At 33.2% G+C, this 115,343-nt stretch carries 95 protein-coding genes, 2 tRNA genes and 1 pseudogene (1 of these 98 running past the window's edge); 39 read left to right on the plus strand and 59 right to left on the minus strand.

The features are described 5' to 3' along the window. The first annotated feature begins 372 nt into the window (after nt 1–372). The 5 genes from ACWA1B_RS04020 to ACWA1B_RS04040 all read left to right on the plus strand — a co-directional run bounded on the left by ACWA1B_RS04020 (nt 373) and on the right by ACWA1B_RS04040 (nt 6,550). Nucleotides 373–1,194 carry a helix-turn-helix transcriptional regulator gene (locus ACWA1B_RS04020; RefSeq protein WP_456904563.1) on the plus strand — a complete coding sequence of 274 codons (822 nt, stop codon included), beginning with the start codon at nt 373–375 and terminating at the stop codon, nt 1,192–1,194. A 260-nt stretch (nt 1,195–1,454) separates the two neighbouring features. Beyond that, nucleotides 1,455–2,804 (plus strand): TolC family protein, encoded by a 1,350-nt coding sequence (locus tag ACWA1B_RS04025; RefSeq protein WP_456904564.1) that lies wholly within the window; start codon nt 1,455–1,457, stop codon nt 2,802–2,804. Between the two features lie 224 nt (nt 2,805–3,028). After that, nucleotides 3,029–4,081: an HlyD family secretion protein gene (locus ACWA1B_RS04030; protein WP_456904565.1), complete on the plus strand. Its 1,053-nt coding sequence runs from the start codon at nt 3,029–3,031 to the stop codon at nt 4,079–4,081. Nucleotide 4,082: 1 nt separating this feature from the next. Continuing rightward, nucleotides 4,083–5,666 carry an MFS transporter gene (locus tag ACWA1B_RS04035; protein ID WP_456904566.1) on the plus strand — a complete coding sequence of 528 codons (1,584 nt, stop codon included), beginning with the start codon at nt 4,083–4,085 and terminating at the stop codon, nt 5,664–5,666. A gap of 221 nt (nt 5,667–5,887) precedes the next feature. Beyond that, entirely contained in the window at nt 5,888–6,550 is a 663-nt protein-coding gene (locus tag ACWA1B_RS04040) for an HAD family hydrolase (protein ID WP_456904567.1), read from the plus strand. A 108-nt stretch (nt 6,551–6,658) separates the two neighbouring features. On the opposite strand, the gene ACWA1B_RS04045 is transcribed toward ACWA1B_RS04040, so the two are convergent. The 4 genes from ACWA1B_RS04045 to ACWA1B_RS04060 all read right to left on the minus strand — a co-directional run bounded on the left by ACWA1B_RS04045 (nt 6,659) and on the right by ACWA1B_RS04060 (nt 10,162). After that, nucleotides 6,659–6,970, minus strand: coding sequence for a hypothetical protein (locus tag ACWA1B_RS04045; RefSeq protein WP_456904568.1), 312 nt, complete (start codon nt 6,968–6,970; stop codon nt 6,659–6,661). A gap of 70 nt (nt 6,971–7,040) precedes the next feature. Beyond that, nucleotides 7,041–7,694 (minus strand): 3-keto-disaccharide hydrolase, encoded by a 654-nt coding sequence (locus tag ACWA1B_RS04050; RefSeq protein WP_456904569.1) that lies wholly within the window; start codon nt 7,692–7,694, stop codon nt 7,041–7,043. Nucleotides 7,695–7,938: 244 nt separating this feature from the next. Further along, entirely contained in the window at nt 7,939–9,900 is a 1,962-nt protein-coding gene (locus tag ACWA1B_RS04055; protein ID WP_456904570.1) for an AAA family ATPase, read from the minus strand. 180 nt (nt 9,901–10,080) lie between these two features. After that, a tRNA-Leu gene (locus ACWA1B_RS04060) sits at nt 10,081–10,162 on the minus strand. Between the two features lie 110 nt (nt 10,163–10,272). Here ACWA1B_RS04060 and ACWA1B_RS04065 point away from each other — a divergent pair. The 7 genes from ACWA1B_RS04065 to ACWA1B_RS04095 all read left to right on the plus strand — a co-directional run bounded on the left by ACWA1B_RS04065 (nt 10,273) and on the right by ACWA1B_RS04095 (nt 17,355). Next, nucleotides 10,273–11,661, plus strand: a complete 1,389-nt coding sequence (locus ACWA1B_RS04065) for a dipeptidase (RefSeq protein WP_456904571.1) — start codon at nt 10,273–10,275, stop codon at nt 11,659–11,661. A 301-nt stretch (nt 11,662–11,962) separates the two neighbouring features. Continuing rightward, a complete protein-coding gene (locus ACWA1B_RS04070) occupies nt 11,963–12,400 on the plus strand; it encodes an energy transducer TonB (protein WP_456904572.1) in 438 nt (145 codons plus the stop codon). Between the two features lie 103 nt (nt 12,401–12,503). Continuing rightward, the gene (locus tag ACWA1B_RS04075) at nt 12,504–12,926 is read left to right on the plus strand and encodes a toxin-antitoxin system YwqK family antitoxin (RefSeq protein ID WP_456904573.1); all 423 of its coding nucleotides are present in this window, start codon (nt 12,504–12,506) and stop codon (nt 12,924–12,926) included. A gap of 17 nt (nt 12,927–12,943) precedes the next feature. Next, entirely contained in the window at nt 12,944–13,906 is a 963-nt protein-coding gene (locus tag ACWA1B_RS04080) for a DUF6624 domain-containing protein (protein WP_456904574.1), read from the plus strand. Nucleotides 13,907–14,055: 149 nt separating this feature from the next. Next, entirely contained in the window at nt 14,056–14,427 is a 372-nt protein-coding gene (locus tag ACWA1B_RS04085) for a BlaI/MecI/CopY family transcriptional regulator (RefSeq protein WP_456904575.1), read from the plus strand. Further along, complete coding sequence (locus ACWA1B_RS04090; protein WP_456904576.1) at nt 14,424–15,845, plus strand: N-acetylmuramoyl-L-alanine amidase; 1,422 nt, start codon at nt 14,424–14,426, stop codon at nt 15,843–15,845. The genes ACWA1B_RS04085 and ACWA1B_RS04090 overlap by 4 nt, the downstream gene beginning before the upstream one ends. A gap of 103 nt (nt 15,846–15,948) precedes the next feature. Further along, nucleotides 15,949–17,355: an energy transducer TonB gene (locus ACWA1B_RS04095; RefSeq protein WP_456904577.1), complete on the plus strand. Its 1,407-nt coding sequence runs from the start codon at nt 15,949–15,951 to the stop codon at nt 17,353–17,355. 271 nt (nt 17,356–17,626) lie between these two features. Here the strand turns inward: ACWA1B_RS04095 and ACWA1B_RS04100 are convergent, their stop codons facing one another. Then, on the minus strand, nt 17,627–18,991 hold the full coding sequence (locus tag ACWA1B_RS04100) for a saccharopine dehydrogenase family protein (protein ID WP_456904578.1): 1,365 nt from the start codon (nt 18,989–18,991) through the stop codon (nt 17,627–17,629). Nucleotides 18,992–19,181: 190 nt separating this feature from the next. Here ACWA1B_RS04100 and ACWA1B_RS04105 point away from each other — a divergent pair, with 190 nt between their 5' ends. Beyond that, nucleotides 19,182–19,568 carry a DUF423 domain-containing protein gene (locus tag ACWA1B_RS04105; RefSeq protein ID WP_456904579.1) on the plus strand — a complete coding sequence of 129 codons (387 nt, stop codon included), beginning with the start codon at nt 19,182–19,184 and terminating at the stop codon, nt 19,566–19,568. Between the two features lie 300 nt (nt 19,569–19,868). Beyond that, nucleotides 19,869–21,473 (plus strand): phosphoenolpyruvate carboxykinase (ATP), encoded by a 1,605-nt coding sequence (pckA, locus tag ACWA1B_RS04110; protein WP_456904580.1) that lies wholly within the window; start codon nt 19,869–19,871, stop codon nt 21,471–21,473. 128 nt (nt 21,474–21,601) lie between these two features. Here the strand turns inward: pckA and ACWA1B_RS04115 are convergent, their stop codons facing one another. Both ACWA1B_RS04115 and ACWA1B_RS04120 read right to left on the minus strand, forming a co-directional pair. Next, complete coding sequence (locus tag ACWA1B_RS04115) at nt 21,602–22,660, minus strand: phytase (protein ID WP_456904581.1); 1,059 nt, start codon at nt 22,658–22,660, stop codon at nt 21,602–21,604. A 73-nt stretch (nt 22,661–22,733) separates the two neighbouring features. After that, nucleotides 22,734–25,544 (minus strand): TonB-dependent receptor, encoded by a 2,811-nt coding sequence (locus ACWA1B_RS04120; RefSeq protein WP_456904582.1) that lies wholly within the window; start codon nt 25,542–25,544, stop codon nt 22,734–22,736. Nucleotides 25,545–25,779: 235 nt separating this feature from the next. Here ACWA1B_RS04120 and ACWA1B_RS04125 point away from each other — a divergent pair, with 235 nt between their 5' ends. Further along, on the plus strand, nt 25,780–26,880 hold the full coding sequence (locus ACWA1B_RS04125) for a DUF4407 domain-containing protein (protein ID WP_456904583.1): 1,101 nt from the start codon (nt 25,780–25,782) through the stop codon (nt 26,878–26,880). Between the two features lie 153 nt (nt 26,881–27,033). On the opposite strand, the gene ACWA1B_RS04130 is transcribed toward ACWA1B_RS04125, so the two are convergent. The 8 genes and pseudogenes from ACWA1B_RS04130 to ruvC form a co-directional block, all read right to left on the minus strand. After that, nucleotides 27,034–27,735, minus strand: coding sequence for a PH domain-containing protein (locus tag ACWA1B_RS04130; RefSeq protein WP_035646832.1), 702 nt, complete (start codon nt 27,733–27,735; stop codon nt 27,034–27,036). 108 nt (nt 27,736–27,843) lie between these two features. Further along, nucleotides 27,844–28,212, minus strand: a complete 369-nt coding sequence (locus ACWA1B_RS04135) for an MmcQ/YjbR family DNA-binding protein (protein WP_456904584.1) — start codon at nt 28,210–28,212, stop codon at nt 27,844–27,846. Between the two features lie 6 nt (nt 28,213–28,218). Then, nucleotides 28,219–28,569: a DUF4260 domain-containing protein gene (locus ACWA1B_RS04140; protein ID WP_456904585.1), complete on the minus strand. Its 351-nt coding sequence runs from the start codon at nt 28,567–28,569 to the stop codon at nt 28,219–28,221. Further along, the gene (locus ACWA1B_RS04145) at nt 28,566–28,967 is read right to left on the minus strand and encodes a GNAT family N-acetyltransferase (protein ID WP_456904586.1); all 402 of its coding nucleotides are present in this window, start codon (nt 28,965–28,967) and stop codon (nt 28,566–28,568) included. The genes ACWA1B_RS04140 and ACWA1B_RS04145 overlap by 4 nt, the downstream gene beginning before the upstream one ends. Nucleotide 28,968: 1 nt before the next feature. Then, complete coding sequence (locus tag ACWA1B_RS04150) at nt 28,969–29,724, minus strand: cyclase family protein (RefSeq protein WP_456904587.1); 756 nt, start codon at nt 29,722–29,724, stop codon at nt 28,969–28,971. Between the two features lie 51 nt (nt 29,725–29,775). Next, nucleotides 29,776–30,152 (minus strand): annotated as a pseudogene (locus ACWA1B_RS04155) (GxxExxY protein). Between the two features lie 108 nt (nt 30,153–30,260). Beyond that, nucleotides 30,261–31,397, minus strand: coding sequence for a radical SAM family heme chaperone HemW (hemW, locus tag ACWA1B_RS04160; protein ID WP_456904588.1), 1,137 nt, complete (start codon nt 31,395–31,397; stop codon nt 30,261–30,263). 83 nt (nt 31,398–31,480) lie between these two features. Further along, nucleotides 31,481–32,035 carry a crossover junction endodeoxyribonuclease RuvC gene (ruvC, locus tag ACWA1B_RS04165; RefSeq protein ID WP_035645892.1) on the minus strand — a complete coding sequence of 185 codons (555 nt, stop codon included), beginning with the start codon at nt 32,033–32,035 and terminating at the stop codon, nt 31,481–31,483. Nucleotides 32,036–32,118: 83 nt separating this feature from the next. Here ruvC and ACWA1B_RS04170 point away from each other — a divergent pair, with 83 nt between their 5' ends. Next, nucleotides 32,119–33,063: a hypothetical protein gene (locus ACWA1B_RS04170; RefSeq protein WP_456904589.1), complete on the plus strand. Its 945-nt coding sequence runs from the start codon at nt 32,119–32,121 to the stop codon at nt 33,061–33,063. After that, on the plus strand, nt 33,060–34,163 hold the full coding sequence (locus ACWA1B_RS04175) for a glycosyltransferase family 2 protein (protein ID WP_456904590.1): 1,104 nt from the start codon (nt 33,060–33,062) through the stop codon (nt 34,161–34,163). Before ACWA1B_RS04170 ends, ACWA1B_RS04175 begins: the two co-directional genes overlap by 4 nt. A 33-nt stretch (nt 34,164–34,196) precedes the next feature. On the opposite strand, the gene ACWA1B_RS04180 is transcribed toward ACWA1B_RS04175, so the two are convergent. Together ACWA1B_RS04180 and ACWA1B_RS04185 are read right to left on the minus strand one after the other, a co-directional pair. Then, nucleotides 34,197–34,694, minus strand: coding sequence for a hypothetical protein (locus ACWA1B_RS04180; RefSeq protein WP_456904591.1), 498 nt, complete (start codon nt 34,692–34,694; stop codon nt 34,197–34,199). A gap of 49 nt (nt 34,695–34,743) precedes the next feature. Continuing rightward, nucleotides 34,744–35,127 carry a hypothetical protein gene (locus ACWA1B_RS04185; RefSeq protein ID WP_456904592.1) on the minus strand — a complete coding sequence of 128 codons (384 nt, stop codon included), beginning with the start codon at nt 35,125–35,127 and terminating at the stop codon, nt 34,744–34,746. Between the two features lie 45 nt (nt 35,128–35,172). Between ACWA1B_RS04185 and ACWA1B_RS04190 the strand changes: the two genes are divergently transcribed. Together ACWA1B_RS04190 and ACWA1B_RS04195 are read left to right on the plus strand one after the other, a co-directional pair. Then, nucleotides 35,173–35,673, plus strand: coding sequence for a DUF456 domain-containing protein (locus ACWA1B_RS04190; protein ID WP_456904593.1), 501 nt, complete (start codon nt 35,173–35,175; stop codon nt 35,671–35,673). 285 nt (nt 35,674–35,958) lie between these two features. After that, entirely contained in the window at nt 35,959–36,561 is a 603-nt protein-coding gene (locus ACWA1B_RS04195) for a DUF937 domain-containing protein (protein ID WP_035646831.1), read from the plus strand. A gap of 63 nt (nt 36,562–36,624) precedes the next feature. On the opposite strand, the gene ACWA1B_RS04200 is transcribed toward ACWA1B_RS04195, so the two are convergent. The 4 genes from ACWA1B_RS04200 to ACWA1B_RS04215 all read right to left on the minus strand — a co-directional run bounded on the left by ACWA1B_RS04200 (nt 36,625) and on the right by ACWA1B_RS04215 (nt 41,003). After that, on the minus strand, nt 36,625–37,533 hold the full coding sequence (locus ACWA1B_RS04200; RefSeq protein ID WP_456904594.1) for a pseudouridine synthase: 909 nt from the start codon (nt 37,531–37,533) through the stop codon (nt 36,625–36,627). A gap of 277 nt (nt 37,534–37,810) precedes the next feature. Beyond that, entirely contained in the window at nt 37,811–38,767 is a 957-nt protein-coding gene (locus tag ACWA1B_RS04205) for a geranylgeranylglycerol-phosphate geranylgeranyltransferase (protein ID WP_142450174.1), read from the minus strand. 168 nt (nt 38,768–38,935) lie between these two features. Further along, entirely contained in the window at nt 38,936–39,874 is a 939-nt protein-coding gene (locus tag ACWA1B_RS04210; protein WP_456904595.1) for a mevalonate kinase family protein, read from the minus strand. A 46-nt stretch (nt 39,875–39,920) separates the two neighbouring features. Further along, nucleotides 39,921–41,003 carry a diphosphomevalonate decarboxylase gene (locus ACWA1B_RS04215; RefSeq protein ID WP_456904596.1) on the minus strand — a complete coding sequence of 361 codons (1,083 nt, stop codon included), beginning with the start codon at nt 41,001–41,003 and terminating at the stop codon, nt 39,921–39,923. A gap of 151 nt (nt 41,004–41,154) precedes the next feature. Between ACWA1B_RS04215 and ACWA1B_RS04220 the strand changes: the two genes are divergently transcribed. Next, nucleotides 41,155–41,631 (plus strand): TspO/MBR family protein, encoded by a 477-nt coding sequence (locus tag ACWA1B_RS04220; protein WP_456904597.1) that lies wholly within the window; start codon nt 41,155–41,157, stop codon nt 41,629–41,631. Between the two features lie 9 nt (nt 41,632–41,640). Here ACWA1B_RS04220 and ACWA1B_RS04225 read toward each other — a convergent pair whose 3' ends face one another. From ACWA1B_RS04225 to ACWA1B_RS04290, 14 genes are all read right to left on the minus strand, one after another. Then, nucleotides 41,641–42,375 (minus strand): carboxypeptidase-like regulatory domain-containing protein, encoded by a 735-nt coding sequence (locus tag ACWA1B_RS04225; protein ID WP_456904598.1) that lies wholly within the window; start codon nt 42,373–42,375, stop codon nt 41,641–41,643. 10 nt (nt 42,376–42,385) lie between these two features. Next, nucleotides 42,386–43,138 carry a hypothetical protein gene (locus ACWA1B_RS04230; protein ID WP_456904599.1) on the minus strand — a complete coding sequence of 251 codons (753 nt, stop codon included), beginning with the start codon at nt 43,136–43,138 and terminating at the stop codon, nt 42,386–42,388. 73 nt (nt 43,139–43,211) lie between these two features. Further along, nucleotides 43,212–43,889 carry an MBL fold metallo-hydrolase gene (locus tag ACWA1B_RS04235; RefSeq protein WP_456904600.1) on the minus strand — a complete coding sequence of 226 codons (678 nt, stop codon included), beginning with the start codon at nt 43,887–43,889 and terminating at the stop codon, nt 43,212–43,214. A gap of 60 nt (nt 43,890–43,949) precedes the next feature. Continuing rightward, nucleotides 43,950–44,522, minus strand: coding sequence for a Crp/Fnr family transcriptional regulator (locus ACWA1B_RS04240; RefSeq protein ID WP_456904601.1), 573 nt, complete (start codon nt 44,520–44,522; stop codon nt 43,950–43,952). A gap of 3 nt (nt 44,523–44,525) precedes the next feature. Next, nucleotides 44,526–45,173, minus strand: coding sequence for an HAD family hydrolase (locus ACWA1B_RS04245; protein ID WP_456904602.1), 648 nt, complete (start codon nt 45,171–45,173; stop codon nt 44,526–44,528). Nucleotides 45,174–45,179: 6 nt separating this feature from the next. Beyond that, on the minus strand, nt 45,180–46,388 hold the full coding sequence (locus ACWA1B_RS04250) for a BaiN/RdsA family NAD(P)/FAD-dependent oxidoreductase (protein WP_456904860.1): 1,209 nt from the start codon (nt 46,386–46,388) through the stop codon (nt 45,180–45,182). A 98-nt stretch (nt 46,389–46,486) separates the two neighbouring features. After that, on the minus strand, nt 46,487–47,164 hold the full coding sequence (locus ACWA1B_RS04255; RefSeq protein WP_456904603.1) for a glycerophosphodiester phosphodiesterase: 678 nt from the start codon (nt 47,162–47,164) through the stop codon (nt 46,487–46,489). Between the two features lie 153 nt (nt 47,165–47,317). Beyond that, entirely contained in the window at nt 47,318–48,979 is a 1,662-nt protein-coding gene (locus ACWA1B_RS04260; protein WP_456904604.1) for an alpha-amylase family glycosyl hydrolase, read from the minus strand. A 224-nt stretch (nt 48,980–49,203) separates the two neighbouring features. Then, the gene (locus ACWA1B_RS04265; protein ID WP_456904605.1) at nt 49,204–51,066 is read right to left on the minus strand and encodes a glycoside hydrolase family 13 protein; all 1,863 of its coding nucleotides are present in this window, start codon (nt 51,064–51,066) and stop codon (nt 49,204–49,206) included. Between the two features lie 219 nt (nt 51,067–51,285). After that, nucleotides 51,286–53,400 (minus strand): glycoside hydrolase family 97 protein, encoded by a 2,115-nt coding sequence (locus tag ACWA1B_RS04270; protein WP_456904606.1) that lies wholly within the window; start codon nt 53,398–53,400, stop codon nt 51,286–51,288. A gap of 20 nt (nt 53,401–53,420) precedes the next feature. Beyond that, nucleotides 53,421–55,724, minus strand: coding sequence for a glycoside hydrolase family 65 protein (locus ACWA1B_RS04275; RefSeq protein WP_456904607.1), 2,304 nt, complete (start codon nt 55,722–55,724; stop codon nt 53,421–53,423). A 178-nt stretch (nt 55,725–55,902) separates the two neighbouring features. Next, the gene (pgmB, locus tag ACWA1B_RS04280) at nt 55,903–56,559 is read right to left on the minus strand and encodes a beta-phosphoglucomutase (RefSeq protein WP_456904608.1); all 657 of its coding nucleotides are present in this window, start codon (nt 56,557–56,559) and stop codon (nt 55,903–55,905) included. Further along, nucleotides 56,552–58,069: an MFS transporter gene (locus ACWA1B_RS04285; RefSeq protein WP_456904609.1), complete on the minus strand. Its 1,518-nt coding sequence runs from the start codon at nt 58,067–58,069 to the stop codon at nt 56,552–56,554. The genes pgmB and ACWA1B_RS04285 overlap by 8 nt, the downstream gene beginning before the upstream one ends. Before the next feature lie 175 nt (nt 58,070–58,244). Then, the gene (locus ACWA1B_RS04290; protein ID WP_035645827.1) at nt 58,245–59,276 is read right to left on the minus strand and encodes a LacI family DNA-binding transcriptional regulator; all 1,032 of its coding nucleotides are present in this window, start codon (nt 59,274–59,276) and stop codon (nt 58,245–58,247) included. Between the two features lie 235 nt (nt 59,277–59,511). Here ACWA1B_RS04290 and ACWA1B_RS04295 point away from each other — a divergent pair, with 235 nt between their 5' ends. The 4 genes from ACWA1B_RS04295 to ACWA1B_RS04310 are packed head-to-tail and all read left to right on the plus strand — an operon-like array spanning nt 59,512 to nt 68,138. Beyond that, nucleotides 59,512–62,454, plus strand: a complete 2,943-nt coding sequence (locus tag ACWA1B_RS04295) for a SusC/RagA family TonB-linked outer membrane protein (RefSeq protein WP_456904610.1) — start codon at nt 59,512–59,514, stop codon at nt 62,452–62,454. 17 nt (nt 62,455–62,471) lie between these two features. After that, nucleotides 62,472–64,067, plus strand: coding sequence for a RagB/SusD family nutrient uptake outer membrane protein (locus tag ACWA1B_RS04300; RefSeq protein ID WP_456904611.1), 1,596 nt, complete (start codon nt 62,472–62,474; stop codon nt 64,065–64,067). 33 nt (nt 64,068–64,100) lie between these two features. Beyond that, entirely contained in the window at nt 64,101–65,204 is a 1,104-nt protein-coding gene (locus tag ACWA1B_RS04305) for a SusE domain-containing protein (RefSeq protein ID WP_456904612.1), read from the plus strand. Nucleotides 65,205–65,264: 60 nt separating this feature from the next. After that, nucleotides 65,265–68,138, plus strand: coding sequence for an alpha-amylase family glycosyl hydrolase (locus ACWA1B_RS04310; RefSeq protein ID WP_456904613.1), 2,874 nt, complete (start codon nt 65,265–65,267; stop codon nt 68,136–68,138). A gap of 143 nt (nt 68,139–68,281) precedes the next feature. Here ACWA1B_RS04310 and ACWA1B_RS04315 read toward each other — a convergent pair whose 3' ends face one another. The 3 genes from ACWA1B_RS04315 to ACWA1B_RS04325 form a co-directional block, all read right to left on the minus strand. After that, complete coding sequence (locus tag ACWA1B_RS04315; RefSeq protein WP_456904614.1) at nt 68,282–68,506, minus strand: DUF6814 family protein; 225 nt, start codon at nt 68,504–68,506, stop codon at nt 68,282–68,284. Nucleotides 68,507–68,520: 14 nt separating this feature from the next. Then, complete coding sequence (locus ACWA1B_RS04320; protein WP_456904615.1) at nt 68,521–70,017, minus strand: MFS transporter; 1,497 nt, start codon at nt 70,015–70,017, stop codon at nt 68,521–68,523. A gap of 310 nt (nt 70,018–70,327) precedes the next feature. Beyond that, nucleotides 70,328–70,403, minus strand: a tRNA-Phe gene (locus ACWA1B_RS04325). A gap of 104 nt (nt 70,404–70,507) precedes the next feature. Between ACWA1B_RS04325 and ACWA1B_RS04330 the strand changes: the two genes are divergently transcribed. The 7 genes from ACWA1B_RS04330 (at nt 70,508) to ACWA1B_RS04360 (ending at nt 77,461) form a co-directional block, all read left to right on the plus strand. Beyond that, entirely contained in the window at nt 70,508–71,242 is a 735-nt protein-coding gene (locus ACWA1B_RS04330) for a type III pantothenate kinase (protein WP_456904616.1), read from the plus strand. Beyond that, entirely contained in the window at nt 71,235–72,464 is a 1,230-nt protein-coding gene (locus ACWA1B_RS04335) for a hypothetical protein (protein WP_456904617.1), read from the plus strand. Before ACWA1B_RS04330 ends, ACWA1B_RS04335 begins: the two co-directional genes overlap by 8 nt. A 50-nt stretch (nt 72,465–72,514) precedes the next feature. Then, nucleotides 72,515–73,066, plus strand: coding sequence for an LPS export ABC transporter periplasmic protein LptC (lptC, locus tag ACWA1B_RS04340; protein WP_456904618.1), 552 nt, complete (start codon nt 72,515–72,517; stop codon nt 73,064–73,066). 5 nt (nt 73,067–73,071) lie between these two features. Continuing rightward, the gene (locus tag ACWA1B_RS04345) at nt 73,072–73,266 is read left to right on the plus strand and encodes a hypothetical protein (protein ID WP_456904619.1); all 195 of its coding nucleotides are present in this window, start codon (nt 73,072–73,074) and stop codon (nt 73,264–73,266) included. 2 nt (nt 73,267–73,268) lie between these two features. After that, complete coding sequence (locus ACWA1B_RS04350) at nt 73,269–74,528, plus strand: hemolysin family protein (RefSeq protein WP_456904620.1); 1,260 nt, start codon at nt 73,269–73,271, stop codon at nt 74,526–74,528. A gap of 108 nt (nt 74,529–74,636) precedes the next feature. Beyond that, nucleotides 74,637–76,736 (plus strand): peptidylprolyl isomerase, encoded by a 2,100-nt coding sequence (locus ACWA1B_RS04355; protein ID WP_456904621.1) that lies wholly within the window; start codon nt 74,637–74,639, stop codon nt 76,734–76,736. Nucleotides 76,737–77,011: 275 nt separating this feature from the next. After that, the gene (locus ACWA1B_RS04360) at nt 77,012–77,461 is read left to right on the plus strand and encodes a hypothetical protein (protein WP_142450204.1); all 450 of its coding nucleotides are present in this window, start codon (nt 77,012–77,014) and stop codon (nt 77,459–77,461) included. A gap of 1 nt (nt 77,462) precedes the next feature. Here the strand turns inward: ACWA1B_RS04360 and ACWA1B_RS04365 are convergent, their stop codons facing one another. Both ACWA1B_RS04365 and ACWA1B_RS04370 read right to left on the minus strand, forming a co-directional pair. After that, nucleotides 77,463–78,371: a GYDIA family GHMP kinase gene (locus ACWA1B_RS04365; protein ID WP_456904622.1), complete on the minus strand. Its 909-nt coding sequence runs from the start codon at nt 78,369–78,371 to the stop codon at nt 77,463–77,465. Nucleotides 78,372–78,382: 11 nt separating this feature from the next. Beyond that, on the minus strand, nt 78,383–79,696 hold the full coding sequence (locus tag ACWA1B_RS04370; protein WP_456904623.1) for a hydroxymethylglutaryl-CoA reductase, degradative: 1,314 nt from the start codon (nt 79,694–79,696) through the stop codon (nt 78,383–78,385). 180 nt (nt 79,697–79,876) lie between these two features. Here ACWA1B_RS04370 and ACWA1B_RS04375 point away from each other — a divergent pair, with 180 nt between their 5' ends. The 6 genes from ACWA1B_RS04375 (at nt 79,877) to ACWA1B_RS04400 (ending at nt 87,138) form a co-directional block, all read left to right on the plus strand. After that, the gene (locus ACWA1B_RS04375) at nt 79,877–82,048 is read left to right on the plus strand and encodes a S9 family peptidase (RefSeq protein ID WP_456904624.1); all 2,172 of its coding nucleotides are present in this window, start codon (nt 79,877–79,879) and stop codon (nt 82,046–82,048) included. A gap of 34 nt (nt 82,049–82,082) precedes the next feature. Then, nucleotides 82,083–83,759 (plus strand): peptide MFS transporter, encoded by a 1,677-nt coding sequence (locus ACWA1B_RS04380; protein WP_456904625.1) that lies wholly within the window; start codon nt 82,083–82,085, stop codon nt 83,757–83,759. Nucleotide 83,760: 1 nt separating this feature from the next. After that, nucleotides 83,761–85,245 (plus strand): peptide MFS transporter, encoded by a 1,485-nt coding sequence (locus ACWA1B_RS04385; protein ID WP_456904862.1) that lies wholly within the window; start codon nt 83,761–83,763, stop codon nt 85,243–85,245. Between the two features lie 52 nt (nt 85,246–85,297). After that, nucleotides 85,298–85,765, plus strand: a complete 468-nt coding sequence (locus ACWA1B_RS04390) for a thioredoxin family protein (RefSeq protein ID WP_456904626.1) — start codon at nt 85,298–85,300, stop codon at nt 85,763–85,765. Nucleotides 85,766–85,986: 221 nt separating this feature from the next. Next, nucleotides 85,987–86,439: a thioredoxin family protein gene (locus tag ACWA1B_RS04395; protein WP_456904627.1), complete on the plus strand. Its 453-nt coding sequence runs from the start codon at nt 85,987–85,989 to the stop codon at nt 86,437–86,439. 249 nt (nt 86,440–86,688) lie between these two features. After that, the gene (locus tag ACWA1B_RS04400; protein ID WP_456904628.1) at nt 86,689–87,138 is read left to right on the plus strand and encodes a thioredoxin family protein; all 450 of its coding nucleotides are present in this window, start codon (nt 86,689–86,691) and stop codon (nt 87,136–87,138) included. Nucleotides 87,139–87,144: 6 nt separating this feature from the next. Here the strand turns inward: ACWA1B_RS04400 and ACWA1B_RS04405 are convergent, their stop codons facing one another. The 5 genes from ACWA1B_RS04405 to surE form a co-directional block, all read right to left on the minus strand. Next, nucleotides 87,145–89,181: a ComEC/Rec2 family competence protein gene (locus tag ACWA1B_RS04405; protein ID WP_456904629.1), complete on the minus strand. Its 2,037-nt coding sequence runs from the start codon at nt 89,179–89,181 to the stop codon at nt 87,145–87,147. A gap of 45 nt (nt 89,182–89,226) precedes the next feature. Then, nucleotides 89,227–89,712, minus strand: coding sequence for a C40 family peptidase (locus tag ACWA1B_RS04410; RefSeq protein WP_456904630.1), 486 nt, complete (start codon nt 89,710–89,712; stop codon nt 89,227–89,229). A gap of 11 nt (nt 89,713–89,723) precedes the next feature. Then, nucleotides 89,724–90,842: a lipid-A-disaccharide synthase gene (gene lpxB, locus ACWA1B_RS04415; protein WP_456904631.1), complete on the minus strand. Its 1,119-nt coding sequence runs from the start codon at nt 90,840–90,842 to the stop codon at nt 89,724–89,726. Nucleotides 90,843–90,909: 67 nt separating this feature from the next. Continuing rightward, the gene (locus ACWA1B_RS04420) at nt 90,910–91,182 is read right to left on the minus strand and encodes a hypothetical protein (RefSeq protein WP_035645776.1); all 273 of its coding nucleotides are present in this window, start codon (nt 91,180–91,182) and stop codon (nt 90,910–90,912) included. After that, a complete protein-coding gene (surE, locus tag ACWA1B_RS04425; RefSeq protein WP_456904632.1) occupies nt 91,175–91,954 on the minus strand; it encodes a 5'/3'-nucleotidase SurE in 780 nt (259 codons plus the stop codon). Before surE ends, ACWA1B_RS04420 begins: the two co-directional genes overlap by 8 nt. Nucleotides 91,955–92,167: 213 nt before the next feature. Here surE and ACWA1B_RS04430 point away from each other — a divergent pair, with 213 nt between their 5' ends. Next, entirely contained in the window at nt 92,168–94,351 is a 2,184-nt protein-coding gene (locus tag ACWA1B_RS04430) for a carboxy terminal-processing peptidase (protein WP_456904633.1), read from the plus strand. A 93-nt stretch (nt 94,352–94,444) separates the two neighbouring features. Beyond that, complete coding sequence (locus tag ACWA1B_RS04435) at nt 94,445–95,233, plus strand: DNA/RNA non-specific endonuclease (RefSeq protein WP_456904634.1); 789 nt, start codon at nt 94,445–94,447, stop codon at nt 95,231–95,233. Here ACWA1B_RS04435 and rpe read toward each other — a convergent pair. From rpe to rpsO, 14 genes are all read right to left on the minus strand, one after another. Then, nucleotides 95,210–95,872, minus strand: a complete 663-nt coding sequence (rpe, locus tag ACWA1B_RS04440) for a ribulose-phosphate 3-epimerase (protein ID WP_456904635.1) — start codon at nt 95,870–95,872, stop codon at nt 95,210–95,212. The two genes, ACWA1B_RS04435 and rpe, sit on opposite strands and share 24 nt — an antisense overlap. 434 nt (nt 95,873–96,306) lie before the next feature. Then, nucleotides 96,307–97,170: a sigma-70 family RNA polymerase sigma factor gene (locus ACWA1B_RS04445; RefSeq protein ID WP_007804760.1), complete on the minus strand. Its 864-nt coding sequence runs from the start codon at nt 97,168–97,170 to the stop codon at nt 96,307–96,309. Between the two features lie 81 nt (nt 97,171–97,251). Continuing rightward, on the minus strand, nt 97,252–97,764 hold the full coding sequence (locus ACWA1B_RS04450; RefSeq protein ID WP_456904636.1) for a hypothetical protein: 513 nt from the start codon (nt 97,762–97,764) through the stop codon (nt 97,252–97,254). A 312-nt stretch (nt 97,765–98,076) separates the two neighbouring features. Then, nucleotides 98,077–99,819, minus strand: coding sequence for a hypothetical protein (locus ACWA1B_RS04455; protein WP_456904637.1), 1,743 nt, complete (start codon nt 99,817–99,819; stop codon nt 98,077–98,079). 20 nt (nt 99,820–99,839) lie between these two features. Further along, the gene (locus ACWA1B_RS04460; RefSeq protein ID WP_456904638.1) at nt 99,840–101,063 is read right to left on the minus strand and encodes a DUF4249 domain-containing protein; all 1,224 of its coding nucleotides are present in this window, start codon (nt 101,061–101,063) and stop codon (nt 99,840–99,842) included. A 12-nt stretch (nt 101,064–101,075) separates the two neighbouring features. After that, complete coding sequence (locus ACWA1B_RS04465) at nt 101,076–103,841, minus strand: TonB-dependent receptor (protein WP_456904639.1); 2,766 nt, start codon at nt 103,839–103,841, stop codon at nt 101,076–101,078. 3 nt (nt 103,842–103,844) lie between these two features. Next, nucleotides 103,845–104,615, minus strand: a complete 771-nt coding sequence (locus ACWA1B_RS04470) for a hypothetical protein (protein ID WP_456904640.1) — start codon at nt 104,613–104,615, stop codon at nt 103,845–103,847. 206 nt (nt 104,616–104,821) lie between these two features. Continuing rightward, on the minus strand, nt 104,822–106,537 hold the full coding sequence (locus ACWA1B_RS04475) for a hypothetical protein (protein ID WP_456904641.1): 1,716 nt from the start codon (nt 106,535–106,537) through the stop codon (nt 104,822–104,824). Next, nucleotides 106,525–107,766: a DUF4249 domain-containing protein gene (locus tag ACWA1B_RS04480; protein ID WP_456904642.1), complete on the minus strand. Its 1,242-nt coding sequence runs from the start codon at nt 107,764–107,766 to the stop codon at nt 106,525–106,527. Before ACWA1B_RS04480 ends, ACWA1B_RS04475 begins: the two co-directional genes overlap by 13 nt. 5 nt (nt 107,767–107,771) lie before the next feature. Then, nucleotides 107,772–110,510 (minus strand): TonB-dependent receptor, encoded by a 2,739-nt coding sequence (locus tag ACWA1B_RS04485; RefSeq protein ID WP_456904643.1) that lies wholly within the window; start codon nt 110,508–110,510, stop codon nt 107,772–107,774. Nucleotides 110,511–110,529: 19 nt separating this feature from the next. Continuing rightward, on the minus strand, nt 110,530–111,252 hold the full coding sequence (locus ACWA1B_RS04490) for a hypothetical protein (RefSeq protein ID WP_456904644.1): 723 nt from the start codon (nt 111,250–111,252) through the stop codon (nt 110,530–110,532). A gap of 427 nt (nt 111,253–111,679) precedes the next feature. Continuing rightward, the gene (locus tag ACWA1B_RS04495) at nt 111,680–111,925 is read right to left on the minus strand and encodes a hypothetical protein (protein ID WP_456904645.1); all 246 of its coding nucleotides are present in this window, start codon (nt 111,923–111,925) and stop codon (nt 111,680–111,682) included. A gap of 867 nt (nt 111,926–112,792) precedes the next feature. Further along, nucleotides 112,793–114,928 carry a polyribonucleotide nucleotidyltransferase gene (locus ACWA1B_RS04500; RefSeq protein ID WP_456904646.1) on the minus strand — a complete coding sequence of 712 codons (2,136 nt, stop codon included), beginning with the start codon at nt 114,926–114,928 and terminating at the stop codon, nt 112,793–112,795. A 165-nt stretch (nt 114,929–115,093) separates the two neighbouring features. Beyond that, nucleotides 115,094–115,343, minus strand: the 3' portion of a protein-coding gene (rpsO, locus tag ACWA1B_RS04505; RefSeq protein WP_008466503.1) for a 30S ribosomal protein S15. 17 nt of this gene lie beyond the right edge of the window; only the last 250 of its 267 coding nucleotides appear in the window; the start codon falls outside the window, past its right edge — the gene reads right to left on this strand; the stop codon is at nt 115,094–115,096.

Raw genomic sequence — 115,343 nt, forward strand, 5'->3', positions numbered from 1 at the left:
GAAAGTAGGTTAGAAGACATGTCTGTCATCTCGTCTAGGGACGAGACGGGTTCGAGTCCCGTCCAGACCGCCTAAGTTGTTAAAAGCCTTTCTTAACGGAAAGGCTTTTTTTGTTTTTATAATTAACCGTAAAGAGCGCAAAGATTTAAGCGATCCCGATAGCTATCGGGAGCAAAGTTTTTTACTCAGTTTGTTTTGTCATTTCGACGAAGGAGAAATCTTCACAAGAAACTCTACAAAGATTGGCGATATTTTGTACGGAGCTACTCGCGGAGATTTCTCCTTCGTCGAAATGACAAACTGTGTAGCGATTTGAATTTTAATTTCTATTTCTTCAGTATCTTTATAATACGAAATCATCGTATCATTTAAATGGAACAATCAACCTTTAAAGTAGACAAATATTACATCAAGAAAGTAGATGCCGATAAAAAAAGCATTTATTGCCATCATGATATAATGGGCGAATTGTTTGTTCCATGGCATAAACACGAAAAAGCACAAATGTTATATGCCGAAGGCGATGTGGTTTTTGTGACAACCGAAACAAAATCTTATTTTTTGCCTGCAAGACATTTTATCTGGATTCCGGCTGGATTGGAGCACAGTATTGAACCAAAATCGGAACATGTGATGATGCGAAATTTATATTTTCCGGTTGAAAAAAATGAGGATCAATTCTACAAAAGAGAAGGCATTTATCCGGTTAATAATTTGCTGCTCCAAATGATGATGTTTACCAATCAATGGAATGGAGATTTAAAAAAAGGTTCTCCGAGTTTTACAATTGCAAAAGCAATAAAGGCGATTCTACCTCAAATTTGCACTAATAATTTACCTTTAGAATTACCACAGCCAAAAGACAAACGACTCTGGAAAATTTTGCGTTATGTGGAGAATAATCTTGGTGAAACAATTCTGTTTGTTGATGTTGCACATGAATTTGGTTTCAGCGAACGCTCTTTGTATCGCTTGTTTCAAAAAGATCTTAAAATGTCATTTATTCAATATTATACTATTCGAAGAATCCTCAAAGCGATTGAACTTCTGCTAGAAAGAAAACTTTCGGTAAAAGAGGTAGCTCAAGAAGTTGGTTATAATAGTGTTCCGACTTTCAGTAATACTTTTTTCAAGATTTTAGGACAAAGACCTTCCGATTACTTAAATGGGGAAGAGATCTTGGAACGAAAATGATTTATTTTTCTCTCGCAGATTTAGAAAATCAAGCAGATAATTAATGTGTTAAATAAAATCTGCACAATCTGCGAGAGAATTGAAAAAATAATCACAATCCAAATATATTTTGTAATAAATTGTTTTTCAGTGTTTTAATATAACGTTTTCGAAAAATTTGATTTTAACATTTGTCCGAAATGAATATGTTATTGACTTTTTAGAATCATCCGCCAAGAAAAAAATGAAGGAACTTTGCACCATAAAATATTTATGTATTCATGTTCCTTACAAATTTAAAAGAAGATTGTTTCCCCAGAAGCTTGTGGATATTGTTAGTTGTATTGACATTCAGTAGTTTACAAGCGCAAGAGATTCACACAGTTTCTTTACAAGAAGCGATGAAACTGGCGAAGGAAAACAACAAAAAAGTACTTAAATCTCAACTGGAGATTAGGCTCGCTGAGCAAAACATCAAAGAAAGAAAAGAACTTAGATTACCGGATGTAGAACTAAACGGCATGTATTCGAGAATTACCAACATTACCGAATTTAAAGGAAATGGTTTCTTGAATGGAAAAGAAGTTACGAAAGCAATTCCTGAAATTTACGAGGTGAATTCGACTTTTAAAATGCCAATTTACACTGGAAACAAGATTAACAACGCGATTAAAATTGCAAATCAGGAAAACGAAATTGCGAAAATTAAATCGGAAAAAACAGAAAATGATATTGAACTGGAAGTAGTAGCAAATTATCTGGCGATTTATAAAATGATGGAACTTCAGAAAATTTTTGAAGAAAACATCAAAGAAGAAAAAAGCCGATTAAAAGAAGTACAATCGCTACAAAAACACGGGACAGTAACTAAAAACGAAGTTATTCGTGCCGAATTACAACTTTCAGACCGCGAGCTTAACGCGCTTACAAATTCCAAAAATATAAAAATAGCGCTTCACGATTTGAAGACTTTGATTCAGCTTCCGGAAAATGACGAAATCGCGATTGATACAACGTCAAGTTTAGACGAAATGAACGGTTTGGATCCGTATGATTTTTATATGAATAAAGCCTTGCAAAACGAAGAAATGCGAATTGCAAGCCAGGAATTGAATATCAGCAAAATGGAACTGAAATTGGTAAAAGGAAACTATCTGCCAAGTGTTCACTTCTTCGGGAACTATGGTTTTTATTATCCAAACTATAAATTCTTTCCGCCAAATCCGTATTTGTACACTTTAGGCCAGGTTGGAATTGAAGCTTCTTTTGATCTTTCTTCTTTGTATAAAAACAAAACCAAGACGGATCAGGCCAATACCAAAATCAAATGGCAGGAAATGCAATCTGAAATCATAAAAGAGGAGATTCAGGATCAACTTTACAAAGAACATACACAGTATCAGGAAATCCTTGAGAAGTTTGTGGTCGTTGACAAAGCTTTGGATTTAGCTGAAGAAAACTACCGAATCGTAAAACTGAAATACTTAAACCAATTGGTTTTAATTACCGAAATGGTCGATGCCGATAATGCTTTGCTTCAGGCGAAATACAACAAAATCTCTACCCATTTGGATGCGGTTTTGAAACATTATGAGTTGCTTCATACGGCTGGTATAATGCCTCAGAGTTAGGAGTTAGAAGAAAGAGACAAGAAGCAAGAAGCACGAAGAAAGAGGCAAGAAGCAAGAAGAAAGAAGCAAGAAGCAAGAAGAAAGAAGCAAGAGACAAGAGTAAAGAATATAGATGGATTTTCAGTTCCGAAGGAACGGTTCATATTGTAGCGCCGTCCCGATAGCTATCGGGATCAATCCGGTGGAGAATTAGGAAAAACTAAGATTAAAGAGATAAAGAAGATATGGTCAAGATAAAAAATGAAACTAGAAGAAATAGAACGTTTCATATATTAATAACAATTATTGCATGTACGCTGGTGATAAGCGGGGTCATTTTGGGAATTTGGTTTTATGTGTTTAACCGAAATCACGAAGAAACCAATGATGCTCAGGTTGAGCAATACGTAACTCCGATTATGTCGAGAATTACGGGTTATGTGCAGGAAGTTCGTTTTGACGAAAACCAGTTTGTGCATAAAGGGGATACTTTGGTCGTGATCGATAATAGAGAATATAAATCCAAATTGAATGCGGCTTTGGCCGATGTTCAGAACGCAAAACAAAATAGTGTTGTGGCCGAGAAAAATGTAATTAATACAGCAAGTGCAACGGCAATTAATGAATCGCAATTAGACGCTGCAAAGTCGAATCTTTGGAAAACAAAATTAGAGTACGAAAGATATAAAGCTTTGGTGAAAGAAGAAGCAGCAACTTCTCAGCAGTTAGAAAAAGTCCGCGCCGATTACGAATCGGCACAAGCGCATTTTTCGGAAATGAAAAACAGAATTCATTCGGCTACTTTGAGTACTTCTGTTGCCGAAGCAAATGTTCCGACTACACAAACGAATATTGCTTCGAAACAAGCTGTTGCTGATAATGCTGCATTGTTTCTTTCGTATACAGTAATTACGGCGCCTTACGATGGCTGGGTTGGAAAACGAACTTTACAACCAGGACAAATGGTGAAAGAAGGACAATCTTTGCTTTCTATCGTGAGTAGAGAAAAATGGATTACAGCCAATTTTAAAGAAACACAATTACAATATTTAACAGTTGGTCAAGAAGTTGAAATCAAAGCCGATGCAGTAAACGACAAAGTTTTTGTGGGAACAATTGCTTCGTTATCGCCTGCAAGTGGTGCTAGATTTTCATTGCTCCCGCCAGATAATGCGACAGGAAACTTCGTGAAAATTGAACAAAGAATTCCGGTTCGAATTCAGTTAAAAGAACAAGACAAACAAACCGATTTTTTAAGAGCAGGAATGAATATTACAGTAGTTGCTGCGCACAAATAAAATGGAAGATAAAAGTATATTTAAATCCTGGGTGCCAAAATGGGCGATCATTATTATTTTGTTCGTTTGTCTTTTGCATTCCATGATTTTATTGGGAGTTTATACGTCTAACGTAACGTATGCGGCAAGTTTTCTGGATATTGAGCCTGAAGATTTGCAGTTTGCGATGTGCGTAACGTACGGAACTTTACTGGCTACAATTTTGATAGAAAGCCGATTTTCAAGTTTTTTCCCTGCAAAAAATTACCTGATGGCGGTTTATTCCTTAATCGGAATTACGATTGTTTCATCGGCGTATATTACCAGTTTTCCTGTTTTTTTATTGATGAGAGTTGCCGAAGGAATTCTGATGGCACTTCCTGTAATCACAATCAGACAATTGCTTATCGAGCAGTTCAATACTAAAAATGCCATTATTATTGGATTTTCATTTTACTACGGCGCGCTGTTGTTGTCTACGCCGTTTATTATGAATATTGCCGTTTGGTTTCTCGATCATTATGACTGGAAATACATGTTGTATGTTTCGGGCGGACTTCAGGTTTTAAACGTCTTTTTAATCTTAGTTACTTTCAGAGGGCACCGAATCACAAAGAAAATTCCGTTGTATCAAATCGACTGGATGAGTTATTTTTTGGTTTTAATTTCAATTCTTTGCGGTGCCTATTTTTTTGTTTATGCAGAGAAAAAATATTGGCTGCAGTCTTCTGAAATGGTTTTAATATTGATGATTTCGCTTATCACGGGAGGATTATTCATCTTTAAAGAACGTTTGGTAAAAAGACCAAGTTTTAATTTTGAAGTTCTAAAATATGCCAATCTTAGAATTGGATTTTTATTGTTTTTCCTTTTCTATATCAGTAGAGCAACGTTGAGTCTTTGTCATTCGGCGATGTTTTCCATTTGGAATTGGGATCCGTCGCGTGTTGCAGGCGTGCAGTACATAAACGGACTAGGAAATGCAATCGGACTAGTTCTGGCTGCTTTTTTCTTGATGAAATCTGTTTCGACTAAAATTATTTTCATGATTGGTTTTACGCTTATTGCTATTTTCCACTTTTGGTTTACGTTTCTTTTTGTGCCAGATGTTGCGCTAAGCGATATTATCATTCCCTATATTTTGCAAGGAATCGGTGTAGGGTTTTTATTTGTTCCGCTCATCTTATTTACCACATCATCGGTTCCGGCAAATATGGCGGTTTCTTCAGGAATTGTAGGCGTTTCGGGGCGTTTTTGGGGAAGTACAATTGGTTTTTGTGTAATGCAGAATGCAATGGTATTTTTAAACAAAAAGCACTTTTTGAAACTAAGTCAATTCGTAACAGGCGAGAATTCAGAAGCGCAGCAAACTCTTGCTTCAACAACTCAAAGTTTTATTGCCAAAGGTTATTCAGCAGATGATGCGAATGTTTTAGCCATGAAAAAGATTTTCGGAACCGTTGCTAAACAATCAACATTATTGGCTGATATGGAAATTTATACGATTGTAGGTTATGGTTTGTTGGTTTTGATTATTCTGATTGCCTGTAATCGGCATTTAAGACAAACGATGACTTTGGTGAAAAGTAAGATTTGGATTGGTTGAGTTTTTTTGTTTCAGGTTTAAAGTTTCAAGTTTTCTTCCGCATTTTATGTCATTTCGACGAAGGAGAAATCTTCGCGAGAAGCTCTACAAAGATTGGCTTTTCGTTACGGAGTTACTTGCGAAGATTTCTCCTTCGTCGAAATGACAAACAATACTTGTAATTATTGCAGTAAACCACGCTTATCAGTATCTTGCAACCATAAAAAAAATAAAATAAATATATGAGCCAGCAATGTGTAATTTTTGATATGGACGGCGTTATTTGCCATACTAATCCCGACCATGCAAAAGCTTTTCAAGCATTCTTTGACAAATACCAGATTCCTCATTCAGAGAAAGAATTTGAAGAGCATATGTACGGAAAACATAACGGATATATCATGACACATTTCTTCAAACGTCCCATTACAGGAGAAGAATTGACCAAACTTGAAGATGAAAAAGAAGCGATGTTCCGTGAGATTTATAAAGACAAAGTCGAAACGATTCCGCATTATTTAACGTTTTTAAACGAGCTAAAATCCCGCGGATTTAAAACAGCCGTTGGAACATCTGCTCCACGCGCTAATTTGGATTTGATTGCGAATGCTTTGAAACTAGGTGAAAAAATGAATTCGATGATGTCAAGCGAAGACGTTACGTTTCATAAACCAAATCCGGAAGTTTATCTCAAATCGGCTGAGCGTGTTGGAGTTTCACCGTCGGATTGTGTGGTTTTCGAAGATTCTTTTTCGGGCGTTACAGCAGGATTAAATGCAGGAATGAAGGTTGTTGGCGTTTTGAGTTCACATACTAAAGAGCAGCTTCCACCATGTGATTTTTATATCAATGATTATAGTGAAGTGAATGTGGATAAAATAATGGAGCTTTTGGGTAAAAAGTGATTAATATTTTAGACTTTGTGCCTTTGCGAGAGATTCATAAGTGTTTGAAAGATATGCTTTAAAATTAATCTCGCAAATACGCAAAGGCACAGGGTTTTTTATGTGGATTTATTTCTTCAATTTCAAATACTTTCTCGGAACGCTTAGAAATTCCTGATAACAAGTATTACTTGGGCAATTGTCATTTAATACAGAATGTTCAGCAATTCTGATTGTTACATTTCCATCTCCTTCATCGATTCCGCTGAAAGTTTCGCCAGCTTTAAAGGTTCTATCCTGAATTCCAACTACGCCACCAACCGTTATTCGAGTTGTATATGGAATAATGAATTCAAAATTTCCTTCTGCACGCGTATTTTCTTCTGAAGAACAAGCCAAGATTCCTAAAGTCAGAATCAAGAAACAAATCAATTTTTTCATAACAATCTTTTTTAAGTAGATGTTTGAATATCAAAATGGTTGCGTCGAATTAAGAAGATTTTTTTTAATATTATTTCGAGATGTTTTTTATCGTAATATTCCTGAAATCAATTGGTGAGTGTTCATAGTTTAAAGAAATTTTGCCTTCTGTCGAAGAAGCTTCTGTGCACTCATTTACCAATTTCCCGTTTAGGTATTGTTTAATTTTGCCATTGAAAGATTTAATAACAACAATATTCCATTCGCCGTACGGATTCTCGTTTTCTAAAAACTTTGGAGAAACCACACTTGCGCCGGCTTCAACTAATTTTCCGTTTACTTTTGCTGTTACCTGATCCAAAAATATAAAATCGCCAGTAGTTTTTTCTTTTATTTGAAACTGAATTCCTTTTGGCCAGATTTTATCAGAAGCGTCTAACGGAATATTGTACATCACGCCGCTGTTTTTCACGCCCTTCATTTTGTATTTTTCGTCAAGATTCCATCTGTACTCAAGTTCAAGCTCAAAGTTTTTATAACTTTTTTTGGTCATCAAACAGCTTGGATCTTCTCCGTGCATACGAATCGTTCCATCTGTAAATTCATATACTTGTGAAGGTTCTTGTTGTGCTGTATTTGTTTTGGTAAAAGCATACCAATCCTCCGTTACCAAGACTTTTCGCTGAACCATACATGAATTTAGAATAAAAAGAAGAGCAAGAGCTAAAGTTGTTTTTTTGAACATGATTATAAGTTTGAAACGAAATTGATTCGTTTGGTTGACGATTTCTAAAAAGTAAAAATAATTATATCGGATAATATAAAAACATGAAGTTCCGGTTTTTTTGTTTTGAAAATTATAAAAAGTTCCAAAGGAACGAAACATATTGTAGGGATGGATTTTAATCCATCTTCGCAATCAGAATCGCCATTTTTGTCATTCCGAGGTACGAGGAATCTTCAAGATTTTATAAATTAGTTTTTGATTTTCAATTTTCAATATTTAAATATTCAATAGCTAATTGACTATTAACATATAGATTCGATTTTAAAGCATATAATCTTCCAATTCCTAATTCTTTATTTTCTATTTGTCTATATTCTTTTATACTTGACAAAGAATTGGCTTTTAAATTTTCGAGGCATTTAACTAAATGGGTTTTGTTTATTGTGTTTAAATTTTCACGATTTATTATTCCGCATAATATGCGGTTTTTGTATCTCTCTACTGATGGAGATAAAAATTTTATTTCGTTACCAAATAAAATTTCCATTTCTTCTTTGCCCAATAGTAAAAAACCAAGATCATTTGGTAGTTCTCCAACTGGCAGTTCGATGTCCTCTATTATTGCAAGATAACCATTTGAAGACAGTGCTTTTTTTACTTTTGACAAACTCTCTTTCCAGTGTTTAATATGTACTTCGTGAAGAACATTTACCATTATAATTAGATCATATGAATTATCAGGTATTTTTTTTAAATCATTAACAATTGAAGTTGCTCCTTTAGATAATACTAAGTCATTAAATGATTGGTCAACATCGAAGCAGTCATAAATTTCAATTCTGTTCCAAGAATCTTCATTTTCTTTGATACGGTCGATAAGCCTTCCTTTGCCTGAACCGAAATCTAAAAGGCGAATATTGTTTTTTTCAAGAATTAATTTTTGAAAGACTTCTAATTGCGGATCATTTTTATTCGCTGATTCAAATACTTCAGGATCCTCAAAGCATTGCCCCATGAAATTTGTCATGGCCCAAGATGGGGTGGATACTAGAAATTCAACAATTTTATTGTAATGTTCTTCGAAACCCATTAAGTCCTCGATAGCATTGTAAGGTACGGAAGAAGATGGAGTCAAAAGTTTATTATCCCTTACTAAAAAAATTGATCCATAGTCTAAATTTGCTACAATTGACAATGAGTGTGTAGCAATTATTATTTGCCCGCTATCACCAACTAAATTCTCCAAACTTTGAATAAGTTTTATTTGAGCTTTTGGGTGAAGATTCAGTTCGGGTTCATCGATAATGATTATTGATTCTTTAAATTTTACTCTAGGATTTGTGCTAAGCAAAAAGAGTAGAAGCGCATATGTGAATAATACTTTTTCGCCGTCCGAGAAATCATCAAAGTTAAATTCTCTATCATTTATTGTCCAATAACCGGTTGTTTTAATATTGACATGATCATCATGTTCACTAACATCTGATGTTTTTGCATGCCATTTTAAATCTTTATCTAAAAAATCATTTATTAAAGTTTTTAAAAGACTAAAACGTTGAAAAGAAACTCTAGCTTTAAATTTCTTTTCGTCACCTTTGCAGTCAATCTCATCAAAAGCTAATTTATGTGGAAGTCGCTGTAAAAAACTCAAAGAGCTTTCGGCTATAAGGTTAAATTCGTTTACTTCAACGTTCTCTATAGTTGAATCAATAATGTCTTGAAATGAAGCTTTGTCTTTTTTTTCAAAACTAGATTGGAGTTTTCGTAAGTCATTTGGATTAATAACTTTTAAGCGTTTAGAAATTTCATTTTTAATTGTTAATGAATGGTTCTCAAGTTGATTTAATTCTGAATTTCTAGAAAGTTGACTGTATTTTTGGGAGGCTAAAATAAAGCGGGATTTGGCAACAGGATCTATCTGATTATTGTTGTAAAGTATTTGAGATATGTTATACTCCTTTATTATATCAAATTTTGCTTTTTGTTTTTTGTATAGTGCATGCATTTCGAGAAATGATTGAGGAACGGAATCAAATCTATGTTCAAAATCTGTAGTTACATCAGCTTCTAATAAATAATTTTCAATAGCTTTAAGATATCTACTTTTTCCAGCTCCATTTTTTCCTACTAATGCAATTGTTGAATTAAATTTAGTAGAATAAAATTCACCAAGCCCAGATTTTTCTACATCGGATAGTTTTAGCTCTAATATTTTTAATTTCATTTTGAATATTGTGTTTGAGAAAAAAAAGTCTTAATTTTTTAATATTATTCTCAAAAGTAAAAATAGAAAAGATAGATGTGGATATTGTAGTAAATTCTTTATCAACAACTTTAACAACAAAAAGATGAAATATAGTAAAAACAAAAAAGCTCCTGAAAATCTTCAGAAGCTTTGTTTAAGTGCGGATAATAGGACTCGAACCTACACGCCTTGCGGCACCAGATCCTAAGTCTGGCACGTCTACCAATTTCGCCATATCCGCGGTAATTGTGGGTGCAAAGATAAGCATACTTTCGAATATTCAAAGAAAAATTTCAAAAAAATTATTAATTCTCTTTTTTGTACTTTTGGGTTTCTATAAAAATAATTTAAATGGAAAATATTAAGTCCTACGTTCAACAACATAAAGATCGGTTTATCAATGAATTGATCGAATTATTAAAGATTCCGTCGGTAAGTGCTGACACTGCATATTCTCAAGATGTTATTGACACAGCAGAGGCTGTAAAAGAAAGTTTATCAAAAGCAGGATGCGATTATGTCGAAACTTGCGACACTCCAGGTTACCCAATTATCTACGGAGAGAAAATAATAGATCCAAATCTTCCAACGGTTTTAGTTTACGGACACTACGATGTTCAACCGCCAGATCCATTAGAATTATGGACTTCACCACCTTTTGAACCTGTTATCAAAACTACAGAAATTCATCCAGAAGGTGCCATTTTCGCGCGTGGAGCGTGTGACGACAAAGGTCAGATGTACATGCACGTAAAAGCGCTTGAATTAATGGTGCAAAGCAATACTTTGCCTTGTAACGTAAAATTCATGATCGAAGGCGAGGAAGAAGTAGGTTCTGCAAGTTTGGCTTGGTTCGTAGAACGCAATCAGGAAAAACTGAAAAACGACGTGATTTTGATTTCTGATACCGGAATGATTTCAAACCAACAACCATCAATCACAACAGGTTTAAGAGGTTTAAGTTATGTTGAGGTAGAAGTTACAGGTCCAAACCGCGATTTGCATTCAGGTTTATACGGAGGAGCAGTAGCGAATCCAATTAATATTTTGGCAAAAATGATTGCTTCGCTTCACGACGAAGACAATCATATTACAATTCCGGGATTCTATGATAAAGTTCAGGAATTATCTGCAGAAGAAAGAGCCGAAATGGCAAAAGCGCCTTTCAGCTTAGAAAAATATAAAAAAGCTTTAGACATTGCTGATGTTTACGGCGAAAAAGGTTATGTAACAAATGAACGTAATTCTATCCGTCCGACATTAGATGTAAACGGAATTTGGGGCGGTTATACTGGCGAAGGAGCAAAAACAGTTATTGCGAGTAAAGCTTTTGCTAAAATCTCAATGCGTTTGGTTCCGAATCAGGATTGGGAAGAGATTACAGAATTGTTTACAAAACATTTTACAAGTATCGCTCCAGCCGGAGTTACAGTAAAAGTAACGCCGCACCATGGTGGACAAGGTTATGTAACGCCAATTGACAGCATCGGATATCAGGCAGCAAATAAAGCGTATACAGAAACGTTTGGAGTTCCTGCAATTCCGGTTCGCTCAGGAGGAAGTATTCCAATTGTAGCTTTGTTCGAAAAAGAATTAAAAAGCAAAACAATCCTAATGGGATTTGGTTTAGACAGCGATGCCATTCACTCGCCAAACGAACATTTCGGAATCTTTAATTACTTGAAAGGAATTGAAACTATTCCATTGTTTTACAAGTATTTTGTGGAGCTTTCTAAGTAATTTTAGATTTTAGATATTAGATTTTAGATTTTTTTTAATCTTTATTTTATATAAAATCCGTTCAGAAATGGGCGGATTTTTTTTGGGCGTTCCCTTCGGTCGGGCTTTCCGCTATATCTTTTATTCCGTTCCACTACATAAAAGGATACCGCCTCAATCCCTAACGCTTAGGAATACTATTGAATATTTAGAATTTCGAGTTTTTGATTTCTTTCAGGATGCTTAATGTTTTAAGATCGAAGGCAATACCTTCGAATTAATTTAGTATTTTTATAAGGAAATAACTAAAAAAAATACCGCTATGATCTCAAAATTTAATTCGGTTTCCAAGATAAAAATAGTTTTGTGTTTTGCTTTTATTTTGTTTTATAATTTCAGAACTATTGCGCAAGAAGCAAAACCCCAAGCAGGTTATTATCAAACAGCAGATTTGACCGAAAAGCCAACTTATCCTGGTGGTATGCCAGAGTTTTATAAATTTGCAGGTCATTTTTACAAAGTGCCATCAACGCCAACAGGAATTGTGTTAAAAGGAACCATAAAGGTTACTTTTATAGTGCAAAAAGACGGTTCACTAACCGATATGAAAGTCGTCAAAGATCTTGGCTACGGTACTGGTGAAGAAGCTTTAAGAGTATTAAGGTTGTCCCAAAAATGGATACCTGGCAAACTAAACGGCAAAGTGGTAGCTGCTGAATTTCATCTTCCAATTTCTATTCAAGAACCTGATAAACAATAGTAAAATTTTAATTGAATAAAAATTTTGCTACAAAAGTTGCACGTTTGATTTTTATTTCTACATTTGTAGAGTAACATCTATAAATGTAGAAACAATTTAAAATATGAAACATCTTCTTTTGTTATTTTTTTGTGGATTTATGCTTTTGAGTTGCAAGAGCAAACCAGTCAATCAGAAAATTGATCATAAAAAGGAAGGTGTTTGGATTGATAATTATGTACAAGACGGAACGACTTATAAATCGTATGAATATTACAAACACGATGTTCCAGTAAAAAAATGGAAATCGTACATCAATGGAAAAATCTACAAAACAGAGAAATATAAAAACGGAATTTGTATTGTAAAAAGTTATTACGAAAACGGAAAACTAGAATCAAAAGGAAAAACAAAATTAGAAACCAATTCGGTTGAAACACATTGGTTTTATTTTGGAGAATGGAAATTCTATTCGGATAAAGGAAAATTGAAAAACATCAAAAATTACAATAAAGGCGAATTAATCTCGGAAAAAAATATCAAATAAACTGCTCACATTCAACCATGAAAAAAATAATTGCTTTTAGTTTTATTGCCTTGATTTGCCTTTCCGCGAAAGCGCAAACTTATGAAGAATGGATTCGCAAAGGAGATTCTTGCTATGGAAAGGAAAACTATAAAATGTCTGTTGCATTTTATGAGAAAGCTTTTAAAATTGAGCATAAATCTGCGAAAAATTTCTATAATGCAGGTTGTTCTGCATCGATGGCAAAAGAGAATAAAAAGGCATTTAAATGGTTGAATCTGGCCATTGACAATGGATTTCAAAACATGGATGAACTTCAAGTTGAAAGGGATTTAATGGCGTTGCATTCAGAAAAAGAATGGGAAAAAACAATTGAGAAACTGAAAAAGAAATTAGAGATTATTGGAACAAATTACGATAAGGTACTGGAAAAAGAACTTTCGGAAATTTATATCGAAGATCAGGAAATTCGTGGAGAGTTTATGAATGTTTACAAATCCTCAAAACCTGATAAGAAGAAAATTGACAGTATTGGCAAAATTATGCTAAGAAAGGACAGTATTAATCTTATCAAGGTTATGAAAATACTCGACCAAAGAGGATGGTTAGGAAAAAATGTTGTTGGTGTTCAGGGAAATAAGACTTTGTTTTTGGTTATTCAGCATTCTCCTTTAAAATACCAGCAAAAGTATTTACCAATGCTGAGACAGGCAGTTAAAAATGGCAATGCAAGCCCAATAAATCTGGCGTATTTGGAAGATAGAGTAGCTTTAAGAGAAGGAAGGCATCAAATTTACGGAAGTCAAACAGCAAAGAATAGGATAACTAATAAATGGCATGTATCACCTTTAATAGATCCAGATAATGTAGATAAGAGGCGCGCTGAGGTTGGACTTGGACCTATAGCTGATTATGCAGCAAAAATGAATATCGAATGGAATGTGGAGGCTTATAAAAAAGAATTGCCTGAATTAGAGAAACTTGAAAATATTAAAGAATAAAGAATAAAGAATAAAGAATAAAGAATAAAGAATAAAGAATAAAGAATAAAGAATAAAGAATAAAGAATAGATTTTATTCTTCAGAAAAAAAATAAACAAGAGAGAAAGCCTTAGAAACTTAGTGTCTCAGAACCTTAGAACCTTAAAAAATGCAATTATCAAACTCAGAAGAACAATTAATGGAACATCTTTGGAAACTTGAAAAAGCTTTTATGAAAGATTTACTTGAAGCGTATCCAGAGCCAAAGCCGGCAACAACAACTGTTGCAACGCTTTTGAAACGAATGATCGATAAAAAATTTGTTGCTTACAATGAATTCGGGAATTCGAGAGAATATTATCCTTTGGTGAAGAAAACAGATTATTTTTCGAAACACGTAAAAGGACTAATTAACAATTTCTTCAATAATTCGGCATCACAATTTGCTTCGTTTTTTACAACTGAAACTAATTTGAGCGCTTCAGAATTAGAAGATCTTAAGAAAATAATCGACTCGGAAATTCAAAAAAAGAAAAAATGATAGACTTTCTTATAAAATCAACGATTAGCTTAAGTATTCTTTTGGTAGTGTATCATTTATTCTTGCAAAAAGAAAAAATGTTTCGCTTCAACAGGTACTTTTTATTAGTTGGTTTATTTTTTTCAATAGGAGTGTCTTTTGTATCTTTTGAAATTCAACAAGATATTCCTATTGCATTAAAGAATGCAATTCCGTTTCAGGCTATAACGACGGGCACTTTTCCGATTGAAGAAAAAGTGACAAGTAAAAGTATAGCAGAACAAATTAATTATTGGATTGTTCTTTTATGGATCATTTACATTGCTATTACTTTATTATTAAGCTATCGATTTATTCAAAATATTTATGCCATTACGTCTAAGATTAAAGTATCTAAAATCGTAATGTATCAAAACATACGAATGGTTTTACTTGCAGAAGAAACGTTGCCTTACTCTTTTTGGAATTCCATTTACATCAATCAAAAAGATTTTGAAAATGGATTAGTTGAACAAGAATTGTTTACGCATAAAATTGCACATGTAAAGCAAAAACATACTCTTGATGTGATTTTTATAGAAATTTTGAAAACGTTGTTTTGGTTCAATCCTATTTTTATTTTTTACAAAAAAGCCATTCAGCTTAATCATGAATTTTTGGCAGATGAAAATGTAATAAAGGCCCATAATGATGTTTGTTTATATCAAAAGCTTTTGCTCAATAAATTAAGTACTTCGCAGCCCGTTTATCTAACTAGTAATTTAAATTTTTTATCAACAAAAAAACGACTTATCATGATGACAAAAATCACTTCAAAAACAAGAGTTTTAGTAATGAAATCTTTAGCTATTTCAGGCATTTTGACACTATTTTTATTATTTGCTTTCAAGCCTCCATTACCATTGGGCAACAAAAAGACCATAGTAATTGATGCAGGACATGGCGGGGAAGATGTTGGAGCACAAATAGGTGCCGAGCAAGAAAAGAAAATTGTGGAAAAAATTGCCAAAAAAATAAGTGCACTGAATAGCAAAGATGAAATTGAAATTATTTTGCTTAGAAACGACGATAGTTTTGTGCAATTAAGTGAAAGAGTATCGAAAATAAACAAGATAAACCCAAGTTTGGTAATTTCTTTACATGTAAATAGTTCAAAAAATTTGAATGAGAATGGAGTAAATGCATATGTTTCAAAACAAAATGCGTTTTACGAAAAATCAAAGGAGAATGCTGAAAATTTAGTTGATAAACTCTCAAATGAAAAACTTGCCAGAGGAGAGGTTAAAGATGCAAACTATTATGTGCTTAAAAACTCAAAATGTCCTGCATTATTAGTAGAAATTGGCTATTTAACAAATGAAAATGACAGAAATTATCTGGTTAGCGAAAATGGACAAAATGAAATTGCAAATAAAATAGTTGAATTCATAAAATTATAAACGTCTTCCAGGACACGCTATTGCTATCGAATTGGGCAATTAAATATTTCTCTTATTTGGAAATCAGTTAATGAATGGATTTTAAACTTCAAAAAAAGAAAAAATGACAGACTTTCTTATAAAATCAACCGTGGCTTTAAGTGCCTTTCTTGTCTTTTATCATTTGGTATTAGAAAGAGAGAAAATGCATCAGTTCAATAGATTCTATCTGCTGTTTTCAATCGTAATTTCATTAATTATTCCATTTGTTTCATTCGAAATTATCAAAGAAATCCCGGTAAATTTTACAAGTCAGCTTGTTGTTAATCAGCCAATAATTCAGATGAAAACTGTTGTCGAGGAGACCAATTATAAATTGATTTTTTTGTGGAGCTTATATGCGTTAGTGACTTTAATATTGGCGCTGAGATTTGGAATAAATATTAAAAAATTCAAGTCTAAAATTAGCAGTAATCCTTCAGTAGATTTTAAGAATTCAAAATTGGTTTTGGTAGAAGAAAAAATCCTGCCGCATACTTTCCTGAATTACATTTTTATCAACGCTGATGACTATAAAAACCAAAATATTGAAGCCGAATTATACATGCATGAGTTGGTTCATGTAACGCAAAAACACACACTAGATATTTTGTTTGTGGAGTTTTTAAAAACCGTTTTTTGGTTTAATCCAATCTTTTTATTTTATAAAAAAGCAATACAACTTAATCATGAATTTCTTGCCGATCAGGAAATTGTGAAAACTTATAATGATGTTCCATTTTATCAAAATCTGCTTTTAAATAAGGCAAATGGAAGTCAAACGATTTACTTGGCCAGTAATTTGAATTATTTAGTAACAAAAAAACGATTAATTATGATGAAAAAAAGAACATCAAAAAATACAGCGTTTCTAAAAAAAATTGCTGCCTTGCCCGTTGTTATTGGTTTAGCGTTTCTCTTGTGTGTAGAAACTATTGCGCAGGAAACTAAATTAGGTGTTGAAAAGAAATATTCTGAATTAACAGAACAGGAGAAAAAGCTTGTTCCGTCTGCACCATCTCTTGCTAAAAAATCTCCGGATTCAAAGGAATATGAGGGTTATGATAAAGCGTATGGTAAAAATCAATTGCGAGATGCTGGAAGCATGACAATAATGGCTAGTGAAGACACGCGTAAAAGTAAAATCCAAAAAACGCCAGAAAAACAAAATACGGTAACGGTAAACGAAATCGATAAACAACCAGAATTTCCAGGAGGAATATTGGAGTTCTACAAATTTGTTGGGAAAAATTTTAAAGTACCAGCAGAAGCGGATGCAAATAAAATTAAAGGGAAAGTAGATATGAAATTTATGATAGAAACAGATGGTTCGCTTTCAGAATTTAAGAGAATCAAAGATTTAGGGTATGGAATAGCCGATGAGGCAATCCGTGTTTTAAAACTTTCTCCAAAATGGAATCCAGGAATTCAAAATGGACAGCCAGTTCGTGTGCTTTATACTTTGCCAATAACAATTCAATCGGAAAAGTAAATTTTTAGGTTCAGAGGGACCAAAGTTACAAAGGGACGAAGAAACAAAGTGACAAAGGTTTTGATTAGACTCCAGCTTTAGCTGGAGTTTTTTTTGGTGTTTGACATTGGCTTTAGCCAAATTTTAAGATCAGGTATAAAAGAAAGAAAACCTTTGTCCCTTTGAACCTTTGTTACTTTGTCCCTTCAAAAAAAAATCCGCTTCTTTGCATCATAGAAGCGGATAAAATAAACTAAAAAAAAATTCTAAAAAATAAAATCAAAAAACTAGACTAAAACAAGTCTGGGTTGTATCCAAAATAAGGTACAGTTTGTTCGTTAAAAATAACACCGTACTCTTCTAATTCTTTTAAAATGGGTTGGTAAACTTCTTTTTTAATTGGGAGTTGAACGCCTGGAGTTGTGATTTTTCCGTTCAATATCAATAATGTTGCCATCGCAACCGGAAGTCCAACTGTTTTTGCCATTGCGGTGTAAGTTTGGTCGTCGCCAATGCAAACCATTTTTGAATCGATTTGTTTTTTCTCGCCGTTTAGTTCGTAGCCAAATTTATGATACATGACAATCATGTCTTTATCTTCAGTTTCCAATGTCCAACTGTCCGTTAAGATTTTTTCTAAAATTTGAGCCGGAGTTGCATTTGGAAGATTCACTTTTTTATTGGGGTTGAATAAATCCAGTTCCAAAAGTTTATCCCACATAATATCGTCCTGATCAATTTTCAGAATGAATCTTGTTTTGATTTCGACAGAATCCGTTGGATGATAAGGCAAAAACGAATTTATAAATTGACGGTAACTCATGTTTTCAGAATCTTCGATAACATAACTGTCATCCGTCATTCCGAGTTGAACAAACATATTCCAGGCTTTTGAAAAACCAACTCTTCGAATTGTTCCTCTATATAAAGTCAGGACATCATCAAGTCCATAAACCGATCTGTATTTAAGCGAATCTCTATTTGAATAGGCTTCAAATTTCCCATAACCTTCAACCTCGAGAAATTCAGTTCTGCGGAATAAGGCACTGTACGGGATGTATTTATAAGTGCCCTCCTGAATAAATTTAGCCGCACCGCCTTGTCCAGCTAAAACCACATTTCTTGGTGCCCAGGTAAATTTATAATTCCATAAATTATTGTCAGATTCAGGTGCTACAAGTCCACCGCAGAAAGATTCAAACAAAAGCATTTTTCCGCCTTTTGACCGGATTTCATCAATTACTTTCATGGCGCTCATATGATCAATTCCCGGATCAAGACCAATTTCATTCATGAAAATCAAATTGTTTTTCTTTGCTTCTTCGTCAAGTGCCTGCATGGCGTCACTTATATAAGATGCAGTAACAAGATGTTTTTTGAAATGAAGGCAATCTTTGGCAATTTCAATATGTAAATGTGCAGGAAGCATCGAGATAACGATCGAAGCTTTTTCAATCGCTAATTTTCTTTCTTCAGCATTAAAAATATCTAAAGCAATTGGAGTTGCATTTGGGTGCTTTTGTGTCTTTTTTTCGGCCAAAGCCAAAGACAAGTCCGCTACAATTAAATGAAGATTTTCACTTTCAGATTTTGAAAGTAAATAACGGATAAGCGATGATGCTGAACGGCCAGCTCCGAAAATTAAAATGCTTCTCATGTTTTAAATATATAACACAAATATATTAAAATGTTATAATTATAACAATTGAAACTAAAATAAAATGTAAATTTTTTTTGAAATGAGTTAAAAGATAGGTTTTTCGGTTATTGAGTTATATTTAAGAAAAATGGAATCTCTTTTTAAAATTGTATTAAGTATTTTTGCATAGTAATTAGAAAACAAAAACATGAAAAGAAGAATAGTTTTGACGGGAGCTTTTATCGGAATGTTGGCTATTATTTTAGGCGCTTTTGGAGCTCATTTATTAAAAAAATATTTATCTGTAGAAGAACTAAATACTTTTGAAGTTGGAGTTCGTTATCAAATGTATCATGCTTTCTTTTTGTTTTTTATTTCGACGAGAAAAGATATTGCCGAAAAAACCTTAAAAACAATTTACAATTTGGTTGTTGGCGGCGTACTTCTTTTTAGTGGTTCGATTTATTTATTGGCTACAAAAAACTTCACTTTATTCGATTTTAAATTTATAGGATTCGCAACACCTTTAGGTGGAATGCTATTAATTTTCGCTTGGTTGACCTTATTTGTTACTATTTTGAGGCAAAAATCATAAAATCCCGAATAAAAAATTCTATCTAAAAATTAATATTTAATTTTGTCTCATAAATAACATATAATCTTGTTTGTGTGAATTTATTTTGTTTTTTACTTTAAAAAGAAAAAAATATAACAAATTCGCTCAATAGGTTATAAGATAACAAATTAGAGGCTCTTATTTTTTTATTTTAATGAATTTAAAGTTCAATTTTTGCTTTTTTGATATAAATAAAAGTGAAATTGAAATATTTTTAAAGCATTTACAATAAATCTGTAATTTTGCATTCTATTAAACATCACACACAACTTAAAATTTATGGACACTAACACACTTTTCTCGCAATCGATTTCGTTAAAAGAATTAGGAATTGAAAATGCTAAAGTTCGCTATCAATTATCCCCAGATGAATTGCATGCCATTACTTTACAGTCAGGCCAGGGTGTCGAAAGCTCAACAGGAGCATTGGCTATTAATACGGGTGAATTTACAGGACGTTCTCCACAAGATCGTTTTATTGTAAAAGATGAAATTACAGAAGATAAAGTTTGGTGGGGAAATGTAAATATTCCTTTTGCACCAGAAGCTTTTGAAAAACTATATAATAAGGTAACAAAGTTTTTATCAGACAAAGAAGTTTTTGTTCGCGATTCATACGTTTGTTCTGATGATAAGTATAGATTAAATGTTCGTGTTGTAACTGAAACGGCTTGGTCAAATTTGTTTTGCTACAATATGTTTTTAAGACCAGAAGAGTCTGAATTAGCAAACTTTACTCCAGAATGGACAGTAGTTTGTGCTCCTAGTTTTATGGCAGATCCTGCTGTTGACGGAACGCGCCAGTCTAATTTTGCGATTTTGGATTTCACTAAAAAAATCGCTCTTATTGGTGGAACTGGTTATACAGGAGAAATGAAAAAAGGAATTTTCTCTGCATTAAACTTCATTTTACCAGTTTTCAAAAATACACTTCCAATGCACTGTAGTGCCAATGTTGGTAAAAACGGTGATACTGCAATTTTCTTCGGATTATCAGGAACAGGAAAAACAACGTTATCTGCAGATCCAGAGCGTAAATTAATTGGAGACGATGAACACGGATGGACAAGTGAGAATTCAGTTTTCAATTTTGAAGGAGGTTGTTATGCGAAAGTAATCAACTTATCTGAGGAGAATGAACCAGACATTTACAGAGCGATCAAAAAAGGTGCACTTTTAGAAAATGTGGTTTTTAAAGCTGGAACGAATGAAGTTGATTATGATGATGTTTCGATCACTCAAAATACGCGTGTTAGTTATCCAATAACACATATTGACAATATTCAGCCAGGTTCTATTGGCCAGAATCCTAAAAATATATTTTTCCTAACAGCAGATTCTTTCGGAATTTTGCCTCCAATCTCAAGATTAAATCCAGGTCAGGCTGCTTATCACTTCATTTCTGGATATACTGCAAAAGTAGCTGGAACTGAAGCGGGAGTGACTGAACCACAGCCAAATTTCTCTGCTTGTTTTGGAGCGCCTTTCATGCCTTTGCATCCAACAAAATATGCTGAAATGTTAAGCAAAAAAATGAAAGATGCAGGAGTAAAAGTTTGGTTGATCAACACAGGATGGACTGGCGGTCCTTACGGAACAGGAAGCCGTATGAAATTAAAATATACTCGTGCTATGATTACTGCGGCATTAAACGGAGAATTGGATAATGTAGAGTACAAAGATCACGCAGTATTTGGAATTGCAAAACCACAATCTTGTCCAAATGTTCCTGAGGAAATTTTAAATCCAAGAAATACTTGGTCAGACAAAGATTTATACGATAAAAAAGCGTTAGAATTAGCTCAGAAATTCAAAGCTAATTTTGCCAAATTTGAAGAATTTGCGAATGCTGAAATTTTAGCAGGAGCACCGATTACAGAATAAAGGGGCAATTACTAATTCAAAATTAAAAAAGCTGTTCAAATTGAACAGCTTTTTTTTGTTTTCAATCGCAGAAAAAAAAATAAATTAAACACTGAAAACTGCGACCGAAAACTTGAGACTTACTATCTTTATTTTTTTGCTTCGTCAATGCGTTTCTGAATCAAATCCCAAGCGTAATAATGAAATGTCATTCCGTTGCTCATCGCTACGAAAAGTCCGTTTTTATATGCTCCGCCTAAATTTACATTTGTAACATCAGCACCATCACATTCGATAGTAGAAGTTGGAACTTCAGCTAATAAAGGATGATTGTTTGGATTTCCTTTGGCACCTTCTCTCGGATAAACCATAAAAGAATTTGCTTGTTGGTTAGAAACTAGAATATATCCTGTAGAATCTGTTTTTTTGTAAATCGCGATTCCTTCGTGATCTGCTTTGAAATCTTTTTGACCGAAGAAAGCCAATTCTTTATTATCGTTTAAAGAAGGATCTGCTTTATATTTTCTAATTCCAGCTTGTTCGTCACAATAGTAAACGAAACCTAATTCGTTATCAACAGCAATGGCTTCAATTTCTTTCTTTCCGCTGTAAGTTCCGAATTTACGAACCACTTTTGCGGCAGCAAATTTTCCATTTCCTGAAAGTTGATACTGCCATAAATAACTTCCAGAAGGTCCTGTTTTTCTTCCCACAATGGCAAAAATCTTCTTGTCGCTTGGGCGTGTGTACAAAGCAACTCCCATTGGATCTCTTTCTGCATCGCCTTCAAAAACTGGAATTCCACCGTTGTCAATTGGTTCTAAATTGGGTAAACTAAAAATTCTGATTTTGTTGCTTTCGCGTTCTGTCGTAACGGCAATGTCTACTTTTTTTCCGTCGATAATTAATCCGTAAGCAATATCAACATTGTTTGGACGCTTTAACAGAATTGATTTTTTAAGGATTTTTCCCGTCAAATCAAAAGCATATAATCCGCCGTCCGTATCTTTATCAGTTCCAACGATTATACTTTTTGAAGCGTCAGTTGGGTGAATCCAAATTGATGGGTCATCTGTATCGTGAGGCAAAGCTTGAGTAACGGTTGTTGGTTTTACGGCATTTGGCTGAACTGGCGCTAATTTATCGTCTTTGCAAGCTGTAAAGGAAACTGCTAAAAGCAAAAGAGCAACTAAAGATTTATTTTTCATTATGTTATATATTTTAATGCAATTAGACAGAGCGGTAAACTCTGTCTAATTTAAGAATTTTAAAAAACAGATTTTACAAGTCTAGTTTCAATCCGAAATTGTAACGCGCTTGGTAATATTCAGCTTGTTTTGTGTGCGCTTCAACACCTTGATAATAACGTAATGGCTGATTTGTCAAGTTGTTAGCTTCGGCAAAAAGACGAAGTTTTGGCGTGATTTTATAAGAAGCATTCGCATCTAAAAAGAATTGCTTGTCATAATAACTGTCTTTATACGATTCTGAACCCAATTCATCTAAATAATCAGAAGTAAAGTTTGTCGAGATTCTTGCAGAAAAACGTTTGTTTTCCCAAGATAAAGATCCATTGAACATATGTGGCGTTGTTCCAGGAAGACTGATGTCGTTTCTTTCGTTTCCATCTTCATCAGAAATACCTTTAGCTTTAGATTTTGTATAAGTGTAATTCACATAAATACCAAAACCTTTCAAAAATGCACCTGGCAAGAAATCCAACTTACGCTGAAAAGCCACTTCAAAACCATAAACGTCTACAGTATCACCATTTCTGGATTGAACAAAAGACCAGTTTTCTCCAGCCGGAATAGGATTTGTCTGATTTGGAAAATCAGCAGCAAATTTTGCATCTGTATATTGATTATCACTATAATTATAAATGAAATCATTTAATCTTTTGTAGAAAACACCTCCAGAAATCAAACCAACAGATTTGAAATAATTCTCGGCCATGAAATCATAATTGTATGAATACGTTGCATCAAGATCCGGATTTCCAGCTGTGATTTCCTTATCAGCAGCAATGTTGTTTACGTATGGTGCTAATGCATAATAGTTTGGACGTGCTAATGCTGTCGTTGCAGCAGCTCTTAAAACTAAATCTTTTGTGGCATTATACTGAAATGAAATGCTTGGCAATAAATTAGTATAAGAGTTTTTTGTGTTGATTTGGCTTTCTAATTCTTCCTCGTCTAAAACTCGGTTTCCTGTATAATCAATGTGGGTATTTTCCATACGGAAACCTAAAACCATCGAAAGTTTATCGTTGAAATCCTGATCCCATCTTACATAGGCAGCAGTAATTCTTTCTTTAGCATTGTAGTTTACAGCCAAATATTCTGCTGGATCTGCTTCTTTGTCAAATAAAGTCGGATTGTTTAAATCCAAACCTCCTAAAAAGGCAGCCGAAGCAAAAGTTCCCGGTACATATTTGCTTCCCGGATTAAAGTTTTTTCCGTCGTAATAACTTGTTGGAACTTCAGATAATAATTCCATTCCGTCGTTGATTGGTTCGTAAGAATAGAATGAATTGTTTCTTTCTTTTTCTTTCAAACGAAGTCTAATACCTGTTCTTAATCTTCCTTTTTCTCCTGGAATTACAGAAAAAGGAAAACGTATATTTACTTTCGCTCCAAATTCGCTTTCGCTTGTTTCATCTGTATTTTCGGTAACCGAATCAAATTTGAATTCGTCTACAGATTCACCAACAGTTGTCATTAAAGGAAATCTTGGGTCAGATAAATCTTCCATCATTTCCAGACCTTTCTGACGGTATTCGATATAACGCTCTTGCGGGCGATATTCTCTCGCTTTTGCATAATTGGCAGACCAATCTAAATCTAAAGTTGAATTGATTAAATGTTCTCCACGAAGCGAATAATTCTGCACGCGCTGATCTTCTAATCTTCTGTTTTTGTTTCTACTATTGTCAACTCCACCTTTTGTCTGACGTTTTACACGGCCTTCAAAACCAGTGATTTCTTCACCGTTGTAAATTGGCTCGATATCATCATAAGTAGTTCTGAAACGATTTTCACGATCATCTCTCCAGTTATAGATTGCATTGGCAAAAATGGTATTATTTTCGTCAAATTTATAATCTAAAGCAACAGAAGCGCTTCGGCGAATACGTTGAACATCATATTTTCTGATTTCTGAAGCCTGTAGATACTCGTTTCCAAAATCATCTTTTACCCATTCGTTTTCGATGTTATCGGATCCGTAATCCACATTATTATAAGAGCCACTGAAAACAACTCCTAATTTGTCATTTGCAAATCTATTACCATAAACTAAACCAGCAGTATAAGAAGCGTGCTCGCGAATTGGCAAGTAACCTCCGGCAAGCGTTGCAGAAATTCTTTCACCGTTTGGAGTTGCTCTTGTAATTAAGTTTACAGAACCTCCAATTGCATCCGCATCCATGTCTGAAGTCAAAGTTTTGTTTACTTCGATAGTCGAAATCATATCAGACGGAATCAAGTCCATTTGTACGTTTCTATTGTCTCCTTCCGCCGATGGAATTCGGTCTCCATTTAAAGTAACCGAGTTCAAAGACGGAGCAAGACCTCTGATAATAATATTACGCGCTTCACCCTGATCGTTTTGCATCGTTATACCTGGAACACGTTTTAAAGCGTCTCCAACATTGGCATCAGGAAAACGTCCCATTTGATCTGAAGAGATTACGTTTCCGATGTTTTTATTGTTTTTTTGCTGATTCAGCGCTTTGGCCTGACCTTTCAAAATGTCTCCAACCACAACTTCATTCAACTCAGTTCCTGATGTTTTTAGAGCAAAATCAGTTACGTTGTTTTTTCCTTGTTCTACCGTAATTTCTTTTGTTATAGAAGTATATCCTATATATTTTACTTCAAGTTTATATGTTCCAGCATTAATGTTTAATAATTCGAAACGGCCGTTGTAGTCGGAAACCGTATATTTGTTTTCACCCACGATTTGAATCATCGCTCCAGGCAAAGGAAGTTTGTCGTCAATATCTAATACTTTTCCGGAAATTATTGCTTTTTGGGCATAACCTGAAAAGGCCAATAGCATAAATGTTACTAATAAATAAATTTTTCTCATTGTGTTTTAGTTTGATTTCCTGCGAAACTAGAACCTTTATGTTATTTAAAAAGTTGAAAGAAATTAACATAATGTTATGATTCCTCAGACAAAAAACGAACTTATTAATGTTAAACTAACACTTATATGGTTGAAATAATTTAAGGTGCAAGTGAAAACAAATCAACTATTTACCTCAGAATTAAATTTTTGGCGCTAAATTTGCCTTATCAATCACAATCAAAAATCATCAATCATGTTAAAACAATTTTTTATCCTTTGTTCCGGCGCCGACCGAGACTTGTTAGAAGGATGCTCAGAAGGGGAACAAACCAAATATGTTGGGATTGGCGCCACTGTATTCTTTACGGCAGTTATGGCTTTTCTTGCCAGCGCCTATGCGCTTTTTACCGTTTTCGATTCTATTTATCCGGCTTTAATTTTTGGATTTGTCTGGAGTTTGCTGATTTTTAATTTAGATCGTTTTATCGTTTCTACCATTAAAAAGAGGGACCGTTTTATGGATGAATTCCTGCAGGCAACTCCGCGAATTGCTTTGGCTATTATTATTGCGATTGTAATTTCGAAGCCTTTGGAAATTAAAATTTTTGAAAAAGAAATCAATACCGTTTTATTGAAAGAAAAAAATGAAATGGAATTGGCCAATAAAAAACAAATTGGAACGTATTTCAAAACCGATTTAGATAAAAACAAAACCGAAATAGCAGCGCTTAAAGCCGATATTGTAAAGAAAGAAAAAGAAGTAAATGCTTTATATTCAACTTATATTACAGAAGCTGAAGGAACTGCCGGAACTAAAAAATTGGGAAAAGGCCCTGTTTATAAAGAAAAACGTGAAAAACACGATGCCTCTCTTAAAGAATATGAAACTTTAAAAGCTACAAACGAAGCTAAAATTACCGAAAAAGAAAAAATTGGAAAACAATTGCAAGCCGATTTAGACAAGAAAGTTTCGCAAACACAGCCAATCATTGAAGGTTTTGACGGATTAATGGCACGAATTAATGCATTAAACAAACTGCCCTGGCTGCCATCATTTTTTATTATGTTGTTGTTTTTGGCAATCGAAACTTCTCCAATTATAGCCAAATTATTAGCACCAAAAGGTGAATTCGATTTCAAACAGGAAGAAGCCGAAACCGCAATGAAAGCGACTTTGACACAAAATAAATACCAACGCGATTTATTAGTAAAAACCAGCGCCGAAATGCATGATAAAGTTTACGCTGATATCGCCGAAGATAAAACGCTCTATGATCTTCAGCGAAAAAACGCAAAAGAATTACTGGAACTTCAATCGAATAGTTTTGTAGAAAAGCAGAAGGCAACTTTGTAAATTATTTAACTGCAAAGAACGCAAGGTTTTTTCGCAAAGGTTCGCAAAGTTTTTTATAAAAAATAAAACCCATCAGTTATGCTGATGGGTTTTTCTTTGCGAACCTTGCGTATCCCGATAGCTATCGGGATAGCGACCTTTGCGGTTAAGCTATTACATATAACTTAAAATCTCTTTTTTGTAAGCATCATATTCTCCTTGCATGATTAAACCATTGTCAAGAAGTTTTTTATAATTCTGTAATTTATCGAAAAGTTCTTCTTTAGATAAATCGCTTAATTTACGCTCTCCTGTTGGTTGCGTTGGAAGCGGTTCATACGTTTCTGTAACAGCTGGAGCAGCAGGTAAAATTTCAGCAAAGCTTGTTACTTCTTCTGTTTCTACTTCTTCGATTTCTTCCTCTTCTTCTTCAAAAACAGGTTCTGTTGTTTCTTGAACAGGAGTTGCGGTTTGAACTGGATTTTTTAATAAATCTAATTGTTCTTTAGCGTAAGTATAAATTTTTCTAGCCTGAATTTTCGGAATGTAATCAATAGAAACTGCTAAATCAGTTTTTGTTCCAAATGAAAACTCAGAACCCAAAATGTTTTCTTTTACAAAAGTACTTGCAATATCATCCCAAGTATAATCTGTAAAATCCATAGAAAGACCTAAATTTTTAGGCTTACAGATGATGATACGCTTGTTTGTTAATACAATGCTATCAGGAAAAACAGTAAGAGCAGGCTTTTTTTGCACTGCAATGTATCCAACTTCTTCGCCTTTCATTAATAAGTCTGTAAGTTTCGAAGTGATTTTTTCAATCGCTTTTGGATCTTGTTCTTCGTTCAGAAATTTTTTAAATTGTTCTTTCATTGCTTTTAAGTTGCTAAGTTTCAAAGCTGCCAAACAGCTAAGTTTTTTTTCTAACGATGCAAATGTAATGCCTAATTTTCTAATTGCTCCGCCTGTTTGGTAAAAAATTTACCTCGGGTCGATAATTTCACTCTGAATTTTCTTTGTCAAACTTTTGAAAACCAATTCATACGAATGATCGATAAGTTCTTTCACAAATTTGTCCGGCAAATTTCCGTTTAAAGCAATCGTATTCCAATGTACTTTGCTCATATGAAATCCGGGTTTTATTTCGTCATATTCAGCTCTAAGTTCTTCTGCGCGGTCCGGATCACATTTTAAATTGACTGACGGCTCATTTTTTTCCCATTGTGAAAGAGAAGATAATGCAAACATTTTTCCGCCTACTTTAAACACCAAAGTATCTTCATCAAAAGGAAAATGCTCGCTGACACCTATTTTCGAAAGACAATATTCGTAATACGTTTCTAAATTCATAATTCGTTATTTACCGATTTCTCCTAAATGTGTGTATTTAAAACCTTTTTCATATTTCAGGCCGTAACCAAAAATTCGATCCATTGCCGAATGTGAAAATAAAATAATTCCGGCTAACTGCACAATTTCAATATTTAAATAACAGCCTAAACCATAAATTAAAAGTGCAATTCCTTTATGATGAAACAAATTATACAAAAACGCCCCGACTTTGTTTCCAAACGCATAACCAATCATCGATAAATCAGGCGCTAAAATTAAAGCCAAAAACCAGCACCATTCAAAATTTAATTGATTGAATAAAAAAATGCCGAAAATAAATAAAGCGACTTCTTCGAGTTTTAAGACTGTTTTCATTTGACAATTTTTTCCATCATCTTTTCAGGATGATTTAGTTTAGTAAATCCAAATTTCTCGTATAAAAAGTGAGCATCGCTTGTCGCCAATCGCCAGATTTTTACTTCCTGAAGCTGTGGTTCATTCATCATTGCTTCAATCAAAATCGAAGAATATCCTTTTCCGCGATGTTCTTCAGTGATAAAAACATCCATCAAATAAGCGAAAACCACATAATCGGTAATGACGCGGGCAAAGCCAATTTGTTTGTCATCCAAATAAATTCCAAAACAAACTGAAGCATCAATAGTGCGCTGGACTTCATTAATTGTTCGTCCGGCAGCCCAATAAATAGCTGCCAAAAAGTTTTGTATAAACGGAACATCAAGTTTGGCTTTATCTGTAGAAACGCTAATCATTTTAATCTAAAATTTTATATAAAATTGGTTTGCTCGGACTTGCATCATTTTCAAACGAAGCGATTTGAATGTTTAGTATATAATTTGCATCCTCAATTTCATCTGGAACATAAATCATTTCGGTAATTGTTGCGTTCAGTCTTGCATCAGAATTTAAATTTTCAGTGTTTTTTACATTCCAAAACGCTTTATGTGCCAATAATTTTCCTTCATCATGTTCTCTGTCAACACTTGGCAAATCGATCAATAAATGTTGAATTTCGCTTTCGCGGATAAAAATCGCAGCTTCTTCAGATAAATACGGCGGATTTGTATTCGAATATTTTCTTGACTTTTTATCGATTTGATTTGGAAGTGTTCTGATAATTAAAGCTTCTGTTTTGTCATTTGCTAAAGCCGAAATTTGTTCTTTCGTGATTACGAAATCATCCCCAATTTTTTCAGGCTCAATCGTAATCAATTTTGCAAAAAAGAAAAACTGTTTCAGTGATTGATTGATGCTATAAAAATCATTTGTAATATGCCCTAAACATTCCGTATGCGTTCCATGCCCATGCGGATTGAAGAAAATATTATTAAAGTTTGTAGATGATTTTCCTTCAGAAACTTTCCCAATCCAATCGCCAAAAACTACTGGTTCAATAATTGGTTTTTCGATGTACCAGGCAATTGGGTTTTCGTCTGTATTAGTTAAGGGAATTGAGATATCAATAGGTTTTGATAAGTCGATTTCGAAGTTGTTGATTTTTGCTATCATAATTTAACCGCAAGGTTCGCTAAAGTTTACGCAAAGGTCGCAAGGATTTTATTAAAGATTATTTGCTATTCTTTTAACTCCATGTTTTAATAGTGCAACATTAAAATTTATTAATAATCATAGTTTGCAATTTGCTAATTTTAAGTAAGTCAATAGTTGAGCAAAATGAACTTCATTTAAACAATCGACTGCTTTTATTTCCAAAATTAGTTTATTTTCTACTAAAATATCTAATCGATAACCAACATCTAATTTCACTTTCTCATAAATCAGAGGTAAAGCTTTTTGTTTTTCAACAAATAAACCAAGTTTTCTTAACTCATAAATAAACATTCTTCATAAGCACTTTCTAAAAGTCCTGGACCTAAAGTTTGATGAACTTTTAAAGCTAAATTAAATACAATTCGGGATAAATCATTCTCTGACATAAAATCAATATTAAAACTCAAATATAACATTTGAAAATTTTAAAATATATTTTTATTCCTACAAAATAAAAACAGCGTTCTTTGCGTAATTCTTAGCGAACTTTGCGGTTAAACTTCAGAATCTAAATAAAATAAATCTGAAGCAATTCCATCCGTTAAAAATTTTCCTTTTGGAGTTGGTTTCAGAATATTATTTTCGATGGATAGCAAATCATCGCTTAAGAATTTATGAGCTTGTTTTTTCAGATAATCCAAATATTCCAACCCAAATTCCTTTTCAATTCTTTCCAAAGAAACACCCCAAATGGTTCGTAATCCTGTCATAATATATTCATTATAACGATCTGAGATCGTAAGAGTTTCAGTTTCTATTGGAAGTTCATCGTTTTGAATCGATTTTATATAAAGCGAATTATTCGCAATATTCCAGCCTCGTTTTTCTCCGTCATAACTATGTGCAGAAGGGCCAATTCCGATATATTTTTTGCCAAGCCAATATGCCGAATTGTTTTTGGAGAAATAATTCTCTTTTCCAAAATTCGATAATTCATAATGAATAAAACCATTTTTCTGAAGCATTTCAACCAAAATCATAAAATGGTTTGAAGCCACTTCATCTTGAGGTTCAGCAATTTTTCCTGTTTGGATTAATTTACTTAAAGCTGTTTTCGGTTCAACTGTCAAAGCATAACTTGAAATATGTGGAATGCCAAAATCTAAGGCCGTTTGAATATTTTGTCGCCACATTTCGTCGCTCATTCCCGGAATTCCGTAAATCAAATCGAGTGAAATATTATCAAAATATTTAGTTGCTTCTTCCAAACATTTTTTGGCTTCCGCCGAATTATGAGCGCGGTTCATCATTTTCAAATCCTCTTCATAAAAAGACTGAATTCCGATGCTTAGTCTGTTTATCGGACTTTTAGATAATTCCAAAATTCGCTCTGCAGACAAATCATCCGGATTTGCTTCAAGCGTAATTTCCGGATTTTCAGCAACTTTATAATTTTTATAAACTTCAGAAATTAAAAAGTTGATTTCATCATTTGACAATACAGAAGGCGTTCCTCCACCAAAATAAATAGTTTCTACAATCTCATTAGTGAATTCTTTTTTGCGCATAGAAATTTCTTTTGCTAATGCCAAAACCATTTCGTCTTTCTTTTTCATCGAAGTCGAAAAATGAAAATCGCAATAGTGACAAGCCTGTTTGCAAAAAGGAATATGAATGTAGATACCGCTCATTTTTTTAATTAGATATTGTGTCAATTTGATAATTAGATAATGATTATTAGATCTAAGAGAAATTATCTAATTGACTAATTATCTCATTTTCTAATTTTATCTTCATTTTGTTTCACAAATGCATCCCAGCCCGAATAACTTTTTCCAGCCACGACTTTCCCCGAATTAAAATGATGACAAACTGCAGCCGCCAAACCGTCTGTTGAATCGAGATTTTTAGGTAATTCTTTTAAGCCTAAAAGTTGTTGCAGCATTTTGGCAACTTGTTCTTTACTGGCATTTCCGTTTCCGGTAATCGCCATTTTTATTTTTTTAGGTTCGTATTCAGTAATCGGAATGCCTCTTGAAAGTCCTGCTGCCATTGCAACGCCTTGTGCGCGTCCTAGTTTCAGCATTGACTGCACGTTTTTGCCAAAGAAAGGCGCTTCAATCGCAATTTCGTCCGGACAATGCGTTTCGATTAATTCGATCGTTCTTTCAAAAATGATTTTTAGTTTTTGGTAATGATTATCGTATTTGGACAATTGCAATTCGTTCAACTGCAAAAACTCCATTTTTTTATTGGTGACTTTAATCAATCCAAAACCCATAATTGTAGTTCCCGGGTCAATACCTAATATGATGCGTTCTTTTGTCAAGAGATTTTTGTTTCAAGTTTAAGCTTTAGAAAATTGCCACATTTTCTAATTTTCTAATTGCCACATTTGATTACTTTTGCGACATGATTTCAATTCCTCACAAAGCTAAGCAATTCCTTGTTCTTCTGGCCAAACTTTTGATTGTTGGCGGCGCATTTTATTTTATTTACAACCAACTAGCAAACAATGATAAATTGGACTGGCAGAAGTTTATTGTTTTGTTCCGAAAAAATCAGTCGGTTTTAGGGATTTCCTTTATATTGCTTTTGAGTGTCCTGAATCGTTATTTTGAGATTTTGAAATGGCAGAATCTTGCCAAAGTAATTCATGAAATCTCGGTTTACGAATCTACAAAACAGGTTTTAGCGGCCTTGACTGCCGGAATATTTACGCCAAATGGAGTGGGAGAGTACGCAGGAAAAGCTTTGTATTATCCAAAATCAGATGCTAAAAAAGTGGTTTTCCTGAACTTAATCTGCAACGGAATCCAGATGATTCTAACCATAATTTTCGGAATCTTTGGATTGCTGTATTTCAATGCACAATTCAATGTCATTACAAGCAAAACTGTTTTGATGCTTTTTGGCGGATTTGTACTAATTTTGATTGTTTTATTTTCAATAAAAAAAATAAAAGTCAAAGGATATTCAATTGAAAAACTGATTCACAAAATCAATGAAATCCCGAAATCGGTTCATAAAAAAAACATCTTTTTAGGAATCTGTCGTTATTTGGTTTTTTCACATCAGTATTACTTTTTGTTTTTAGGTTTTGATGTCGATTTACCTTATTTGACTTTAATGGCGGCTATTACTTCGGTTTATTTTTTGGCCTCTTCTTTACCAACATTTCAGTTTTTGGATTTTGCCGTAAAAGGAAGTGTAGCGATTTATTTCTTCGGAATTTTAGGCGTAAACGAATGGATTGTCATTTTTATCAGCACTTTAATGTGGTTTTTAAATGTAGTCTTACCAGTAGTTTTAGGAAGTTATTTTGTGCTGAATTTTAAAACCAAAACCACAGAATGATATTTGAATTGTTCGGCATATTTTTCCTTTACATCATTAGCATTGTTTTGCTGATTTTTGGATTTTTCCGAATTAAAAAAGTCAAAAAAACAGATTTAAAGCCCAAAACAAGTTTTACGATTATAGTTCCTTTTCGGAATGAAAAAGAAAATCTTCCAATACTTTTAGAAAGTTTTTCAGACCTAAATTATCCAAAAGATTTATTTGAAGTAATTCTGGTTGATGATTCTTCATATGAAAAGTTTCACGTTTCAGGTTTTAGGTTTAAAGTTTCAGTAATTGACAATATTAGAATTTCAAATTCTCCAAAAAAAGACGCGATTACAACCGCAATGCAGCACGTAAAAACTGATTGGGTAATTACGACTGATGCTGATTGTATAGTTCCGGAAAACTGGCTTTTGACTTTTGATAATTATATTCAGGAAAACAAAGTTTCGATGCTTGCGGGCGCTGTGACATATAAAACCAAAAATTCTTTTTTAGATCATTTTCAGCAATTGGATTTCACGAGTCTGCAAGGCGCAACAATTGGAAGTTTTGGCTTAAATAAAGGTTTTATGTGCAATGGAGCCAATTTTGCTTACAGAAAAGAATTGTTTGAAAGTATAAACGGCTTTGAAGGAAATGATAAAATTGCCAGTGGCGATGATGTTTTTTTGCTTCAAAAAGCAATGGAAAAATTTCCCAAGGAAGTTCATTATTTAAAAGCAGAAGAAGCAATTATTGTAACAAAACCAACAGAAAATTGGAAATCATTATTTCATCAAAGAGTACGCTGGGCGGCAAAGACAAGTTCGTATAAAAGTACTTTCGGAAAAATTTTAGGTTTGATCGTTTTCTTCGGGAATTTGAGTTTTGTAATTGGATTTTTCTTTCTCGTTTTCGAAATATGGTCGTATCCAATTTTTGTGCTTTTTGTCTTTTCTAAATTTATAATTGATTTTGTTTTGCTTTTTATAACCAATCAGTTTTTGACAAAAAACAGAATTAAAAGCTTATTGTTAAGCAGTTTATTGTATCCGTTTTTCAGTTCAGCTGTAGCTTTGTATAGTTTGTTTGGTTCTTATACGTGGAAAGATCGTCAATTTAAAAAGTAATGGTTTTTTTTTGTAAAGAAATGGAATGAATTTTTACTTCTTAGGTTTAATTTCTTCTTTTGCTTTTATGATAACAGGCAGTATAAATTGCGTTTTTACCGGAATGCCGCGTTTGATTGCCGGATTTACTTTTGGAAAATCAATCAGGCGGGCATGAAGAATACTGTCTACTTTGATGGTATCATAAGCTATAGAATCTTTAGGGAATTGTGGTTCGAATTCCATTTTTGAATTTGGAAAAATAGTCACTTTTACCGAAATCGTATCCAATTCAGGATATAAAATAGAAAGACTATCAATTTTTAGTTTTTCCTGAACAAGCTGTGACATTACATCAAAAAAACATTTTTGACGTTGTTTCTCGTCCGGAATTGTTTCGCATTCAGCGACGCTTGGATATTCATCCACTTCTTTCCAATTGATAGCTTTTAGTTCCTTTCGAAGTAATTCTTTTTCAGACGGAACCTTCTTCTCAAAATATTGACAAGAACCGAAAAATAAAAAAATTAAAAAAATAGAAAACTGCTTCAAGATTTTGAGGTTGAGTTGAATAAAGAGAAATTATGGTATAAAAATACGATTATTTTTTTTGAGAACCTTTGTATTCTAAATAATCTTGATAGTTTTCAGAGAGCCATTGTTGTTTATTTTGCGCGGCGACTTCCTTTTGGTCAGGATATAAGGAAGCAAGCCGGTCTGAGAATGTAGCAATCTGAACTGTGTAAGTATAAAATTCGGTTTTCGTTAAAACAATATTTGGATCTTGTTTGCGGTTAAAGAATTCAAGAAAAAGCGTGTCAAATTCTTTTAATGAAAAATTTAATACTTTTTTCTTATTACTTTTATAAATGCTGTCTTGAAGCAAAAGATCATCTAAGGGAAGTTTTTGAGTCTGAGCGTATAAATTTGAATTGATAAAAAGTATCAATAAGAAAAATGCAAATATTTTCAAAAATCGTGTCATAGCTTATTTTTTCTAGGATTTGCAAATACAATTTACAAAAAAAATATGGATTTAGTATTGTTGTTGCTCGGTTTTATCTGTATGATTATCGGTATTTTTGGCAGTTTTTTGCCTGTTTTGCCCGGCTTATCAAGTTGTTGGGTCGGCCTATTGCTTTTATATCTCACAAAAGCGGTCGAAAATAATTATTGGGTGTTGGGTATTACATTATTAATTACAATTGTCATTACTATTCTTGATTATATAATTCCATCAAAGGGAACAAAAAAGTTTGGTGGAAGTTCGTATGGAGTCTGGGGTACAAACATTGGTTTAATAGTTGGAATTTTGGCACCAATACCTTTTGGAGTCATAATTGGACCATTTGTTGGCGCATTTTTAGGAGAACTCATTTACGATTCAAAAAACCATCAACGAGCATTAAAAGCGGCAACTGGATCATTGCTTGGATTTTTGGCCTCAAGCTTCATTAACTTTCTGTTTTGTATTATTTTTCTTGGCATTTTTTTACATCTAACATGGGAATATCGAAACATATTATTTTAATTGTGTAAAAGTACTTAGGATTTTTCTTATGTTTTATATGTTTTTAAAAAATATTAAAAATTTCATAAACATATTTTTATTTTCTTTTGATAACGAAAGCGTTATGTTTATTGATGTTGAGCGGAATTAGTGTTAATAAGCTGTTAATCGGGTATGTATATTCTTAACTTATTTTTTGGAAATGTTAAAATATTTTATATTTTTATCCTGATAAACGATAAAAAGCCTCACTTTATCGATTATTTTTAACAAGTATAAATAATTATTTATTTTTAAGTTATGAGTATGACCCCAAACCTACAAATTGAACTTAGACGTTTTATTTCTTCTAATGTTGTTTCTAAGCTAAACAAATTTTATTTTGAAAATGATGCTCTTTTAATCAAGGGAATTGATGTTTCGATTGGCACAGTTTTAATGGGCCTTTATAACAAAGCCGAAGAATTAGGCTTTTATAAAGAAATCATCTCATTGATCGAAGACGATTCAACCTTTTATCAGGAAGTCGATTTTGCTTCTGGACGAATTTTATCAGTTGACGACTGTTATCGCATCGAAGGAAACGCTATCTTAAAAGAAATCTTTACCAACAAAAAAGGCAGAATTTCTGAAATGATTTCAAACGAAGTCGGAATCAAAAGTGAAACAGCCCGCGAAATCCTAAATTTCTCTGCACTACTTGTTGTTTCTTATCTTAAAAACAATATTCAGCTTTTAGACAGTTTAAAATTGCTTTTGGAGGAACAAAAAAGAGAAATCCTTAACAGCATTCAGCCTGGAATCAAAATCATTTTAGGATTTGCATGTTACGAAACAGTTGAAGACAAAAATCAAAACATCGGAAGATCAATCTTCACACTTTTTGGACATAACTTTTTCAGTTTCTAAAAAAAAATCCCATTTTACGCAAGGCAAAACAGGATTTGATATCTAATCAAATTGGAAACGGTATTATGCGTTTTTCAAATTGATAATCTCTTGGTCTGTCAGGAAACGCCAGTTCCCTCTCGGCAGATTCTTTTTAGTTAAACCAGCAAATGAAACGCGGTCAATACGCAAAACATCATAATCAAAATGTTCGAAAATAGCACGAACTACCTTTACATTAGATGATTTTAATTTAAGACCAACTTCGCTTTTTGCTTCTTTTTCAATATAACTAACTTCTTCAACAAACACACGGTGCCCGTCAAGAACCAAACCTTTGCTGATTTTTTCCAAATCCTCAAATTTCAAGTTTTTGTCTAAAGAAACCTGGTAAATTTTAGATGATTTTTGATTCGGTAAGGTAAATTTACGAATCATATCAGTATCATTTGTAAACAATAATAAACCTGTTGTATTCTTGTCCATTCTTCCAACAGCTGCAATTTTTGCATTTGTAGATCCGCGAACAAGTTCCAATACATTACGATATTCCTGTCCTTCATCAAAGGCAGTCGTAAAGTTTTTAGGTTTGTTTAATAAAATGTATTCTTTCTTTTCAGGAGTCAAAACAACGCCGTCAAAATTTACAACGTCATTTAATTTTACTAAATAACCCATTTCAGTAACCGGAACGCCATTTACTTTCACGTTTCCAGACTGAATATATATATCCGCATCACGACGTGAACACACGCCAGAATTTGAGATGTATTTGTTCAGACGAATTTCATCTGAAGCCTTTTGTCTTTTTGGTGCCTGATTTTGTTTCTTAAATTTTTGTTCAGCAGCTTCCTTCGCCGCTTTAACCTCAGGCTTTTCTTTTTTCGGCCCTTGCGCGCGTTTTGCCATTGGTGGTTTTGGCTTACTAGAGTTTGATCTTGAGCTATTTGGTCTTGATCCGCCTCTTTTATTATTGCCTTCCTTGTTGTTCATAAAATCATTAATTTGTGCAAAGATAGTTTTTTCTGCCCAAATAAACCTAAGTTCAATGTTCTTAGATTAATAGCAAAAAATAGAAAAGGATTTTGAAGCATCGCAATTGGCTTTTTTTCAGGCAATAATTCCCGCTTTCCGTTTCAATCTTTTATTTTTTTAAAGAAAAAAAATAAAAGGATTTTCACTTCAATCGGGGCTAGAATTCAAACAATTGGCTTCTTTTAAACGTTTTATTTTTTAAAAAAGATTCCAAAGCGAAAAATCCTCGGGCAAATTAATAGTTGGAAATCAATTCTTTCCCATGCCACAAAACACTTGGATTAATCAAAACAATACAAAATACTCCTGCCACAATCAGAAATTTCAAAACATTGTGAAGCATTAAAAATTGTTCTTTAGAATTCGATTTCCATAAATACAAAAGAAAAAAAAGCAATACAACAAAGCATACATAAAAGTAGATATCCATGTATCCAACATCATAAACATTGACTAAAATATAAACTGGAATAATAGTCAAAAATGTCAAAACGGTAATAATCTGTTTAGAAATCTTTTCACTGTAAAGTATCGGAATTGTTCTATAATCATTAGCCAGATCACCTTTCAGATTTTCTAAATCCTTTATCATTTCCCGAATCAGCAACAGCAAAAACAAGAAAACCGCATGCGCAGAAATTACCATAAAATGGCTCATATGATTTTCAATTTCTTCAAACGAAATCGAATTGTAGAAATATAATAAAATGGCAAAAAACGGAATTACAGCCATAAGCGCAGCCGTTAAATTGCCTATAAAAGGGTATTTCTTTATTTTATGAGAATAAAACCAAATCAGAAAAATGTAAGCAGAAAAAAATAAAAAGGCACGCCACGAAACAATCGAAGCCATTAAAACAGCCAAAAAATTCAAGCTGAAATAAACGGTTAATTTTGTTTTCTGACTAACCAAACGATCCAGCATCGACTTGTTTGGTCTGTTGATCAAATCCTTCTGACTATCATAAAAATTATTGATAATATAACCCGAAGCAATGGTAATCGCCGAAGCAAAAACAATCAGAAACAAATAAAAATCCAAGATGATGTCAAGCGCTCTTTTTTCTGGAGCCAAAATAAAAATTGCCGATAAATATTGTGCTAAAACAATAATAGGAATATTATAGCCACGTACTACAGAAAACAAACTGACGATTTTCATTACTACAAGTTTGTGCTGTCTGCTTAACATAAATTATAAAGTATGATAGATTTGATTAAGGAAAGTTAAAGGATATTTTCTGATTCTGAAAATTTTAAACTTTTTTTTAAGAATTTTTCAGAATCAGAATCCGCATTTTTAATCGTGAATCATTTTTTGAACACCGCCATTTTGAGTAATCAAGCCGGTAGAAAGTCGTTAAAACTGATAAACAACTTCTAATTTATAGTCTTTTAAAGAGACTTTTGCGCGTTCTAAATCTTCGGTAAAACCAAGAATGTAACCGCCACCACCAGAGCCGCAAAGTTTTAGATAATAATCGTTAGTATCAATTCCGTGCTGCCAAATTCCGTGAAACTGTTCCGGAATCATTGGTTTGAAATTATTTAAAACAACCTTAGAAAGTTTTTTTGTATTTGTAAACAACGATTTCATATCGCCGTGTAAAAAGTTTTCTACGCAAGCATCTGTGTATTTAACAAATTGGTTTTTAAGCATTGCACGGAAACCTTTGTCTTTTAAGTTTTCCATAAAAATGTTGACCATTGGAGCCGTTTCACCAACAATTCCTGAGTCTAGCAAAAATACAGCGCCTTTTCCGTCAAAACTTTGAGTTGGAATTCCCGTTGCTTCAATATTATCTTTAGAATTAATTAAAATCGGAATGCTTAAATAACTGTTTAATGGATCTAAACCAGAACTTTTTCCGTGGAAAAAACTCTCCATTTGAGAGAATATATTTTTTAACTGTAATAGTTTTTCACGAGTCAAATTCTCTAAAACAGTGATTTTGTTGTTAGCATATTTATCATAAATAGCCGCAACAAGGGCACCGCTGCTTCCAACACCGTATCCTTGCGGAATACTAGAATCAAAATACATTCCCGTTTCGACATCATTTTTTAAAGTTTCTAAATCAAACGTAACCAAATCTGGTTGCTGAACTTGCAAAACTTCAAGATAAGAGACAAAGCTTTGTAGACTTTTGTTTGATGCAATTGCTTCAGCCGAAGGTTCTTCGGATTTCTTTAAAGCACCGTTGTAAAAATTATAAGGAATAGAAAGTCCTTTAGAGTCGCGGATAATTCCGTATTCTCCAAAGAGTAATATTTTTGAGTAAAATAGTGGTCCTTTCATGTTTGTTTTATGTCTTTCTTAAAAATTTAATTAAAGATACGGAAAATTATAATGCAATTGCCCCGCTTCCAATTTTGTCGCAAATGTACTGAGCATTCTGACAAAATACAACTAATTCGTCCTTAATAAATTGTAATACTTTCTCGCTAACGTTTTCGGGATAAAGCACATGCACATTTGCTCCGGCATCAAGTGTAAAACATACCGGAATCTGGGTTTCATTTCTAAATTTCCAAATTGCATTGATGATTTGCAGCGTATTTGGTTTCATCAAAATAAAATACGGCATTGAAGTCATCATCATGGCGTGCAAAGTCAAAGCTTCACTTTCTACAACTTTGATGAATTCTTCCAGATTTCCACTTTCAAAAATAGAAATCAGTTGATCTAAGTTTTCATGTGCCTGAGCAAAACGTCTTTTAGCATACGGATGATTGTGCATTAAATCGTGTCCAACTGTACTCGAAACTTGTTTTTCGCCTTTATCAACCAATAAAATTGTGTCTTGATAATTTTTGAAATTGTCATGAATAGCGTACGGAAATTCAATTCCAAATAAATCAGTACTTCCTTCAATATTGGCCTGATTTCCCCAAACCACAACATTTCCTTTTACACTTCTGCAAGCACTTCCAGAACCTAAACGAGCTAGAAATGAAGCTTTTTGAAAGAAATATTCATCGGTCATTTCAGGGTTCAGTTTTCTTTCCAAATTCATAAAATTCATTGCCAGCGCCGCCATTCCAGAAGCCGAAGATGCGATTCCCGAACTATGAGGAAAAGTATTCTGAGTATCAATTGTAAAATGATACTCTTTTAAAAATGGCAAATAAATTTCAACTCTTTCTAAAAACTTTTGAATCTTTGGTTTGAAATCTTCTTTTGGTTTTCCTTCAAAAAGCAAATCAAATGAAAAAGCATTTTGGTTTGCTCTTTTTTCAAAACTTAATTTCGTGATCGTTTTGCAATTATTTAAAGTAAAACTTACTGATGGATTTGCCGGAATCTGGTTGTCTTTTTTTCCCCAGTATTTCACTAATGCAATGTTGCTTGGAGCACTCCATTCGAAGTTTCCTTTTTCGATTGTCGAAGTATATGGAGTTGGAATAAAATCAGTTGCTGTAAACATGAATTGTAAAATTTTGGCAAAGATAGTTTTTAAATTTTTTCACCATATAAGTAATATAAGAAATTATAAGCAGGATTTACTAAAATGAACTTATATAACTTATATGGTTTAAATTTTCTTTTACTTATTTTTGAATTCAAAATTTGATGTAATGAATAAGTTTGTAAAAATTGCTATAGCTATAATGGTTTGTCTAGCAGTAGGATATTCTGCCAGTACCGTAACAAGACCCAGTATTGAGACATGGTATGTAACGTTAGAAAAACCAGTTTTTAATCCGCCGAATTGGATTTTCATGCCGGTTTGGACAATTCTTTACATTTTTATGGGGATTGCCGCAGGATTAGTTTGGGATAAAATCAAAGAGCAAAATGAGGAAGTTAAAAAAGCGCTAGGATTCTTTTTAATTCAATTAACATTAAATGCGATTTGGTCTTATTTATTCTTCGGATTAAAAAACCCGATGTTGGCTTTGATAGAAATTGCACTTTTATGGTTGTTCATTTATGAAACATATGTAAAGTTTATCAAAATCAATAAAACTGCAGGTTATTTATTAATTCCATATTTAGCTTGGGTTGCTTTTGCTGCTATTTTGAACGCTAGTATTTGGTGGTTGAATAGGTAAGTTTTTAATTTATTTCAGCTTCTTAAATTCATCATTTTTGGCATATAAAAATTCCATTGTTGCCAGAATATTTGGATTTTCTAATAGTATATTAGATTTTGGATCGGCATCACAAAATTGAAGAAAGAGCTCTTTTTCCTCAGAATTCAATTTTAATTCTTTAAAAAAAAAATCTTCAGGACAAGTTGTTGCGATTAATTTTCTAAAATCAATTTTTGGGATTTCTTTTTTAGACTCTTCGTCTTTTTTTAATAAGTTGTAAATTTGTTTGCCCAAATAAATGAAATCGATGTCTAACGGGCTTCCCTTTACCTCATTAAAGCCTTCAATTTTTAAACCTGGTCTTGATTTATGATCGTTTAGTTTTATTTGTTTTATATCTTCTTTGGTCAAGAAAATATCTTTTGCTGTTACATTTGAAATAATTACTTCGTTTAATTCTTCCGCTTTCGGAATCATATTTACGATAAGATTATTGGTTTCGATTTGTTTTGCCGTAATTTTTAATCGTGTGAATAAATAATCTTTGGCAAAAAAAATCAAGCTATCCTGTGCTTTTACTGCAATTGAAAATTCTCCCAACTCATTTGTTTTAGTGCTGATTTTAGTGGTCTTATTAATTACTTCCACTTTGTTAAGAGGAACGTTATTAGAAAAGACTTTTCCGTGAAGCAGTTTTTCTGTTTGGGAAATAGAGAGTTGGTAAGTGAAAAAAGAAATTGTGGTAAGTAATTTTACTTTCATGTAATGGTATTTAATTTTTATTTCCAGAATTTAGTTTCTTAAATTCTTCATTTTTAGTATATAAAAAATCCATAGTTGAAAGGATATTTGGATGCTCTAAAAGTGTTTTGGATCTTGGATCAGACTCGCATAATTGAAGAAATAATTCTTTTTCATCAAGGCTTAATTTTAAATCTTTTGAGAAAAAATCCAGCGGAATTGATGTTGCAATGAGTTTTTTAAAATCCATTTCAGGTACTTTCTTTTTAGGTTCTTCTTTTTCTCTTTTGAATAAACCAAACAGACCGCCACCAACAGCGCCAATATTCATTCCGTTTGCAATAGTACCATTGTTAAAACCTGGTATATATCGAGTTAAATCCTTATTTGCTCTTTCTATATTGATCTTATTTATGGCTTCTGCATCGTATTCAATTTTTTTCGGGAAGTTAATTTTTGTAATTACGACCTCATCCAATTCTTCCGGTCTTGGAATCATGTTCACTATTAAACTAGTGGCTTCAAGATTTTCTTTTGTGATTTTTAATCTTGTAAAGAAAAAGTCTTTGGAGAAAAAAATCAGACTATCTTTTACGCTAACTGAAATAGTAAATTCCCCCAAAGCGTTTGTGGTAGTGCTTGTTTTTGCGGTTTTGTTTATTACTTCTACTTTATTAAGGGGAATATTATTTGAAGTAACTTTCCCCTGAAGTAGCTTTTCTGTTTGAGAAATAGAAAGTTGGTAAGTGAAAAAAGAAATTGTGGTAAGTAATTTTACTTTCATTTAATGGTATTTAGTTGAGAGTAAAATTATTAGAATAGTCTTAACGAAAACTTGTGAAATCTGTAAATTCTTGTTAATTATGATGCCGGATCTTTTTAGCAAATACTTCAAACTCACCGTTATTAAATAAAACAGGACCATGGCCAAAACAAAGTATTTTTGGTTTTAGGGAAGCCAATTTTAGAATAGATTTTCTATTTGTTTTTTGATTTGTCGTGAAGAGATTTGGTGGTTCGTGAAGTCCAACTTTTGTAGTTAATAAATTCATATTGGTCATAACGTCTCCCACAATTAAAACACCGTCATTTTCTCTGAAAAAAGATAGATGTCCGCTTGAATGTCCGGGCGTTTCAATAACCGTAAATCCGCCAATTTTGTCTCCTTCTTTCAAGATTTCAGAAACTTGGTGACCTTTTCCTGCCCAGAAGTTTTTCTGAAATTTCGAAATTATATGATTTGGATTTGGATATTCTTTAATTACATTTCCGTTTTCAGCCAATTCTTTTTCAGGTTCACTGCATAAAAGCGGAATATTTAGCGTTTCGCAGATTATTTTACTGCTTCCCTGATGATCGGCGTGAGCGTGAGTTAGTGCGTGTTTGGTTAGAGTTATGTCTTTTAAGGCTTTTAGAATTTTTTCGTTTGAGCTTCTAATTCCAGCATCGATTAAAACATCTTCAATTACATAACAATTAATGGCGTTTCTTGGAAATAAAGGAATTTGGTAAACGTCTTTGGCAATAGTTTTCATTTTTTTGAATTTTATATTGACAAAGATTTGAATTCAGTTTTTCAATTCACTTGATAAATGTTAAGAAATGCTTTGACGAATTCGGCTCAAAGATTCTGGTGTAATTCCAAGAAAGGAAGCAATGTAAATTAATGGAGTGCGTTGGATTATTTTGGCTGGCGCTGATTCCAGAAAAGTAAGGTATTTTTCTTTTGCCGGAATCATCTGCAATTTTAAAACGCGATCTGCCATACAAAGATAATTTTGTTCAGCGAGAATTCTTCCAACGCGTTCCCAATTCGGAATTTCGTTATATAGAAACTGCATTTTTTCAAAAGTGATAGAAAGAACTTCACAATCTTCAACACACTGAACATTTTCAAACGAAACAGATTGGTTGATGAAACTGGAATACGAAGCAATAAAACCATCATCACAGCTTAAATAGGTCGTGATTTCTTTTCCATCTTTTAAGTAGTAAACACGAGCCAAACCTTCAACAATAAAAAAGATTTTGCTGCTGATTTTTCCCATTGAAGAAAGAAATTCTTTGCCCGTAAAACTTTCATATTCAAAACAAGAATCGATCTTTTCGATTTCATTTTCAGAAAACGAAGCGATTGATAATATTTGTTTTTGTAATGAAGGATTCACGATTTAAAGTATCTCAATTAATTCTGAAGCACTGTTAATGACCAATTTTGCCCCGCTCGTTTTCAATTCATCTTCGGTTCTGTAACCCCAGGAAACTCCAACCGGAAACATATTTGCATTTATTGCTGTTTTCATATCGATATCTGAGTCGCCTACAAAAAGAATTTCTTCAGGTTTTAAATTCCAGCGTTTGCTTATTTCAACAGCCTCAAACGGATTTGGTTTTTTAAGTTCTTCTGTGCTTAAACCCACTGCAGTATCAAAATAATCAGGGAATAGTTCTGACGCTATTTTTTTGGTCAACTCATCAGCTTTGTTGGAGAAAACCGCTAATTTGATATTTTGTGAACTTAAATGGTCTAATAACTCAACAATTCCATCATATGGTTTTGTTTTTAGTGTGCAGATTTTTCGATATTCATTGATCAATGACTCAAAACAAATTTCAATTTGTTTTGAGTCATTGTTTGATTCGGGCAAAGCTTTGCTTATAAGATTTCGTAATCCGCTTCCAATAAAGTATTGATAAGTTTCGTAAGTATGAGTTGGGTAATTTAGACCTTTAAGAACGATGTTCATTGCATCCGAAATATCGTGAAGAGAGTTTACTAACGTTCCGTCTAAATCAAAAATAATTCCTTTAAATTTCATTTTTTATTAAATATTTTGAGCCAGAATAAACCCGCTTGTCCAAGCATTCTGAAAATTAAATCCGCCAGTAATAGCGTCGATATTTACAATTTCACCAGCAAAATAAAGGTTTTCGTGAATTTTGCTTTCCATAGTTTTGAAGTTGATTTCTTTTAAATCGATTCCGCCAGCGGTTACAAATTCTTCTTTAAAAGTACTTTTTCCGTTTACTTGGAATTTTGCCTTTGTAAGCTGTGAAGCTAAATTCTGTAATTGATTTTTAGATAAATCTGCCCATTTAGTTTCAACTTCAATTTCAGAAGCCAAAACAAGACTTTCCCATAAACGATTCGGAAAGTCAAAAGCTGATTTTTTTGAAACCGCTTTTTTAGCGTGTTCCTGTTTTAAATCTTTTAGGATTTTTTCTGCATCTTCGGTATCAACATCATTTAACCAATTAACGAAAATCGTAAACTGATAATTTTTATCGTGCAATATACGAGCACCCCAAGCCGAAAGTTTTAGAATCGCCGGACCGCTCATGCCCCAATGCGTGATTAATAAAGGACCAGTCGATTCGAGTTTTGTATCTTTTACATTTACGGTAACTTGTGCCGCAACGCCTGGTAATTCTTTAATTCGGGAATCTTTTATGTTGAAAGTAAATAGGGAAGGGACAGGGCTTACAATTGCGTGTCCGTGTTGTTGAAGCATTTCCCAGATTTTAGGATTGCTTCCAGTTGCTAGAACTAATTTTTCTGAGGCAAAATTGTCGCTTTGTGTATCAATTTTCCAATGATTTTCTTTTTTGAAAATAGATTGTACACTTTGACCAGTCAATACTTTTATGCCTAGTTTTTCAGTTGCTTTTAAGAAGCAATCAATTATGGTTTGTGATGAATTTGAGACAGGAAACATTCTTCCGTCTTCTTCAATTTTTAATTCAACGCCATGTTTCTCGAACCATTCGATCGTATCGCCGGAACAAAATTGATGAAAAGGACCGCGAAGTTCTTTTTCTCCTCTCGGATAAAATTTAACCAATTCGTTCGGTTCAAAACAAGCGTGCGTCACATTGCATCTTCCGCCTCCGGAAACTCGGACTTTAGAAAGGACTTCTTTTCCTCTTTCTAAAATGGCAATTTTCAGTTTCGGATTTTTCTCTGCAATATTAATCGCCGTAAAAAAACCTGCAGCGCCTCCGCCAACGATGATGATGTCGAAATTTTTGATCATATTTTTCGGGTCGCCACTCCCGATAGCTATCGGGATCACGAATTATTTTTTGACAATCTTTGAAAATAAAAATTCGTGAATTCGCGGCTATTTTACTTTTATATTTTATCTGGAAAATCAGTGATGATTCCGTTTACTTTATAACTTTTTATTTTTTGAATATCTTCTTCAATATTCACTGTCCATGGTAAAACCAGAAATCCTTTTTGCTGCATTTGCTTCGTATTTTCCTCAGTCAATAAATGATAATATGGATTAATCGCTTTTGCTTTTATAGTTTCGGCGAAAGCCAAAGCTAAATTCAAATCTGTTTCGGTTAAAACGCCAATTGGGATTTTCGAATCTAAATTATGAACTTCCAAAAGCGCATTCCAATCAAAACTGGAAATAATGAAATGTTCGTATTTCCAGTCTTTTTCAGAAACATATTCATCTATTAAAGAAACTACTTTTGTTAAAGCAGCGGCACTTTTCAATTCGATATTAATGAAGCATTTTTTATTGACTAAATCGAAAACTTCTTTTAAAGTAGGAATTTGATGTTTCTCAGCAATTGAAAAAGATTTTAGTTCCTGCAAAGAAAATGAATTTACAGCGCCTTTACCATTGGTCATTTTATCAATAGTTTCGTCGTGAATTACGATAACATTTCCGTCAGCGCTTAAATGTACATCGAGTTCGATTCCGTCTGAATTTAGATCTAATGCTTTTTGGAAAGCTTGTAAAGTATTTTCAGGTTCGTATGCTTTTGCACCTCTATGAGCTATTTTTAGCATTTTGCAGTGTTTTTTCTAACCGCAAAGGTCGCAAAGTTTTACGCAATGTTAGCAAATAAATTAGTGAAAATTAAATAGCCACGAATTCACGAATTTTATTCTCAAAGATTTTAAAAATAATTCGTGACTAAAAAATCTTAGCGACCTTTGCAGTTAAATCAGTTCCAGTAAAACAATATCAAAATCACTGTCAATAATCACTTTTCCGTCAATAACTTCTGTATTTTGATTGGAGTAAGTATCTTTTAATTTGGCTCCGTTCGGGAAGATATCGCCAACAGGAAGTTCTTTTCTTCCTTTTGGTAAATCTACTCCTATGATTACTTTATCTGTAAAAACACCTTTTGTAAATATTCTCGAAAAAGTATACGGATTGGCATTAATCAGTTTATGAACACCCGCTCCAACGGCTGGATGATTTTTTCTAAATTGTCCTAATTTCTGCCAATGCAAAAGTGTTTTCTGAGTTTCAGGATTATTCTGAATAGCATCCCAATTCATATTTGAGCGTAAAGTGGCATCGCCTTGAGTACCTTCAACAACTAAAGATCGGTTTGATTCGTCGCCATAGTAAACTTGAGACATTCCAGGGGAAAGCAACAATTTGGTTCCAGCTTCTATACCTTTTACACGATTTGCATCAAAAGGCTGACCGTCGTCGTGCGAAGACATATAATTAAGGACAGAATATCCTTTTAAGTCATTATTTAAATGATTCGAATATTTCGAAAATAAACCTTCATAATCGTTTTGAGCAGCATTCCATTTAAATTCAAAATTGATCATGCTGTTGAAACCATTCTGAAAATAATTTACTTTTCGATCTCCAAAATCATAATCCTGCCCACCACTGATTCCATAACCGTAAACTTCAGCAATAGTATAAAACGGATTTTGATCTAAAACGTCCAATGGATGATGTTTTTTCCAAGTTTCAAAAGCATAATCACATTCTTTTTTAAAATCGGCCCAAACGTTTTCATCAGTATGTTTTACAGTGTCGCCTCGGTAACCGTCAACTCCAAATTCTACAATATAATCGGTAAGCCATTTTATGATATAATATTTTGGTGTTCTTGGATAATTTGTTCTTTTGAAAAATTCATCCAATGATGCGATTTCTTTTTCGTAACGTCCTTCTTTTTTCCATTTTTCGATTAAAAAAGGAGGGAGCGCAACTTCCTGCGTACTTTCTGTTCTGACATCCGGAAGATTATCAACCAAAGTACACATTGTAGTGTTTTCGAATGATTTGTAATCGCAGACAACGCCGGTTCTTACCCAGTCTGAAGGCCAAACGGGATCTTCCGGAGTAACAGGTCCAGTATGATTTATTACGCCATCAAGAATTATTCTGATGCCTTTTTCGTGCGCTTTTTTAACCAATTTTGCTAAATCTTCTTTTGTTCCAAAGTTCGGATCTAAAGCCGTCCAGTCTTTTGCCCAATAGCCGTGAAAACCATAACTGAGTCCGGTTCCTTCGTCGACGCCATCGTGAATTTGTTCGACAATCGGCGTAAGCCAAATGGCATTTATTCCTAGTTTTTCAAAATATCCTGATTCGATTTTTTTAGTGATTCCGATGATGTCTCCGCCCTCAAATCCGCGAAGTTTTCCGGGAGTTTTGGTTCGGTTGAAATTGACGTCGTTCGAATTATCTCCGTTGTAAAAACGATCTGTAAGTAAAAAATAAACATTTGCTCCTTCCCAAACGAAAGGTGTTTTTGAAGTATTATTCATTGTAACTGATTTTGAGCCAGAACAACTCATTGTTAAGTATACTAAAGATAAAAAAAGGAAAGTGTATTTTTTCATTATTTTAGAATATTTTAGGATGCATTGTGTTGAAAAAAATAGCCACGACCCGAGCGATAGCGAACAGGCGAAGCAATTCACGAATTTTATTCTCAAAGATTTTAAAAAATAAATTCGTGAATTCGTGGCGGGAAAAAAATAGCTTCCCGCAGATCTCGCAGATTCGGCAGATTTTTTTTAAATTATCTGCTTAATCTCCTAAATCTGCGAGAGAGAAAATTTTGTTATTCCAATTCTAAAACCAAAGCTGATTTTGGTTCTAAAGTAATTTCAGAAGCTAAATCGAATGTTTTCCCTGTGATAACATCTTTTCCAGATTTAAAGTTTTTGATGTTTTCTTTAAAACGATTTGTTTTCACAACCTGCTCTTTTGCATTGTTATTGAAAACTACCATTACGGTTTTTGCATCTGTATATCTGAAATATACATATGTGTTATTTTCTGGAATATAATGTGTCATTTTTCCAAAATGAACCGCTTCGTTTGATTTTCTCCAGTTGAATAATTTTGAAGTGAAATCATAATATTGCGCTTGTTGAGGGGTTCTTCCTTCTCTTGTAAAAGCATTGTTTTTGTCGCCAGCCCATCCGCCAGGAAAATCTTGACGAATATCGGCATCGCCTTTGCTTTTGTCACCGCCCATTCCAATTTCTGAACCGTAATATACTTGCGGAATTCCACGAATTGTTGCCAATAAAGTCATCGCCAGTTTGTATTTTGGTAAATCATATTTGAACTTATCGTTCATACGGTCTGTGTCATGATTTTCGGCAAAAACCAAAATATTGTTGGTGTTTGGATATAAAAAATCCATTGCAAAATTGTTGTAGAATTTAATTAACCCGCTGTCCCAATTTGGTTGATCTTCGTTGAAAGCAGAAGTAACTTGGCTTTGAAGCGTAAAATCCATTACACTTGGAAGATTTGAATTATAATTTTCGATAGCACCAATTTTACTGTCTTTCTGCCAAAAAGCTAAATTCGCCTGATTGTGCATCCATATTTCACCCACAATATTAAAATTTGGATATTCATCTGTAATTGACTTTGCCCAATTTGCCATTGCCATTTTATCAGAATAATTATAAGTATCAACTCTAAATCCGTCAAGATTAGCAAATTCAATCCACCAAATGGCATTTTGAGTTAAGTATTTTGCCACTAAAGGATTTCTCAAATTCAAGTCCGGCATAGAAGGAACGAACCAACCGTCAACACAAACTTCCTGATCTGTTTTAGAAGCGTGAATATCTGTAATAACTTCACGTCGGTGATGCGTTTGTGTATAATTTTCGAATTGATTGATCCATGATTTAGTTGGTAAATCTTTGATCATCCAATGGGTAATTCCCCAGTGATTGGTCACATAATCCATAACCAGTTTCATGTTTTTTTTATGCATTTCTGATGATAAACGAACGTAATCTTCGTTCGTTCCATAACGCGGATCTATTTTGTAAACGTCTGACTGTGCGTAGCCATGATACGAATGTTGTTTGTCGTTGTCTTCGCATAAAGGCGTACTCCAGATTGTCGTTGCACCAAGAGACGAAATATAATCTAAGTTTTTGATGATTCCTTCGATATCACCGCCATGGCGGCCTCCCGGTTCTGAACGGTTTCCTTTTTCAGTTAAAACGGCGTCGTTGTCGTTTTTAGGATTTCCGTTGGCAAAACGATCCGGCATGATTAGGTAAATCAAATCCGATGCATCGTAACTTTTTCTGTCTGCCGAATTTGCTCTTCTTTCTTTAAGCGAATATTTCTGCGTAAGCGCCACTTTATTATTGTTTTTGAAAGAGAAAACCAATTCAGATGCTTTGATATTTTGTGTATCAATTGTAACGAAAAGGTAATTTGGGTTTTCTGTTTTTTCTACATTTTTGATCGTCACATTATTCGAAACTGAAGCTTCGTATTGTGAGATGTTTTTTCCGTAGAACATAATCTGTAGCTCTGGATTTTTCATTCCGGCGTACCAAAATGGCGGTTCTACTTTTTGGATTTGCGCTTTCGCGGAAGCGGAAAACAGCAAAACCATTAGGATTAATTTGTAGAATGTGTGGTTAATTTTTAGATTATTCATAGTTTTTTCTTTTTAGTTCGATTTCCTGCAAGGTTTTTCAAACCTTGTAGGTATGAATTGAGTAAAGTTTTAGAAAACCTACAAGGTTTTGTAAACCTCGCAGGATAAACATATTAGATTGTAAAATACCTAACAGGTTTTAAAAACCTGTTAGGATAACTATATCAGATTAAAAAAAAGACAAGTAATATTGGGGAAAATTACTTGTCTTTAAAAAAATTATTTCGTTTCAATTATGCTGATTGCATAACCTCCGCCAGGAGCAGATAATTGAGATAATTTTGATTTGTTTGTTACAGCAATTTTCTTGATTGTATAAGCTTGCGGATTCGTTTTGTAATGCGCATCTTTTGCATCAGCATAAATTGTTGCAGTGTATTTTTTACCTTTTTCAAGGAAACTAAAATCGATGTTTGATGTACGAGGCGTTTCTCCGTTTACGTTTCCAATAAACCAGTTGTTTGTTCCTTTTGCTTTACGGGCAACCGTGATAAAATCTCCTGGTTCAGCTTCAATATATTTACTTTCTGACCAGTCTACAGCCACATCTTTAATGAATTGGAATGCATCTGGAAAACGGTTGTAGTTCTCTGGAGTATCTGCCGCCATTTGCAACGGGCTATACATCGTAACGTATAAAGCCAATTGGTTGCAAATTGTACTGTTTACATGAGATTTGTTATCCGGATTCATTTTGCTGATATCCATTTCGAAGATTCCCGGAGTATAATCCATTGGACCACCAATTAAACGTGTAAATGGTAATACTGTAACGTGATTTGGTTTAGAACCTCCAAACGCTTGGTATTCTGTTCCTCTTGCTGCTTCGTTACCAATTAAGTTCGGGTATGTTCTGCAGATTCCTGTTGGACGAACAGCTTCGTGAGCGTTCACCATAATTTTATAATCAGCCGCTTTTTCGATAGCGTATTGATAATGGTTTACAATCCATTGATTGTAATGGTTTTCACCGCGAGGTAAAATATCTCCAACATAACCGCTTTTTACAGCATCATACCCATTGTCTTTCATGAATTTGTAAGCAGCATCCATGTGACGCTCGTAATTGCGAACAGAACCTGAAGTTTCATGGTGCATGATGATTTTTACACCTTTTGATTTTGCATATTCATGCAAACCTTTTACATCAAAATCTGGATAAGGAGTTAAGAAATCAAAAACATAATCTTTTGAATGTCCAAACCAGTCTTCCCAGCCTTCGTTCCAACCTTCAACCAAAACAGCATCGAAACCATTGGCAGCAGCAAAATCTATGTATTTTTTTACGTTAGCATTGTTTGCACCGTGCGTTCCACTTGGTTTTGCTTTTGAGAAATCAGAAACGCCCAATTGAACCGTTGGAAAATCATTTGTGTACGACCAAGAGCTTTTTCCTGTAATCATTTCCCACCAAACACCAACGTATTTTACTGGTTTAATCCAAGAAGTATCATCAATTTTTGATGGATCATTTAAGTTTAAAGTCATTTTTGAAGCTAAAATATCTCTAGCGTCATCGCTCACCATAATCGTTCTCCAAGGCGAGTGACTTGGCGCTTGCATATAACCTTTATCTCCTTTTGCATCTGGCGTTAACCAAGATTCGAAAACTAAGTTTTTGTCATCAAGATTCAGGTGCATACAAGAATAGTTGATCAAAGCTGCTTCGTGCAAGTTGATGTAGATTCCGTCAGCCGTTTTTAACATCAAAGAAGTCTGAACTCCTGTTGGAGAAAAAGATTTTTGAGAAACGTTTGCTGTATACGCTTTTTGAGACAAACCTCTGATTTCAGATAATTTCGATTTTGTATAATCGTATTCCTGAGTATCATAATCGCCCGGAATCCAGAAAGCAGTATGATCTCCAGTCATAGCAAATTGAGATCTTTCTTCTTTAATTACGAAATAAGTAAGATTCTTTTGCGCTGGGAATTCATATCTAAATCCAAGTCCGTCCTCAAATAAACGGAAACGAATTATAATCTGTCTGTCAGTTCCTTTTTGATTTAAAGTAACTGCCATTTCATTATAATGATTTCTGATGTTGTCTACTTCTCCCCAAACTGGTTTCCAAGTTTCATCAAAAGTTGAAGTTTTTGTGTCCACAACTGTAAAGTCATTTAGCAAAGATTTTTTATCATCTTTAAGTTCAAGACCAAGTTTACTGGTTTTTACAACTTCTTTATTTTTATATTTTAAATTGTAAACTGGAGTTCCGTCGTTTTGAAGAGAAAATTCCATTACGAACTTTCCTTCGGGTGATTTTAATTGTTGTGCTTCTGCAATTGAGGTAAAAGCAAACAAGATTAAACTTGCGAAAAATAAGTTTTTCATGTTTTTTAGTTTTATGTAATTTAATTTATTTGTACAAATTTACTTGCAATTACAGGATTTCCGTTAACTACAATTGTTAAATCTTGATCTCCGTCTACAGTAAAAGTTGTTTCGTTGTGATTTACAGCTACTTTTAAAATTTGATTTCTGAAATTAATTTTAAAAGAATAACCTTTCCATTCTTTTGGGATTTTTGGAGAAAAATGCAGTTGGTCGTTTTTCACCCTCATTCCACCAAAGCCTTCCACAATACTCATCCAAGTTCCCGCCATCGATGTGATATGACAACCTTCTTCCACTTCTTTATTATAATCGTCCAAATCCAAACGAGAAGTTCTTAAATAAAAGGTATATGCCATATCCATTTTATCTAAAGCTGCAGCCTGAATCGAGTGCACGCAAGGCGAAAGCGAACTTTCATGAACCGTAAATGATTCATAGAATTCAAAATTGCGTTTTAATTCTTCTTTCGAAAAATGATCTTCGAAGAAATAAAAACCTTGTAAAACATCAGCTTGTTTAATATATGGTGAACGTAATACACGATCCCAAGACCATTTTTGGTTGATTGGGCGTTGCGAACGATCTAAATCTTTTACCGGAACTAAATCTTTGTCTAAGAAACCATCTTGCTGTAAATAAATTCCAAGTTCTTTAGAAACCGGAAAGTACATGTTGTTAGCCACTTTTTTCCATTCCTGAATTTCATTCGCCGAAAGGCTTACTTTTTCTAAAATGCGTTTGTGATCTGCAGGATATTCTAAAGCGACTTTTGCAATTTGTTCCGATGCAAAATCGATACACCATTTAGCAATATAATTGGTGTAGAAATTATTGTTGATGTTGTTTTCGTATTCGTTTGGACCTGTAACTCCAAGAATTACATATTGATTTTTATCTTTAGAAAAAGATGCTCTCTGGTGCCAGAAACGCGCAATTCCGATTAAAACTTCTAAACCTTTTTCTGGAATATAAGAGTAATCGCCTGTGTAACGGTAATAGTTGTAAATCGCAAAAGCAATCGCACCATTTCTGTGGATTTCCTCGTGCGTGATTTCCCATTCGTTGTGGCATTCTTCTCCATTCATGGTCACCATTGGATACAAAGCAGCGCCGTTTTTGAAACCTAAATTGTCTTTAGCATTTTCAATCGCTTTATCCAATTGATTGTAACGGTAAGTCAATAAATTTCTCGCAACTTGCTGATCTTTAGTTGCCATGTAAAACGGAATACAATACGCCTCCGTATCCCAATAAGTTGATCCACCGTATTTTTCTCCAGTAAATCCTTTTGGACCAATATTTAAACGAGAATCTTTTCCTGAATAGGTTTGGTTTAATTGGAAAATATTAAAGCGAATTCCCTGTTGTGCTTTTACGTCACCTTCAATAGTAATATCTGACATTTCCCAGATTTTTGCCCAAGCTTCAATTTGATTTTGAAGTAAAGCATCATATCCGGAATTTACTGCCGATTTAATTACTTTTTCAGCTGCAGACAAAGTATTTTCGTGGTTTAAAGAAACCGTATATCCGCCAATTTTTTGAATTGATGAGGTTTGTCCTTTTGCAATAATAGTCCCGTAAGTATATTGAACTTTATCTGTTGTTGAATCGATTGTTGATGGCGAAACGTTGATGTTTTCTCCGTTTGCCAAAATCGTATTGTGCATGAAAGTCGTAACTTTAAAATGCGTTTTGAATGTTTGAGCGGTTACAAAGGCCTCGTTTGTGCCTTTTTTAACTTCAAGCGGTTCCCAGAATTTTTCTTCCCAGTTTGCATCTTCATTCGTTACACCAGCGTCAATATACGGTTTGTAAACGATTTTTGCATCTTTGTTTAAAGGTGTAATATCGTATTTGATAATTCCCGTTTCGTCTAAATCTAATGAAAGAAAACGACGAACGTTTACAGCGATTTCAGTTCCGTTTTTAAGAATTGCTTCAAAAGAACGATTGTACCATCCTTCTTTCATATTCAATTCTCTGCGGAAGTTTTTAACTTCGGCACAAGTATTTAAATCAAGATTTTCTTCGTTGATTTCAATATCAATTCCAATCCAGTTTGGAGCATTAAGTACTTTGGCAAAATATTTCGGATAACCGTTTTTCCACCAGCCTACTTTTGTTTTGTCTGGATAGTAAATTCCAGCGATATAACTTCCCTGAAAAGTTTCAGCTGAATAAGTTTCTTCAAAATTGGCGCGTTGTCCCATAGCGCCGTTTCCGATACTAAAAAGACTCTCAGAAGATTTTACTCTATCCGCATCAAATCCTTCTTCAATAATAGACCAATTGTCTGGTTTTATATAATCTTGGTTCATCTTTTAAATTAGATAATTGGGCAATTAGATAATGTGTCAATTTGAAAATTATTTTTTGACTCTTATCCTCATAATTGCTTGGTTGTTCTACGTTTTCATTTTTTAATTTGAAAATGGGTAATTTGAAAATTAGATAATTGATTTTTTCAGTGAATTATCTAATTGTCACATTGCCACATTAACCAATTAGTTTCTCAATAAAGCTTGTTTCGATTTCAGTGAAATCTTTAAAAATATAGTCAGCTTCATGTAAAATTGTTTCCTCACCAATTCCCACACTTACCATTTCTGCGATATTTGCTGCCTGAATTCCGGCAACAGAATCTTCAAATACAATTGAATTTTTTGGATCAATGTTTAATAATTGAGCCGCTTTTAAGAAAACTTCAGGATCTGGTTTTGCATTGCTGACATCATTTCCGTCAACAATAACATCGAAGTAAGATAGAATTCCTGTTTTCTCTAAAATGGGTCTTGCATTTTTGCTGGCAGAGCCTAATGCAATTCCTTGATTTAAATCTTTTAATAGTTGTAGAATTTTAAAAACTCCTGGAAGAACCTCACTTTCATCCATGTCAACTAAATAAGATAAATAATCTTCGTTTTTTTGAATGAGCCATTTGTCTTTGTCTTCTTGCGAAGCCTGAACATTTCCTAATCCAAGTATAATATCTAAAGAACGAACTCGGCTAACACCTTTTAAAAGCTCGTTGTCTTCATGTGTAAAATTTATATTTAAAGACTGAGCGATTTTTTGCCAGGCTAAAAAGTGGTATTTAGCGGTATCAACGATCACTCCATCAAGATCGAAGATGAATGCTTTTTTATTATTCATGGATTTCAATTTTAGTTTTGCTATTTACTCTAAGAGTCAATAATCCTGCGAAAATCATTGATATACCTCCAATTATTAGAGCATAAATAGGTTCATTATTAAAGAATTGTTTAATTACAAATCCTAATATCGTCGCGGCCACAATTTGTGGTATTACAACAAAAAAGTTAAAAACTCCCATGTAATAGCCCATTTTTGCAGCTGGCAAAGCACCAGATAACATGGCGTACGGCATTGATAAAATACTTGCCCAAGCTATTCCAACTCCTAACATAGGAAGGATAAGAAGCTGCTTATCACCAATAAAATAAATTGAAATTAAACCAACACCTCCTGCGCATAATGCTAATAAATGTGTTGCTCTAACGCCTACTTTTTTTGCAATAACGGGTAATAAGAAAGCTACAGCTGCAGCAACTCCATTATAAACAGTAAATAAAACCGAAACCCAATCGGCTGCATCATTGTATACTTTTGAAGTGGTGTCTGTAGTGCCAAAAATGTGTTGTGTAACGGCTTGTGTTGTATAGATCCACATAGAGAAAAGCGCAAACCATGAGAAAAATTGAACCCAGGCCAATTTTTGCATCGTTCTTGGCATATTCAATAAATCGGTCATGATTATGGTAAAACCATTTTGAACTTTTTTGGTTCGTAATTGAGATGCAATTACAAATAAAACGCCCATAAAAATTAGACCTACAAAAAGAATATATAATTCTTTTGCCAGACTGTTTTCGAAAATTAAAAACGAAATTAATCCTCCAATACCCGCAAACAATACTCCTAAAAGCAATTGTTTTTTTGTAGAGACGCCAGATTCAGTTTCAGAATTAGACATGCCTTCTGTATCTTTTTTGCTATTAGCTTCAAAAGCATGAAGTTCATCCGGCGTATATTCTGTGGTTTTAAAAACGGTCCATAGTACGGAAAGCAGAAAAACAATTCCGCCAATATAAAAAGACCATTTTACTGCATCGGGAATAATTCCCTCGGGCGCAGTATTGCTTACTCCAAAAACATTTGTGAAAAGATAGGGTAAAACAGAACCTACAACGGCGCCGGTACCAATGAAAAAACTCTGCATTACAAAACCTAATGCACGCTGATGGTCGGGTAAATTATCGCCAACAAAAGCACGGAAAGGTTCCATTGAAACATTTATCGAAGCATCCATTATCCATAAAGTTCCAGCCGCAATCCACAAAGTAGGAGAGTTGGGCATCACGAATAATGCGATTGAAGATAAAATGGCTCCAATTAAAAAATAAGGGCGACGTCTGCCTAAACGAGTCCAGGTTCTGTCACTGAAATAACCAATAACGGGCTGAATTATTAAACCTGAAACAGGCGCAGCAATCCACAAAATTGGGATTTCATCTATTTTAGCACCAAGGGTTTCAAAAATTCTTGAAGTATTTGCGTTTTGCAGTGCAAAACCAAATTGTATTCCTAAAAAACCGAAACTCATGTTCCAAATTTCCCAGAAACTTAATTTACGCTTTTCCATTATCGTAATTTGAAAAAATTATACGATAAGCGCTTTGCTTATCAAAACTTTGTTTCTTTCGAAGTAAAACTAAAAGCCTTGACGGGCGTAAAAGTATAAATTATTTTTTTATTTAAGCTAATAAAAAAGCCATAAATATTTTTTATGGCTTTTGAATGCGTTGATTTTAAGAAAATTAGTCAGTAGATTCTCTTTTTATAAGATGAGTTTCTATTACTTCTGTAGTATAATTTTCGTTTTCTTCTTCGTCATCGTCATGTTCTGCTTCAAGCCTTTCGATAAGCATTTTGGCTGCTTTATTTCCCATTTTTTCACCACTCTGACTTACGGTTGTAATACTTGGAGTGGAATATTTTGAAATAATTCCGTCAGTAAATGCAATTACGGCTAAATCTTCAGGAACTTTCAATCCCATTTTTGAAGCTGTTTTGATAATTGTTACTGCAAAAAGCTCATTTACTGCGAAAACAGCATCGAAAGCTCTGGCGTGTAAAAGTTCAGAAATAGTTATTTCGCAGGTGTCTACGTCTTCAATTTTAATTATTAGATCTTCGTTAAACGGAATTCCGTTGTCTAAAAGTGCTTTTTCGTAACCGTCTGTTCTTAGTTTTCCAACGCTTACATAATCAACAGTAGTTACTAAAGCAATCTTTTTTCGTCCGTTATCAATCAGGCTCTGAACGGCTTCATATGCGGCGGCTTTGTCATCAATAATTACTTTATCACATAAAATATCATTGGTTACACGATCAAACATAACCACTGGCATTCCTTGGTTTATGACTTCAGTAATATGGTGAAAGTCGCCTTTAAATTGTGTTTCTTTAGAAAGTGACATGATAAAACCGTCGATACTTCCGTTGGCTAACATTTCCATATTCAAAACCTCTTTATCAAAAGAATCGTCTGATAAACAGATTACTACACTGTATCCATGTTCATTGGCAACTTGCTCCACACCATTGATTACAGTAGAGAAAAAATGGTGTACAATTTCTGGGATGATAATGCCAATACTTTTGGTTTTTCGGTTTTTTAAACTAAGGGCAATATTGTTGGGTTTATAGTTGTAAAACTTAGCAAAAGCCTGAACTTTTAGACGCGTTTCTTCACCTATTTCAAGACTGTTTCTAAGTGATTTTGAGACAGTTGAAATAGACACGTCAAGTTCCTTTGCTATCTGTTTTAGGGTTATTTTGCGTTTCATAGTGTTTTTTGGAAAAAATCTAATTGATAATAAAGTTGGTTAATATTTTTGGTATTGGCAATTTTTGACTTAAAAGATTACAAAAAATAGAAAGTTTTCAACACTACCACGTTTTCGTAAACCAATAAAAATTGCCACCGGTTGTTCGTGTTAATAAATTCATAATTTTGAAATTCGAAGTAAAATTAAAAACTTAACTAACAATCACAAACTCAAACTAATTTAAACAAAAAGTATGAAAACAATTTACAAAAAGTTGTTATTTTTATTCCTACTGCTGCCGTTTACTGTGTTAGCTCAAAGCACATTAAATGGAACTGTTGTCGATAAGGCAACAGGACAGCCGATTCCGGGAGTAAATGTAAATGTACAAGGCTCTAAAGCAGGTACTTCTACAGATTTTGACGGAAAATTTCAATTACCAAATTTAAAGAATGGTGATAAAATTGTTGTGTCATTTATTGGATATGTAAGCAATACTGTTACTTTTTCTGGACAAAAAACTGTAAGCATTTCTCTTGAAGAAGATACAAACCAGCTTAAAGAGGTTGTTGTACAAGTAGGTTACGGTACTGTTAAGAAAAAAGACGCGACAGGAGCTGTAACCGTTTTAGGTGCAAAAGACTTTAATAAAGGACCGGTGCAATCTGCTGATCAAATGATTCAAGGTAGAGTAGCTGGTTTGCAAATTATTAACGGGGGAGGTTCTCCAGGAGCTGATCCAATCGTAAGAATCCGTAGCGGATCCTCTCTTAGTGCAAACAATGATCCATTATATGTAATTGATGGTATTCCTGTTGCAAATGGAGGAGTTGAAGGAGGAAGAAACCCATTATCTACAATCAATCCTAATGATATTGAATCACAAACAGTTTTAAAAGATGCTTCTGCAACTGCAATTTATGGTTCACGAGCTTCAAATGGTGTAATTATCATTACTACTAAAAAAGGTAAATCGGGTGATATTAAAGTAAGCTACAATGGTAATTTCCAAGTTTCAGAAATTACTCAAAAAGTTGATGCTTTATCAAGCGGACAATTTAGAGATTTTGTTAATGCTAACGGAAGTGCATCTCAAATAGCAGCAATGGGTCAGGCTAATACAAATTGGCAAGACGAAATTTACAGAACTGCTATGGGAACGGATCAAAACGTTTCTGCAAGTGGTGGTGCTGACAATGTTACTTATAGAGCTTCTGTAGGATATACTAACTTAAATGGTGTTTTATTAAGAGACAACTTCGAAAGAACGACTTTAGGCGTTTCGTTAACTGGAGACTTTTTTGACAAACATTTAAAAGTTCAAGTAAACAACAATACATCTGTAATTAAAAGTAATTACAGTAATACCGGTGCAGTTGGAGCGGCTGTAGGTTTTGATCCAACTCAGTCTGTTAAAAACGCTGACGGTACTTATTTCCAATGGATGACATCTCCAACAGAATTTAATCAATTGGCTGGAAAAAACCCAGTTGCAATGATTAATCAACAAGATAATTTAGGTACCTTTAATAGAAGTATCGGAAACATTCAATTGGATTATAAAATGCACTTTTTGCCAGAATTAAAGGCTACAGTGAATTTAGGTTATGATCAAATGAGCGGTAGAGGTTTTGGTGGAACAGATGCAGATTATTTATTTGGTCTTAAAGGTTCTGGATACAATAACACTTATGTAAATATAGAGAAGAGAAATAACAAGTTAATGGACTTGTATTTGAACTATAACAAAATGATTGAAAGTATCAGTACACAGGTGGATGTAACAGGTGGTTATACTTATCAAGATTTTAGAGAAGAAAAAAATAAATCAAACTATAATTTTGAGAATGATGTAAATACGGTAGAGTTATTTACTCCTACACACATTAATTTACAGTCTTTCTTTGGAAGAGCTAATTTTACTGTTGCAGAGAAATACTTAGCAACTGTTTCTATTAGACGTGATGGAACTTCAAGATTTACAGAAGATTACCGCTGGTCAAATTTCCCTGCAGTTTCTGTAGCATGGAAATTGAATGAAGAAAATTTCTTAAAAGATGTTGCAAGTATCAATTCTATTAAATTAAGAGGAGGATGGGGTATTACTGGACAGCAAAATATTGGAAGTGCTTATCCTTCAATTCCATTATATTTAGCATCAAACAGTGCTGCTCAATATCAATTAGGAAATACTTTTTATACTACTTACAGACCACAGCCGTATAACAGTAATTTGAAATGGGAAGAAACAACAACAATAAACGTTGGATTAGATTTTGCTCTATTCAATAATAGAGTTACAGGTACTGCAGATGTTTATCAAAGAACTACTGACGACTTATTATTAAATACGCTGAATCCTCCTTTCTTCGGATTCTCTAATAGAGATAATTATAACGTAGGTAGCCTTAAAAATAAAGGTATTGAATTATCTGGTGAAGTAATTCCAGTTCAAAATAATAATTTAGAATGGAGAATTGGTGGAAATATTACATTCCAGAATTCAAAAATTACAGCATTAACAACAACTCAGGATAATACTCCTGGATTAGAAGCCGGAGATAATATATCAGGTGGAACAGGAAATAAAATTCAAAACAATCAAGTTGGTTATGCACCAAATTCATTTTATGTATTTGAGCAAGCTTACGATGCTGCAGGAAAACCAATGGATGGTGTTTTTGTAGACCGTAATAAAGATGGAATAGTAAATGAAGATGATATGTACCGTTTTCATAAACCAGCTGCAGATGTTTTTTACGGGTTCTATACAAGTTTGAATTACAAAAACTGGGATTTTTCTATGAACTGGAGAGGTTCTTGGGGTAACTATATGTACAATAACGTAGATTCTGGTAATGGTGTATATAACACGGTTTTAATTAGACAAAATGATTTAGCAAATGGCGTTGAAAATCTTTTAGAAACAGGTTTCAAACAAGGAAGTAATTTCCAGTTAAAATCTGATTACTATATTCAAGATGCTTCTTTTGTTAAATTAGATAACGTTACTGTTGGTTACACTTTTAATCAAAAAATAAAAGGAATCTCAATGTTAAAAATAACAGCATCAGCTCAAAATGTTTTAACAATCACTAAGTATGAAGGTTTGAATCCTGAAATTTCAAATGGTATCGATAATAATCTTTATCCACGACCAATTACTTTCATGTTAGGATTAAACGCTAACTTCTAATTCAAATAACAAGAAAAATGAAAAAGATACAAATAAAATTATTAGGTATTTCTTTGTTTATGATGACGATGTTGTTTTCATCATGTACAGATGATCTAAACCAATCACCAGATAATGGTGATTCTGTAAGTAGTGACGAGCTTTTTAAAGATCCGGCTGCTTACAAACAAAATTTAGCAAAATTATACGCAGGTTTTGCTACAACGGGTCAACAAGGACCTGCAGGAAGTCCTGATATTTCTGGAATTGATGAGGGAACAAGTCAATACATCAGAGGATTTTGGATGATGCAGGAATTAACAACTGATGAAGCAGTAATTGCATGGAATGATGGAACAATTAAAGATTTCCACTCACAAACTTGGTCATCAGCAGATACTTTTCTTGCAGCAACATTTGCACGTTTTTCTTTTCAAATTGTGAACTGTAATGAGTTTTTAAGACAAACTACAGATGCAAAATTAGCAGGAAGAGGTGTAACAGATGCAACTGTTTTAGCTGATGTTAAAGCATATCGTGCAGAAGCTCGTTTTTTAAGAGCGATGACGTACTGGCATTTAGTAGATACATTTGGAGCTGGATCAATCGTAACAGAGGATTCTCCAACAACATTCTATTATCCAGAATATTCTTCAAGAGCTGATATATATAAATTTATCGACGAAGAACTTACTGCTATCGAGCCATTGTTGAAAACACCTAAAACGAATGAAGCTTATCGTATTGATCAGGCTGCTGCTTGGATGTTGCATGCTAAATTGTACATGAACGCTAAAGTTTATATTGGTACAGATCATTATGCTGAAGCGTTGCCTTTAATTGACAAAGTAATCAATTCAGGTTATACACTTCATAATAACTACAATCAGTTATTCTTAGCGGATAATGATAAAAATGGAGCACAGAAAGAATTTATCTTCACAATTGCTTTTGACGGTATTCATACTCAAACTTACGGTGGTACAACATTCTTAGTTCATGCTCCAGTAGGAGGTAGTATGGTGGCATCTGAATTTGGTATCAACGGAGGTTGGGGAGGTATTAGAACAACATCGGCTTTCGTAAATAAATTTGATGCTGTTACAACAGATACTCGTGCACAGTTTTATACTAATGGACAGACAAAAGAAATTGCTAACATTGGAAATTTTACAGATGGTTATGCTATCAAGAAATTCAAAAATGTTGACGTAAATGGTGTTCAGGGATCAGATAAAGCAGGAAACTTTGCAGATACTGATTTTCCAATTTTCAGACTTGCAGATGCTTACTTAATGTATGCTGAGTGTGTTGTCAGAGGTGCTGGAGGAAGTTTGGCTACTGCAACTACTTATGTAAATGCTTTAAGAACAAGAGCAAAAGCTAACACCATTTCTCAAAGTGATCTTAATTTGAATTTTATTTTAGATGAAAGAGCGAGAGAGCTTCACTGGGAAGGACACAGAAGAACAGATTTGATCCGTTTCGGAAAATTCACGGGAGGTTCATATTTATGGCCATGGAAAGGAAATGTGGCTGGAGGTACTTCTACACAAACTTACAGAGATTTATTCCCAATTCCAGCTGGATCTTTAGGAGCAAATCAAAATTTAAAACAAAATCCTGGATACTAACTAACTGAATAACGAAATTAAAAAATACCACAAATGAAAAATATAACGAAATCATTAATTGCTTTATTAGCATTAGTTGCAGTATCATGCAGCGTTGAAGATGTTCAAGATAGACCTGTAATCGAGGCGGTTACTGCCCCTGTATTAACTGCTCCTCAAAGCGGAACTGCATATGTTTTAACTCCAGATGCAGCTGCAAATCAAGCAGAACGTTTTACTTGGACTTCTGCAGATTTTGGAGGAAGTGTTGAAGTAAGTTACGTAGTAGAAATTGATAAAAAAGGAAATACATTTAAAACGCCTAAAGAATTAGGTACGGTTAAATCTCAAAATCAAGTATCAGTTTCTGTAGAAAAAATGAATACTGCTGTATTGTCTTTAGGCGCAACTCCATTTGCTCCTGGCGATTTTGAAGTTAGAGTTAAATCTACTGTAGGTACTGAAACTCAATATTCAAACGTTACTGGAATTGTTATAACTCCTTACACTACTGAAACTCCAAAATTATATGTTCCTGGAGGATATCAAGTGGCAAGTGGTTACGGTGCAGCTGATTGGACTCAAGCAAGTGCTCCAACATTATTAGCTGAAGGTTATGGAAAAACTGCTTTTGAAGGTTACGTATACTTTGCAACTGCACAAGATGCTACAGTAGATGGAAAAGGATACAAATTGTCTACTAAATCTGACTGGAGTGGTACAAACTACGGAACTGGTACTGCAGCTGGTACTTTGAGTGGAGCAGGAGATGCTAAAAATCTTTCAATCCTTACACCAGGTTACTACAGAATTAAAGCTGATACTGATCCAGCGAAATTAACAATCGCTACTTTAAAAACGACTTGGGGAATCATTGGTAATGCAACTCCAGGAGGATGGGATACTGATACTCCTATGACGTATGATCCTGCTACTAAAAAATGGACAGTTACTGTAACTTTAACTGCTCAGTCGGCTCCAGATAATGGTTTGAAATTTAGAGCAAATGGAAACTGGGATCTTAACTTTGGAGATACAGGAGCTAATGGTACTCTGGAAGAAGGAGGAACAAATATTGGTACTACTGCTGGAAAATTCTTAATTACTTTAGACTTAAGTAATCCAAGAAATTACACTTATACTATTGTAAAACAATAATAAGTTGAAACCTAAAAAAAGGCTATCTACGGATAGCCTTTTTTAATAACCATATTAATTATGAAAAAAACTTTACTATTATTTTTCTTTTTGTTGTCGGCAATTTCATTTGGACAACAGCAAACAGCAACTTATTCGGTAAGTCCATCTACTTTTGAGGAAACTACTTCTATCACAATTACAATAAACGGAAGTAGTATTAACGAGAGTACATGGGGTGTTACTGGAAATGCTTTATATATGTGGGCTTGGGCATTTGATACGAATGACACAACTCAAAAAGGAACACCAAACAACGGTACTTGGGAATCTTCAAGCGAGGAAAGTAAATTTACTTACAATGCAGGGACAGATACTTATACTAAAACAATAACGCCAACTATTTATTACAATACAACAGGAATAGGAAAAATTGGTTTTTTAATCAAAGCCAAAAACGGAACTGGTGACAAAAAATCGCAAGACATTTTAGTTGAAGTTGGTTCTTTTCAGGTAACCTTGACTTCTCCAGCAGAAAACAGCACTACAATATTAGCGTCAGGTTCTAATTTTAATATTGCAGCTACAAATACAAATGGAGTAGCAAGCTATACTTTAAAAGCAAACGGAACTACAATTGATACAAATGCAAGTACAGCAAGTTATTCTTACACAGCAAATAATCTTACAAGCAATCAAAGTTATGAGTTAGTAGTCGTTCAGGGAACTGTTACAATCTCAAAAAAGTTTTCGGTTGTTGTAAATCCAAATACAGTTTCAGAAGCAATGCCTGCAGGTTTGGTTGACGGAATAAATTATAATAGTGCAGATGCAACAAAAGCAACTTTAGTTTTAGATGCACCTTTAAAAGATTTTGTTTACGTTGCCGGAAGTTTTAATAATTGGCAGCCTACAACGGCTTATGCCATGAAAAAAGATCCTACTTCAGGGAAATTTTGGCTGGAATTAACTGGATTGGTTTCGGGAGCAAATAATACGTATCAATATTGGGTGGGAGAGAGTACGCCTTTGGCAAATTCTCCGGCATTAGTAAAAACAGCTGATCCTTATTCAACTTTGGTTTTATCTCCTTATGATGATAGCGGAATTCCTGCAGCTTCTTATCCAAATTTGCCAGCTTATCCTGCTGGACAAAATTTTGAAGTTACAGTTTTAAAAACAGGACAAACGCCATACAATTGGCAAGTGACAAACTTTACAAAACCTGAAAAAGATAAGTTAGTTGTTTACGAGGTTTTGGTTAGAGATTTCGATGCTAAAAAAAATTATCAAACCTTAATTGATAGAATCGATTATTTTAAAACGCTTAAAATAAATGCTATCGAATTAATGCCGGTAATGGAGTTTGAAGGTAATGAAAGCTGGGGTTATAATACTTCATTTCATATGGCTTTAGATAAATTTTATGGTACATCAGATAAATTAAAGGAGTTTATTGATTTGTGTCATCAAAACGGAATCGCAGTGATTTTGGATGTGGCTTTAAATCACGCTTTTGGAAGAAATCCAATGGTAAGAATGTGGATGAACGATCCTGATGGAGATGGTTTTGGATCACCAACTTCTGAGAATCCATATTTTAATACCGTTGCAAAACATACCTATAGTGTAGGTGAAGACTTCAATCATCAATCTCTAAAAACACAGTATTATGTCGAACGAGTAGTGAAACAATGGATTCAAGAATATAAAATTGATGGTTTCCGTTGGGATTTAACAAAAGGATTTACACAGGCTTGTACGGCGTCAGACGAATCTTGTACAAATGCTTATCAGCAGGACAGAGTGGATGTTTTGAAAAAATATGCTGATTATTCATGGAGCCTTGATTCAACACATTACACGATTTTTGAACATTTAGGGTCTGATTCTGAAGAACAACAATGGGCAAATTATCGCGTTGCTGAAACACCTAGCAAAGGAGTTATGATGTGGGGAAAAATGACAGATCAATACAATCAATTGTCAATGGGATATTCGTCAAGCAGCAATATTTCCAGAATGATGAGTTCTAGCCGCGGTTTTACTGCAAATCGTTTAATGGGTTATGCTGAAAGTCACGATGAAGAACGCTTGATGTATAAAAATGTACAGTACGGAAATACATCTGGAACTTATAATGTAAAATCTTTGAATACAGCTTTATCTAGAATGTCCGCAATTGGAGCGGTTTCGCTTTTGATTCCTGGTCCAAAAATGATTTGGCATTTTGGAGAACTTGGATGGGATGATTCAATTTATACTTGTAATGACGGAACTGTAAATGATAATTCGGCTACGATTTCCGGAGATTGTAAATTAGATACTAAACCACAGCCTCAATGGGCAGAAAACTGGTTAGGCGATACAAATCGTAATAAAATTTACTACGATTGGGCAAAAATGATCAACATGAAAGTGACCGAGCCCGTATTTTTAGGAACAGCAACAATGGCAAATGCAAATACGCTGACAGTAAATATTAAAATTACAAACAGCAATTTGGCTGCAACACAATTAAAAGATGTTTTGATTTTAGCCAATTTTGATGTGTCTGCGCAAAATGTTGCTACTGGTTTTCAATATACTGGAACTTGGTATAATTTGATGGATAATTCTTCAATAAATGTAACCGATGTTAATGCAACAGTAAATTTAGCTCCAGGAGAATATAGAATTTATGGAAATAAAACAGCCAATTTAGCCATTCCAGATTTCGGAAAAACAAGTGCTGTAAATTTATATCCAAATCCAGTTTCAAATTATTTCACCTTAAATGTAGCGGTATCTAAAGTTCAGGTGTATTCAATCTCAGGACAATTGGTAAAAAGTTTTATTTCAAATGGAAATGTAGATTTTCAATATAACGTAAGCGATTTGAAAACAGGATTATATGTAGTAAAAGCACATGATGAGAACGATAAAATTCAGGTCATGAAATTTATAAAGAAATAAATACGTCATTTTAAAATTTAAATGAAAAGTAAATGTTTGCTTTTGAGTTTAAAATTTTAATAGGTATTTAAATTTTGGTTTTTTAGTAGTTAAAAGGGCTGTCTATTTTTAGACAGCCCTTTTCTTGTTTAAGTTTGTTTTGGTTATTTTTTCTCGTTGTATTCTCCAATCAAAGAAAAATAGCCAAAAGTCCCTAGGCCTAAAACGATTAACGGGGTTAGAATGAATAGGGTTATAATTCCAAATACCGTATCATCCCGCTGGTCTGATAAGAATTTAGGCAAGCCAAATTCAAACACGCAGAAATAAGCGGCAGCAATGGAAAGTATAATCCACAAAACACCTAAAATTTTCTTAACTGTATTCATATTATATGTAGGTATTAAAGGTGATTCGTTTTGTTTTTATTGTCAATGTAAACCATTCCAATTATAAAGCAGATTGAAGCAATTATAATAGGATACCAAAGACCTTCAAGATAAAATTCGGGTTTTCCATTAGATTTTGCATGTGTTACAAAATACGTTGAAACTGCAGGCAAAAGACCTCCAAAAATCCCATTCCCAACGTGATAAGGAAGTGACATTGAAGTATACCTGATTTTAGTTGGAAACATCTCAACTAAAAAGGCTGCAATTGGTCCGTAAACCATTGTGACAAATAGAACCTGAATGAAAACGAGGAAAATTAATGTCCATTCATCTTCAGAATTTATTTTGACTGTAACGCTGCTTTGAGATTCTTTTTTATCTGCAAAAACAGTTTTCTTTTCCATATACGAAGTACCGTCGGAATAGGTTTTAGAAATTGTAGTTACAAGGTCTTTATTTTTCTTTATTTCAGTATTTTGAATTGTTTTCTCAGTAATTTCTGTCTTATAAGCGACATCAGTTGTATTGTACATCATTTTATAGATTGGCCTGTAAAACAAAATTGCCAAAAGCATTCCTGACATCATAATATATTTTCTGCCAACTTTATCGCTAAGCCATCCAAAAACAATAAAAAAGGGAGTTCCTAGTAGTAAAGCAATTCCTAAAAGTTCATCAACTTGAGAAGAATCGATATTCATGACCGTTTTCATGAAACTCATAGCGTAGAATTGTCCAGTATACCAGACTACACCTTGTCCCATTGTAGCACCAAAAAGCGCCAGTAAAACAAATTTCAAATTGTATCTGTTTCCAAAACTTTCCTTTAATGGATTCGTACTTGTTGTTCCTTCTTTTTTGGCTTTTGCAAAAACAGGAGACTCATCCATATTTTTTCGGATTAAATACGAAACGCCAACCATTACAATAGAAACCCAAAATGGAACACGCCATCCCCAAGTATCAAAATCTTCAGCAGAAAGAATATTTTTGGTAGCCAAAATGACCATTAACGATATAAACAAACCAACAGTCGCTGTAGTTTGAATCCAGGATGTCCAATATCCTTTTTGTCCCGCTGGCGAATGCTCGGCTACATAAGTAGCAGCGCCACCATATTCTCCACCTAGTGCCAATCCTTGTAGTAAGCGAAGTATCAGGACTAATAAAGGTGCAAAGAAACCAATAGTTTCATAACTAGGAATACAGCCTATTAAAAAAGTAGAGCCACCCATTAATAATAAAGTAGCCATGAACGTATATTTTCGACCAATAATATCACCGAGTCTTCCAAAAAATAAAGCACCAAAAGGTCTTACAACAAATCCGGCAGCAAACGTAGCCAAAGTCGATAAAAATGCTGCGGTTGGATTATCACTAGGAAAAAATTTTGTCGAAATAACAACAGCTAAACTTCCAAAAATATAAAAATCGTACCATTCAATCATTGTTCCCATCGAGGATGCCGAAATAACTTTCCAAATACCTTTAGTAGAAGTTTTGCTCATAAAACTGTTTTGTGTATTTAAGTAATAATTAAATAATAAAATTATAGTTTTACGAATATATAAGATATTTTGTTATTTAGTTAATACTTTTTTAACAAAAACAAACTATTTATTGACTTTTGTTTTTTTAGTAGTATATGCTTTATAAAGTATCTGAAAAAGTAAAATTAATCGTAAGATATACTAAGAAAAAAACGCAAAGTTCGCAAAGCTTAAAAATAAAACTTTGCGAAGCTTTGCATTAAATCTTAGCGCTTAAAAAATATTAGGAAAGTTAAAACAAAAAACCCGAATATTGCTATTCGGGTTTTGGTGGTACCTCCAGGGATCGAACCAGGGACACATGGATTTTCAGTCCATTGCTCTACCATCTGAGCTAAGGTACCGTCTTGTGCTCAATGCGGGTGCAAAGATAGAATCATTTTTCGTTTATCCAAAACATTTTTTTAAAAAAATCAATTCGTATCTTCGCAATGGTAAAAAAATAGATATGATTTTAACTGTTGATGTTGGTAATACACGAATTAAAGCAGCTGTCTTTGAGGAGAATAATGTATTGGAGAATTTTGTTTTTGAGAAAAATGAGCTCGAAAAAAAAATTGAAAAAATATTAGAAAAATTTCAAAATTGCTCTGATTTAGTTGTGGCTTCAGTCGGAAATATTGAAAAAGAATTTTTTTTGACTTTCGAAAATCGATTGAATGTACATTTTTTTACCCACGAAGATGTTTTTCCATTCCATAATCAATATGCGACCCCAAAAACTTTGGGAATTGACAGAATGATTTTGGCTGCGGGTGCAACGCTGCAATTTCCTAAAAAAAATAGATTAGTAATTGATGCGGGAACTTGCATTACCTACGATTTTATCGACGAAAACGACAATTATTTGGGCGGTGCAATCTCGCCAGGGCTTAGATTGCGATATGAATCTCTACATCAATTCACGGCCAAACTACCTTTGTTGACTTTTGAAGAGCCCGAAAATTATGTAGGAAACTCGACTAAAGAAGCCATTCATTCAGGAGTTGTCAATGGCTTCGTCTATGAGATTGACGGTTTTATCGATGAATATCGAGCAGAATTTTCAAATTTTATAATAATTTTAACGGGAGGTGATGCAGAATTTTTGGCTAAACGATTAAAAAATACCATATTTGCCAATTCAAATTTCCTACTAGAAAGTTTGAACCAAACATTTCAATATAAAATCGACAATGATTAAAAAAATTATAATAGGTGCTTGTTTACTTATCTCGTTCGTTTCATTTGCTCAGCAAGGTACAGCTTCACCATATTCTTTCTACGGAATTGGAGATGCAAGATTCAAAGGTACTCTGGAAAACAGATCTATGGCTGGTGTTTCAATAGAACAGGATAGTATTCACTTGAATGTTGATAATCCTTCAAGTTATGCGAGTTTAAGACAGACTACGTTTACAGTTGGAGGAAGTTTTGGTACTTCTAATTTAAAAAATGATACACAATCTGAAAAAGCGCAGAGAGCGACTTTCGATTACTTAGCTGTAGGAATTCCTATGGGGAAATGGGGAGCGTCTTTTGGTTTGGTTCCTTTAACTTCTGTTGGATACAAAATCTTAAATGATAATACAGATACTCCCGGAGCTACAAACAATCAGTTTGAAGGAAAAGGAGGGGTTAATAAAGTATATTTTGGTTTAGGTTATAAAATCAAACCAAACTGGAATATTGGTGCTGATGTTCAATACAACTTTGGTTCAATTACTACAACAAGTATTGAAGCAATTACCGGAGTTCAAAATTCAACAAAAGAGACAAACAAATCGGAATTGTCGGGTGTTAATTTTAACATCGGAACAATGTATCAGACAAAAATTGATAAAAAAATGACGTTGTTCACGAGTTTGAACTACACATTTGCAAGCACATTAAATGCGCACAATGCAAGAACTATTGCGGTAGATGGCGATCCTGACCCAATAACAGCTGATCCATTTGATGCAAAATTAAAAGTGGGGAATAAAGTGACATTAGGAGCCGGAGTTGGTTCGCCAAGAAAATGGCTTGTTGGAACAACACTTGCTTTTCAGGGAGCGGGTCAGTTTGATAATTATTACAATACAAGCGATGACGTTCGCTATGAGAAATATTCAAAATATGCTTTTGGAGGATATTATATCCCTAACTACACATCGTTTACAAGTTATTTCAGCAGGGTTACCTATAGAGCTGGTTTGAAATATGAAAAAACTGGTTTGGTTATCAATAATCAATCTATTAATGATGTTGGAATGACTATAGGTGCTGGTTTCCCAATCACGGGGTCTTTTTCAAATGTAAACATCGGAATCGAATTTGGTAAAAGAGGTACTACTTCTGCAGGTTTGATTCAGGAAAATTATTTGAACTTCAGCGCAAGTTTCTCTTTCAATGACAGATGGTTTAAACAGCGTAAAATCGAGTAATACCTCAGTTATATTTTTATAAGCTCATTACAATTTACTACTTTTGGCGAATGAATTTACCAAAAAGATATATTATAACCGTTGTCACAGTTCTTGCTGTGACACTGTTTTTTGGGTGCGAAAGTAATTTTAAGGAAGTGCAAAGAAGCAATTTCGCAGAATTTGTTCCGGGAAGTGATGTTGATACTGTAAATATTAAATATACTGATTCAGGCCGTATAACAGGTGTTTTGATAAGTCCTAAAATGCTGGATTATTCTAATCTTGAATTTCCGTTTACAGATTTTCCAAAAGGAATAGATGTTACTTTGTACGATAAAAAGCAAAAGCGTACTTTTATTAGATCAAATTACGCAGTTTCATATAAAGATACCGGAATAATTGATTTGCAGGGAAATGTAAAAATCACTTCAGAAGCTGGCCAGGTTTTAGAAACCGAACAACTTTATTTCGATCAGAAAAATGAATGGTTTTACACCGAAAGAAAATTTAAGCTTACAGATGCTAAAGGAGTTTCAACCGGACAGGGGATAGATTTTAGTAAAGATTTTAAAATGATTAATTCACAGCGTATAAGTGGTGAAATTGAATCAAACGAATAGAAATTATGGGTTACTTAAAATACACACAATACGTATATATTGCATTTGCAGTTTACTTTATTTATGATGCAATTACAAAAATGAATGAAGGTGTCGAATCTTATCCGTTGAGTTTTGTGATTGCAGGAATGGCAATATTTATGTTTTTCTTTAGGAGAAGATTTGTCAAAAAATTTGACGACCGAAACAAAAAACAGTAAAAATGGAAATTAGTATTATAATATTGTGTTTAATACTATCAGCTTTTTTTTCGGGAATGGAAATAGCTTTTATTTCCTCTAATAAAATTTATCTTGAAATCGAAAAAAAACAAGATAACTTTTTATCAAGAATCTTAACCAGACTAACTCAGAATCCTTCAAAATTTATTGCCGCAATGCTTATTGGCAATAATGTAGCATTGGTTGTTTATGGTTTTTACATGGGAGATTTAATTCTTCAATGTTTTGTTGGATTAGGATTTCAATTTTCTGCTTTGACAAGTTTGCTTGTTCAAACTACGCTTTCGACTTTTATTGTTTTAATAACAGCCGAATTTCTTCCGAAAGTGTTTTTTCAAATTTATGCAAATTCATTAATTAAGGTTTTTGCTGTTCCAGCTTATCTTTTTTATAAGCTATTCTATTATATTTCAACATTTTTTATTTGGATTTCAGATTTTGTTTTAAGGAAATTTTTTAAAACAGAAGGCGATCAGGTACAGTTGTATTTTAGTAAAGTTGAATTAGGAAACTATATTACCGAACAGATGAACGCTGTAGAAGATGATGAAGAAGTTGATTCAGAAATTCAGATTTTTCAGAATGCATTGGAATTTTCAGGAGTAAAAGCGCGTGATATTATGACGCCTCGCACAGAAATTGTGGATATCGACTTATTTGAAAGTGTTTCAGACTTAAAAGCGCTTTTTATTGAAACCGGTTATTCTAAAATAGTTGTAAGCCAAAATTCGCTTGATGATATTGTAGGCTATGTCCATTCTTTTGATTTGTTTAAAAAACCCAAGACGATCAAATCTGTTTTAATGACGGTCGAATTTGTTCCAGAAACAATTTTGATCAAGGATGCATTGAATCTGCTCATTAAAAAAAGAAAAAATGTTGCGGTTGTTCTCGATGAATACGGAGGTACTTCTGGAATCATTACAATTGAAGATATTGTCGAAGAGCTTTTTGGTGAAATTGAAGATGAACATGATCTTGATGAAGAACTTGTGGAAGAGGAATTAGAGGAAGGTAAATATTTGTTTTCGGCCCGATTAGATGTTGAATATTTAAACGAAACCTATAAATTAGAAATTCCAGAAGAAGACTCATACGGAACCTTAGGCGGTTTTATAGTCAATTCTACTAAGAAAATTCCACAAAAAGGAGACGAAATTGTAATCGATAACTATCATTTTGTGATAGAAGAGGCAACAAATAAGAAAATTGAATTAGTAAAAATGTCCATAAAAGACTGATTTTTTTTAATAATTAAAAAAATTGTTGAAAATAAAACGCTAGTTGTATTGTTATTAACTAGATAATTGTATTTTCGCAAACTGAATATAAAATTAACGATAATAAAAATGGCAGTTTTAGCAAAAATTAGACAACGTTCCGCGTTATTGATAGGAGTTATTGCACTTGCATTATTTGCATTTATAATACAAGATCTATTTAATAAAGGAACACTTAGTCAAAGTTCAAAAGATGTGGGAAGCATCGACGGAAAAGATATTTCATTTGAAGACTTTAGAGTTAAAGTTAGTAATGTTGAAAAAAGTGGTCAAGGTATTACTTCCACTGAAGCTGCAAACAGAGTTTGGGATCAAGAGGTTTCAATCGCGTTATTATCTGCTCAATTTGATAAATTAGGCTTGAGAGTAGGTGAAAAACATTTAATTGAAGTTTTAAAAGCAGATCCAAATATTGGTAAAAATCCAATGTTTTTAAATGCAGCAGGAATGTTTGATGTAGTAAAATTCAAAGATTACTTCAAAACCAATCCTGAAGCAGCGCAATATATTTCTCAAAAAGAAAAAGATGCTGAATTAAATGCAAAATTCCAAATCTACAATACATTAATCAAATCTGGACTTTACACAACTGCTAGTGAAGGAAAGTTGAAATATGAAATGGAAGCTAATAAAGTGAACTTTAGTTATGCTGCTGCTTTATATTCTTCTATCAAAGATAGTGAAGTAAAAATCTCTGATGATGAAATCGTAGATTATATGAAGAAAAACGAGAAAAAATTCAAAGCGGATGAAACTCGTGAAATTCAATATGTTTTAGTTGAAGATAAAGCTTCAAAAGAAGACGAGGCTGAAATTAAAGCTAAAATTACAGGATTGTTAAACGGAAGTGTTGTTTATAATGCAAAAACTGGTAAAAACGATACTTTAGCTGGTTTTAAAAATGCTAAAAACATTGCTGAATTTGTAAACTCAAATTCTGATGTTCCTTACGATTCTACTTATGTTCCAAAAAATGCTTTGCCAGCTGTTGATGCTGATAAATTATTCAGCTTGCCTGCTGGAGCAATCTACGGACCATATGTTTACGGAAAATACTATGCTATTTCTAAATCTTTAGGATTCAAAGCAGGTGTTAACGCAAAAGCAAGTCATATTTTAATTGCTTACGACGGATCACAAACACCAAACGCAAAAGAAAAAAGAACTAAAGAAGAAGCTAAAGCTAAAGCTGAAGAGATTTTAGCTCAAGTTCAGGCAAATCCAGATAGTTTCATGATGCTTGCTTTTACAAGCTCTGATGATTCATCTGCACAACAAGGTGGTGATTTAGGATATTTTGGTCAAGGCCAAATGGTAAAACCATTCAATGATTTTGTATTCAATAACGGAATTGGTAAAGTTGGATTGGTTGAAACTCCATTCGGTTTTCATATTATCAAAATTACTGACAAACAAGACGGAATTCGTTTAGCTACAATTGCTCAAAAAATTGAGCCTTCTGAAGCTACTTCTGATAAAGTATTTACATTGGCAACTAAGTTCGAAATGGATGCTGCTGATAAAGATTTTGCTGCAACAGCAAAAGAATTAGGATTAAAAGTTGCTGCTCCGGTAACTGCAAAAGCTATGGATGAGCAATTTGGACCATTAGGAAACCAAAGAAGCATCATCAGATGGGCATTTGATAAAGAAACTAGCATTGGTGATGTAAAACGTTTTGAATTAGCTAATATTGGTCACGTAATTGCACAATACAAAAGCGAAAACAAATCAGGTTTAGTATCTGTAGCTTTAGCTAGACCTTATGTGGAGACTATCTTGAAAAATAAGAAAAAAGCGGAGATCTTGAAAGCTAAATTGACTGGTTCGACAATCGAGGCTATCGCTAAAAGTGCTGGTGTTGCAGTTCAGCAAGCAACTAATGTTACTATGGATAATCCTGTTTTACCAGGAGGAGTTGGACAAGAGCCTAAAGTTGTTGGAAATGCATTTGCTTTAGCAGCAAATAAAATTTCTGCTCCAATTGAAGGGAATACTGGAGTTTATGTAGTAAAAAATATCAGTACAGTAAAAGCCCCTGCAATCGCGAACCATGCAGAGTATGTTGCAAAATTAAAATCTCAAGGTGCATCTGATTCAAGCAGAGTTTTACCAGCTTTGAAAAACAATGCTAAAATTGAAGACAATAGATTACAGTTTAACTACTAATTAAAGTTAAAGCCAAAAATAGCAAACCCGAAACAGCAATGTTTCGGGTTTTTTATTGAAAAAAAATGACGGAAATTCATATTTTGTAGTCCATAAAGGCTATTTTTTTGTAAGTTATATAGGAATAATAGAAATATAATTTAAAAAATTTGGGTTATTAGAATTATTGCATTTAATTTGTTAAAATTTTTATTTAAACAGAATAAATTTTATCCGTACGATATTTAAAAATAGTGAGAGAAAAATGAATAAGTACTTTAATAATCAGATCGTTAATGTTTTTTGCGTTTAAACTTTTTAGGAGAAAACCGAGAATATATTCCAAAATTGAGAATCATATTTACGGAATCATTATTGAGCTTTTAAAAGTCAGCAGTACTGATATCAATGTTGATGAATTAGGGGGTAAATATTACTTGAGTAATGAGGAGCAGCACTTTAAAGTTACCATCTTGAGTAATGATTATGTGATTCGATTAACGAATACACGTGATTCTGTTGCTGAAAAATACGACAAAGGATTTGTTGAGGATGTTTTAAAAGCTGTAAAAGAAGAAAAACATCGAAGAATGGAGCTTGTCTATGATTCAATCAATAATAGTATTGAAAAAATGGCAGAACGACTTCATAATACACTTATAGAATCTAATGAACTAGAAAATCAAAAAGTTCGCCATTTGCAGTCGGAACCAGAATTTGCTGAAGATAAAAAAGCCAATACTTAAATTATAAAATCATTTCTTCGTAAGAGAGAATGGTTTCGTATCCTTTTTTATGAAAATAGGCTGTCGGGTTTTCCTCTGCAACAACCATTACAAAATCGCCACCCCAAGCTCCAAGACTTTTAATTGCACCATTGAAATCAGGAAAAGCTTTTTCTTTTATGGTTTGGGTTTCAAGAATATCGCTTAAATGATTTTCATGTCTTTCAATTGCGCGGGTAAATTCCTTTAATGTTTTAGAGTGTAGGATTGCATTAGTAATTTTGTTGTTTTCGGCAACACTTTTGGCTAGATTTTGGTCCTTGTGTTTGTTGTAAGCATGAATCGCAGCTTTGCTATTTTGTTTTTTGTTTAGATAAACAAAGAAAATATTTTTTGTAAAATCAGGATTGAAAACTACCGGTTCAACACTATTATTTTCTATTTTATAAAGAATAGGTGTGTCGTTTTGAGCGCACGCAATATCGTAGCCGCTTCCGCCAAAGCTGTTTCGCAACAACGTAAAAGCATTGATCTTTGTCCATTGCGCGATATTATTGATCAAAGTCGAAGAAGTGCCCAATCCCCAGTTTCTCGGAAAAGTTAGGTTTGTTGTAATTTTGTATCCTTCAGATTGATTTATAAAATCGGGATTTAATAAATAAGCTTCATGAAGAATATTTATAAGAGTTGTTTTTACAGTTTCAATTTCTGATTCAACATTATTGATAACCTCTTCAAAAGAAATGGTATTTTCAAACCAAAGTGTATTATCGTAATCATAGCTTTTCCAATCAATGATTTTGTCTTTGGTATTTTCAACAATTAAATTCTGTCCAAATTTAGTTGGCAATGCAAAAGCATCTGCACCGTCTAAAACGAGATATTCTCCAGAGATGAATAATTTTCCGTTACTGTAAAATGTTGTTGGCATGAAGCTCCTAATTATTTTCTTAAATTTTCGATGAACTCAACGACAGCACTGTGTGAAACTGCTGTTTTCTTGAAATGCGCTTTAATTAATTGACGCTCTTCATGAGTTGCTTCAAACTGATTAATGATATTATTAAGGTGCATTTTCATGTGCCCTTCCTGAATTCCAGTTGTGGTTAAAGAACGTAATGCAGCAAAATTTTGCGCAAGACCTGCAACAGCTGTAATTTCCATTAATTCTGTTGCTGAAGGCTTTTGAAGAATTTCTAAACACAATTTTACTAATGGATGCAATGAAGTCAAACCGCCAACTGTTCCTAAAGCCAAAGGAATTTCCATCCAAAAAGTAAAAATTCCGTTTTCGATTTTTGCGTGCGACAAACTTGAATATTGTCCGTTTCTAGATGCATATGCGTGAACTCCAGCTTCGATTGCTCTAAAGTCATTTCCAGTTGCTAAAACTACGGCATCAATACCATTCATAATTCCTTTGTTATGCGTTACGGCTCTAAAAGGCTCAACTTCGGCAATTTGAACAGCTTGAACAAAACGTTCTGCAAATTCCTGCGGATTTGTAATGTGCTTTTCTGCTAAATCTTCAATTGGACAAGAAACTTCAGCTCTTACAAGGCAATGCGGAACATAATTCGATAAAATACTCATGATTACCTGAAGCGAATCTTCTTCAGAAAACAAATCAGAATTTTGAAATTCTTCTTTTAGAGTCGAAGCAAATTGTTCCAGGCATGAATTGATGAAATTGGCTCCCATGCTGTCTTTTGTTTCAAAAGTTGCATGAAGCTGAAAATAATTCTCAAGTAAATTTCTTTTGTCTTTTAATTGAATGTCCAAAATTCCGCCACCGCGTTGCTGCATATTTTTAGTAATGCTTTGCGTTTCAGAGAAAAATTTTGGTTTTATTGCTGTGAAAAAAGATTGAAGTTTTTCGGCATTTCCATTAAAGGTAAAATGAACCTGACCAATTTTTTCGGTATTGATTATGGTTGTTTTGAACCCACCTCGTGTTGACCAGAATTTTGCTGCTTTTGATGCAGCTGCAACAACAGAGCTTTCTTCAATTGCCATTGGAATGGTTTTGTAGTTTCCATTAATTAAAAAATTAGGGGCAACTCCAAGTGGGATATATAAATTGGTGATTGTGTTTTCAATAAATTCGTCATGAAGTTGCTGAAGCTTTTCGTCTGAATTCCAGTAATTTCTTATAATATTTAGAGCTTCTTCAGGTGTAGAAAAATATTCGTTGGCAATCCAGTTTATTTTTTCTTTTTTGGATAATTTAGAAAATCCGGCAACAGCGTTGTTCATTCTCAATGTATTAAATAATATTGTGGGTACAAAGATACTATTTTAAGAGTTTTTATTGCAATCTATTTCAGACATGAAAGTGCGCAATCGTTATTTTTTTTAACATTTAACACTTAAAATGTGTATTATGTTTATTTTTTTTACTAAAATTGGGCTCTTTTTATATTTAAAATAATTATAATGAATACAAGTAAATTTACTGCAGTACTTTTATTTTTAACTGCGGTTGTTTTTGGACAGCAGAAAATAACTGTCGAAAACATTTTTGGAGGTACATTTCGCGCTAAAGGAATGGACCAGATGCAATCCTTAAAAAATACCAATCAATATACTGTTTTAAATGTCGATCAGGCAAGCAGAAGTATGCAAGTTGATTTGTACGATTTTGCAACTCTAAAAAAAGTCTCTAATTTAATTGACACAAAAAACTTCAAAGAACTTGCAGACGGAATTGATGCTTACACTTTTGATGCTTCTGAAAAGAAGATTTTGATTGCTTGTAATTCAAACAAGATTTTCCGTCACTCTTTCACTGCTGATTATTTCATTTATGATATCGCAGGAAAGACTTTGACAAAATTGGTTGATTCTCAAATTCAGGAGCCTACTTTTTCACCTGACGGAACAAAAATCGCTTATGCAAAACAAAATAACCTTTATATCTACGATGTAGCTTCAAAAAAAGCAACTGCCGTTACAACAGACGGAAAGAAAAATGCTGTTATAAACGGTATTACGGACTGGGTTTATGAAGAAGAATTTGCATTCGTGCGGGCATTTGACTGGAGTAAAGACAGTAAAAAATTAGCTTATATTCGTTTTGATGAAAGCCAGGTTCCAGAGTTTTCAATGTCAATCTTCCACAAAGATTTATATCCAACAATTGAAACATTTAAATATCCTAAAGCAGGAGAAAAAAATTCAGTAGTTTCACTACATATATATGATGCTACAGGTAATGCTTCGAAAAAAGTTGATTTAGGAAATTACAATGATTTCTACATCGCGAGAATGCAATGGACAAATGATAATAACGTATTATCGGCTCAGGTTTTAAACCGTCATCAGGATAATTTGGATTTACTATTTATCGACGGAACTACAGCTGCAGCAAAAGTAGTTTTAAACGAAAAAGACAAAGCTTATGTTGATGTTACAGATAATTTGACTTTCTTAAAAGATAATAGTTTTATCTGGACAAGCGAAAAAGACGGTTTTAATCATATTTATGTTTATGATAAAACAGGAAAGCTTAAAAATCAGGTTACAAAAGGAAACTGGGAAGTTACTTCATACTACGGTTTCGACGAAAAAACAAAAACTATTTTCTATCAGTCTACAGAAAATGGTTCTATAAACAGAGCAGTTTACCGTATTTCATTAGACGGAAAAAACAAGGTTGCTTTGACAAATAAAGTTGGTACAAACAAAGCGACATTCAGTCCAAATTTCCAATACTTTATTAATACGTATTCTAGCGCCTCTCAGCCTACTACTTATACTTTAAATGACGCTAAAGCTGGAAAAGAAATTCAGGTTATAGAAAACAATCAGGCTCTTGCTGACAAAGTAAAAGCATACAATCTTCCTTCAAAAGAGTTTTTTGTTTTAAAAACAGCCAAAGGCAATGAATTGAATGCGTGGATTATGAAGCCAAAGGATTTTGACGCTTCAAAAAAATACCCAGTTTTTATGTATCAGTATTCTGGTCCAGGGTCTCAGCAGGTAGCAAATCAGTGGAATGCTTCTAACGATTATTGGTTCATGATGCTTACACAGCAAGGTTACATCGTTGCTTGCGTTGACGGAAGAGGAACTGGATACAAAGGTGCCGATTTCAAAAAAGTAACGCAATTACAATTAGGTAAATATGAAGTTGAAGATCAAATCGATGCGGCAAAAGTAATAGGTTCTTATCCGTATGTTGATGCTTCAAGAATTGGTATCTGGGGATGGAGCTATGGAGGATTTATGGCTTCGAACTGTATTTTCCAAGGAAATGACGTTTTCAAAATGGCAATTGCGGTTGCGCCGGTTACAAACTGGAGATTTTATGACAGTGTTTATACAGAAAGATATATGCAGACTCCGCAGGAAAATCCAAACGGATATGATCAAAACTCTCCTATAAATCATGTTGAAAAATTAAAAGGTAAATTTTTATTGATTCACGGTTCAGGTGACGATAACGTTCACGTGCAAAATTCAATGCAAATGATGGAAGCTTTGATTCAGGCAAACAAACAATTTGATTCTCAAATTTATCCAGATAAAGACCATGGAATTTCTGGCGGAAATACTAGAATTCAGCTTTATAATAAAATGAGTAACTTTATCAAAGAAAATTTATAATCTAAAAAATATTAACCTAAATAATAACGAAAATATGGGAGAAACTAAAGTAAAAACTGCGCATCCAAAAGGACTTTGGGTATTGTTTGGAACGGAGATGTGGGAGCGATTCAATTTTTATGGAATGCGAGCTTTATTGACTTTATTTCTTGTGAACTCATTATTGATGAAGGAAGAAGAAGCTTCATTGATTTATGGTGGTTTTCTTGGACTTTGTTATTTGACTCCAATGCTTGGAGGATTTATTGCTGATCGTTTTTTAGGAAACAGAAATTGTATTCTGTTAGGTGGATTATTAATGGCAACAGGACAAATGTTGTTGTTTACCAGCGGAAGTGTTTTTGAGTCTAATTTAGGGCTTGCTAAAACAATTATGTATTGTGGATTAGGAGTTATTGTTTTCGGAAACGGATTCTTTAAACCAAATATTTCCAGTATGGTAGGAAGTTTGTATCCAAAACAGGAAAAAACGAAATTAGATACTGCTTTCACTATTTTTTACATGGGGATTAACATTGGTGCTTTCTTAGGGCAGTCTATTTGTCCTTTATTAGGAGATGTTAAAGATGCAGGTGGCATCAGAGATATTCATGCTTTCAGATGGGGATTCATGGCTGCTTCTGCTGCGATGCTTATTGGAACAGTTCTTTTCTATATCTTAAAAAATAAATATGTAGTTTCTCCAGAAGGAAGACCATTAGGTGGTTTGCCTTCTAAAAATGAGGCTGCTGATTTTGAAGAAGGTGAAGCTCAAAAAGCAAATTTCTCTACAAAATCTTTAGTTATTGCAGGAATTGCATTCTTAGCTTTAGGGTTGTTTTTTCACTATGTAGTAGGACAGAATTTAATCTACACATTAATTTATTCAAGCGGATTAGCTTTAGCGGGATTAATCATTTCTGATACTTCGCTGACAAAAGTTGAAAGAGATAGAATCTTCGTGATTTATATCGTTTCATTTTTTATCATTTTCTTCTGGGCTGCTTTTGAACAGGCCGGTTCTTCATTAACTTTTATTGCCGATAATCAAACAGATCGTCACTTTTTTGGATGGGAAATGCCACCTTCAATGGTTCAAATTTTTAACGGACTTTTCGTTGTTGTGATGGCAGTTCCATTTAGTATTCTTTGGGATTTCTTAAGAGCTAGAGATAAAGAACCAATTTCTCCAGTAAAATTAGCAGCAGGATTAGTTATTATTTCGATAAGTTTCTTCATGATTGCAACTCAGGTTTCTTATATTGGAACTACAGGGCTTTTATTAGTTAAGTGGTTGATTTTGTTATACTTCTTAAATACATGTGCCGAATTATGTTTATCTCCAATTGGATTGTCATTGGTAGGTAAATTATCTCCAAAACGTTTTGCATCTCTTTTATACGGCGTGTTTTTCTTATCTAATGCTTCAGGATATGCATTAGGAGGAACTCTTGGATCAATTTTGCCAGCAACTGGAGACAAGTTTGCAAAAGCAAAAGAATTAGGGATTGATCTTCATGCGGTTTTAAACAAAACGATTACACCATCTGCTGAACAATTAGCATTGTTGGATAAACATCAAATTAGTGCTGAAAACCCTATTTTCGCTGGATTTGAAATTCATAATTTGAATGAATTCTTTATGGTATTTGTTGTACTTACTGGCGCTGCAGCAATTTTATTATTCGCTTTGACTCCATTGTTGAAAAAAATGATGCATGGTGTTAGATAAAATGGAGAATACAATTACATTAGAAGAAATTCAAAATTTTAAAGGCAAGTATCCAAAGCAATTGTGGTACTTGTTTTTAGTTGAAATGTGGGAACGTTTTTGTTTCTACGGAATGAGAGGCGTTTTAGCAGTTTTCATGGTAGACCAATTAGGTTTGGTTGAAGGGGAAGCAAATCTTCAATATGGTGCTGTACAGGCTTTTGTTTATGCTTTTACATTTATTGGAGGAATTTTTGCTGATAAAATTTTAGGATTTAAAAAGTCACTTCTTTTTGGAGGAATCGTTATGATTTTGGGTAATTTACTGATTGCTGCAAATCCGCATGATTTCTTTTATTATGGTATAACACTTTCTATTATCGGAACTGGTTTTTTTAAACCGAATGTTTCTTCAATGGTAGGGGAATTATATCACGAAGAAGATGGGCGCCGTGATGCAGGTTACGGATTGTTTTATGCCGGAATTAATATTGGAGGCATGTTGGGTGGTGCGATTCCTATTTATTTAGGAAAAAACTATTCTTGGAGTTTATGCTTTCTTTCTGCGGCAATTGTTATGGTTATTGGTGTTATAACTTTCCTTTTGACTAAAAAACATCTTGCTCCAATTGGAAATTCTCCATTACAAAATCAAACTCCTAAAAGACGTAATCTTTCCGAAATCGCAGTTTATGCTGGTTCTATAGTGGTAATTCCACTTGTTTACATAATGGTTATAAATTCTGATTATACAGAGTATTTTATGTATACGATAGGGATTTTGGCATTAGTATATTTTGTATATGAATTAATAATGATTAAAGAAGGAAAGCAGCAACTTAAGCTGTTGGCGGCATTTATCTTTATTTTTGCGTATTTCATGTTCATGGCTATTTCAGAGCAATCAGGAGGTTCATTGTCTTTGTTTGCAAAAGATAATTTATCTACCAAATTGTTGTTTTTCAATATTGATCCTAATGTGGTGAATAATAGTATAAATTCATTATATGTGATTATTTTCAGTCCATTAGTCGGTTTGTTGTGGATATATATGGCGAAGCGAAAAATTGAGCCAAATACGATTATTAAATTTAGTTTGTCATTCCTTTTACTGGCGGCGGGATTCTTTATTTTTTATGCTGCAAGATTTTTTGTTAATAAAGATGGATTAAGCTCTCTGGATGTTTTTGCTTTAGGATATCTTCTATATACACTTGGAGAATTGTGTATTGGTCCAATTGGAATGTCTGTGATTACCAAGTTATCTCCTAAAAGATTATTTGGAATGATGATGGGATTATGGTTTTTATCTAGTGCATTCGGGCAGTTTGCTGCCGGAAAATTAGGAGCTGAAATGTCAAATGCAAATACAGGAACTACGTTAATGTCTAAGTTGATTGCGTATACTGATGGTTATTATCAATTAGCAATTTATGCAGTTGTTGCTGGTGTTGTTTTCATAATCGCTATGCCATTGATCAAAAAATTAATGCAAGAAGTAAAATAGATCTTATAGAGCGATTCTTTTTTTGTTTAAATTTGTGCAAAAGAAAACTAAGATGAAAAAATTATACATAATTACATTGTTTGTAATTGGAGGTTTTGTGTCTCAAGCGCAGGAGCTAAAATGGTACACTGATGTCAGAGAAGCAATTGCAGTAAGTAATAATGTCCATAAACCAATGCTGATGTTTTTCACAGGTAGTGATTGGTGCGGTTGGTGCATACGTTTGCAAAATGAAGTTTTGAAAACGCCGGAGTTTAAAAAATGGGCTACTGATAATGTGGTTTTGGTTGAATTGGATTACCCAAGAAGAACACCTCAAACTCCTGAAATAAAAAATCAGAATAACGAATTGCAACAAGCTTTTGGAATTCAGGGATTTCCAACTATTTTTTTCACAAGTGCTGAAACAAAAGACGGAAAAGTAAATTTTAAAGGCTTAGGTCAAACTGGTTACGTTGCTGGTGGTCCAACTGCTTGGCTTACTGTTGCAGATGGTATCGTTAATCCGAAGAAGTCGTAAGGTTTAAAATATAAATAAAATTGGAGAGCTCCTTGTGTTAATTTACACAAGGAGCTTTTTTCTTTAGTAGGAAAGTTTTTATTTAAATTTAAACTATGTTGAGTATTTGATATTTATTTAGTTATAAAAAAACATATTATATAATTTTTGTATTAATAAAAATTGGAAAATTAAAATAATATGTTAATTTCGTCACTCTATCTAACCAAAACCAATATAGTATGACTAAAAAATTACTTACCCTACTGTTTTTTTTAGGTTCATTTTTTATGCAGGCTCAAAATCTTGTTTGGAAAACAAATATGACAGACGCAATTGCAATTAGTAATGAACAAAGAAAGCCAATGTTAATTCTTTTCACTGCCTCAGGTGTACCAGAGAATCTTCAGAATGAAATATTTAAAACACCGGATTTTGCTGTATGGTCCCGTGATAACGTAATCCTCGTTAAGCTTGATTTGTCTGATAATGCTGCGTCTGACAGTGATAAAGAACAAAATCTTAAATTGAAAAATGCTTTTGGTGTAGATGAATTGCCTCAGGTTTGTTTTGCAAGTGCATCTATCCGAAAGACAAAAACGACTTTTAGCGCTCTAGGAAAAATATCCTATAAACCTGGTGGAGCAAAAGCATGGATTGCCGAATCTAATGGGATTTTGCATCCAAGTGAATAGGCAAAAACAGCTTTTAATAGTTTAAAAATTCCCTTTTTACAATGTAGAAAGGGAATTTTTTTATGACACTGTTAAATACTTTAATAATTTAGAATGTGTTTTTTTTTCATTTTTATATTTTTTTAACTTTTAATTATCAAATTCTATTTTCTTTAATTTTTTTTCAATTTTTTGTTCAAACTTGAGAATTTTAGCGGGATATTATATTACTTTAGTCGAAATTAACCTACTCCTTAAACCCCAAAGATTATGAACAAAAAATTACTTACTCTAGTATTTTTTCTAGGTTCGTTTTTTCTGCATTCGCAGGGATTAGTCTGGAAAACTTCAATGACTGATGCTGTTGCAGCAAGTATGGAACAAAAAAGACCGCTATTTATATTTTTTACAATTGCGGGCGCACCAACAAAACTTCAAAACGAAATTTTTAATACGCCAGATTTTGTCGTATGGGCTCGTGACAATGTTGTTTTGGTAAAATTAGATTTATCAGATACTACAATATCTGATGCTGAAAAAGAGCAAAATGTCAGTTTGAAATCGGCACTTGGCGTGGTTGAATTGCCACAGGCTTGTTTGACTTTAGCTACCGTTCGAAAAACAAAAACAACTTTTAATTTGCTTGGTAGGCTTCCTTACAAACCGGTAACTGCAAAAGCATGGATTGCTGAAGCTAATATTATGATGAATCCAGAGTAATATAACTTATTTTAATTGATAATATCCCTTTTCGGCAGTGGCATGAAAGGGGATATTTTTTTTGCTACAGGTTTCTTTCCAAATTTTTAGGATCGAATTGGAATTTGAGGCATCGGCAATAATAATTTTAGGTTGCATTTCTGAAAGCACGCGTTCTAAGTTTATTTTTGGAGATTGGATTAGTAATAGAATATCGGGCTGCATGTTGTTTTTATAAATTCCGGAGCTGTCTATAATGAATATTTTTTTTCCATTATAGAATATTACATTTTTAATTGTAGTAATCGATTTTATTTTGCTGAAATTTCCAACTAAATAAGATTTTAAAACGCTGTTTTTGGGATCAGTTAAAAGAAGTTTATTAGTGGTAAATAAATTAACATTTTTTCCTGAAACCATCGTAATCAATGTTTTTTTCTTTACGTTGTAAACAATCATTTCTTTCTTCGTTTCAGTTTCTTTTTTTGTGTAAATGAAGGAAATTTGAGTTGTAATTATTGCAAGCAAAAACAATACAAATTTTGGATAAGCAGGTTTTTTTAGCCAAATAATTGATGTAAATATTAGGAGATAAAAGGTGACTAAGAAATAAAAATTAAAACTTATATCGAGTATTACAAAAGATTTTATCGAAGCAACAGCATGAATAATTTGATTTAAAAGATAAATGCTTTTCTCCAGAATTTGAGCTAAAAGTTCTGGCGGAACATCAAAAGCGGCATAAAACATTACAATAATTCCCGTAACCATTACAAATGCTAAAACAGGAATGATTGCAATATTTGTAACGAAAAATAAACCTGGAAATTGATGAAAATAATATAAACACAAAGGAAAAGCTCCTATTTGTGCGGCAAATGATACAGTCAAAGCGTCCCATATATAAAGTGTTATTTTATTTTTCGGACTCCATATTTTTTTTAAAAGTGGCTGGAGCCAAAGAATAAAAAATAGAGCAATATAGCTTAATTGGAAGCCTGCATCAAATAAAAAATAAGGCTCAAAAAGTAAAATCAACAGCATTGAAACCAAAAGGGTGTGGTAAATATTTCCTGTTCTACGGAGATGATTTCCAACGGCTAGAAAAGAAAACATTACAACTGAGCGTAAAACTGATGGTGATAGTCCCGAAATTATTGCAAAAGAACTTAAAGCTGTTAAAATGGAAATTAATTTTATAAACGAACCTTTCTTGGTATTTGGAATTGGTTTTAATAAAAAATTGATAAGTAGCATAATAAAACCAACATGCAGTCCAGAAACAGAGAGTATATGTGTTGCACCAGAATATTGATAATCCTGAATTATATCGGATGAGATTTCTTGTTGTTGTCCTAAAATCAGAGCAAGCGCTACATTCATTTCGGCAGGGTTGAAATGTGCTTTTTCCAAATTTCGAATAATACACTGATGTAGGAAATCTGAATAATACCAAATGTCTTTTGTGGTTTCTTTATTGATTTTGACTTCAGATTTATTGATATAAACCTGTGCATAAATTTTGCGATCGGCTAAATATTTGTCATAGTCAAACTGATTTGGATTTTTATTGGAATTGTTGCGTTTTAAAGTTGTTTTTACTTTGATCTGATTGCCAATTAAAATGCGATTATTTGTGCTGTCTTTAGCGATGTTGACAATGATTTTGCCAGTTTGTGTTTTCTCATTTACAGAATGCATTATTGCAGTGTAGCGATCGCTGTATGAATTGCTTTTTAGTTTTTCGCGAACTGTAAATGTAATTTGGCATGGTTTTTCAAAAGCTTTTTTACAATGGATATAATTTGACTTTTGAAGCGAATCAGTGTGTGCGAGTAAGCTGATCCCGCCAATAAAAAATGAAATAAAATAGGTGCTCGCGCCAAATAGCGAAATCGATAGTTTATATTTTTTGCTTAAAAAGTATAAAATCAGAAAAATAACGAAACCAAAAAGCAGCGCTATAATTGAAACGAGCATTGTGATCTGTTGATAATAAAAAAATAAAATACCGAGAAGAAACCAAATGGTAATTCTGACTAAGGGAAAATCTAATACTTTCATGTTTTAAAAGTATTAAAAATTTGTAAGAAAAAGAATATAAAAATATTATTCTACGATTCGGTTGATTTGAGCAAAAGAATTTTGATAATAAGGTTCTTTTGTAGAAGAAATAATCACGCCTTTTGAAGTAGAGGAATGTATGAATTTAATTTCGTTTGAATTTATTTCTGTGATTAATCCAACATGATTTATCTGTTTGCTCTTGTTGGTTTTAAAGAAAATTAAATCGCCTTTTTGAGCGTCTTTTGCCGGAATTACAATTCCGATTTTTGATTGTTCGAATGAACTTCTGGGCAATTGAATGTTTTCAGATTCAAAAGTAGTGTAAACAAGTCCGGAACAGTCAAAACCGTTTTTAGTAGTTCCGCCTGCTTTGTATTTTACGCCAATATTTTCTGATGCAGTTTCGATCAAATGATTGACAATATATTTGTTTTCTCGTTTTTCCTCTTTTTTGCTAACTGCATTTGAAGAAGATTTACAAGAGACAAAAGTGATTGCTAAAAGCAGTAAAACAATTATTTTTTTCAAAATCAAAAAGTTTAAGCTTGCTTTAAGTCGGCGACAATAAGTTTTGCTGTTTTTTTGCTGGCACCAACTCCGCCAAGTTTTTGTTCCAAAACATCATAGTTCTTCAGCAATTTTTCGCGGTAAGCAGGCTCTAATAATTTTTTAAGTTCTTCTTTGATTCGTTTTGTGTTGCATTCACTTTGAATCAATTCAGTTACAACTTCTTGATCCATAATTAAATTGACAAGCGAAATGTATTTTAAAGTGATAATGCGTTTTGCAATTTGATATGAAATCGCACTTCCTTTATAACAAACAACTTCGGGAACTTTAAAAAGAGCTGTTTCTAAAGTTGCTGTTCCAGAAGTAACTAATGCTGCAGTTGAAGAACGAAGCAAATCGTAGGTTTTGTTCGAAACAAATGCGATGTTTTTGTTTTTTATAAACTGCTGATAAAATTCGTAATCCTGACTCGGAGCGCCGGCAATTACAAACTCATAATCCTGAAAATCATCCACAACGCTCAACATTACGCTTAGCATTTTTGTGATTTCCTGTTTACGACTTCCTGGTAAAACGGCAATAATTGGTTTTTCTCCTAATTTATTTTCTTTTCTAAATGTTGCTTCATCAAAAGCAGGCTGATTCTGGATAGCATCAATTAACGGATGTCCGACAAAATCAACTGGAAAATGATGTTTGTCTTCATAAAAACTTTTTTCGAAAGGAAGAATCACAAACATCTTATCGACATCTTGTTTGATTGCTGTAATTCTATTTTCTTTCCAAGCCCAAATTTGGGGTGAAATATAATAGTGCGTTTTGTAATTTAAAGCTTTCGCCCATTTTGCAATACGCATATTGAAACCTGGATAATCAATAAAAATTAATACATCTGGCTTGAATTCAGAAATATCTTTTTTGCAGATTTTAATATTATTCAAAATTGTTTTCAAATTGAAAATAACTTCAACAAATCCCATAAAAGCTAAGTCACGATAGTGTTTTACTAAAGTTCCGCCAGCTTTCTGCATTAAATCACCTCCCCAAAATCTGATTTCAGCCTGCGGATCTTCTTCGTACAAAGCTTTCATTAAATTTGAACCATGTAAATCTCCAGAAGCTTCGCCAGCTATTATGTAATATTTCATATTGAGTTTTTTAAAAGTGCGCTGTAATTTAAAAGAACAGCATTTTTTTGCAGAACAAAGATAAGATTTAAATAAACAAAGTCGAAATTGCTAAAACAATCACAGCAAAAACAACGCCTCTCGCCATTAATTCTTTGTTTCTTTTTAACAGAAATAAGAATAAAAGAAGATCGAGAACGGTTCCTAAAGTGATTACTTTTCCTAAATATCCGTATTGTTTTATGGTTTGAAGACCATTTGAAAGATCAAAAGAGGTAAATAATTTAATGAAAAGATAACTTCCTATAAGGGAAGTGATAATTCCGATAATAAAACCAATAAGTATGTCTAATTTATTCATTTAATTTCCAGGTATTAAGTTGTTGCATTGAATGATGAGCCGTTAAGTCAAACTGAACGGGAACAACAGAAATATAGCCATTTTCGAGAGCCCATTCATCTGTATCTTCGCCCTTATCTTCGTTTGTGAATTTTCCGGTCAACCAGTAATAATCTTTCCCAAAAGGGGTTTGTCGTTTGTCAAATTTCTGCGCATAGTACGCTTTCGCCTGACGGCAAATTTTAATTCCCTTTATTTCGTTTTCTTTTAATTTCGGAAAATTTACATTTAAAACGACGCCTGTGGGTAATTTATTGGCAAGCGTTTCAAGAACTATTTTTTTAACGAATGATTTTACAGGCTCAAAATCGGCATTCCAGTCAAAGTCTAGCAGAGAAAAACCTATGGCCTGAATTCCTTCGATTCCGGCTTCGACAGCGGCGCTCATTGTTCCAGAATAAATCACATTGATCGAAGAGTTTGAACCGTGATTTATTCCAGAAACACAAAGGTCTGGTTTTCTTTTCAAAATTTCATTTACGGCCAGTTTTACACAATCTACGGGAGTTCCAGAACAGCTGTATTCTGTGATAGTATCTTTCTCGTTTGAAATTTTATCTAAAAACAAAGTATTATTGATTGTTATGGCATGCCCCATTGCACTTTGCGGTTTATCAGGCGCAACAACCACTACTTCTCCGATGGTTTCCATAACACTAATTAAAGCTCTGATTCCGGGCGCCAGAATTCCGTCGTCATTGGTTACTAATATTAAGGGTTTTTCGTCTTTCATGCTATGGTTGAATTTTTTGTTTTATCAAAATTAAAGCTTCTTTAGGCAAATGTAGTAACAGATTTTGGTAGATTTCTAACAAATAAATAAAAATTGTAAACTAAATCTTAAAGGACTTTTGAACAAGAAACAATTTTATATCTTTAACAAAAAATTATAGTGAGCTTGGCCTTGTTGGCACAGTTTTTACCGTAACTTAGATTAAAAAATTTGATGAATGCTATTATTAAGTTTATGAAAAGAAATTATAAAATACTTATAGCCGTATTATGCTTATCTGTTACCCTGTTTGCATTTAAAATAAATGCTGATAAGTCTGAAGATCCGGATCCAAATAGAGACAAAACGCTTTTAGAACTGCTTGCCTTTGTTATTGAAAAAGGACACTATAGTCCGGCTGAGATAAATGATGAATTTTCTAAAGGAATTTTTAAAGATTATATTGATGCACTGGATCCTTCAAAAAGGTTTTTCCTGCAGTCAGATATTGATGAATTTAAGCAGTACGAATTACAGCTTGATGACCAGTTTTTAAACAAAGATCTTACGTTTTTTAATCTTACTTATACAAGATTGATGAAACGTATGGAAGAAAGTAAAAAACGTTACAAAACAATTTTAGCGCAGCCTTTTAACTATAATGTTGACGAGACTTTTAATGCCGATTATGAGCATCTTCCTTATGCTAAAAATGCAACAGAAATCAATGAAAGATGGAGAAAACAAATTAAATTATCGACACTTTCTTCATTGGTTACCAAACAAAAATTAGAAGAAGATAAAAAGAAAGCAGATCCTGCTTACAAAGAAAAATCTTTTGAAACATTAGAGAAAGAAACTCGCGAGAGTTCTTTAAAATCGTTGGATGATAATTTCAGTTTGATTAAAGATTTGAATAAAGAAGATTGGTTTTCTGTTTACGTAAACTCAATCATGACTCGTTTTGATCCTCATACAAGTTATTTTGCTCCAGAAGAAAAAGATCGTTTTGATGTTAACATCAGTGGAAAATTGGAAGGAATTGGTGCTCGTTTAACGAAGAAAAATGATTTCACTCAAATTGATGAGTTAATTTCTGGCGGACCAGCATGGAAAGGAAAACAGCTTGAAGCAGGTGATATGATTTTGAAAGTGGGACAAGGAAACGAAGAGCCAGTTGATGTTGTAGGAATGCGTCTTGATGATGTTGTGAAAAAAATCAAAGGTCATAAAGGAACTGAAGTAAAACTTACTGTTAAAAAAGTTGACGGAACTATTAAAGTAATTTCAATCATCAGAGATGTTGTTGAAATTGAAGAAACATACGCTAAATCAAGTATTGTTGAAAGAAACGGACTGAAATACGGTGTAATTTATTTACCAAAATTCTATATTGATTTTGAAAACAAAGATGGCCGTGACGCCGGAAAAGATATTGCTCTTGAAGTAGAAAGACTGAAAAAAGAAGATATCAACGGTATTGTTCTTGACGTGCGTGATGACGGAGGAGGATCTCTTTCTACAGTTGTTGATATTGCTGGTTTATTCATTGAAGAAGGACCAATTGTACAAGTAAAATCTGCTGGTAAAAAGAAAGAAGTTTTATACGATAAAGATAAAAAAATCGAGTGGGACGGTCCATTAGTAATTATGGTGAACAGTTTCTCAGCTTCGGCTTCAGAGATTTTGGCTGCTGCAATTCAGGATTATAAACGTGGCGTAATCATTGGAAGTAAACAAACTTATGGAAAAGGAACAGTACAAAATGTTCTTGATTTGAATCAGTTTGTACGTAATGCAAATTACGGAGATTTAGGTGCTTTGAAAATTACTGGGCAAAAATTCTATAGAATCAACGGAGGTTCGACTCAATTAGAAGGTGTTCATAGTGATGTTGTAATGCCAGATCGTTACGCTTATTTAAAAATGGGTGAGCGCGACATTGATAACGCAATGCCTTGGGACAAAATTGATCCAGCTGATTATAGCACATGGACTTCTAACGAAAAATTCAATCAGGCAATCAATAACAGCCGTAACAGAATCGCTAATAATGATCAATTCAAATTAATTGAGGACAATGCAAAATGGATTGATATTAAAAATAAAGAGAACACTTATAGTTTAAATATTAAAAACTTTAAAGCAACTCAGGAACAAGTTGAAAATGAAGGTAAAAAATACAAACCAATTGCAGATTATAAAAACAATTTGGTTTTCAAATCATTGCCTTATGAAGAACTTGAAATGAATAATGATGCTACATTAAAAGAAAAAAGAGAGGCTTGGCACCAGGCATTAGCTAAAGACGTTTATGTAGAAGAAGCTTTGAATGTTTTAGATGATTTGCAAACTAAAAGTTATGTAAAAAATACTGTTACTCCTAAAATGAAAAAGGATAAACTAGTGAAATCTTAGTTCAATAAAGAATTAATTTGTTATTAAAATGCTCCATAGATATATTATTTATGGAGCATTTTTTTGTAAGTTTATTTCGTAATAAAATAAAAGATGAAGAATTATATTGTTTTAGTTTTGATAGGTTTGGTATTGCTTTCTTGTAAAAAAGAGAATTCAGAAAGAGTAGAAGCACTGCCAGAAAAACCGACACCTTTTACTTCGGCTTCGGTGCGAAACACTACAGATTCTTTGTATACTATTTCCTATTTGCCAACTTCAACGACAGGACAAATTGTGAAGCATCAATATTATACACTTTCTTATAATGAGAAATTTGAGCAGGCAGAATGGGTTGCGTACGAATTAAAAAAGGAATATTTGAAAAATGGTGATTATAAGCGGCCTTATTTTATTGAAGATCCAAAAGTAACAACGGGTTCTGCAGATTGGAGAAATTATAAAAAATCAGGCTATGATAAAGGGCATCTTTGTCCTGCTGGTGATATGGAATTCAATAAAGATGCTTATAACGATACTTTTTATACTTCTAATATTTCTCCTCAAAAGCACGATTTCAATGGCGGAATTTGGAACAGAATAGAGCAAAAAACACGTTATTGGGCTGGAAAATACAATGATATTTATGTAGTAACCGGAGGAATTCTAAAAGATTCAGACAAAAAAATAGGGACAGAAAATGTTGCTGTCCCTAAATATTTTTATAAAATCGTTCTGGCTAAATCTGGAAAAGAGCATAATGCAATTGCTTTTTTAGTTCCGAATGAAGACAGTGACAAATCCATTTATGATTTTGTTGTTCCGATTGAAACTTTGGAAAAAATGACTGGAATTGATTTCTTTCCGAATTTGAAAAACTTAAAAAGCAGTAAGGACTTTTAATTCCTGAATAGTCTGAGTTGGATTTTCGGCTTTAAAAACAAAGCTTCCTGCAACTAAAACATCTGCTCCGGCTTCTACTAATTGTTTTGCATTTTTGCTTGTTACACCGCCATCAATTTCAATTAATGTTGAAGTATTTTTACGAGTGATCAAAGCTTTTAGTTTTTCAATTTTGGCATAAGTGTTTTCGATAAATGATTGTCCACCAAAACCTGGATTTACGCTCATTACTAAAACCAAATCGATATCGTTTATCACATCTTCTAATAAGTCGACGTTAGTATGAGGGTTTATTGCAACTCCGGCTTTCATTCCTTCTGCTTTAATGGCTTGAAGTGTTCTGTGTAGATGTGTACAAGCTTCATAATGAACTGTTAAGATATCGGCTCCTAAATCGGCAAAAGTTTTAATGTAACGATCGGGATCAATAATCATTAAATGTACATCGATTGTTTTTTTTGCGTGTTTCGAAATTGCTTCTAAAACAGGCATTCCAAAAGAGATATTCGGAACAAAAACTCCATCCATAATGTCAATATGAAACCAATCAGCTTGACTGTTATTGATCATTTCGACATCGCGTTGCAGATTTGCAAAATCAGCAGCAAGAACTGAAGGAGCTATAAGTGTATTTTTCATTGTAGTGTGTTGTTTTTTTTTTACAAATATAATTTTTTTTAACCGCAAAGAGCGCAAAGAATTACGCAAGGTGCGCTAAGTTTTTTTCACGCAGATTTAGCAGATTGTGTAGATCTGATTAAATTATTTCGCAATAAATTCAGTAAAATGAATCTGCTAAATCTGCAAGATCTGCGAGAAGATTTTTAATCATTTTAATCCTTTAATCTGTTGCAAAAAACTTCAAATAAAGATTATACTGTGCGAAAAAACCTTGACGAATTTTGCGGTGAAAAAAAATAAAATAAAAAACTCCGGTAATCAGCCGGAGTTTCAATCATCAATCAAAAAACGAACAGTCAATCAAACTGTTGTTTGCGGTACAAAGGTTTCATGCTTCATGTTTCAAGTTGCACGAAACAACCTGAAACTTTAAACCTGAAACAAATATTGTTTTATCCTAAGTATGTTTTAAGAATTTTACTTCTAGAAGTATGTTTCAATCTGCGGATTGCTTTTTCTTTAATCTGACGAACACGCTCACGAGTTAGGTCGAAAGTTTCTCCAATTTCTTCAAGAGTCATCGGGTGTTGATCGCCAAGACCAAAATACAAACGAACTACATCAGCCTCTCTTGGAGTTAATGTTTCTAATGAACGCTCAATTTCAGTACGTAATGATTCGTGAATTAATTCTCTGTCTGGGTTTGGAGATTCTCCAGAACGTAAAACGTCATAAAGGTTAGAATCTTCACCTTCAACAAGAGGTGCATCCATAGATAAGTGACGACCAGAGTTTTTCATAGACTCTTTTACGTCATTTACAGTCATGTCAAGTTCTTTTGCAATTTCTTCAGCAGAAGGTGGGCGCTCATTAGATTGCTCTAATAACGCATACATTTTGTTGATCTTATTGATAGAACCAATTTTGTTCAAAGGTAAACGAACGATACGAGATTGTTCTGCTAATGCTTGTAGAATCGATTGACGAATCCACCATACTGCGTAAGAGATAAATTTAAATCCACGAGTTTCATCAAAACGTTGTGCAGCTTTGATAAGACCTAAGTTTCCTTCGTTAATTAAGTCAGGAAGAGTTAATCCTTGATTTTGATATTGTTTAGCCACCGATACAACGAAACGTAGGTTGGCTTTTGTTAATTTTTCTAATGCTCTTTGATCACCTGCCTTAATTCTTTGTGCTAATTCTACCTCTTCATCAGCGGTAATTAGGTCAACTTTTCCGATTTCTTGTAGATATTTATCTAACGATGCAGTTTCACGATTAGTTACCTGCTTGGTGATTTTAAGTTGTCTCATGTTTTGTCTCCTCAATTTTTAAGTGTACAAGTGGTTATACGTATGAAGTATCAAAAAAGTTACAACTAATTAAAAAATATTTTAAAATTTATAATTAATTCCTGTTTGTAGTGATAAACTGTAAGGTTTTGATTCGCCATTTTCTTTAAAAGTATTTGAATAATATTTAAAAATCGGCTTTAAATCTAAGCCAATTTTATCTGTTAATTTGTATTTGAAGCCTATTCCGAGATCATAGGAAATATTTACCCCAGAAATATTTTTTGCTTCTCCAATCGTTTGTTTTTCAACTTTTTCAGATTTCAAATAAAGCTCATTTTTGTCTAATATTAAAAAGCTGAATCCGGTAAAGTCATCGATTCCAAATTTAGTATCGTCTTTTTTTAGTGCATAATTAAAAGCCAGTGGAATTTCATAATAAGAAAGTTTTTGTTGCAATTCAATATCACCTGAATTTGCAAAAGTATCTTTTATATTAACGTCCGATTTCAAATCGATGTTATTATAATTCGTAATTAAATTTTGACCGAGTGCTTTCGTAATTTTTAAATTAATCTTTGAAAAGCCAGCTCGGAAGCCGAATTTGTCAAACATAGTTTTGACATAAACTCCATAATGCGAGCTTACAGGGTGGCTTTTTGAAAGATACTTCAGGCTTAAAACAAAAAGAGTTTTTTTTACATTTTGTATAACTCTTCCTGTGCTTTTCTGTTTTGCTTAATGCAGTCTTTTATGAGTTGGTCTAAATTCAAATTTTAGTATTATAATTTTGAAATTTATTTTCTGACTCTGTTATTACAGATTCTAATTAATAGTATTTATAAATAAAAAGGTTGCGTCAAATAATAAAAAATCCTTGCTTCTATAATGTGAAACAAGGATTTTTATAAGATCAAATTGTAATTTTTAATTCATTTTTACATCTTTAACTTCAAAGGTTTCTTTTAATGATACTGGAATACCATCTTTTGTAAAACCTTCTAAATCTATTTCATATACTCCGGCAACATCAGATGTAAAGAAAGAAATTGTACTTTCAGGACTATTTAGAGTTAAATCCGGCATCCAAAGCAATTGATGTCTATAATCTGGAATCCTGTCATATTTGTTTTTATCTGTATAATCAGGTTTGAAGTATGATATTTTTTCCTGAGGTCTCTGGATTTCTGTTTTCAAAATATAACTTCCTTTTTCTTTGCTCTCATAGTCATTGTTTTTTGTTGTAAAACTAATGATGCCGTTGAAAGCTGAAGGACCATAGAGATAAACTCCCGGTACAACACTTACTTTATAAACGTTTTCCATTTTATAATCTTTTAATTCGTTGTTATTTTGAATTAACAACCCATCAACAAGCACTAAAGCTGGTTCAGAGAAAAATTTTAAATCATAATTGATGTCTCTTACACCTAAAGTAAAACTGTTGTTTTCTTCCTTATAATAGACTTCTTTTAATATTTCAGTCACTGTTTCCTTTAAAGTTGGAAATTTAGTGTAATCTCCAAGAATATATACTTTTTCTAAAGGATGATAGAATGAAATTGCTTTTTTACTCGCCTTTATACTATCTTTTTTGAGTGAATAATAGATGTTTTCAATTTGATTGGCCACAGATCTTTCTTCGATATTTTTTTTGTAATCCGAAGTTAAGTTCAATTCATCTATTTGTTTTATTTCAGATAAATCATAATCTTTATTTTTATTCATTTCAATGCTAAAATCAGCTCTATCAGCTTCTATAACCTGAACAGTGATATTGGAATAGTTTGGTTCTTTATCTAAAATAAAATGGAACCTCCCTAATTGATCGGTTTTGACAATTTTAAATGAAAAATCTTTGCCAGGAATCGATAATGCAACATTTTTACCAATCACTCCTTCTGGATTTTTGTTATTGATAATAGAACCAGATAAGATTTCTCCTCTCAGTTCTGGCAAAAAGTGTAAACTGTCGTTTAAGGAGCTTTTTAAATTTGATTTTGCGTATTCATTAGCATCTTTCTGTTTTCTGGAAGGTAAATTATCGGCTCTTTTGATGGATACTGAAAAACTTCCGCCAGCAGCGTTAAGTGCTTTTAAAGTTTTTATTTTAAGCTGAATTTGTTCTCTTGTTGAAGCATTTTTTTTGTCCAATTCTAAGGCAAAAAGTTCGCTTTTTGCCATGTTTTTTTCTTGGGAATTAGATTCTATGATTTTTACTTCGCTTTTTTGAGCTTCAGAATTTTTATTGGCAATGTTGTTTTTGCTTACTAAATATGGATTTATTATTATTAAATCAACTTGAGATATTTTGGATTCTTTTTTATTTAACATCCAGTTTGTATAAGCGACAAGTTTATAATTGCCTGTGTTAACTGTTGTAGGAATAAAAAAATCGCCCTGTCCGGCACCATTTTCAAGATAAATTTTATTGGTAAGGACATTCTGATTTTGACTATCAAGAAGTTCTACATGAGCAATTTTGCTGATGGGACTAAATGTGTTATCAGAAGGATTTAGGCAATAGAATTTGCAATGCAACGTTTCTCCTGCGATTAATGTTGTGTTGCTTAAATGGATAAAAATATTTTCAGAAGTTGATTTATTAATCATTATATTTTTCTGAAATGAATTATTTTGCCCAATAACTGAAGATCCAATTATGAGCATAATTAAGCTGATTATTTTTTTTAATCTATCCAAAATAAAGGTTTTATGTTAGATGAAACGCTGGTACAGTCACCACATGGAGACTCAACAAAGACTACTATATCCATATTTTGGCGATTACCATAATATACTTTTTCAGGTACTTGAGCTTTAACCAGAGCCAGTATAGTAGCACCAGCACAGCCTTTTGCATCCCAGCAATTACTTAATTCTACTGGATAACATTGCATAAAGTATGGCGGATATGGCTCTACTGGGAAGATATCTCTAAAATTGAAAAAGATTCTTTTTGAAGAAACAGATGAAACTTCAAAATAGCCTATTACTTTTTCTTCAGGATCATCATTGTTTTTTATATTTCCGTAATTAAATCCAGGTTGTACTTGTGAAAATAAACTAGAGGAAGTAGAAAGCGTTTTTAATGTTTCATAATAGGTATAAGATTCTGAACTTTGTACATATTGGCGTACTATAATACTATATCGCTCATTTAGTATAGAACTGCCCATATCTATGAAACGTATGGGGAAATTGATGCGATCTTCGCTTTTGCCCACATTGTTGATTAAAATTAAATCATCTGATTTTTTTGTGGTGTAGCAAACTCTTGTTTCTTTTTCTCTGGGAACAACTAAAAAATCAGGCTCTTCAATTGAGCTGCTAAGTGGATCAACCTTAAGTTTGTTGGGGCTCCAGTAAGGCGGTATAATTTTATACGTTTCTTCGTACTCAAACCTGTAAAATTTTGAACTTGCAGTAGGATCATTACTGGTTACGACTATTTGCACTCCTTTAATGCCATCAACTGTTTCAACTTTTGGTTCTACATTAATTTCACTAACAGATGTCAAAGTTTGTAAAGCAGATGAATAGGATTTACCATCATTTGTAGTGATGTTTAATTGATACGATCTTCCCGGAACTGCCTGAAAAGGGTTTTTTGAAACATAAAGACCAGAAAAATCTTCAAGTTCAAAATCGTAATTATTGTTTTCACTGTCGGTCACATAAATATTTGCTCCTTTTTCAAATGCTTGTTCTTTTTCTCCAAGGCGGTACGAGCGGCTAATTTTTATTTCTTGTTTCTTCAATTCGTTTGTGATATTAGCTTGTACGACCAGTATACTTTCAAATGTGTTTGATTGAAAAATATATTGCTCGGTACAGCTACTAACAGAAAGACAGAAAATTGCAAAAAACAACATCTTGTACAAGGGATTAATATGCTGGGTTTTAAATTTCATTTATTTTAATGATTAAAATTTAATATTATATGTTATAGTCGGAATTGGCACAGAAAATATAGAAGTTTTGTATGCTTTTATTTGTCCATTTGTCGTTATAAAAAAGATCGAGTATGGATTATTTCGGCCTAAAACATTATAAATTGATATATTCCAGAAGCTATGTGACAGCTTTTTTATTTTATGATTACCTTCAATATTAAAACCAATATCTAATCGATAATAGTCAGGTATTCTATATTTATTTCGGTCACTGTACAGTGTATATTCCATGCCATTATAAATATAACTTCCAATAGGGAAGGTGATAGGTCGTCCTGATTGATATACAAAATTACTTGATAAACTGTATCGTTGTGTAAACTTATAATTGAGTACAGCGCTTACTTCGTGCGGTTTGTCAAAGTTTGTTGGAAAATAATGACCATTGTTAACTTTTTCATCAAGAAACTGACTGTCAGATTTTATAAAAGTGCGTGAATAAGTATATCCCAGCCAACCATTAAGTTTTCCGGCATTTTTTTTAACTAGAAATTCAACTCCATACGCTTTTCCTTCTCCTTGCAACAGCTGTGTCTCGGTGTTTTCTTGCAGCATTAATTCAGATCCTACTTTATAGTCCAGAAGATTGTATGATTTTTTATAATATCCTTCTAAGCTTAATTCTACGTTGTCATTATCCAGATTTTTGTAAAATCCTAGAGAATATTGACGTGCTTCCTGCGGAGCAATGTTTAAATCTGATAATTTCCAGGCGTCAGTTGGCGATTGTGTTGTATTGTTTGTTAGTAAATGAATATACTGATAGGTTTTGTCGAAACTGCCTTTTATAGAAAAATCATCTGTAAATAGATAACGCATTGCTATTCTTGGTTCAAATCCGCCGTAGGTTTTTATGACTTCATTTTTTTTGTAATAGTTTGTACCAATTACGTTGTTGTCATTAACAGGTGCATTTTCCTTATAAACTTGCTGCGTAGATTCTCCAAGTGCTGAATATGTAGAATATCGCAGGCCAAGACTAATTAATATTTTATCATTTAGTGTATAGTTGTCAGAAAAATACAAAGCAGATTCCAGCGCTTTTTCATCATCAATTTTTATCGGAATAATTTTCGAATCAGCAGTTTTTGGATTAAGATAACCTGGCTCAACATTGTAAAGCTTGCTCGAAATACCATAATTAAAAGCATGTTTGCTATTTAAGGAATAATTGAGATTTGCTATAAATTGAGTTTCATTTAATTTATATCCGTAATCGAAAGAATTTGGTGTTCCATTATCAAAATCAATATTGAATTTATAGTCACTATTAGTGAAAATAAAATCGGCTTTAGTTTTGCTGCTGAATGCGTGATTCCATTTTAGCGAGATTAGCGCATTACTATATTTATAAACAGAATCTGAAGAAATACTAAAACGATCTTTACTATAGTAAAACGTTGACTCAATATTGTTATTTGGATTGATTTTGTGATTGTACTTTATAATTCCGTCAAAAAATGCTGCCTCGCTATTTTTTAAATTTTCATTGTCTAATTTTTTTAGAATCCATTCAGAGTATGTTGTTCTTACTCCAACTAACAAACTTGCCTTGTTTTTTATGATTGGAGCTCCAATAGATAAATTACTGGTTACAGATCCAATTCCAGCTTCGCCAGAAAATTTCTCCGGATTTCCATTTTTTGAAGCAATATCAAAAACAGAAGATAATCTGCCTCCAAATCTGGCAGGAATACTTCCTTTGTAAATATCTACTTTGCTCGTTGTATAAGGATTTACGGCGGAGAAAAAACCTAAGAAATGCGAGGTGTTATACAAAACGGCATTGTCTAAAAGAATAAGGTTTTGGTCGTCTTTTCCTCCTCTAACATTAAATCCGGCAGAACCTTCTCCCGTCGTTTTTATTCCAGGCAAAGTTGTCGCTACTCTAAAAATGTCTCTTTCTCCAAGAACCAGCGGTATATTTTTAATTTTTTCTACATCAATAGTCGAAACTCCCGATATAACATCTTTTACATTTTTGTTGGCATTCTTTTTAATAACGACTTCATCTAGTTCATTTATGCTTTCGTACAGAAAAATGTCCAGTTTCCCATTATCATAAACCATTACGGTTTCGGTCGTTTTTTTGTGGTTTACTAATTCTACATCTATATAGTTTAGCCCAAATGGCACAGTAATTTTGTAAGAACCATCATTATTAGTAACAGTACTAATGTTTTTATCCCGAACCCTAACTGTTGCATTAGAAAGGTCATTTTTTGTTTTTATATTTTTGATAAAACCTGAAAGAACATACGTTTTTAATTCTCCGCCTTTTTTCTCCTTACCAATGTAGATGACACCAGCAGTATTACTTTTTTGTGTTAACGTGTCATATTGTTGATGAAATACAGGTTTTGCTGTAACTTGATTTGTTTGCGGAGTTTCTGAAACTGAAAAATAATTATCGGGAAGTGAGCTGTGAATTGTGCTGTTTTTTGAAAGAATTACTTTTTTATCGATGATATAATAGTTCAGAGCCGTTTTCTCAAAAACGCTTTCCAGCAAATTATCAATAGAAATATCGGTGTAACTTTTAGTAATCAAATTAGTTTCGTCGGCAAACCAGCTTTGGTCAAAGTAAAATTTGTAACCAGTTACCTGTTCGATTTTTTCTAATGCTGTTTTTAGATTGGCATTATTAAATTCAATTGTAATTTTATCGTTTTTTTCCTGACTAAATGATATCGTGTAAAAAGCTAATAAAAATATGGTAAGTATAGTTTTTTTCATTCTTTAGTTAGATTCATTAGGGAGGAAATTGTTTATTTCTTTTATCAAATTTTCAATAAAAACCTTATTATCTGACTCCTCTAACTGAGCGTTTGCCGAATAATAATTTTTTATTTTGCTTTTGAACTCTGGGAAAATTTTAATGATATCGTTTTTTGAACTTATCTTATAATAGGCGTTTTTGTATTTGAGGACAAATTCATTTTTTTCAGCAAACGTATCGGTAGAATTCTGGGCATCATCAGAAACTGATTTTGTATCAATAACTTTAGATCTGTTTTTGTGATGTTTGATATATAGAATATTGTTTTTTGAGTAAACGATTACCTGATAATAACCACTCATATAATCAGGACAAGAGACGTTGTTGTAGTTTATATTTATAAAATGTTTGTTGTGAATATTAAAACTGGCTGTTTTCTCTTTTATAGTATTGATGCCCAAATAATCAAATTTCCCTATAGGTTTGAAAACTAATACATCATTATTGATATCGTATTTCAAATCAAGATTATAATAGGTTTGCCCTTCGTATTCAACATCCCCGGAACTATAATTTCCAGTAACAAAATAGCTATGGGTGTTATCAAGCGTTCGGTAATAATTTACGTGTCGGGTGCCGTTGTAGACAGGGAGATTTTCTTTTTCTAAAGCTTTGTCAAACCAATTGTATAGGGAATTATTGGAGTTATTATTTTGACAATGAATTGAGAAAATATTAAAGAATAATCCAAATAAAATAAGGCATGTATACTTTTTTTGATAATTTTTCAAAGGATTGTGTGGTTAAATGGTTTGTTTTTGGTGATTTCAAAAATATTAAAAAAAAATGGTTGATTTTGTTACAAAATGTTAAATTGTAATAAAAATGCTATATTTTTTAAACAAAATGACCAATTCAATTCGTCAGCGAATAAAAAAAACCTCCATTTCAAGTTTTTAGAAACGGAGGTTTAGGGTATTCTTTTTTAGAAATAAAACTAGTTGCTCGCTTGCTCTTTTATTTCAATAAAATCTTTTATAAAAACAGGTTTTCCAGAAGCTGAAAATCCTTCAAGTGTTATTTCGTATTTTCCTGCTACATCAGAAGCGTAAAATTTACTATTTGATGTTTTGCTCAAATCAATATTTGGCTGCCATAAAAGCTGATGCCTGTAATCTGGGATTCTTTCATTTTTTTCGATAGTATAATCTGGGCTGAAATATTTTTTCTTGATTTGTGGTCTTAAAATTTCAGGTCTGTCAATAAATTTGCCTTTAAGCTTGGTTTCGTAATCACCATTTTTTGTTGTAAAGGAAACAACACCATTAAAAGATTTTGAACCATAATAATAAATACCTCGTATTACATTTACTTTGAAAAGACTTTTAGGATTGAAGGCGAAAAATTCATTTAAATCTTCGATAATTAGCCCATCAACAACAATCATTGCGGGTAATGCCGATTCATAGTTTTCATCATAGTCAAAGACATGAATAGAGTATATGTTGTTATTTTTTCGATAGTAAACACCTTTTAAAATTTCAGTAATTGTTTCTTCGATATTTGGAAATCTTGTAAAATCGTCCAATTTAAATTCTTCAGATGGTGGGCCGTCAAATGGAATAGTTGCAGGAGGATTTATTAAGCTGTCTTTTTTGACATCATAATAAGCATTTTCAACTTGAGTTGAAATTAATCGGTCGGTGATATTCTTTTTGAAATCCGAATTGAATTGAATTGCAGGAAAAGTTACACTAGATAAATCGATGCTTTTTTGTTTGTCGATTTCGATTACATAATCTTCTTTGCCGTTTTCAAGTACCTGAACAATAATATTTGAATTTGGATTCTCTTTTTCTAAAATAAAAAGAAATCTACCTTCATTATCAGTTTTGGCAATTTTCAAATCAGCATTTTTTCCAACAATAGAAAGTGCTACTTTTTTGTTTTTGATTTCTGCTTTTGTTGCAGTTATTTTTCCTGTGATAATTTCGCCACGGAGTTCAGGAAACGCAAATTGATTAGCTGTGATTTCGGCAGAATTTTTGTTTTCATTACTGAAAACCGTTTTGTTTTGAGATAAAAAACCATCTGATTTTCTAACAGATATTGTATAGTTTCCTTTAAGAAATTCATCAGAATTAGACTTAATGTTTAATTCGATTAAATCTCTGCAATTGTATGACTTGTTTTTCAAATCAAAAGAAATGTTGCTGTTAGTTACGGCTTCTGAAGAAACATCATTATAGGAAATTGTATTGCTGCTAGGATTTTCTTTATATGGATTTAGAATATAAATATCAAGAGAAAAATACTCTGATGCGTTTTTATTCAGCATCCAGTTTGTGTATCCAATTAATTTATAGCTTCCAGTTTCCAATGTAGTCGGAATAAAAAAATCGCCATTGCCTGTTCCTTTATTAAGAAACAGTTTATGAGTAAAAATGGTTTTTTTACTATTATCAATGAGCTGCACATATGCAATCTTACTGAAAATTGAAGCTGTATTTGTTACTTTATCATTACAGAATATCTTATAAAGCAAAGCTTCACCTGTCAAAAATGAATTAGCATTTGTGCTAATGTAAATTGACTCGTTAATTTTTCTGTCAACTTCATTCAGTTCGGTTACAGAATTGTTCTTTTGAGCAAAAACAATTTGCTGGCTGCTAAAAGCAAGCGCTATGTAAAATATGTATTTTAATCTATCCAAAATGATGGTTTTATATTTGATGAAAATGAAGTGCAGTCGCCACATTCTACAGGATATAAAATATAGCTTGTAGGAGATTCTGTTGGGAAATAAACTTTAACACCGCTTGAAAGAAATTCTAAGATTATTTCTCCTTGGCACTCAAAAGCCGGATTTTTATTAAAACAGTAATTAAAGATATATTCTTTAGCTTCTTCTTCGTTAGCAAATTCTGACGGACATTTGTATGGGTATCTAGGTATAGGTTCACCATTCAATAAATCTGTAAAGTTAAAAAACAGCCTTTTTTCTGAATAGGATGAAACATCAAAATAACCAATAACTTTTTCTCCTGGATTATCAACGGATTTAATGTTTCCATAGAAAAATCCTGGCTGTGTTTGTGATAAAATACTTCCAGAAGCTGATATCTGTTTTAGTGTTTCGAAAAAAGTATGAGCAGCAAGAGTCTGAACATATTGTTTTACCAAAATGCTGTATCTATTCATAATAATTGGGTCTGTACTGGCAATAAAACGTACAGGAAAATTACTCACTTTATCTTCAGATAAATCACTTGTACTTGTTAAAAGTAATTCGTTTGAACTTTGACTTGAATAGCAAACTCGGGCTTCTTCGGTTCTTTCTTCAAAAACAACTTTTCCCGGCGGATAAGAGCCTGCAGGGAAATAAACCGGTACCGCTTTGGTAGGATAATATTTTGGAGCTACGATTTTGTAAGTTTCGTCGTATTCATATCTATAATAGTGCGAGTTGTTTGTTGGATCAGTGCTATTTACTGTAATTTCAACACCAAGCTGATTGTCTTTAGTTACTTTGTTGGCTTCTACACTTGAAATCTCCGTTTGTTGTGGCAATTTCTCTGAGCTTGAAATATAACTTCTGCCATCTTTTGTTTTAACATGCAATTGATATTGTCTGTCTGGAGCCACTTGAAATGTATTTACAGAGGTATATTTATCAGTATTTTGTTTGAAATCGTATTTATTTCCAAGATTATCTGTTACAAAAACAACTGCTCCTGTTTCAAAGGTTGGGCTTTTTTCGTCAAGTTTATATGCTCTTGTGACTTTAACTTCGTGAGTTTTATTTTGATTTGTGATAGTTGATTCAATTACAATGACATCTTCATATGCGCTGCTTGACTGATAATTGTATGGTGTTGTACAGCCAAATACCGCAATGAATATTGTTGTTATTAGAAATCTATATAGAAAGATTTTTTTCATAACGTTTAAAATTTAAAATTATAAGTAATAGTTGGTACTGGAACTGCAAAAATCGAAGTTTGATAGGCTTTTATTTGGCCGTCTTTAGTTACAAAGAAGACCGAATATGGATTGTTTCTTCCTAACACATTATAAATTGAAATATTCCAGAAACTATGTGCTAATTTTTTTATTTTATGATTTCCTTCAATATTTAATCCGATGTCTAAACGATAGTAATCAGGTATTCTAAATTTGTTTCGATCTGTATATAAAGTATATTCGGCGCCACCGTAATTATATTTTCCGATAGGATAAGTAACAGGTCTCCCGGTCTGATATACAAAATTAGAAGAAAAACTGTAACGATGTGTAAACTTGTAATTCATTACAATACTGAAATCATGAGGCTTGTCAAAATTACTTGGGAAATATTCTCCATTGTTTACTTTTTCATCATTAAACTGACTGTCTAATTTTATGAATGATCTTGAATAGGTGTATCCAATCCATCCGTTAAGACGCCCAATAGATTTTCTAAGTAAAAATTCAATTCCATAAGCTTTTCCATCACCTTGAAGCAATTCGGTTTCTAGATTTTGATTTAAAAGAATCTGCGATCCAACTTTGTAATCCAAAATGTTTTTAGAAGTTTTATAATAACCTTCAAGACTCAATTCTAGGTCGTTGTATTCCAATTTTTTGAATATACCCAATGAATATTGTAAACCGCTTTCTGGTTTTACATTCAAATCAGATAATTTCCAAGTATCAGTTGGTGACTGAGTCGTATTGTTTGTAAGCAAATGAATATATTGATAGTTTTTGTCAAAACCAGCTTTTACAAAAAGACTTTCGTTAAAAATATATCGCAAACCAATTCTTGGCTCAAAACCACCATTTTTAGTAATGACTTCGTTATTGGTATAGGTTCGTTGTTCAATTACCGTTGAAGGAGTTTTAGGTACACCTTCCTGATAAATGTTTTGGGTCGATGGACCAAGAGCCAGATAATAAGAATATCGGGCTCCAATATCTAATAGTAATTTTTCAGAAATTTGAAATTTATCAGAAAGAAAAGCCGCTGATTCAAGCCCTTTTTCTTTTTCTATAGTAATTGGGGTCACTATTGAATTCTCACCATATGGCGATAATTCTCCAGGATTTATTTTGTATAATTTACTTGCTATTCCATAAGTCAGTTTATGACTGCTGTTTAGCTCGCTTGTAAATTTTAAAACTGCTTGACTCTCGTTTATTTTATATTTTAACAGAAACGATTCAGGATTAACTGATTGATAGTTAATGCTGTACTTGTATTCGCTATTTGTAACGTTAAATTCGCTGTTGTTTTTTTCATTGAAAGCATGTTTCCATTTCAGGGAAATTAGCCGGTTGCTGTATTTAAACAAAGAATCGGGCGTTAAAGTATAAGAATCTTTGCTGTAATATGCAGTTCCTTCAACGGCATTATTTTTATTGATTTTGTGATTGTATTTGGCAAATAAATCATAGAAAGAAGCCTGGCTGTTTTTTAATCTTTCATCATCCAAGGTTTTCAAAATCCAATCTGAGTAGGTTGCTCTACCACCAACTAATAAACTTGCTTTATCTTTTACAACAGGCAGAGATACCGTAAGATTACTAGTTACAGGACCAATTCCTCCTTCACCAGAAATTTTTTCGGTATTTCCATTTTTAGAAACAATGTCAAAAACAGAAGACAAACGTCCTCCATATTCAGAAGGAATTCCTCCTTTATAAATGTCAACTTTGTTGATTGTGTATGGATTAACTGAAGAGAAAAAACCAAAAAGATGCGTAGGATTGTAAATTGTAGCATTGTCTAATAATACTAAATTTTGATCTTCTTTTCCTCCTCTTACGTTAAATCCAGAAGATCCCTCTCCAGCTGTTTTAATTCCGGGAATAGTTAATGCAACTTTCAAAATGTCTCTTTCTCCAAGAACCAGTGGGATATTTTTTACGCCCTCTGCTTCAATTGTAGTGACACCTGTTATAGCAGTTCTAATGTTTTGGCTGTCTTTTCCTTTTACCAAAACTTCGTCTAACTGATTGATTTTTTCAAGAACAGTAAAATCTAAAGTTCCGTTGCTATAAATCATTATTTTTCTCGAAGTGCTATTGTAAAATAAAGATTCAACTTCAATAGTGCTTAATCCAGTAGGAAGTTTGAAGCTATAAAAACCTTCGGCATTGGTAGTCGAAATGATAGCTGTATTTTTTACTTTCACATTAATATCAGCTAAAGGTTTTCCGTCCTTTGAATCGGTTATGTGACCAGATAAAGTATAAAGATCTACATCTGAATCTACGGCTTCTTTACCAATTAATGCTATAGGTGCAGTTGTGCCCGATTTGTCCTTTTTGACTGAGTCGTATTGTTGGAAAAAAATAGGAGCGTTAGCATCTTTTTTATTGTTTTGAAGCTTGTCATAAATGATACTGTTTTTGGTCAAAATGATTTTATTCTTACTGATGTAAAAATTAAGTTCAGTATCTTCTAAAACCTTCGATAAAACTTCTTCAATGGTTTTATTAGAATAATCTCCGGAAATCAATACATTTTTATCAAACCAATTGTCCTGGAAATAGAATTTATACGAAGTCGAAGCTTCTATTTTCTCCAAAACAGCCACTCGGTTTATGTTATTGAAAGTAATGTTTATTGTGTTTTTTTCGCCTTGTGAATGCAGAATCTGATTAAAACCGAAAAATAATAAAAGGATAGTAAATATTCTCATTTGTATGTTTCTTCAGGTTTTAATTATTGATAAATTTTATTAAGTTCTTCATGAATAATGGAGTGTTCTCCTTTCTTAGGCTTCGATTCAGGAAATAGAAATCATTTATTTTACTTTTGCTTTCAGGAAATAAAGCAATAATTGCCTTTTTATCATTGATTAAATTGAATTTATTTTCTTTCCATAAAACAAATTCATATTGTGGGATATATTCAATCAAGTTAAGTTCTTCTTTAGCATGGTTTTTCTTTTTCTCTTTGTAATATTTGATATAAAAAACCTGATTGCTGCTGATTTGAATTTCTTCGTAGTAACCGCCTTTAAAAGTAGTATTGTTCAATTGTTTTAAATTCACAAAAGATTCGTTACCAATTTTAAAAGAAGATATGTTTGATTTAATGATATTTATTTTTGTTGTGTTTTGTTCATCAAAAGGACGAAGGACAAGTTCATCTGCATAGATGTCGTATTTTAAAAATAAATCAAAGTAGTTTTGGTTGCCGTATCTGGCGCTTCCTTTTTTGAATTCATCTGTACCGTAGTAGCGATGCTGATTGTCGATGGTTTTGTCAAAGTTCAAATGGGCGGGTCCATTTTTAATATCTAATGCTTCTATGCCTGCATTTTTATCAAACCAATTAAAGATTTCGATTTCTTTGACGCTTTGGCTGTGTATGGAATGAATGCTTAATAATAATCCAAATAAAGTTAGGAATATTGTCTTTTTTTGGGAATTTTTCAAAGGATCGGTGGATTTTTGATTTTGTTTCGGTTGATTTCAAAAGTATTAAAAAAAAGTTGTAAATGACACTTAAACTTGTTAAAATGTAATAAAATATTCATCTTTTAACCTAAAAAGCATCTCAGTTTGCGGTTAAATTCCAAAAGAAGCATAGGGTTTGTATAGATATAGCTGATTTTAATTTGCTTTACTTTTTTCCTTTATCAAACGAATATTCAAGAAGGTTGCTTTTTTCCACTATTATGTTTTATTGCTTTTTCGTATAATCGGGTTTTGTTAGGGTTTGTCAGATTGCGTGAATGTATTTTCAAAATAATCTACGAGATAATAAAATTGTGGAGTGAGTTGTTTTTTTAATGAAAAAAAAACAACTCAATTACGAACAAACTGAAGTGTTTTTAAAAAAGGGGCAAAATTTATTTTTAATTTAAAGTGTCGTCTGGTGAATCCAAAATTTCATCAAATATTTTTTTAGCGATTTCAAATAAACAAGAAATGAAATAATGAACAAAATATACTCTTCCCTTAAAACAGTAACATCATCGAGAATGATATATAAACTTGGAATTATTATAGCTAGTGACGCTAAGACGCCAATCCATGGATTTATTGCTAATTGTTTTAAAAGTGATAAAAGTTTCATTTCTGGTTTGTTGGTTAGCGCGATTTTCATTTAAAACTATTTTGATTTTATTTGTTGATGCAAAAATAATTTCGATTTGGTTTGTTTGCGATGAAAATGTCATGAAAACCATTTTTCTTGTCATGAAACCCTGAAAAATGGTAATGGTTTTAAAATGAAGCTCTTAAAAACAAAAATAATCCCCTTAAAAAGAGGATTATTTTAACAATATAAAATGCTAAAATATATACTTAGTATATGGTCAGGAATTCTATCTACGCCTGTTACTGTTCCTCTTGATGTTTCAGGATCAATATCTTTTAAGAATGAAACTACCTGGGTGATGTTGCTGATTGTGGGAGAAGTATAGTCTACTTCAACATACCAAACATCACAGCTTTCAGGGGCTTCTTCGGAAAAATTGTAATCAAAAAATATTTGTAGCGAATTGCCATTTTCTGTAGGTTCTTCAACCTTTGGATTGTTTGGATCCTCAGAGTTGATATATAAGGTTGCTCTGATTTTTAATGTTAATTCTCCCCTTGGAGGAGTGTAGAATCTTGCAGAAACTAACGGGGAAACGGGGTAACTAACTGTTTTTGGGTGTAGAAAATAAAATCACCGGTATTAATTTTGGTATTCTGTAAAACGCTATAGGCCATAAGAGTGGTTTTTAAGATTAATACTATTATTCTTGGTGCGTTAAAGATATTTTTTTCTTTCAATTACCACTACAAAAATGTTGTTTTTTAGACTGTTGCGGTGTTTTTTTATTGAAAATAGGGAAATAAATTTGTTTAAGAAAAAATGATGAGTCTTGAACGAAAAGGAGTCAAAAATAAATAAAACGAAAAACCCCAACTCAAATAAATGAGTTGGGGTTTTCTATGAATAAACCTTTAGTAAACTAAGATCTGATTACTCTTTTTTGTCCTCACGTGGAGGTCTTGGAATAAGCGCTTTTTTAGACACTTTTTCTTTTTTAGTTTTAGGGTCAACTCCTAAGTATTTCACTTGGAAAACATCTCCCATTTTAACTACATCGGCAACGTTTTCAGTACGTTCCCAAGCCAATTCAGATACGTGAAGCAATACTTCGTTTCCTGGTGCAGCAGTATATTCAACTACAGCTCCAAAATCAAGCATTTTGATCACTTTTACTTCGTAAGCTTCTCCCAGTTGTGGTTTGAAAGTGATAGAAGCAATTTTTGCTAATACCGCCTCAATTCCAGCAGGATCTGTACCTAAGATTTCGATAACACCTTGCTCATCAACTTCGTTGATTACAATAGTTGTTCCAGTAGCTTTTTGTAATTCCTGAATTACTTTTCCGCCAGGGCCAATTAATGCTCCAATAAAGTTTCCAGGAATAGTTCTGGTAATAATTTTTGGTGCATGAGCTTTTACATCAGCTCTTGGAGCAGCGATTGTCTCAGTTAATTTTCCTAAGATATGTAAACGTCCATCACGAGCCTGAGCCAAAGCTTGCTCCATAATGTCATAACGCAAACCATCAATTTTGATGTCCATTTGACAAGCTGTGATACCGTCAGCAGTTCCAGTTACTTTAAAGTCCATGTCTCCTAAGTGATCTTCATCACCTAAAATGTCTGACAATACCGCAAATTTTTCTCCGTCAGTAATCAATCCCATGGCAATTCCAGAAACTGGTTTTACCATTTGAACTCCAGCATCCATCAACGCCATTGTTCCAGCACAAACCGTTGCCATAGAAGAAGAACCGTTAGATTCTAAAACTTCAGAAACAATACGAATTGTATAAGGACAATCGGCAGGAATCATATTTTTTAAAGCTCTTTGAGCTAAGTTACCGTGACCGACTTCTCTTCTTGAAGTTCCTCTTAGTGGTTTTGCTTCACCAGTTGAGAACGGAGGGAAGTTATAGTGTAAGTAGAATTTCTCTTCACCTTGCTCTGATGGAGAATCGATTTGGTTTGCTTCTCTAGATGTTCCTAAAGTTACAGTTGCCAAAGCCTGAGTTTCTCCACGAGTAAATAAAGAAGAACCGTGAACTCTTGGTAAATAATCCGTTTCACACCAGATTGGTCTGATGTCTGTAGTTTTTCTACCATCTAAACGAACACCTAATTCTAATACTACATTACGAACAGCTTCTTTGTTTGTTTTGTAGAAATATTTAGAAACTAAATCACCGTCAGCAGCTAATTCTTCTTCAGTAAATAAAGCTTTTACTTCTTCTTTTACTTCAGCAAATGCAGCGCCTCTTTCGTGTTTAGCTGAACCAACTTTTGCAATAGCATAGATTTTATCGTATGCTGCGTCTTTTACTTTTTTGTAAATTTCCTCGTTCTCTCTTTCTCCTTCGTAAGTACGAGTTTCTTTTTTACCAAAAGCTTCTTGTAAACGATATTGAGCCTGAATTTGAACTTTGATAGCTTCGTGAGCAAACTTAATAGCTTCGATCATTTCAGCTTCTGAGATTTCTTTCATCTCACCTTCAACCATTGCTACAGAATCCATAGAGGCTCCAATCATCATATCGATATCAGATTTTTCTAAATCTTCTCTGCTTGGGTTGATAACCAATTTTCCGTCGATACGTGCAACACGCACTTCAGAAATCAGGTTGTAAAATGGAATGTCTGAAACTGCTAATGCTGCAGAAGCCGCTAAACCAGCTAATGCATCTGGCATCACTTCTTCATCGTGAGACATTAACTGAATCATAACTTGTGTTTCAGCATGGTAATCGTCTGGGAAAAGTGGACGCAATACACGGTCAACTAATCTCATTGTCAATACTTCGCTGTCGCTTGGACGTGCTTCTCTTTTAAAGAAACCTCCAGGGAAACGACCTGCTGCTGCGAATTTTTCGCGGTAATCTACCGTTAACGGTAAAAAATCAACGCCTGGGTTGCTGGTGCGAGCTGAAACTGCTGTTGCAAGAATCATAGTGTCGCCCATTCTAACTACTACAGAACCATCAGCTTGTTTTGCTAAACGTCCTGTCTCGATTGTGATGCTTCTGCCATCACCTAAATCGATCTTTTCTACAAATAATTGTGGAATCATAAATTTTTTCCTTATTGATTATACAATGGGTTTTAGTTGTGTTGTAGTGTTGTTGTGTGTAGTTGTTGTTATCTAAAACCCAATGAAAAACCAAACTTTTTTTCTTGTAAATGCGTGTAATGTAAAAACAAAAAGAGGCACTTTCGCACCTCTTTTTTATATTGATTATTTTCTGATATTCAATACTTTAATGATCTCACGATATCTGTTGATATCTTTCTTTTTCAAGTAATCCAACAAAGCTCTTCTTTTACCTACTAATAGTACAAGAGAACGCTCAGTGTTATAATCGTGACGATTTTTTTTCAAGTGTTCAGTTAAGTGAGAAATTCTGTACGTGAACAATGCAATTTGACCTTCTGCGCTTCCAGTGTTTGTTGCACCACCGTGTTGTGCGAAAATCTCTTCTTTCTTT

The organism is Flavobacterium xizangense (assembly GCF_054075145.1).

What these genes read in the sequence shown, in the direction of transcription:
- ACWA1B_RS04235 (WP_456904600.1), bottom strand. Translation starts at nt 43,889, where the DNA reads ATGAAAACTATTGCCAAAGACGTTTACCAAATTCCTTTATTTCCAAGA.
- ACWA1B_RS04380 (WP_456904625.1), top strand. Translation starts at nt 82,083, where the DNA reads ATGGGAGAAACTAAAGTAAAAACTGCGCATCCAAAAGGACTTTGGGTA.
- ACWA1B_RS04315 (WP_456904614.1), bottom strand. Translation starts at nt 68,506, where the DNA reads ATGAATACAGTTAAGAAAATTTTAGGTGTTTTGTGGATTATACTTTCC.
- pckA (WP_456904580.1), top strand. Translation starts at nt 19,869, where the DNA reads ATGGACACTAACACACTTTTCTCGCAATCGATTTCGTTAAAAGAATTA.
- ACWA1B_RS04305 (WP_456904612.1), top strand. Translation starts at nt 64,101, where the DNA reads ATGAAAAATATAACGAAATCATTAATTGCTTTATTAGCATTAGTTGCA.
- ACWA1B_RS04140 (WP_456904585.1), bottom strand. Translation starts at nt 28,569, where the DNA reads ATGAAAACAGTCTTAAAACTCGAAGAAGTCGCTTTATTTATTTTCGGC.
- ACWA1B_RS04230 (WP_456904599.1), bottom strand. Translation starts at nt 43,138, where the DNA reads ATGAAAGTAAAATTACTTACCACAATTTCTTTTTTCACTTACCAACTT.
- lpxB (WP_456904631.1), bottom strand. Translation starts at nt 90,842, where the DNA reads ATGAAATATTACATAATAGCTGGCGAAGCTTCTGGAGATTTACATGGT.
- ACWA1B_RS04270 (WP_456904606.1), bottom strand. Translation starts at nt 53,400, where the DNA reads ATGAAAAACTTATTTTTCGCAAGTTTAATCTTGTTTGCTTTTACCTCA.
- ACWA1B_RS04190 (WP_456904593.1), top strand. Translation starts at nt 35,173, where the DNA reads ATGGATTTAGTATTGTTGTTGCTCGGTTTTATCTGTATGATTATCGGT.
- ACWA1B_RS04465 (WP_456904639.1), bottom strand. Translation starts at nt 103,841, where the DNA reads ATGAAAAAAACTATACTTACCATATTTTTATTAGCTTTTTACACGATA.
- ACWA1B_RS04065 (WP_456904571.1), top strand. Translation starts at nt 10,273, where the DNA reads ATGGAAAATATTAAGTCCTACGTTCAACAACATAAAGATCGGTTTATC.
- ACWA1B_RS04200 (WP_456904594.1), bottom strand. Translation starts at nt 37,533, where the DNA reads ATGAACAACAAGGAAGGCAATAATAAAAGAGGCGGATCAAGACCAAAT.
- ACWA1B_RS04265 (WP_456904605.1), bottom strand. Translation starts at nt 51,066, where the DNA reads ATGAATAATCTAAAAATTAACCACACATTCTACAAATTAATCCTAATG.
- ACWA1B_RS04205 (WP_142450174.1), bottom strand. Translation starts at nt 38,767, where the DNA reads ATGTTAAGCAGACAGCACAAACTTGTAGTAATGAAAATCGTCAGTTTG.
- ACWA1B_RS04185 (WP_456904592.1), bottom strand. Translation starts at nt 35,127, where the DNA reads ATGACACGATTTTTGAAAATATTTGCATTTTTCTTATTGATACTTTTT.
- ACWA1B_RS04310 (WP_456904613.1), top strand. Translation starts at nt 65,265, where the DNA reads ATGAAAAAAACTTTACTATTATTTTTCTTTTTGTTGTCGGCAATTTCA.
- ACWA1B_RS04335 (WP_456904617.1), top strand. Translation starts at nt 71,235, where the DNA reads ATGATTAAAAAAATTATAATAGGTGCTTGTTTACTTATCTCGTTCGTT.
- ACWA1B_RS04250 (WP_456904860.1), bottom strand. Translation starts at nt 46,388, where the DNA reads ATGATCAAAAATTTCGACATCATCATCGTTGGCGGAGGCGCTGCAGGT.
- ACWA1B_RS04420 (WP_035645776.1), bottom strand. Translation starts at nt 91,182, where the DNA reads ATGAATAAATTAGACATACTTATTGGTTTTATTATCGGAATTATCACT.
- ACWA1B_RS04480 (WP_456904642.1), bottom strand. Translation starts at nt 107,766, where the DNA reads ATGAAAAAAATCTTTCTATATAGATTTCTAATAACAACAATATTCATT.
- ACWA1B_RS04120 (WP_456904582.1), bottom strand. Translation starts at nt 25,544, where the DNA reads ATGAGAAAAATTTATTTATTAGTAACATTTATGCTATTGGCCTTTTCA.
- hemW (WP_456904588.1), bottom strand. Translation starts at nt 31,397, where the DNA reads ATGAGCGGTATCTACATTCATATTCCTTTTTGCAAACAGGCTTGTCAC.
- ACWA1B_RS04090 (WP_456904576.1), top strand. Translation starts at nt 14,424, where the DNA reads ATGATAGACTTTCTTATAAAATCAACGATTAGCTTAAGTATTCTTTTG.
- ACWA1B_RS04070 (WP_456904572.1), top strand. Translation starts at nt 11,963, where the DNA reads ATGATCTCAAAATTTAATTCGGTTTCCAAGATAAAAATAGTTTTGTGT.
- ACWA1B_RS04055 (WP_456904570.1), bottom strand. Translation starts at nt 9,900, where the DNA reads ATGAAATTAAAAATATTAGAGCTAAAACTATCCGATGTAGAAAAATCT.
- ACWA1B_RS04175 (WP_456904590.1), top strand. Translation starts at nt 33,060, where the DNA reads ATGATATTTGAATTGTTCGGCATATTTTTCCTTTACATCATTAGCATT.
- ACWA1B_RS04395 (WP_456904627.1), top strand. Translation starts at nt 85,987, where the DNA reads ATGACTAAAAAATTACTTACCCTACTGTTTTTTTTAGGTTCATTTTTT.
- ACWA1B_RS04115 (WP_456904581.1), bottom strand. Translation starts at nt 22,660, where the DNA reads ATGAAAAATAAATCTTTAGTTGCTCTTTTGCTTTTAGCAGTTTCCTTT.
- ACWA1B_RS04075 (WP_456904573.1), top strand. Translation starts at nt 12,504, where the DNA reads ATGAAACATCTTCTTTTGTTATTTTTTTGTGGATTTATGCTTTTGAGT.
- ACWA1B_RS04500 (WP_456904646.1), bottom strand. Translation starts at nt 114,928, where the DNA reads ATGATTCCACAATTATTTGTAGAAAAGATCGATTTAGGTGATGGCAGA.
- ACWA1B_RS04135 (WP_456904584.1), bottom strand. Translation starts at nt 28,212, where the DNA reads ATGAATTTAGAAACGTATTACGAATATTGTCTTTCGAAAATAGGTGTC.
- ACWA1B_RS04210 (WP_456904595.1), bottom strand. Translation starts at nt 39,874, where the DNA reads ATGAAAGGACCACTATTTTACTCAAAAATATTACTCTTTGGAGAATAC.
- ACWA1B_RS04285 (WP_456904609.1), bottom strand. Translation starts at nt 58,069, where the DNA reads ATGGAAAAGCGTAAATTAAGTTTCTGGGAAATTTGGAACATGAGTTTC.
- ACWA1B_RS04365 (WP_456904622.1), bottom strand. Translation starts at nt 78,371, where the DNA reads ATGCCAACAACATTTTACAGTAACGGAAAATTATTCATCTCTGGAGAA.
- ACWA1B_RS04275 (WP_456904607.1), bottom strand. Translation starts at nt 55,724, where the DNA reads ATGAACCAAGATTATATAAAACCAGACAATTGGTCTATTATTGAAGAA.
- ACWA1B_RS04435 (WP_456904634.1), top strand. Translation starts at nt 94,445, where the DNA reads ATGAAGAATTATATTGTTTTAGTTTTGATAGGTTTGGTATTGCTTTCT.
- lptC (WP_456904618.1), top strand. Translation starts at nt 72,515, where the DNA reads ATGAATTTACCAAAAAGATATATTATAACCGTTGTCACAGTTCTTGCT.
- ACWA1B_RS04245 (WP_456904602.1), bottom strand. Translation starts at nt 45,173, where the DNA reads ATGAAATTTAAAGGAATTATTTTTGATTTAGACGGAACGTTAGTAAAC.
- ACWA1B_RS04405 (WP_456904629.1), bottom strand. Translation starts at nt 89,181, where the DNA reads ATGAAAGTATTAGATTTTCCCTTAGTCAGAATTACCATTTGGTTTCTT.
- ACWA1B_RS04035 (WP_456904566.1), top strand. Translation starts at nt 4,083, where the DNA reads ATGGAAGATAAAAGTATATTTAAATCCTGGGTGCCAAAATGGGCGATC.
- ACWA1B_RS04300 (WP_456904611.1), top strand. Translation starts at nt 62,472, where the DNA reads ATGAAAAAGATACAAATAAAATTATTAGGTATTTCTTTGTTTATGATG.
- pgmB (WP_456904608.1), bottom strand. Translation starts at nt 56,559, where the DNA reads ATGAATAATAAAAAAGCATTCATCTTCGATCTTGATGGAGTGATCGTT.
- ACWA1B_RS04350 (WP_456904620.1), top strand. Translation starts at nt 73,269, where the DNA reads ATGGAAATTAGTATTATAATATTGTGTTTAATACTATCAGCTTTTTTT.
- ACWA1B_RS04220 (WP_456904597.1), top strand. Translation starts at nt 41,155, where the DNA reads ATGAATAAGTTTGTAAAAATTGCTATAGCTATAATGGTTTGTCTAGCA.
- ACWA1B_RS04085 (WP_456904575.1), top strand. Translation starts at nt 14,056, where the DNA reads ATGCAATTATCAAACTCAGAAGAACAATTAATGGAACATCTTTGGAAA.
- ACWA1B_RS04045 (WP_456904568.1), bottom strand. Translation starts at nt 6,970, where the DNA reads ATGAAAAAATTGATTTGTTTCTTGATTCTGACTTTAGGAATCTTGGCT.
- ACWA1B_RS04095 (WP_456904577.1), top strand. Translation starts at nt 15,949, where the DNA reads ATGACAGACTTTCTTATAAAATCAACCGTGGCTTTAAGTGCCTTTCTT.
- surE (WP_456904632.1), bottom strand. Translation starts at nt 91,954, where the DNA reads ATGAAAGACGAAAAACCCTTAATATTAGTAACCAATGACGACGGAATT.
- ACWA1B_RS04170 (WP_456904589.1), top strand. Translation starts at nt 32,119, where the DNA reads ATGATTTCAATTCCTCACAAAGCTAAGCAATTCCTTGTTCTTCTGGCC.
- ACWA1B_RS04080 (WP_456904574.1), top strand. Translation starts at nt 12,944, where the DNA reads ATGAAAAAAATAATTGCTTTTAGTTTTATTGCCTTGATTTGCCTTTCC.
- ACWA1B_RS04260 (WP_456904604.1), bottom strand. Translation starts at nt 48,979, where the DNA reads ATGAAAAAATACACTTTCCTTTTTTTATCTTTAGTATACTTAACAATG.
- ACWA1B_RS04445 (WP_007804760.1), bottom strand. Translation starts at nt 97,170, where the DNA reads ATGAGACAACTTAAAATCACCAAGCAGGTAACTAATCGTGAAACTGCA.
- ACWA1B_RS04455 (WP_456904637.1), bottom strand. Translation starts at nt 99,819, where the DNA reads ATGCTCATAATTGGATCTTCAGTTATTGGGCAAAATAATTCATTTCAG.
- ACWA1B_RS04030 (WP_456904565.1), top strand. Translation starts at nt 3,029, where the DNA reads ATGGTCAAGATAAAAAATGAAACTAGAAGAAATAGAACGTTTCATATA.
- ACWA1B_RS04355 (WP_456904621.1), top strand. Translation starts at nt 74,637, where the DNA reads ATGGCAGTTTTAGCAAAAATTAGACAACGTTCCGCGTTATTGATAGGA.
- ACWA1B_RS04320 (WP_456904615.1), bottom strand. Translation starts at nt 70,017, where the DNA reads ATGAGCAAAACTTCTACTAAAGGTATTTGGAAAGTTATTTCGGCATCC.
- ACWA1B_RS04485 (WP_456904643.1), bottom strand. Translation starts at nt 110,510, where the DNA reads ATGAGAATATTTACTATCCTTTTATTATTTTTCGGTTTTAATCAGATT.
- ACWA1B_RS04345 (WP_456904619.1), top strand. Translation starts at nt 73,072, where the DNA reads ATGGGTTACTTAAAATACACACAATACGTATATATTGCATTTGCAGTT.
- ACWA1B_RS04100 (WP_456904578.1), bottom strand. Translation starts at nt 18,991, where the DNA reads ATGAGAAGCATTTTAATTTTCGGAGCTGGCCGTTCAGCATCATCGCTT.
- ACWA1B_RS04150 (WP_456904587.1), bottom strand. Translation starts at nt 29,724, where the DNA reads ATGATAGCAAAAATCAACAACTTCGAAATCGACTTATCAAAACCTATT.
- ACWA1B_RS04460 (WP_456904638.1), bottom strand. Translation starts at nt 101,063, where the DNA reads ATGAAATTTAAAACCCAGCATATTAATCCCTTGTACAAGATGTTGTTT.
- ACWA1B_RS04040 (WP_456904567.1), top strand. Translation starts at nt 5,888, where the DNA reads ATGAGCCAGCAATGTGTAATTTTTGATATGGACGGCGTTATTTGCCAT.
- ACWA1B_RS04330 (WP_456904616.1), top strand. Translation starts at nt 70,508, where the DNA reads ATGATTTTAACTGTTGATGTTGGTAATACACGAATTAAAGCAGCTGTC.
- ACWA1B_RS04255 (WP_456904603.1), bottom strand. Translation starts at nt 47,164, where the DNA reads ATGCTAAAAATAGCTCATAGAGGTGCAAAAGCATACGAACCTGAAAAT.
- ACWA1B_RS04375 (WP_456904624.1), top strand. Translation starts at nt 79,877, where the DNA reads ATGAATACAAGTAAATTTACTGCAGTACTTTTATTTTTAACTGCGGTT.
- ACWA1B_RS04125 (WP_456904583.1), top strand. Translation starts at nt 25,780, where the DNA reads ATGTTAAAACAATTTTTTATCCTTTGTTCCGGCGCCGACCGAGACTTG.
- ACWA1B_RS04025 (WP_456904564.1), top strand. Translation starts at nt 1,455, where the DNA reads ATGTTCCTTACAAATTTAAAAGAAGATTGTTTCCCCAGAAGCTTGTGG.
- ACWA1B_RS04130 (WP_035646832.1), bottom strand. Translation starts at nt 27,735, where the DNA reads ATGAAAGAACAATTTAAAAAATTTCTGAACGAAGAACAAGATCCAAAA.
- ACWA1B_RS04450 (WP_456904636.1), bottom strand. Translation starts at nt 97,764, where the DNA reads ATGTTTGACAAATTCGGCTTCCGAGCTGGCTTTTCAAAGATTAATTTA.
- ACWA1B_RS04020 (WP_456904563.1), top strand. Translation starts at nt 373, where the DNA reads ATGGAACAATCAACCTTTAAAGTAGACAAATATTACATCAAGAAAGTA.
- ACWA1B_RS04295 (WP_456904610.1), top strand. Translation starts at nt 59,512, where the DNA reads ATGAAAACAATTTACAAAAAGTTGTTATTTTTATTCCTACTGCTGCCG.
- ACWA1B_RS04495 (WP_456904645.1), bottom strand. Translation starts at nt 111,925, where the DNA reads ATGAAAATCGCGCTAACCAACAAACCAGAAATGAAACTTTTATCACTT.
- ACWA1B_RS04400 (WP_456904628.1), top strand. Translation starts at nt 86,689, where the DNA reads ATGAACAAAAAATTACTTACTCTAGTATTTTTTCTAGGTTCGTTTTTT.
- ACWA1B_RS04195 (WP_035646831.1), top strand. Translation starts at nt 35,959, where the DNA reads ATGACCCCAAACCTACAAATTGAACTTAGACGTTTTATTTCTTCTAAT.
- ACWA1B_RS04385 (WP_456904862.1), top strand. Translation starts at nt 83,761, where the DNA reads ATGGAGAATACAATTACATTAGAAGAAATTCAAAATTTTAAAGGCAAG.
- ACWA1B_RS04390 (WP_456904626.1), top strand. Translation starts at nt 85,298, where the DNA reads ATGAAAAAATTATACATAATTACATTGTTTGTAATTGGAGGTTTTGTG.
- ACWA1B_RS04290 (WP_035645827.1), bottom strand. Translation starts at nt 59,276, where the DNA reads ATGAAACGCAAAATAACCCTAAAACAGATAGCAAAGGAACTTGACGTG.
- ACWA1B_RS04105 (WP_456904579.1), top strand. Translation starts at nt 19,182, where the DNA reads ATGAAAAGAAGAATAGTTTTGACGGGAGCTTTTATCGGAATGTTGGCT.
- ACWA1B_RS04360 (WP_142450204.1), top strand. Translation starts at nt 77,012, where the DNA reads ATGTTTTTTGCGTTTAAACTTTTTAGGAGAAAACCGAGAATATATTCC.
- ACWA1B_RS04370 (WP_456904623.1), bottom strand. Translation starts at nt 79,696, where the DNA reads ATGAACAACGCTGTTGCCGGATTTTCTAAATTATCCAAAAAAGAAAAA.
- ACWA1B_RS04225 (WP_456904598.1), bottom strand. Translation starts at nt 42,375, where the DNA reads ATGAAAGTAAAATTACTTACCACAATTTCTTTTTTCACTTACCAACTC.
- ACWA1B_RS04050 (WP_456904569.1), bottom strand. Translation starts at nt 7,694, where the DNA reads ATGTTCAAAAAAACAACTTTAGCTCTTGCTCTTCTTTTTATTCTAAAT.
- ACWA1B_RS04430 (WP_456904633.1), top strand. Translation starts at nt 92,168, where the DNA reads ATGAATGCTATTATTAAGTTTATGAAAAGAAATTATAAAATACTTATA.
- rpe (WP_456904635.1), bottom strand. Translation starts at nt 95,872, where the DNA reads ATGAAAAATACACTTATAGCTCCTTCAGTTCTTGCTGCTGATTTTGCA.
- ACWA1B_RS04145 (WP_456904586.1), bottom strand. Translation starts at nt 28,967, where the DNA reads ATGATTAGCGTTTCTACAGATAAAGCCAAACTTGATGTTCCGTTTATA.
- ACWA1B_RS04215 (WP_456904596.1), bottom strand. Translation starts at nt 41,003, where the DNA reads ATGTTTACAGCAACTGATTTTATTCCAACTCCATATACTTCGACAATC.